The 113,866-nt window shown below is 72.8% G+C and carries 100 protein-coding genes and 1 pseudogene (1 of these 101 only partly in view); 68 read left to right on the forward strand and 33 right to left on the reverse strand.

The window, feature by feature from the left end; genetic code table 11:
- Window positions 1-106 precede the first annotated feature (106 nt).
- Together ACLJPL_RS14890 and ACLJPL_RS14895 are read left to right on the forward strand one after the other, a co-directional pair.
- Window positions 107-1,564 carry a nucleobase:cation symporter-2 family protein gene (locus tag ACLJPL_RS14890; RefSeq protein WP_411081297.1) on the forward strand — a complete coding sequence of 486 codons (1,458 nt, stop codon included), beginning with the start codon at window positions 107-109 and terminating at the stop codon, window positions 1,562-1,564.
- A gap of 144 nt (window positions 1,565-1,708) precedes the next feature.
- Window positions 1,709-2,392 carry an alpha/beta fold hydrolase gene (locus ACLJPL_RS14895; RefSeq protein WP_411081298.1) on the forward strand — a complete coding sequence of 228 codons (684 nt, stop codon included), beginning with the start codon at window positions 1,709-1,711 and terminating at the stop codon, window positions 2,390-2,392.
- A 75-nt stretch (window positions 2,393-2,467) separates the two neighbouring features.
- Here ACLJPL_RS14895 and ACLJPL_RS14900 read toward each other — a convergent pair whose 3' ends face one another.
- Window positions 2,468-3,085, reverse strand: a complete 618-nt coding sequence (locus tag ACLJPL_RS14900) for a TIGR03086 family metal-binding protein (RefSeq protein ID WP_411081299.1) — start codon at window positions 3,083-3,085, stop codon at window positions 2,468-2,470.
- Between the two features lie 183 nt (window positions 3,086-3,268).
- Here ACLJPL_RS14900 and ACLJPL_RS14905 point away from each other — a divergent pair, with 183 nt between their 5' ends.
- The 3 genes and pseudogenes from ACLJPL_RS14905 (at window position 3,269) to ACLJPL_RS14915 (ending at window position 9,553) form a co-directional block, all read left to right on the forward strand.
- On the forward strand, window positions 3,269-4,264 hold the full coding sequence (locus ACLJPL_RS14905; RefSeq protein WP_411081300.1) for a fibronectin type III domain-containing protein: 996 nt from the start codon (window positions 3,269-3,271) through the stop codon (window positions 4,262-4,264).
- A gap of 96 nt (window positions 4,265-4,360) precedes the next feature.
- A pseudogene (locus ACLJPL_RS14910) lies at window positions 4,361-5,900 on the forward strand (YfcC family protein).
- A 113-nt stretch (window positions 5,901-6,013) separates the two neighbouring features.
- Window positions 6,014-9,553, forward strand: a complete 3,540-nt coding sequence (locus tag ACLJPL_RS14915; RefSeq protein WP_411081301.1) for a DEAD/DEAH box helicase — start codon at window positions 6,014-6,016, stop codon at window positions 9,551-9,553.
- A 72-nt stretch (window positions 9,554-9,625) separates the two neighbouring features.
- Here ACLJPL_RS14915 and aceB read toward each other — a convergent pair whose 3' ends face one another.
- Complete coding sequence (aceB, locus tag ACLJPL_RS14920; protein WP_411081302.1) at window positions 9,626-11,245, reverse strand: malate synthase A; 1,620 nt, start codon at window positions 11,243-11,245, stop codon at window positions 9,626-9,628.
- A gap of 260 nt (window positions 11,246-11,505) precedes the next feature.
- Window positions 11,506-12,111, reverse strand: a complete 606-nt coding sequence (locus ACLJPL_RS14925; RefSeq protein WP_411081303.1) for an NTP transferase domain-containing protein — start codon at window positions 12,109-12,111, stop codon at window positions 11,506-11,508.
- A gap of 190 nt (window positions 12,112-12,301) precedes the next feature.
- Here ACLJPL_RS14925 and ACLJPL_RS14930 point away from each other — a divergent pair, with 190 nt between their 5' ends.
- The gene (locus ACLJPL_RS14930) at window positions 12,302-12,616 is read left to right on the forward strand and encodes a DUF5955 family protein (protein WP_411081304.1); all 315 of its coding nucleotides are present in this window, start codon (window positions 12,302-12,304) and stop codon (window positions 12,614-12,616) included.
- A gap of 65 nt (window positions 12,617-12,681) precedes the next feature.
- Here the strand turns inward: ACLJPL_RS14930 and ACLJPL_RS14935 are convergent, their stop codons facing one another.
- Both ACLJPL_RS14935 and ACLJPL_RS14940 read right to left on the reverse strand, forming a co-directional pair.
- Window positions 12,682-13,326 (reverse strand): response regulator, encoded by a 645-nt coding sequence (locus ACLJPL_RS14935; protein WP_411081305.1) that lies wholly within the window; start codon window positions 13,324-13,326, stop codon window positions 12,682-12,684.
- A complete protein-coding gene (locus ACLJPL_RS14940) occupies window positions 13,323-14,528 on the reverse strand; it encodes a sensor histidine kinase (protein WP_411081306.1) in 1,206 nt (401 codons plus the stop codon). The genes ACLJPL_RS14935 and ACLJPL_RS14940 overlap by 4 nt, the downstream gene beginning before the upstream one ends.
- Before the next feature lie 110 nt (window positions 14,529-14,638).
- On the opposite strand from ACLJPL_RS14940, the gene ACLJPL_RS14945 reads away from it, so the two are divergent.
- Window positions 14,639-15,856, forward strand: a complete 1,218-nt coding sequence (locus ACLJPL_RS14945; protein ID WP_411081307.1) for an ABC transporter permease — start codon at window positions 14,639-14,641, stop codon at window positions 15,854-15,856.
- Window positions 15,853-16,533 (forward strand): ABC transporter ATP-binding protein, encoded by a 681-nt coding sequence (locus ACLJPL_RS14950; protein ID WP_411081308.1) that lies wholly within the window; start codon window positions 15,853-15,855, stop codon window positions 16,531-16,533. Before ACLJPL_RS14945 ends, ACLJPL_RS14950 begins: the two co-directional genes overlap by 4 nt.
- 19 nt (window positions 16,534-16,552) lie before the next feature.
- Here ACLJPL_RS14950 and ACLJPL_RS14955 read toward each other — a convergent pair whose 3' ends face one another.
- Window positions 16,553-17,353 (reverse strand): IclR family transcriptional regulator, encoded by an 801-nt coding sequence (locus ACLJPL_RS14955; RefSeq protein ID WP_411081309.1) that lies wholly within the window; start codon window positions 17,351-17,353, stop codon window positions 16,553-16,555.
- 374 nt (window positions 17,354-17,727) lie between these two features.
- Here ACLJPL_RS14955 and allB point away from each other — a divergent pair, with 374 nt between their 5' ends.
- Both allB and alc read left to right on the forward strand, forming a co-directional pair.
- Window positions 17,728-19,071 carry an allantoinase AllB gene (allB, locus tag ACLJPL_RS14960; RefSeq protein WP_411081310.1) on the forward strand — a complete coding sequence of 448 codons (1,344 nt, stop codon included), beginning with the start codon at window positions 17,728-17,730 and terminating at the stop codon, window positions 19,069-19,071.
- Window positions 19,072-19,215: 144 nt separating this feature from the next.
- The gene (gene alc, locus ACLJPL_RS14965) at window positions 19,216-20,337 is read left to right on the forward strand and encodes an allantoicase (protein ID WP_411081311.1); all 1,122 of its coding nucleotides are present in this window, start codon (window positions 19,216-19,218) and stop codon (window positions 20,335-20,337) included.
- 81 nt (window positions 20,338-20,418) lie between these two features.
- On the opposite strand, the gene ACLJPL_RS14970 is transcribed toward alc, so the two are convergent.
- From ACLJPL_RS14970 to ACLJPL_RS14980, 3 genes are all read right to left on the reverse strand, one after another.
- A complete protein-coding gene (locus ACLJPL_RS14970; RefSeq protein ID WP_411081312.1) occupies window positions 20,419-21,249 on the reverse strand; it encodes an aldo/keto reductase in 831 nt (276 codons plus the stop codon).
- Window positions 21,250-21,481: 232 nt separating this feature from the next.
- Window positions 21,482-22,240, reverse strand: coding sequence for an SDR family NAD(P)-dependent oxidoreductase (locus ACLJPL_RS14975; RefSeq protein ID WP_411081313.1), 759 nt, complete (start codon window positions 22,238-22,240; stop codon window positions 21,482-21,484).
- A gap of 116 nt (window positions 22,241-22,356) precedes the next feature.
- Window positions 22,357-22,998 (reverse strand): TetR/AcrR family transcriptional regulator, encoded by a 642-nt coding sequence (locus ACLJPL_RS14980; RefSeq protein ID WP_411081314.1) that lies wholly within the window; start codon window positions 22,996-22,998, stop codon window positions 22,357-22,359.
- A 287-nt stretch (window positions 22,999-23,285) separates the two neighbouring features.
- On the opposite strand from ACLJPL_RS14980, the gene ACLJPL_RS14985 reads away from it, so the two are divergent.
- A complete protein-coding gene (locus ACLJPL_RS14985; RefSeq protein ID WP_411081421.1) occupies window positions 23,286-24,215 on the forward strand; it encodes a DMT family transporter in 930 nt (309 codons plus the stop codon).
- Window positions 24,216-24,405: 190 nt separating this feature from the next.
- On the opposite strand, the gene ACLJPL_RS14990 is transcribed toward ACLJPL_RS14985, so the two are convergent.
- Window positions 24,406-24,612 (reverse strand): hypothetical protein, encoded by a 207-nt coding sequence (locus ACLJPL_RS14990; RefSeq protein ID WP_411081315.1) that lies wholly within the window; start codon window positions 24,610-24,612, stop codon window positions 24,406-24,408.
- Window positions 24,613-24,757: 145 nt separating this feature from the next.
- On the opposite strand from ACLJPL_RS14990, the gene ACLJPL_RS14995 reads away from it, so the two are divergent.
- The 3 genes from ACLJPL_RS14995 to ACLJPL_RS15005 all read left to right on the forward strand — a co-directional run bounded on the left by ACLJPL_RS14995 (window position 24,758) and on the right by ACLJPL_RS15005 (window position 28,039).
- Window positions 24,758-25,990 (forward strand): sensor histidine kinase, encoded by a 1,233-nt coding sequence (locus ACLJPL_RS14995; RefSeq protein ID WP_411081316.1) that lies wholly within the window; start codon window positions 24,758-24,760, stop codon window positions 25,988-25,990.
- A 94-nt stretch (window positions 25,991-26,084) separates the two neighbouring features.
- Window positions 26,085-26,816: a response regulator gene (locus tag ACLJPL_RS15000; protein WP_411081317.1), complete on the forward strand. Its 732-nt coding sequence runs from the start codon at window positions 26,085-26,087 to the stop codon at window positions 26,814-26,816.
- 50 nt (window positions 26,817-26,866) lie between these two features.
- A complete protein-coding gene (locus ACLJPL_RS15005) occupies window positions 26,867-28,039 on the forward strand; it encodes a cytochrome P450 family protein (protein WP_411081318.1) in 1,173 nt (390 codons plus the stop codon).
- 54 nt (window positions 28,040-28,093) lie between these two features.
- On the opposite strand, the gene ACLJPL_RS15010 is transcribed toward ACLJPL_RS15005, so the two are convergent.
- Window positions 28,094-29,113, reverse strand: a complete 1,020-nt coding sequence (locus ACLJPL_RS15010) for a Gfo/Idh/MocA family oxidoreductase (RefSeq protein ID WP_411081319.1) — start codon at window positions 29,111-29,113, stop codon at window positions 28,094-28,096.
- A gap of 168 nt (window positions 29,114-29,281) precedes the next feature.
- Between ACLJPL_RS15010 and ACLJPL_RS15015 the strand changes: the two genes are divergently transcribed.
- The 6 genes from ACLJPL_RS15015 (at window position 29,282) to ACLJPL_RS15040 (ending at window position 35,358) form a co-directional block, all read left to right on the forward strand.
- Window positions 29,282-30,040, forward strand: a complete 759-nt coding sequence (locus tag ACLJPL_RS15015) for a GntR family transcriptional regulator (protein WP_411081320.1) — start codon at window positions 29,282-29,284, stop codon at window positions 30,038-30,040.
- 374 nt (window positions 30,041-30,414) lie between these two features.
- Window positions 30,415-31,395, forward strand: a complete 981-nt coding sequence (locus ACLJPL_RS15020) for a sugar ABC transporter substrate-binding protein (RefSeq protein WP_411081321.1) — start codon at window positions 30,415-30,417, stop codon at window positions 31,393-31,395.
- Window positions 31,392-32,435 (forward strand): ABC transporter permease, encoded by a 1,044-nt coding sequence (locus tag ACLJPL_RS15025; RefSeq protein ID WP_411081322.1) that lies wholly within the window; start codon window positions 31,392-31,394, stop codon window positions 32,433-32,435. The genes ACLJPL_RS15020 and ACLJPL_RS15025 overlap by 4 nt, the downstream gene beginning before the upstream one ends.
- On the forward strand, window positions 32,432-33,277 hold the full coding sequence (locus ACLJPL_RS15030) for an ATP-binding cassette domain-containing protein (RefSeq protein ID WP_411081323.1): 846 nt from the start codon (window positions 32,432-32,434) through the stop codon (window positions 33,275-33,277). The genes ACLJPL_RS15025 and ACLJPL_RS15030 overlap by 4 nt, the downstream gene beginning before the upstream one ends.
- Window positions 33,278-33,414: 137 nt before the next feature.
- Window positions 33,415-34,581 carry an ROK family glucokinase gene (locus ACLJPL_RS15035; protein WP_411081324.1) on the forward strand — a complete coding sequence of 389 codons (1,167 nt, stop codon included), beginning with the start codon at window positions 33,415-33,417 and terminating at the stop codon, window positions 34,579-34,581.
- A 180-nt stretch (window positions 34,582-34,761) separates the two neighbouring features.
- Window positions 34,762-35,358, forward strand: a complete 597-nt coding sequence (locus ACLJPL_RS15040; protein WP_411081325.1) for a hypothetical protein — start codon at window positions 34,762-34,764, stop codon at window positions 35,356-35,358.
- A 166-nt stretch (window positions 35,359-35,524) separates the two neighbouring features.
- On the opposite strand, the gene ACLJPL_RS15045 is transcribed toward ACLJPL_RS15040, so the two are convergent.
- Entirely contained in the window at window positions 35,525-37,453 is a 1,929-nt protein-coding gene (locus ACLJPL_RS15045) for an HtaA domain-containing protein (RefSeq protein WP_411081326.1), read from the reverse strand.
- Window positions 37,454-37,817: 364 nt separating this feature from the next.
- On the opposite strand from ACLJPL_RS15045, the gene ACLJPL_RS15050 reads away from it, so the two are divergent.
- From ACLJPL_RS15050 to ACLJPL_RS15065, 4 genes are read left to right on the forward strand one after another with little or no spacing between them, the layout of a single operon-like run.
- The gene (locus ACLJPL_RS15050; protein ID WP_411081327.1) at window positions 37,818-39,677 is read left to right on the forward strand and encodes a diacylglycerol kinase family protein; all 1,860 of its coding nucleotides are present in this window, start codon (window positions 37,818-37,820) and stop codon (window positions 39,675-39,677) included.
- The gene (locus ACLJPL_RS15055) at window positions 39,677-40,630 is read left to right on the forward strand and encodes a YihY/virulence factor BrkB family protein (protein ID WP_411081328.1); all 954 of its coding nucleotides are present in this window, start codon (window positions 39,677-39,679) and stop codon (window positions 40,628-40,630) included. Before ACLJPL_RS15050 ends, ACLJPL_RS15055 begins: the two co-directional genes overlap by 1 nt.
- A complete protein-coding gene (locus tag ACLJPL_RS15060; RefSeq protein ID WP_411081329.1) occupies window positions 40,631-41,560 on the forward strand; it encodes a phosphatase PAP2 family protein in 930 nt (309 codons plus the stop codon).
- 49 nt (window positions 41,561-41,609) lie between these two features.
- Window positions 41,610-41,789, forward strand: coding sequence for a hypothetical protein (locus tag ACLJPL_RS15065; protein WP_411081330.1), 180 nt, complete (start codon window positions 41,610-41,612; stop codon window positions 41,787-41,789).
- Window positions 41,790-41,910: 121 nt separating this feature from the next.
- Here ACLJPL_RS15065 and ACLJPL_RS15070 read toward each other — a convergent pair whose 3' ends face one another.
- The gene (locus ACLJPL_RS15070) at window positions 41,911-42,603 is read right to left on the reverse strand and encodes a MerR family transcriptional regulator (RefSeq protein WP_411081331.1); all 693 of its coding nucleotides are present in this window, start codon (window positions 42,601-42,603) and stop codon (window positions 41,911-41,913) included.
- A 197-nt stretch (window positions 42,604-42,800) separates the two neighbouring features.
- Between ACLJPL_RS15070 and ACLJPL_RS15075 the strand changes: the two genes are divergently transcribed.
- The 3 genes from ACLJPL_RS15075 (at window position 42,801) to ACLJPL_RS15085 (ending at window position 45,656) form a co-directional block, all read left to right on the forward strand.
- Window positions 42,801-44,132: an alpha/beta fold hydrolase gene (locus ACLJPL_RS15075; RefSeq protein WP_411081332.1), complete on the forward strand. Its 1,332-nt coding sequence runs from the start codon at window positions 42,801-42,803 to the stop codon at window positions 44,130-44,132.
- Between the two features lie 12 nt (window positions 44,133-44,144).
- A complete protein-coding gene (locus ACLJPL_RS15080) occupies window positions 44,145-44,798 on the forward strand; it encodes an MBL fold metallo-hydrolase (protein ID WP_411081333.1) in 654 nt (217 codons plus the stop codon).
- A gap of 78 nt (window positions 44,799-44,876) precedes the next feature.
- Window positions 44,877-45,656, forward strand: a complete 780-nt coding sequence (locus ACLJPL_RS15085) for an exodeoxyribonuclease III (RefSeq protein ID WP_411081334.1) — start codon at window positions 44,877-44,879, stop codon at window positions 45,654-45,656.
- Window positions 45,657-45,791: 135 nt separating this feature from the next.
- Here ACLJPL_RS15085 and ACLJPL_RS15090 read toward each other — a convergent pair whose 3' ends face one another.
- Together ACLJPL_RS15090 and ACLJPL_RS15095 are read right to left on the reverse strand one after the other, a co-directional pair.
- The gene (locus ACLJPL_RS15090; protein WP_411081335.1) at window positions 45,792-46,571 is read right to left on the reverse strand and encodes an SDR family NAD(P)-dependent oxidoreductase; all 780 of its coding nucleotides are present in this window, start codon (window positions 46,569-46,571) and stop codon (window positions 45,792-45,794) included.
- A gap of 37 nt (window positions 46,572-46,608) precedes the next feature.
- Entirely contained in the window at window positions 46,609-47,412 is an 804-nt protein-coding gene (locus ACLJPL_RS15095; protein ID WP_411081336.1) for an AraC family transcriptional regulator, read from the reverse strand.
- Between the two features lie 53 nt (window positions 47,413-47,465).
- Between ACLJPL_RS15095 and ACLJPL_RS15100 the strand changes: the two genes are divergently transcribed.
- Window positions 47,466-48,725, forward strand: coding sequence for an MFS transporter (locus ACLJPL_RS15100; RefSeq protein ID WP_411081337.1), 1,260 nt, complete (start codon window positions 47,466-47,468; stop codon window positions 48,723-48,725).
- Here the strand turns inward: ACLJPL_RS15100 and ACLJPL_RS15105 are convergent.
- A complete protein-coding gene (locus ACLJPL_RS15105; protein ID WP_411081338.1) occupies window positions 48,688-49,455 on the reverse strand; it encodes a LysE family translocator in 768 nt (255 codons plus the stop codon). The two genes, ACLJPL_RS15100 and ACLJPL_RS15105, sit on opposite strands and share 38 nt — an antisense overlap.
- A 232-nt stretch (window positions 49,456-49,687) precedes the next feature.
- Here ACLJPL_RS15105 and ACLJPL_RS15110 point away from each other — a divergent pair, with 232 nt between their 5' ends.
- The 5 genes from ACLJPL_RS15110 to ACLJPL_RS15130 all read left to right on the forward strand — a co-directional run bounded on the left by ACLJPL_RS15110 (window position 49,688) and on the right by ACLJPL_RS15130 (window position 53,470).
- Complete coding sequence (locus tag ACLJPL_RS15110; RefSeq protein WP_411081339.1) at window positions 49,688-50,128, forward strand: DUF6278 family protein; 441 nt, start codon at window positions 49,688-49,690, stop codon at window positions 50,126-50,128.
- A gap of 123 nt (window positions 50,129-50,251) precedes the next feature.
- Window positions 50,252-50,995 carry an amino acid ABC transporter ATP-binding protein gene (locus ACLJPL_RS15115; RefSeq protein WP_411081340.1) on the forward strand — a complete coding sequence of 248 codons (744 nt, stop codon included), beginning with the start codon at window positions 50,252-50,254 and terminating at the stop codon, window positions 50,993-50,995.
- Window positions 50,996-51,007: 12 nt separating this feature from the next.
- Window positions 51,008-51,943, forward strand: a complete 936-nt coding sequence (locus ACLJPL_RS15120) for a glutamate ABC transporter substrate-binding protein (protein ID WP_411081341.1) — start codon at window positions 51,008-51,010, stop codon at window positions 51,941-51,943.
- Between the two features lie 16 nt (window positions 51,944-51,959).
- A complete protein-coding gene (locus tag ACLJPL_RS15125; protein ID WP_411081342.1) occupies window positions 51,960-52,604 on the forward strand; it encodes an amino acid ABC transporter permease in 645 nt (214 codons plus the stop codon).
- Complete coding sequence (locus tag ACLJPL_RS15130) at window positions 52,601-53,470, forward strand: amino acid ABC transporter permease (protein ID WP_411081343.1); 870 nt, start codon at window positions 52,601-52,603, stop codon at window positions 53,468-53,470. The genes ACLJPL_RS15125 and ACLJPL_RS15130 overlap by 4 nt, the downstream gene beginning before the upstream one ends.
- A 32-nt stretch (window positions 53,471-53,502) precedes the next feature.
- On the opposite strand, the gene ACLJPL_RS15135 is transcribed toward ACLJPL_RS15130, so the two are convergent.
- Window positions 53,503-55,098 (reverse strand): CocE/NonD family hydrolase, encoded by a 1,596-nt coding sequence (locus tag ACLJPL_RS15135; protein WP_411081344.1) that lies wholly within the window; start codon window positions 55,096-55,098, stop codon window positions 53,503-53,505.
- Between the two features lie 122 nt (window positions 55,099-55,220).
- Entirely contained in the window at window positions 55,221-56,456 is a 1,236-nt protein-coding gene (locus ACLJPL_RS15140) for a L,D-transpeptidase (RefSeq protein WP_411081345.1), read from the reverse strand.
- 282 nt (window positions 56,457-56,738) lie between these two features.
- Here ACLJPL_RS15140 and murJ point away from each other — a divergent pair, with 282 nt between their 5' ends.
- Window positions 56,739-58,469, forward strand: coding sequence for a murein biosynthesis integral membrane protein MurJ (murJ, locus tag ACLJPL_RS15145; RefSeq protein WP_411081422.1), 1,731 nt, complete (start codon window positions 56,739-56,741; stop codon window positions 58,467-58,469).
- A 42-nt stretch (window positions 58,470-58,511) separates the two neighbouring features.
- On the opposite strand, the gene ACLJPL_RS15150 is transcribed toward murJ, so the two are convergent.
- Window positions 58,512-59,258, reverse strand: a complete 747-nt coding sequence (locus ACLJPL_RS15150; RefSeq protein ID WP_411081346.1) for a hypothetical protein — start codon at window positions 59,256-59,258, stop codon at window positions 58,512-58,514.
- A gap of 104 nt (window positions 59,259-59,362) precedes the next feature.
- Here ACLJPL_RS15150 and ggt point away from each other — a divergent pair, with 104 nt between their 5' ends.
- Both ggt and ACLJPL_RS15160 read left to right on the forward strand, forming a co-directional pair.
- On the forward strand, window positions 59,363-61,180 hold the full coding sequence (gene ggt, locus ACLJPL_RS15155) for a gamma-glutamyltransferase (RefSeq protein WP_411081347.1): 1,818 nt from the start codon (window positions 59,363-59,365) through the stop codon (window positions 61,178-61,180).
- A gap of 251 nt (window positions 61,181-61,431) precedes the next feature.
- Window positions 61,432-62,184: a glycoside hydrolase family 75 protein gene (locus tag ACLJPL_RS15160; protein WP_411081348.1), complete on the forward strand. Its 753-nt coding sequence runs from the start codon at window positions 61,432-61,434 to the stop codon at window positions 62,182-62,184.
- Window positions 62,185-62,197: 13 nt separating this feature from the next.
- Here the strand turns inward: ACLJPL_RS15160 and map are convergent, their stop codons facing one another.
- Entirely contained in the window at window positions 62,198-62,965 is a 768-nt protein-coding gene (gene map / locus ACLJPL_RS15165; RefSeq protein ID WP_411081349.1) for a type I methionyl aminopeptidase, read from the reverse strand.
- A 73-nt stretch (window positions 62,966-63,038) separates the two neighbouring features.
- Here map and ACLJPL_RS15170 point away from each other — a divergent pair, with 73 nt between their 5' ends.
- The 8 genes from ACLJPL_RS15170 (at window position 63,039) to ACLJPL_RS15205 (ending at window position 70,223) form a co-directional block, all read left to right on the forward strand.
- Entirely contained in the window at window positions 63,039-63,308 is a 270-nt protein-coding gene (locus ACLJPL_RS15170) for a helix-turn-helix domain-containing protein (protein WP_364776278.1), read from the forward strand.
- Window positions 63,309-63,337: 29 nt separating this feature from the next.
- The gene (locus tag ACLJPL_RS15175) at window positions 63,338-63,718 is read left to right on the forward strand and encodes a PPOX class F420-dependent oxidoreductase (protein WP_411081350.1); all 381 of its coding nucleotides are present in this window, start codon (window positions 63,338-63,340) and stop codon (window positions 63,716-63,718) included.
- A 133-nt stretch (window positions 63,719-63,851) separates the two neighbouring features.
- On the forward strand, window positions 63,852-65,309 hold the full coding sequence (locus tag ACLJPL_RS15180) for a hypothetical protein (RefSeq protein ID WP_411081351.1): 1,458 nt from the start codon (window positions 63,852-63,854) through the stop codon (window positions 65,307-65,309).
- Between the two features lie 263 nt (window positions 65,310-65,572).
- On the forward strand, window positions 65,573-66,415 hold the full coding sequence (locus tag ACLJPL_RS15185) for a nitrilase-related carbon-nitrogen hydrolase (protein WP_411081352.1): 843 nt from the start codon (window positions 65,573-65,575) through the stop codon (window positions 66,413-66,415).
- Window positions 66,412-67,695, forward strand: a complete 1,284-nt coding sequence (locus ACLJPL_RS15190) for an aspartate aminotransferase family protein (protein ID WP_411081353.1) — start codon at window positions 66,412-66,414, stop codon at window positions 67,693-67,695. The genes ACLJPL_RS15185 and ACLJPL_RS15190 overlap by 4 nt, the downstream gene beginning before the upstream one ends.
- Window positions 67,696-67,785: 90 nt before the next feature.
- Complete coding sequence (gene hydA / locus ACLJPL_RS15195; protein ID WP_411081354.1) at window positions 67,786-69,186, forward strand: dihydropyrimidinase; 1,401 nt, start codon at window positions 67,786-67,788, stop codon at window positions 69,184-69,186.
- Window positions 69,187-69,324: 138 nt separating this feature from the next.
- Complete coding sequence (locus ACLJPL_RS15200; RefSeq protein WP_411081355.1) at window positions 69,325-69,798, forward strand: nuclear transport factor 2 family protein; 474 nt, start codon at window positions 69,325-69,327, stop codon at window positions 69,796-69,798.
- A 110-nt stretch (window positions 69,799-69,908) separates the two neighbouring features.
- On the forward strand, window positions 69,909-70,223 hold the full coding sequence (locus ACLJPL_RS15205) for a hypothetical protein (protein WP_411081356.1): 315 nt from the start codon (window positions 69,909-69,911) through the stop codon (window positions 70,221-70,223).
- 132 nt (window positions 70,224-70,355) lie between these two features.
- Here the strand turns inward: ACLJPL_RS15205 and ACLJPL_RS15210 are convergent, their stop codons facing one another.
- On the reverse strand, window positions 70,356-70,619 hold the full coding sequence (locus ACLJPL_RS15210) for a DUF6199 family natural product biosynthesis protein (RefSeq protein WP_411081357.1): 264 nt from the start codon (window positions 70,617-70,619) through the stop codon (window positions 70,356-70,358).
- Window positions 70,620-70,949: 330 nt separating this feature from the next.
- On the opposite strand from ACLJPL_RS15210, the gene cimA reads away from it, so the two are divergent.
- The 9 genes from cimA (at window position 70,950) to ACLJPL_RS15255 (ending at window position 81,394) form a co-directional block, all read left to right on the forward strand.
- Window positions 70,950-72,572, forward strand: a complete 1,623-nt coding sequence (gene cimA / locus ACLJPL_RS15215; RefSeq protein WP_411081358.1) for a citramalate synthase — start codon at window positions 70,950-70,952, stop codon at window positions 72,570-72,572.
- A 27-nt stretch (window positions 72,573-72,599) separates the two neighbouring features.
- The gene (locus tag ACLJPL_RS15220; protein ID WP_411081359.1) at window positions 72,600-73,637 is read left to right on the forward strand and encodes a ketoacyl-ACP synthase III family protein; all 1,038 of its coding nucleotides are present in this window, start codon (window positions 72,600-72,602) and stop codon (window positions 73,635-73,637) included.
- A gap of 93 nt (window positions 73,638-73,730) precedes the next feature.
- The gene (locus ACLJPL_RS15225) at window positions 73,731-74,708 is read left to right on the forward strand and encodes an aromatase/cyclase (protein WP_411081360.1); all 978 of its coding nucleotides are present in this window, start codon (window positions 73,731-73,733) and stop codon (window positions 74,706-74,708) included.
- Window positions 74,705-75,340, forward strand: a complete 636-nt coding sequence (locus tag ACLJPL_RS15230) for a hypothetical protein (protein ID WP_411081361.1) — start codon at window positions 74,705-74,707, stop codon at window positions 75,338-75,340. The genes ACLJPL_RS15225 and ACLJPL_RS15230 overlap by 4 nt, the downstream gene beginning before the upstream one ends.
- Before the next feature lie 98 nt (window positions 75,341-75,438).
- The gene (locus ACLJPL_RS15235; protein WP_411081362.1) at window positions 75,439-75,651 is read left to right on the forward strand and encodes an acyl-CoA carboxylase subunit epsilon; all 213 of its coding nucleotides are present in this window, start codon (window positions 75,439-75,441) and stop codon (window positions 75,649-75,651) included.
- The gene (locus ACLJPL_RS15240) at window positions 75,648-77,330 is read left to right on the forward strand and encodes a fatty acyl-AMP ligase (RefSeq protein WP_411081363.1); all 1,683 of its coding nucleotides are present in this window, start codon (window positions 75,648-75,650) and stop codon (window positions 77,328-77,330) included. Before ACLJPL_RS15235 ends, ACLJPL_RS15240 begins: the two co-directional genes overlap by 4 nt.
- A complete protein-coding gene (locus tag ACLJPL_RS15245) occupies window positions 77,327-79,063 on the forward strand; it encodes an acyl-CoA dehydrogenase (RefSeq protein ID WP_411081364.1) in 1,737 nt (578 codons plus the stop codon). Before ACLJPL_RS15240 ends, ACLJPL_RS15245 begins: the two co-directional genes overlap by 4 nt.
- 61 nt (window positions 79,064-79,124) lie before the next feature.
- On the forward strand, window positions 79,125-80,354 hold the full coding sequence (locus ACLJPL_RS15250; RefSeq protein ID WP_411081365.1) for an acyltransferase domain-containing protein: 1,230 nt from the start codon (window positions 79,125-79,127) through the stop codon (window positions 80,352-80,354).
- A complete protein-coding gene (locus ACLJPL_RS15255) occupies window positions 80,354-81,394 on the forward strand; it encodes a 4'-phosphopantetheinyl transferase superfamily protein (protein WP_411081366.1) in 1,041 nt (346 codons plus the stop codon). Before ACLJPL_RS15250 ends, ACLJPL_RS15255 begins: the two co-directional genes overlap by 1 nt.
- Here ACLJPL_RS15255 and ACLJPL_RS15260 read toward each other — a convergent pair.
- The 4 genes from ACLJPL_RS15260 to ACLJPL_RS15275 form a co-directional block, all read right to left on the reverse strand.
- Complete coding sequence (locus tag ACLJPL_RS15260) at window positions 81,287-81,892, reverse strand: response regulator transcription factor (RefSeq protein ID WP_411081367.1); 606 nt, start codon at window positions 81,890-81,892, stop codon at window positions 81,287-81,289. The two genes, ACLJPL_RS15255 and ACLJPL_RS15260, sit on opposite strands and share 108 nt — an antisense overlap.
- 27 nt (window positions 81,893-81,919) lie before the next feature.
- Window positions 81,920-83,173 carry a sensor histidine kinase gene (locus ACLJPL_RS15265; RefSeq protein ID WP_411081368.1) on the reverse strand — a complete coding sequence of 418 codons (1,254 nt, stop codon included), beginning with the start codon at window positions 83,171-83,173 and terminating at the stop codon, window positions 81,920-81,922.
- 88 nt (window positions 83,174-83,261) lie between these two features.
- On the reverse strand, window positions 83,262-85,526 hold the full coding sequence (locus tag ACLJPL_RS15270) for a TOMM precursor leader peptide-binding protein (RefSeq protein ID WP_411081369.1): 2,265 nt from the start codon (window positions 85,524-85,526) through the stop codon (window positions 83,262-83,264).
- On the reverse strand, window positions 85,523-86,086 hold the full coding sequence (locus ACLJPL_RS15275) for a hypothetical protein (RefSeq protein ID WP_411081370.1): 564 nt from the start codon (window positions 86,084-86,086) through the stop codon (window positions 85,523-85,525). Before ACLJPL_RS15275 ends, ACLJPL_RS15270 begins: the two co-directional genes overlap by 4 nt.
- A gap of 291 nt (window positions 86,087-86,377) precedes the next feature.
- Here ACLJPL_RS15275 and ACLJPL_RS15280 point away from each other — a divergent pair, with 291 nt between their 5' ends.
- From ACLJPL_RS15280 to ACLJPL_RS15320, 9 genes are all read left to right on the forward strand, one after another.
- Window positions 86,378-87,169, forward strand: coding sequence for an AfsR/SARP family transcriptional regulator (locus ACLJPL_RS15280; RefSeq protein ID WP_411081371.1), 792 nt, complete (start codon window positions 86,378-86,380; stop codon window positions 87,167-87,169).
- A gap of 78 nt (window positions 87,170-87,247) precedes the next feature.
- Window positions 87,248-88,837 (forward strand): acyl-CoA carboxylase subunit beta, encoded by a 1,590-nt coding sequence (locus ACLJPL_RS15285; protein WP_411081372.1) that lies wholly within the window; start codon window positions 87,248-87,250, stop codon window positions 88,835-88,837.
- 606 nt (window positions 88,838-89,443) lie between these two features.
- Entirely contained in the window at window positions 89,444-90,709 is a 1,266-nt protein-coding gene (locus tag ACLJPL_RS15290; RefSeq protein WP_411081373.1) for a beta-ketoacyl-[acyl-carrier-protein] synthase family protein, read from the forward strand.
- Entirely contained in the window at window positions 90,706-91,920 is a 1,215-nt protein-coding gene (locus ACLJPL_RS15295) for a ketosynthase chain-length factor (RefSeq protein ID WP_411081374.1), read from the forward strand. The genes ACLJPL_RS15290 and ACLJPL_RS15295 overlap by 4 nt, the downstream gene beginning before the upstream one ends.
- 90 nt (window positions 91,921-92,010) lie before the next feature.
- The gene (locus ACLJPL_RS15300) at window positions 92,011-92,286 is read left to right on the forward strand and encodes an acyl carrier protein (protein WP_411081375.1); all 276 of its coding nucleotides are present in this window, start codon (window positions 92,011-92,013) and stop codon (window positions 92,284-92,286) included.
- A gap of 255 nt (window positions 92,287-92,541) precedes the next feature.
- Window positions 92,542-94,377, forward strand: coding sequence for an acyltransferase domain-containing protein (locus ACLJPL_RS15305; protein ID WP_411081376.1), 1,836 nt, complete (start codon window positions 92,542-92,544; stop codon window positions 94,375-94,377).
- Entirely contained in the window at window positions 94,374-94,598 is a 225-nt protein-coding gene (locus ACLJPL_RS15310) for a DUF6059 family protein (RefSeq protein WP_411081377.1), read from the forward strand. Before ACLJPL_RS15305 ends, ACLJPL_RS15310 begins: the two co-directional genes overlap by 4 nt.
- Window positions 94,599-94,894: 296 nt before the next feature.
- The gene (locus tag ACLJPL_RS15315; protein WP_411081378.1) at window positions 94,895-95,896 is read left to right on the forward strand and encodes a TIGR03842 family LLM class F420-dependent oxidoreductase; all 1,002 of its coding nucleotides are present in this window, start codon (window positions 94,895-94,897) and stop codon (window positions 95,894-95,896) included.
- 166 nt (window positions 95,897-96,062) lie between these two features.
- Window positions 96,063-97,622, forward strand: coding sequence for an NCS1 family nucleobase:cation symporter-1 (locus ACLJPL_RS15320; protein ID WP_411081379.1), 1,560 nt, complete (start codon window positions 96,063-96,065; stop codon window positions 97,620-97,622).
- 56 nt (window positions 97,623-97,678) lie between these two features.
- Here ACLJPL_RS15320 and ACLJPL_RS15325 read toward each other — a convergent pair whose 3' ends face one another.
- Window positions 97,679-98,440: a hypothetical protein gene (locus ACLJPL_RS15325; protein WP_411081380.1), complete on the reverse strand. Its 762-nt coding sequence runs from the start codon at window positions 98,438-98,440 to the stop codon at window positions 97,679-97,681.
- A 266-nt stretch (window positions 98,441-98,706) separates the two neighbouring features.
- On the opposite strand from ACLJPL_RS15325, the gene ACLJPL_RS15330 reads away from it, so the two are divergent.
- Together ACLJPL_RS15330 and ACLJPL_RS15335 are read left to right on the forward strand one after the other, a co-directional pair.
- Complete coding sequence (locus ACLJPL_RS15330; RefSeq protein ID WP_411081381.1) at window positions 98,707-99,111, forward strand: hypothetical protein; 405 nt, start codon at window positions 98,707-98,709, stop codon at window positions 99,109-99,111.
- A 203-nt stretch (window positions 99,112-99,314) separates the two neighbouring features.
- Window positions 99,315-100,799: an amidase gene (locus ACLJPL_RS15335; RefSeq protein ID WP_411081382.1), complete on the forward strand. Its 1,485-nt coding sequence runs from the start codon at window positions 99,315-99,317 to the stop codon at window positions 100,797-100,799.
- Window positions 100,800-100,812: 13 nt separating this feature from the next.
- On the opposite strand, the gene ACLJPL_RS15340 is transcribed toward ACLJPL_RS15335, so the two are convergent.
- Window positions 100,813-101,793 carry a carboxymuconolactone decarboxylase family protein gene (locus tag ACLJPL_RS15340; RefSeq protein ID WP_411081383.1) on the reverse strand — a complete coding sequence of 327 codons (981 nt, stop codon included), beginning with the start codon at window positions 101,791-101,793 and terminating at the stop codon, window positions 100,813-100,815.
- Window positions 101,794-102,055: 262 nt separating this feature from the next.
- Here ACLJPL_RS15340 and ACLJPL_RS15345 point away from each other — a divergent pair, with 262 nt between their 5' ends.
- The 3 genes from ACLJPL_RS15345 to ACLJPL_RS15355 all read left to right on the forward strand — a co-directional run bounded on the left by ACLJPL_RS15345 (window position 102,056) and on the right by ACLJPL_RS15355 (window position 106,302).
- Complete coding sequence (locus ACLJPL_RS15345) at window positions 102,056-103,237, forward strand: sensor histidine kinase (RefSeq protein ID WP_411081384.1); 1,182 nt, start codon at window positions 102,056-102,058, stop codon at window positions 103,235-103,237.
- Window positions 103,234-103,941: a response regulator gene (locus ACLJPL_RS15350; protein WP_411081385.1), complete on the forward strand. Its 708-nt coding sequence runs from the start codon at window positions 103,234-103,236 to the stop codon at window positions 103,939-103,941. Before ACLJPL_RS15345 ends, ACLJPL_RS15350 begins: the two co-directional genes overlap by 4 nt.
- 138 nt (window positions 103,942-104,079) lie before the next feature.
- Complete coding sequence (locus tag ACLJPL_RS15355; protein ID WP_411081386.1) at window positions 104,080-106,302, forward strand: NADP-dependent isocitrate dehydrogenase; 2,223 nt, start codon at window positions 104,080-104,082, stop codon at window positions 106,300-106,302.
- A 132-nt stretch (window positions 106,303-106,434) separates the two neighbouring features.
- Here the strand turns inward: ACLJPL_RS15355 and ACLJPL_RS15360 are convergent, their stop codons facing one another.
- Window positions 106,435-107,106, reverse strand: a complete 672-nt coding sequence (locus ACLJPL_RS15360) for a GNAT family N-acetyltransferase (protein ID WP_411081387.1) — start codon at window positions 107,104-107,106, stop codon at window positions 106,435-106,437.
- Between the two features lie 76 nt (window positions 107,107-107,182).
- Between ACLJPL_RS15360 and ACLJPL_RS15365 the strand changes: the two genes are divergently transcribed.
- Entirely contained in the window at window positions 107,183-108,775 is a 1,593-nt protein-coding gene (locus tag ACLJPL_RS15365) for a molybdopterin-dependent oxidoreductase (RefSeq protein ID WP_411081388.1), read from the forward strand.
- 47 nt (window positions 108,776-108,822) lie between these two features.
- Here ACLJPL_RS15365 and ACLJPL_RS15370 read toward each other — a convergent pair whose 3' ends face one another.
- The 5 genes from ACLJPL_RS15370 to ACLJPL_RS15390 form a co-directional block, all read right to left on the reverse strand.
- Window positions 108,823-109,950: a tetratricopeptide repeat protein gene (locus ACLJPL_RS15370; RefSeq protein ID WP_411081389.1), complete on the reverse strand. Its 1,128-nt coding sequence runs from the start codon at window positions 109,948-109,950 to the stop codon at window positions 108,823-108,825.
- A complete protein-coding gene (locus ACLJPL_RS15375; protein WP_411081390.1) occupies window positions 109,947-111,269 on the reverse strand; it encodes a tetratricopeptide repeat protein in 1,323 nt (440 codons plus the stop codon). Before ACLJPL_RS15375 ends, ACLJPL_RS15370 begins: the two co-directional genes overlap by 4 nt.
- A 144-nt stretch (window positions 111,270-111,413) precedes the next feature.
- Complete coding sequence (locus ACLJPL_RS15380; protein WP_411081391.1) at window positions 111,414-112,319, reverse strand: oxygenase MpaB family protein; 906 nt, start codon at window positions 112,317-112,319, stop codon at window positions 111,414-111,416.
- A 49-nt stretch (window positions 112,320-112,368) separates the two neighbouring features.
- Window positions 112,369-113,433 (reverse strand): biotin/lipoate A/B protein ligase family protein, encoded by a 1,065-nt coding sequence (locus ACLJPL_RS15385; RefSeq protein WP_411081392.1) that lies wholly within the window; start codon window positions 113,431-113,433, stop codon window positions 112,369-112,371.
- Window positions 113,434-113,547: 114 nt separating this feature from the next.
- Window positions 113,548-113,866, reverse strand: the final stretch of a protein-coding gene (locus ACLJPL_RS15390; protein WP_411081393.1) for a bifunctional 2-methylcitrate synthase/citrate synthase. The gene runs 842 nt beyond the window's last position; the window shows 319 of its 1,161 coding nt (coding positions 843-1,161); its start codon lies beyond the right edge, outside the window; the stop codon is at window positions 113,548-113,550.

Below are 113,866 nucleotides of genomic sequence, written 5' to 3' on the forward strand. Positions count from 1 at the left end.
ACGACCTGCACCACCTGAGAGAGCCGCAAGCACCGCCGCACCACTTACGCACCACCTCCCTGAACCCCACGTCGCCGACGACGTGTAACCGACCGGAGGAACCGCCGTGGCCGCTAAGCCCAGGTTTCGCAAAGACGCAGATGCAGCCGCCCCCGACGCGACGGACGACGCCGTCGCAGAAGCAACGGACGGCCGGAAACATCCGGTCGACGAAACGCTCCCACCCCTGAAGATGTTCACCAGCGGCCTCCAGCACGTGGCCGCCATGTACGCGGGCGTGGTGGCCCCGCCGCTCATCGTGGGGCCGGCCGTCGGCCTCACCGCCAAGGAGACCGCTTTCCTGATGGGGGCGAGCCTCTTCACCGCGGGCATCGCCACCCTGCTCCAGACCATCGGCTTCTGGAAGGTCGGCGCGCGGCTGCCCTTCGTCAACGGCGTCTCGTTCGCCGGGGTCGCCCCGATGATCGCGATCGGCAAGGACCGGGGGCACGACGGCATCGCCGTGATCTTCGGCGCGATCATCGTCGCGAGCCTGCTGGGGTTCGTCCTCGCCCCGTACTTCTGCAAACTCGTCCGCTTCTTCCCGCCGGTCGTCACCGGCACCGTCATCACCCTGATAGGCGTCTCGCTGCTGCCGGTCGCCTTCAACTGGTCCCAGGGCGGCAACGCGTCCGCCGACGACTACGGTTCGATGACCAACATCACCATGGCCGCCGTGACCCTGGTGGTCGTCCTGGCCCTGCGCAAGCTGCTGCGCGGCTTCCTCCAGCAGATCGCGATCCTGCTCGGCCTGGTCATCGGCACGCTGATCGCCATCCCGGCCGGCATCACCGACTTCAGCGCGATCAAGAACGCCGACGTGGTCGGCTTCCCCACCCCGTTCGCCTTCGGCGGCCCGCAGTTCGAGATCGCCGCCATCGTCTCCATGTGCATCGTGATGCTGGTCTGCATGACCGAGTCCACCGCCGACATGCTGGCCCTCGGGAAGATCGTCGGCCGCCCGGCGGACGAGAAGATCATCGAGGGCGGCCTGCGCGCCGACACCCTGGGCAGCGCCATCAGCCCGATCTTCAACGGGTTCATGTGCAGCGCCTTCGCCCAGAACGTCGGCCTGGTTGCCATGACGAAGATCCGCAGCCGCTTCGTCGTCGCGGCGGGCGGCGGCATCCTCATCGTGCTCGGCCTGGTGCCCATCGCCGCCTCCGTCATCGCCCTCGTACCGCTGCCGGTGCTCGGCGGCGCGGGCATCGTCCTGTTCGGCACGGTCGCGGCCAGCGGCGTCCAGACCCTGGCGACCGCCGCCCTGGAGAAGGGTGAGAACGCGCTGATCGTGGCGGCGGCCCTGGGCATCGGCCTGATCCCCATCGCGGCGCCGCAGTTCTACCACGCCTTCCCGGAGAGCCTGCTGGTCGTCCTCGACTCGGGCATCTCCACCGGCTGCGTGGTGGCCATCGTGCTGAACCTCGCCTTCAACCACTTCGGCCGCGGGCCGGACGCGGAGGACGAGGAGCCGGCGAACGGCGAACACGTGGTCCCGGCGGCGGCAGGGGTGGGCGTGCACTGACGTGCGCGCTTGCCCGCCGCCCGGTGAAGCCCCGTGCCCGGCACGGGGCTTCGGCCGTGGCGCGACCCCCGGAGTCCGCCGCACCGGTCTGCCGGGCGACGCCCCCGGAGCGGACGGCCGCCCGGCGGCTGTAGCGTCAGGGGTATGGAAGATCAGTCAGTTGTGGATGTCGGCGATGTGCGCCTCGCGTACCGGACCTGGGGCGATCCGTTCGGCTCGCCCGTCGTGCTGCTGCACGGCCTCGGCGGTTCCGCCGCGGACTGGGAGGCGGCCGGCGCCCTGCTGGGCCACGAATGGCGGGTCTTCGCCCTGGACCTGCGCGGCCACGGCGAGAGCGACTGGCCCGACGAGTACGACCTGGAGCTGATGGCCGAGGACGTCCTCGGCTTCCTCGACGAGCTGGAGCTCGACCGTGTGGGCCTGGTCGGCCACGGCATGGGCGGTGTCGTCGCCCGGCTGCTGGCCCACGAGCACTCCGACCGGGTGGAGCGGCTGGTGCTGGTGGAGACCCCGGCCCCGTTCCCCGGCGACCCGGGCCCGGCCGGGCGGCCCGAGGGCCCGGTGGACTACGACGAGAACGCGGTGTCCGCCGTACGCGACCAGCTCGCCGACCCCGGCCCGGACGCGGCGGAGGGCCTCGGCGAGATCGTCGCCCCCACGATGATCATCACCGGCGGCCCGGAGAGCCGCATGCCGCAGGACCGCCAGGGCGACATGGCCTCCCTGATCCCGGACTGCCGGCTGATCACGGTCCCCGGCGGCCACCGGATGCACGAGACCCGGGCGGACCAGGTGGCGGGGCACATCACGGAGTTCTTCACCAGCTGAGGGACCTTCGGGGCCGGGGCGAGCGGTCAGGCGTGGGCGATGCCGCGCCACGGTTCCGGCGTCCGACCGCGCCGCTCACCGCCCCCCTCGACCCCCCGGCCGCCAGTCCGGCCGGCGGCCGCTGAGGCCGATCACCCGGTCCAGGAGCGGGGCGGTCTCCGGCACCGGGACCGGCGGGCCGAAGACGCCCCCGCGGTCCGGGTCGTCGTCGGCCGGGGCGAGCAGGGCCGCGCAGGCGAGCAGTTCGGCCTCCCCGGCCCCGTACGGCTGTCCGGTGGAGCGGGCCAGGTCCCAGCCGTGGACGACGAGTTCGTCGAGTGCGACGGCCCCGGCCGCCTCGCCCGGCAGCTCCACCCCGCCCGCCCGCGTCATGCCCGTCCAGGCGGAGGGGGAGCGCCAGGCCGTCACCAGCTCCTCCAGCCGCCGGGGCAGCGTCTCGCGCCAGTCGTCGTCGAGAGCGGGGAGGGCGGCGTCCGGGGAGAGAGCCGTGCCGGCCCCGAGGTCCTTGCGGGCCGCGTCCCGGAACGCGGCGGCCAGGCCGTGCAGATGGGCGAGCAGCTCCCGTACGGCATAGTCCGGGCAGGGCGTCGGGAGACCTAGCCGGTCGTCGTCGACGCCGTCGAGCAGGCCCGCGATCCGCCGGGCGGCCGGCTCCAGGTCGAGGGCGGGGGTGTGCGTGCTGTCGGAGTTCATACAGGGCAGACCCTTCCACGGCCGGGAACTCATCGGAGCACGGCAGGGAACCGGGTCGGAGCGGGCCCGCCGGACCGTGTGCGGGTGCGCGGCGCACACCACCACATAGCGGAAGGTTCCTTTCCGTCCCCTTGTCGGCAACCCCCACGCCATGTCATACAGGTCTGGACCATTGCTGTCCGGATGGAAGGCACCACCGTGCAACGCCCCCACATGTCTGCCGCGTTGGCCTGCACCGCCGCCCTGCTCCTCGCCCCCCTCCTCACCGCCTGCGGCGGCACCGCCGAAGCCGACACGCAGCCCCCCAGCGTCCCCGCCGGAGTGACCGCACAGGCCAGCAGCTCCACCTCGGTGCACGTCATGTGGGAGGTCGCCTCCGACAACGAGACGGTCGCCGGCTACGAGGTCTACCGGGGGAAGGACAAGGTCAAGAGCGTTCCGGCGACCAAGAGCATGATCGACGTCGACGGGCTGACCGCCTCCACGGACTACACGTTCTCCGTCCGGGCCAAGGACGCCGCCGGGAACCTCTCCGAGCCCAGCAAGGCCGTCCCCGTCACCACCCGGGCCACCCCGCCCAAGGACGACGAGCCGCCCACCGCCCCGAAGAAGCTGACGGGCACGGCAGACGGGGCCCGCTCGGCCACCCTCGCCTGGGGCGCGTCCAAGGACGACGTCGGCGTGACCTCGTACGACATCTACCAGGAGGACTCCCGGATCCACAGCGTCCCGGCCGCCGAGACCACGGCGAAGCTCACCGGGCTGCGCCCCGGGACCGTCTACACCTTCACTGTCCGGGCCCGGGACGCCTCCGACAAGTCCTCGCCCGACAGCAACGCGCTCGACCTCACCACCGCGTCCGCCCCCGGCGCCCCCGCGAGCACCGCCCCCACCGGGCTGCGCACGGAGGTCGGCAAGGAGGGGGCCGAGTTCACCGTCGACCTCTCCTGGGACCAGCCCGACACGGGCGGCGTGATCCCCGCCTATCAGCTCTATCTGAACGGCAAGCTGACCACCACCATCGTCTGGGGCGGTACGCCTCCGAAGGGCCGCGCCACCTACCGGCTGAACCTCGCCGACCCGCCCGGCACCCGCTACTCGGTGAAGCTCAGGGCCAAGCTCCCGGACGGCAAGTGGGGCGACTTCTCGGCCCAGCCCACGATCGTCCTGGCGGACTGACGCCTCCTGGCCCATCCGCCTCCCAGGCGTGCGGCCCCTCGGCCCCTGTGATCCATTGGTCCCGGAACGGGCCGGAGGGACCGAAGGGGCTGCACCATGGATCCGGGAGACGACCTGAGCACACGGGCCGACGCGGAGGCGGAGCCCCCGGCAGGGAAGAAGTTCACCTTCCCCAGCGCCCTCACCATCCTCGCGGCCGTCACCCTCGCCGTCTGGGCCCTGGCCTTCCTCGTCCCGCCCGGCGCCTACGACCGCACCGAGGACGGGGCCCCGGTCCAGGGCACCTACCACCGCGTCGACTCGGACCAGACCTTCGTCGACCGGCTGAACGACCTCTTCCTCTCCCCGGTCAACGGCCTCTACGGCGTCCAGGACGCACGGACGGGGGAGGTCGGCCCGGAGCTGGCCGGCGAGCTGTACGGCAGCGCCGGCGTGTTCCTCTTCGTGCTGGCCATCGGCGCGTTCATCACGGTGGTGTTCGCCACCGGAGCCCTGGACCGGGGCATCGGCCGCCTGGCCCACCGCCTGCGCGACCGGGGCGCGCTGCTCATCGCCGGGGTGATGCTGGTCTTCGCGCTGCTCGGTACGGTCGAGGGCTTCGCGGAGGAGACGCTCGGCTTCTACGGCCTGATCGTCCCGCTGATGCTGGCCCTCGGCTACGACCGGATGGCGGCCACCGGCACGATCATCCTCGGCGCGGGCATCGGCGTGCTCTGCTCCACGGTCAACCCCTTCGCCACCGGAGTGGCCTCGTCCGCCGCCGACATCTCGCTCGGCGACGGCATCGTGCTGCGCGCGATCATGTGGGTGGTGCTGACGGCGGTGACGATCGCCTACGTCGTCCGGTACGCCAACCGCGTACGCGAGGACCCCGGTCGCTCGCTCTCCGGCTTCCTGCCCGGCGACCGCGAGCACCGTGCGGCGGACGCGGGGGAGCCCCCGGAGCTGACCGGCCTCCACCAGGTCGTCCTGGTCCTGGTCGCCCTGGTCTTCACCTTCATGATCTTCTCGGTGGTGCCCTGGTCCAGCGCCCTCACGGGCGACGCCGACGCCACCCCGTACGGCTTCGAGCTCGGCTGGTCCTTCCCGCAGCTGGCCGCGCTCTTCCTGGTCGCGGCGGTGCTCGTGGGCGTCGTCGCCCGGTTCGGCGAGCAGCGGCTCAGCTCCACGGTCATCCAGGGCGCGGCCGACTTCATCTCGCCCGCGCTGGTCATCGTCCTCGCGCGCGGCGTCACCGTCATCATGAACAACTCGCAGATCACGGACACCGTGCTGCACTCCATCGAGGGCGTGGTCTCGGGCACGTCGTCGGCGCTCTTCGCCGTCATCGTCTTCCTCGTCAACCTGCCGCTGGCCTTCCTCATCCCCTCCACCTCCGGCCACGCCACCCTCGCCATGCCGATCCTGGCCCCCCCTCGCCGACTTCGCGGGCGTCCCGCGCGCGGTGGTCGTCACGTCGTGGCAGGCGGCGAGCGGCTGGATGAACCTGTGGGTCCCGACGACGGCGGTCACGATCGGCGGGGTGGCCCTGGCGAAGGTCGGTTACGACAAGTACCTCCGGTTCGTCTGGCCCCTGCTGGCGATCCTGGCCGCCCTGATCTGCGGGTTCGTGGCGCTGGGGGCGGTATGGACGTGAAAGGGCGGGCACGGGCCCGGTCCCCGGGCCGCACGGAGGCCCCCTCCGCACAGGGCGCGCCGGCTGGCTAGGGTGGCTGTTCCTGGCGAACCGGAACGAGGAGGGCGGGCCGGATGGCGGCGAGTGCCGAGCGGCGGCGCAGGGCGGACATCGTGCGGTACTGGCGGGCCGTCGAGATGTTCAGCCCGCAGAAGGTGGAGCCGGTCTCGCAGCCGAAGGGCATGCACCCGGTCGAGGCCGACGCCCCGCTGCCCTGGGAGGACGGCCATTCCGCCCGGCGGCGGAGCCCCGGCCGGAACATGGTCCGGCAGCACACCGTGTACTGCGGCGTGTACCCGGTCGCCTCCGTACGCGACGCCCTCCTCGACGTCTTCGGCGGCAGCGAGGAGGACCACGACGGGCGGGTGAACGGCGACAGCGCCCTCCTCGCCTTCGAGGTCACCGACGACGGGCTGCTCGTCCAGGACTCCCTGGTCTTCTCCGCGTGCGGCTGGGCCGTGGGGCGCGCCCGCAAGCCGGGACCGGGTGCCGAGGGCTGGCTCGACGGGTTCGAGGAGGCCGCCGCGGAGTGCGAGCGGGTGGTCCTCGGCGTCGGGGACGGCAGGCTGCCCATCGCGGACGCGGTGGCGGGCGGAGGGCGGTCGCGGCCGTTCGCGGGGATGCTGTGCGAGATCACCGTGGGCGCGGTGGGCGGTGCGCTGAACGCCGCGCTCGGGCCGGTCCTCGGGGACCTGGCGGCCGGGGCCCTGTCCGGCGCGGCCGACGCGGTGTCGGAGCGCCGGGCGGCGGGTACGGGAGGGCGCTCGGCCGGACCCGGGAACGCGGACGCCGACGATGGCGCGTCGGACACGGAGGCGGGCGGAGGCGCGGCGGGTGGAAGCGCGGCGGACGGCGACGCGGCGGGTGGAAGCAGGCCGGACGCCGACGCGGCGGACGGCGAGGCTCCGCCGCGGCTGGGGGAGAAGCCCCTGACCGTCCGCGACCTGTCGGCCGTCACCCGCTGGGTGGCGGAGCACTTCGGCGTCGCCGACGACCTGCGCCCCGAGACGATCCGCGTGCAGACCCGTACGGTGGCGCGGCGCAGGGCGGGCCGGTCGGGCGGTTCGGACTTCCTGAACAGCTTCATCGCGGCCGATCTCTCCCTGGTCGCCCGCCGGCTCGGCTCCCAGGACCCGGGTGCGGCCCTGCGCGACTACCTGACGGCGTCCACCGCGCTGCGCGGCCGCACCAGGATCGACCTCAAGGAGAACCCGGACACCGTGCTGGACGGCGTACAGCCGGCGTGTCTGCCGCTCGGCCGGTGGCCCGAGAAGACGGAACACCCCCTGGTGCTGAGCCAGCAGTTCGCCGTCGACCGGATCGTGGAGCAGCTCGCGGACGCGGACGGCCTGTACGCGGTCAACGGCCCGCCCGGCACGGGCAAGACCACCCAGCTGCGCGACCTCATCGCCGCCGTCCTGGTCATGCGGGCCGAGGCCCTGTCCCGGCTCGCGCGGCCCGAGGACGGGTTCACCAGCCCGCCGCACCGCTGGAACACCGGCACGTACCAGCGTTCCGTGGCCCCGCTGATACCCGAACTGACGGGTTACGAGATGGTCGTCGCGTCCGCCAACAACGGTGCGGTCGAGAACATCTCCGCCGAGATCCCCGCCCTCGCGTCCGTGGCGGAGGAATGGCGCGAGGAGGCCGCCTTCTTCCCGGAGCAGGGGAGCCTGATCCTGGACGGCGTACCCGCGTGGGGGACGATCGCGGCGAAGCTCGGCAACAAGGGCAACCGCTCGGACTTCCGCAGCCGGTACTGGTTCGGCCCGCCGCGCGAGGAGCGGGCCGAACGCGGCGAGGGCATGCGCGAACTGCTCCGGACGGCCGCGCAGCGCCCCGGCGGCCAGGCGGCCTGGCGGCGGTCCGTGGCCCGGTTCCGCGAGGCCCGGCAGACGGTGCTCACCCTGCGGCAGGAGCGGCAGGACGCGTTCGAGGCGCTGCGGGACCTCGGCGGTTCGCAGGCTGCGGTCACCGCCGCCCGGCGGACGGCCGACGCCGCCCGGGAGGACCTGGCGGCGCTCGCGGAACCCGCGCGCGAGGCGCGTGCGGCCCGGGACCGGGCCCAGCACGCCCTGGCCGGCCCCGCGGCCCGCCGGGCGGAGCACCGGCTCCACCGCCCCGGCCTGATCGCCGTCCTGTTCACCTTCGGCGCGGCCCAGCGCGACTGGCAGGCGGAGGACCGGCTGCTGGCCGAGGAGGAGCGGAGCGCCCGCGCCGCGTACGAGGAGTCGGCGCGCGAAGCCGCCGCCCTCGACCGGGCCGAGGGCGAGCGCCGCCGCCTCCTGGGCGAGGCCCGGCGCGCGCTGACCACGGCGGAGAGCGCCCACGCCCTCCTCCAGGACCGGCTGCGCGAGGCCCGCGAACGCTGGGGCCCGCACCTCCCCGGGAACGAGGACCTCGACGGGCGTACGCCGGAGGAGGCGCGCGAGCTCTCCTCGCCCTGGTCCGACCCGGAGCTCACCCGGGCCCGCACCCGGCTCTTCCTGGCCGCGATGGACCTGCACCGGGCGTTCATCGAGGGCGCGGCCGACCGGATGCGCAAGAACCTGGACGCCGCGATGGACGTCCTGTGCGGCGAGGCCCCCCGCACCCTGAAGCCCGAGGTGGTGCGGGCGGCCTGGCAGAACCTCTTCCTCGCCCTGCCCGTGGTCTCCACCACCTTCGCCTCGCTGGACCGGATGTTCACGGGCCTCGGCCCGCGCTCCCTGGGCTGGATGCTGATCGACGAGGCCGGGCAGGCGACCGCGCAGATGCCGGTGGGCGCGCTGTGGCGGGCGCGCCGAGGCGTCATCGTGGGCGACCCGCTCCAGCTGGAGCCGGTGGTGCCCCTCCCGCACACGGGCCAGCAGGCGCTGCGCCGTACGTTCGGCGTCGCCGAGGAGTGGGAGCCGTCCCGCACCTCCGCCCAGCGTGTCGCCGACCGCCTCAACACGTACGGCACCTGGCTCCCCGCGCCGCAGGGCGCGCAGGAGGACCGGGTCTGGGTGGGATCGCCGCTGCGGGTGCACCGGCGGTGCGACGACCCCATGTTCACGATCAGCAACGACATCGCCTACGATGGGCTGATGGTGCACGGCGTCCACCGCGCCGACGACTACGCGGTGGCACGGCGCAGCGTGTGGTGGCCGGTCAGCGGCGGGCGGGCGTCTCAGGGCAAGTGGTCCCCGGACGAGGGGGACCGCGCGAACGTCATCGTGCACCGGCTGGTCGACCAGGGCCTGGACCCGGCGCGCGAACTCTTCGTCATCAGCCCCTTCCGGGACGTGGTGAGCGGACTGCGCCGGCACCTCTGCTCGGTGGTGCCCCGGGACCGGGTGGGCACCGTGCACACCACCCAGGGCAAGGAGTCCGACGTCGTGCTGCTCGTCCTCGGCGCGGGCGGCGACCGGCCGGGCCCCCGTTCCTGGGCGGCCTCCACGCCCAACCTGCTGAACGTGGCGGTGAGCCGGGCGCGGCGGCGGCTGTTCGTCGTGGGCGACCACGACGCCTGGCGCGGTCTCCCGTACTTCGACGTCATGGCCGGTCGGCTGCCGTGCCTGACGGAGTCCCAGCAGACGGCGATGCGCGACCTCGCCCCGGCGACCCTCCCCGAGGGGTGCCGCTGCCGGTAGGGGCCGCAGGGAAGGCGAAGGCCCCGCCCCCGGTGCTGTGCGGTACCGGGGACGGGGCTTCCTTCGCAGGCTTCAGCGCAGTTGCTCGTACGCCGGGAGGGTCAGGAAGTCCGCGTAGTCCTGGTCCAGGGAGACCTGGAGCAGCAGGTCGTGGGCCTGCTGCCACTTGCCGGCGGTGAAGGTCTCCTCGCCGACCTCCGCGCGGATCGCGGCCAGTTCCTCGGCGGCGACCTTGCGGGCCAGGTCCGCGGTGGCGTGCTCGCCGTTCTCGAAGACCACGTCCGCGTTGATCCACTGCCAGATCTGCGAGCGGGAGATCTCCGCGGTGGCCGCGTCCTCCATCAGGTTGAAGATGGCGACCGCGCCCATGCCGCGGAGCCATGCCTCGATGTAGCGGATGCCGACCGCGACGGCGTTGCGCAGACCGTCGTACGTGGGCTTGGCGTCGAGCGTGTCGATGGCGATCAGGTCGCCCGCCGCCACCGAGACGTCCTCGCGCAGCCGGTCCTTCTGGTTGGGCTTCTCGCCGAGGACCGCGTCGAAGGAGGCCAGGGCGATCGGGACCAGGTCGGGGTGGGCGACCCAGGAGCCGTCGAAGCCGTCGTTCGCCTCGCGGTCCTTGTCGGCCTTGACCTTCTCGAAGGCCACCTTGTTGACCTCGGCGTCGCGGCGCGAGGGGATGAAGGCCGCCATGCCGCCGATCGCGTGCGCGCCGCGCTTGTGGCAGGTGCGGACCAGGAGTTCGGTGTACGCCCGCATGAACGGGGCGGTCATCGTCACCGCGTTGCGGTCCGGCAGGACGAACTTGGCTCCGCCGTCACGGAAGTTCTTGACGATGGAGAACAGGTAGTCCCAGCGGCCGGCGTTCAGCCCGGAGGCGTGGTCGCGCAGCTCGTAGAGGATCTCCTCCATCTCGTACGCGGCGGTGATCGTCTCGATCAGGACCGTCGCGCGGACCGTGCCCCGCGGGATGCCGACGTAGTCCTGGGCGAAGACGAAGATGTCGTTCCAGAGGCGGGCCTCCAGGTGCGACTCCGTCTTCGGCAGGTAGAAGTACGGGCCCTTGCCGAGGTCGATCAGGCGCTGGGCGTTGTGGAAGAAGTAGAGGCCGAAGTCGACCAGCGCGCCGGGCACCGGGGCGCCGTCCAGCTGGAGGTGGCGCTCGTCCAGGTGCCAGCCGCGCGGGCGGGTGACGACGGTGGCGAGCTCGTCGGCGGGCTTCAGCGCGTACGACTTGCCCGACTTCGGGTCGGTGAAGTCGATGCGGCGCTCATAGGCGTCGGTCAGGTTGAGCTGGCCGAGGATCACGTTCTCCCAGGTGGGAGCGGAGGCGTCCTCGAAGTCGGCGAGCCAGATGCGGGCGCCCGAGTTCAGGGCGTTGATCGTCATCTTGCGGTCGGTCGGACCCGTGATCTCCACCCGGCGGTCGTTCAGAGCGGCCGGGGCCGGCGCGACCTTCCAGGAGTCGTCCGCGCGGACCGCCGCCGTCTCGGGCAGGAAGTCCAGCGTGGAGGTGCGGGCGATCTCGGCGCGGCGCTCGGCGCGCCGGGCGAGCAGCTCATTGCGGCGCGGCGTGAACTGCCGGTGCAGCTCGGCCACGAACGCGAGGGCCGCGTCGGTCAGGACCTCTTCCTGCCGGGGCAGGGGCTCGGCATCGACGATGGCCAGCGTGGACGGCGCTGGTGCGGACATGAGCTGTCACTCCTTCAGCGGGCGGCGGCGTCTCACGGCCGCCGGGTCGCCTGAGACGGCACGGCGTGCCATGGGCTCCGAGATACGGCCGTGGGCGCCGTCTGAGGTTCAGAGGGCTTCTGACCAGTGGATAGTAGTTTCCTCATGGTGGAAGTTCAATGGTTTGTTGATGTCGAGATTCTCCGGGTCGACAGAAACGGGCCCCCGGCGGCGCAGCGTGCCAGGGCGGCCACGGAGGGTTCGACGGGGGCGGGCCGAGGTCACTCCAGGTGCCGCAGATCCTGCGCGGTGTCGATGTCGTACGCCTGTGCCACATCCGAACACTCCACGAGCGTGATCGCCTCGCGATGCTCCCGCAGATACGTCCGGGCCCCCTGGTCGCCCACCGCCCCCGCCGCGACGTCCGCCCACCGGTCCGCCCCGAACAGCACCGGATGGCCGCGCTCCCCGTCGTACGCCGCGGCCACCAGGCTCGTCCGCGACCGGTACGCCAGGCGCACCCGCGCCACCGCCTCCGCGCCGATGCCCGGCTGGTCCACCAGCAGGACGAGCGCCGCGTCCGCGTCCGTACCCGTCAGGGCGGCCAGGCCCAGCCGCAGCGAGGAGCCCATGCCCTCCTCCCAGTGCGGGTTGACGGTCACCGCGCACCCCGTGAGGTCGGCGCGGGAGCGCACCTCGTCGGCCGCCGCGCCCAGCACCACGTGGAGCGGGCCGCAGCCGCCGTTGCGCAGCGCCCGCAGGGCGTGCTCGACCAGCGGACTGCCGCGGTGTCCGAGGAGGGCCTTGGGGCGGCCGCCGAGCCGCCGGCCGCCGCCGGCGGCCAGCAGCACCCCCGCCACCTTGGGATTCTTCGCATGAGAAGCCATGGGCTCTGGATACCACCGAGCCGTTCGCACACGCGACACGCATGTCACTCTCAGGGGTAACCCTGATTTCTGTCTGTGGAGTGGCGCGCACTGCCTGTCATGGCGTTAACTTGCGGGCGAGCCCGGGTACTTGGCCACAGCCCGGGGCTCGGGGGTCATACCGGCACAAGGACGTGCGAGGGGGAGTGCTGTGTTGCGAAGCGTAGGGCAGAAGCGGGTCACCGGCAGCGGTGAGGACCCGAGAGTGGCGGAGCTGCGCATAGCCGTCTCCCGGCTCCGCCGCGAACTGGCCGGGCTCCCCGCCGAATTCTCCGACCGACCGATCGCCGAGGAGGAGCTCGCGGCACTCGATGCCATGGCGGTCGGCGGGGTCCCGGAGATTCCCCGGCTGCGCCGCTCCCTGCTGCTGATCGCGGGCTCCATCGGCTCGGTCAGCGCCCTCGCGGCAGCCCTGCGCGACGTACGCAACGCGGTGGACCTCTTCGGGGAGCCGCCGCGCGGGTGAGCCCGGGCCTCCGAGCAGGGGGTGGGCTCAACGGCGCGGTGGGCCCGGTGGCGCCAGGCGTGGGCTCAGCGGCGGATCAGTCTGCGGGCCGTCGCCGCCGCGACCGCCGCCGTGCGGGAGTCCACGCCCAGCTTCGCGTAGATGTGCACCAGGTGGGACTTGACCGTGGCCTGGCTCAGGAACAGCTCCTTGCTGATCCGGAGGTTCGACAGCCCCTCCCCGACCAGTCGCAGCACCTCCAGCTCCCGCCGCGTCAGCGCCTCGGCGGGCGTGCGCATCCGGTCCATCAGCCGGTGCGCCACCGAAGGGGCCAGCGCCGAGCGGCCCGCCGCCGCCGTGCGCACCGCCCCCGTCAGTTCCTGCGGCGGAGCGTCCTTCAGCAGATAGCCGCTCGCGCCCGCCTCGACCGCCGCCAGGATGTCCGCGTCGGAGTCGTACGTCGTGAGGATCAGGACGCGGGGGCCGCCCGGCACGGCGGTGATCGCCGCCGTGGCCTCGGAGCCGTGCATGCCCGGCCCCGGGCCGAACTGGAGGTCCATCAGCACGACGTCGAAGCCGCCCGCCGCCGCCAGCGCCACGGCCTCCTCGGCGGTGGCCGCCTCGCCCGCGACCCGGAAGTCCGGCTCGGTGTCCAGGAGCGCGCGCAGCCCTGCCCGTACGACGGGGTGGTCGTCGGCGAGCAGCAGCCGGATGGCCCTCCCCCCGCTCATGCGGCGCGCTCCCCGTCGTGGGCCGGGGCCGCCACCGGCAGCGTGACCGCCAGCGCCGTGCCCTGCCCCGGTGCGGACTCCACGCTCAGCGTGCCGCCCAGCGTGGTCGCCCGGGAGCGCATCGCGGGCAGCCCGAAACCGCCGTCCCCGCGCTCGTCCGCCGGAGCCGCCGAGAGGTCGAAGCCCCGGCCGTCGTCCACGACGTCCAGCGCCACCGAGGTGTCCATGAAGCTCAGGGTGATCTCCGCCCGGCCCGCCCCCGCGTGCCGCACCGTGTTGGCCAGCGCCGACTGGGCGGTCCGCAGGAGAGCCACCTCGTACGGCGTCGGCAGCTCCACCGGCGTACCGCTGACCGCGAACCGTACGGTGAGGTCCGGCCCGGTCGTCCGGGCGCACAGCCGCTCCAGCGCCGCCGCCAGCGAACCGTGCTCCAGATCCGGCGGGCTCAGCGCGCGCACGAACGAGCGGGCCTCGGCCAGATTGGCCTGCGCGGCCTCCCGGGCGGCGCGTACGTGAGCGGCGGCCGGAGCCTCGTCGGGGAGCGTGCGCTCGGCGGCGCGCAGCAGCAGCTGGATGCTGGACAGGCCCTGGGCGAGCGTGTCGTGGATCTCGCGGGCCAGGCGTTCGCGCTCGGCGAGGGTGCCCGCCGTACGTTCCGCCTCGGCCAGCTCCGCCCGGGTGGCGACCAGCTCCTCGATCAGCTCCCGCCGCCGCTCGCTCTCCCGGAACAACGCGTCGTAGCCGAGCACCGTGGCGATGGCGACCGCCGCCCCCAGCAGCGGGCCGATGAAAGCGCCCGGGGCGATCTCCTGCCGGTGCGCCACGAAACCGGTGATCGCGGCCGCCGCGGTGACGACGACGGCGGGCACGCCCCAGCGGATCGGCAGCAGGTGCAGCTGGAGGAAGTAGAGCGGGAAGGCCACCCACAGGGCGTCGGGGGAGAGGGCGAGCAGCGCGAGCCAGAGGGCCCAGAGACCGCCCAGCCAGACCGTCGCGGACCTGGTCCCTGGCCGCACCGAAGGGGTGAGCGCCCCCGCCGCGTACACCGCCACCGTCACCAGTGCCAGCGCCACCACCGCCCCCGCGCGGGGCGCGCCCCCGCCGGCCGCGCGCACCGCCACCAGGGCCAGCAGGCCCGTCAGCAGCGCGTGCAGGCAGAGCCGCAGGGCAGCGGTGACGTGGGTGTGCGAACGCGAATCCATGGTTCGTCCAGCGTAGCGGCGGCTCCCGCGCCGCCGGTCAATCGAAAGGTTGATCCGTCGACCGCCCCCCGCGCGATGTCTCCGCACCCCGGACCACCGACGATGGACCCATGTTCGTCGCATGGAGAGACCTCCGGTTCGCCAAGGGCCGGTTCGCGCTCATGGGGTCGGTCGTGGTCCTGATCACGCTGCTCGTGGGCCTGTTGTCCGGCCTGACGGCCGGCCTGGCCCGGGAGAACGTCTCGGCCGTCACCGGCCTGGACGCCGACCACCTCGCCTTCGCCGCCCCGCCGGGCGGCCAGGCGGTGTCGTTCACCAACTCGACCGTCCGCGAGGACGACTGGCGGGCCTGGGCCGACCGCCCCGGCGTCGAGGCCGCGCAGCCGCTGGGCATCAGGACCCTGAACGCCACCGCCGCCGGTGAACGCACGGTCCCGGTGTCGGCCTTCGGCGTCGAACCGGACGGGACCCTCGCGCCGGAAGGGCCGGAAGGGCCGGAAGGGCCGGAAGGGCCGGGAGGGCCGGACAGTCCGGACGGGTCGGAAGGGCCGCGGGGGTCAGAAGGGGCAGGAGGGCCGCGAGGGTCAGAAGGGGCGGGAGGGCCGGAAGGGCTGGACGGCATCGGCCCGGGGCGCGTCGTGCTCTCCGAGAAGGCGGCCGAGGAGCTCGGGGTCGCCCCCGGCGACAAGATCGCGCTCGGCCGGTCGGAGCGCGAGGTCGCCGCCGTCGCGGGAGACGCCTCGTACAGCCACACGCCCGTCGTCTGGACCACCCTCGACGACTGGCAGCACATCGGCCACGACGGCGCGGGCCCCGGCGAACAGGCCACCGTGATCGCCCTGACCACCACCGGCTCCGTCGACCTGGCGGCCGGGGACGAGGCGGCCGGCACCCGCACGCTCTCCCTCGACGACTCCCTCACCGCGATCGGCTCCTACCAGGCCGAGAACGGCTCGCTGCAACTGATGCGCGGCTTCCTCTTCGCCATCTCCGCCCTGGTCATCGGCGCTTTCTTCACCGTCTGGACCATCCAGCGCAGCGGCGACATCGCCGTACTGAAGGCGCTCGGCGCGTCGACCCCGTACCTCCTGCGCGACGCTCTCGGACAGGCCGTGGTGATGCTCGTCCTCGGTACGGGGCTGGGGACCGCGCTCGCCGCCGGGGCCGGGTTCCTGATCAGCGGGGGGCCGGTGCCGTTCGTGCTGGACGCGGCGACCGTCCTGGTTCCGGCGGCCGTCATGATCGCCCTCGGCGCGCTCGGGGCCGCCCTGTCCATCCGGCGGATCACCGCCGTCGACCCCCTCACCGCACTCGGGAGTGCCCGATGACGCTCACCCTCGCCGATGTGACCCTCACCTACCCGGACGGCGACGGGCGGCTCACCGCCCTGGACCGGGTCTCGCTGGACGTCCCGGCGGGCACGCTCACCGCCGTCGTCGGGCCCTCCGGATCCGGCAAGTCCAGCCTGCTCGCCGCCGCCGCGACCCTGGTCACCCCGGACTCCGGCGAGGTCGTCGTCGCCGGTACGAGGACGGGCCCGCTCACTCCGGCGGCGCGGGCGGCCCTGCGCAGGGAGCACATAGGCATCGTGTTCCAGCAGCCGAACCTGCTGCCCTCGCTCACGGCCGCCGAGCAGCTCCAGGTGATGGCCCACCTGACGGGCGGGCGCGCCGGGGGAGCCCGCCGCCGGGCGCTGGGGCTGCTGGACGCGGTGGGCCTGGCCGACAGGGCGGACCGGCGGCCGCACCAGCTGTCGGGCGGTCAGCGCCAGCGGATCAACATCGCCCGGGCCCTGATGAACGAGCCCGAGGTGCTGCTCGTCGACGAGCCGACCAGCGCCCTCGACCACGAGCGCGGCGCGGCCGTGCTGGACCTGCTGGTCACCCTGACCCGGGAGCGCGCCACCGCCACGGTGCTGGTCACGCACGACCGGGCGCACCTGGGCCGGATGGACCGCACGGTGACGATGGACGACGGGCGGCTGACCGTACCGGTGGAGATCTGAGCTGCCGAAGACGCTCGGGTCAGCTCCCCGTCCCGTTGCTCGCCAGCGCGTCCGAGAGCTCCTTGGCGATCTGCTGGAGGATCGGCACGATCCGCTCGGTCGCCGTCTCCGTCACCCGGCCCGCCGGGCCCGAGATGGAGATCGCGGCGGAGGTGGGGGAGTTCGGCACGGAGACCGCCAGGCAGCGGACCCCGATCTCCTGCTCGTTGTCGTCCACCGCGTATCCCGTCCGGCGCACCTGCTCCAGGGCGTCGAGGAAGCCCTCCGGGGTGGTGATCGTCTTCTCGGTCGCGGCGGGCATGCCGGTACGGGCGAGCAGCGCGCGGACCTCGTCGGCCGGGGTGTCGGCGAGGAGCGCCTTGCCCACGCCGGTGGAGTGCGGGAGGACCCGCCGGCCGACCTCGGTGAACATCCGCATGGAGTGCTTGGACGGCACCTGGGCGACGTACACGATCTCGTCGCCGTCCAGCAGCGCCATGTTCGCCGTCTCCCCGGTCTCCTCCACCAGCCGCTGGAGGTAGGGGCGGGCCCAGGTGCCCAGCAGCCGGGAGGCGGACTCGCCGAGGCGGATCAGGCGGGGGCCCAGCGCGTAACGCCGGTTGGGCTGCTGGCGTACGTAACCGCAGACGACCAGCGTGCGCATCAGCCGGTGGATGGTCGGCAGGGGCAGGCCGCTGCTCGCGGACAGCTCGCTGAGCCCGACCTCGCCCCCGGCGTCGGCCATCCGCTCCAGCAGGTCGAAGGCGCGCTCGAGTGACTGCACCCCACCGCTGGCACCGGTGGGCTTGGAGTCGGCTGTGCTGGCGTGGGACGGCGGCACGTCAACGGTCCTTTCGAAGCGGAAGGCAAGGCAGCAGCCTACCGGGCGCCGCCCGATCGGCCCACAGTTCCCAGGAGGCGTCCGTGCCGGTCAGGGGCGGTTTTGTCCGGGTGCCGACCGGCGGTACGGGGTGTGGCGCGGTCTCGCGTGGTTCCTGTCCTGGCCCATGCTACGTTCCGCACTCCGAAATTGGACTTTTACTTTGTGGAAACCTCCAGTCGGACGGTGGAGCCGGCCCGCCGACTCCCCGTGGCGGAGGGCGGGGTCTTGACGAGGGCGTTTCCCGAGTGAAGACTCCGTTCAAAAGTTTCAACAGTTCGTTGAATTCCTGGAGTATCGAATTCCCGGAGTGAACTGGATCGAAGGAGGCACGGGTGTCCGGTCCGGACGTGAACCTGGTACTGCGCTCGACGCGCGTCGTCACCCCCGAGGGCACCCGCCCCGCGGCGGTCGCCGTCGCGGGCGGGGTCATCGACGCGGTCCTGCCGTACGACACCGAGGCGCCCGCGGGCGCCCGCCTGGAGGACTTCGGCGACGACGTCCTGCTCCCGGGCCTGGTCGACACCCACGTCCATGTGAACGACCCCGGCCGCACCGAGTGGGAGGGCTTCTACACCGCCACCCGCGCGGCGGCGGCCGGCGGCATCACCACGTTGCTGGACATGCCGCTCAACTCGCTCCCGCCCACCACCACCGTCGAGCACCTGCGGATCAAGCAGCAGGTCGCGGCCCCCAAGGCGCACGTCGACACGGGCTTCTGGGGCGGTGCGATCCCCTCCAACGTCAAGGACCTGCGCCCGCTGTACGAGGCCGGGGTCTTCGGCTTCAAGTGCTTCCTCTCGCCCTCCGGGGTGGAGGAGTTCCCCGAGCTGGACCAGGAGCAACTGGCCCGCTCCATGGCGGAGATCGCCGGATTCGGCGGCCTGCTCATCGTGCACGCCGAGGACCCGCACCACCTGGCCGAGGCCCCGCAGCGACCCGGCCCCGCTTACGCCGACTTCCTCGCCTCCCGGCCGCGCGACGCCGAGAACACCGCGATCGAGGGGCTCATCGCCCACGCCAAGCGGTTGAACGCCCGGGTCCACGTGCTGCACCTCTCCTCCAGCGACGCCCTGCCGCTGATCGCCGCCGCGAAGCGCGAGGGCGTGCGCGTCACCGTCGAGTCCTGCCCGCACTTCCTCACCCTCACCGCCGAGGAAGTCCCGGACGGGGCCACGGAGTTCAAGTGCTGCCCGCCGATCCGCGAGGCCGCCAACCAGGACGCCCTGTGGGCCGGGCTCGCGGACGGCACGATCGACTGCATCGTCTCCGACCACTCGCCCTGCACCACCGACCTGAAGACCCCGGACTTCGCCTCCGCCTGGGGCGGGATCTCCTCCCTCCAGCTCGGCCTGCCCGCCATCTGGACCGAGGCCCGCAGGCGCGGCCACTCCCTCGACGACGTCGCCCGCTGGATGTCCGCCGCCCCGGCCGAGCTCGCCGGGCTGAGCCGCAAGGGCGCCATCGAGGCCGGACACGACGCCGACTTCGCGGTCCTGGCCCCCGAGGCGACCTTCACCGTCGACCCGGCCGAGCTCTTCCACCGCAACCAGGTCACCGCCTACGCCGGAAGGACCCTGCACGGCGTGGTGCGCTCCAGTTGGCTGCGCGGGGTCCGCATCGCCTCCGAAGGCGTCCTGGCCGAGCCCGCCGGCCGCCTCCTCGAACGCGACCACTGACCGTGTCCGCCGGTCGTGTTCTCGTACGGGATCACCGACCGTGCTCGCCGGCCGTGCTCTCGTACGGAATCACCGACCGCGCCACCGGCCGTCCACCGTCCCCTCGTACGCGACCCCTGACCGTCCCCGAAAGGACCGCCGACCATGACGGACGCCGCGATACCCCGTTTCACCGGCGACGCCAGCCCCTACGCGGGCGGCGACCCCTACGCCGACCACCGCACCGCCGACTTCCCCTTCACTCACCTCGTGGACCTGGCCGACCGCCGGCTCGGGGCCGGGGTCATCGCCGCCAACGACGAGTTCTTCGCCGAGCGCGAGAACCTGCTCAAGCCCGGACCCGCCGTCTTCGACCCGGAGCACTTCGGCCACAAGGGCAAGATCATGGACGGCTGGGAGACCCGCCGCCGACGCGGTGTCAGCGCCGCCGAGCCGCACCCCACCCCCGACGACCACGACTGGGCCCTCGTCCGCCTCGGCGCGCCCGGCGTCATCCGGGGCATCGTCCTGGACACCGCCCACTTCCGGGGCAACTACCCGCAGGCCGTCTCCGTCGACGCGGTCTCGCTGCCCGGCTCCCCGTCGCCCGATGAGCTGCTCGCCCCCGACGTGAAGTGGACGACGCTCGTCCCGCGCACGGCGGTCGGCGGCCACGCGGCCAACGGCTTCGCCGTCGACGCCGAGCAGCGCTTCACCCACCTGCGGATCAACCAGCACCCGGACGGCGGGATCGCCCGGCTGCGCGTGTATGGGGAGGTCGCGCCGGACCCCGTCTGGCTCACCGCGCTCGGTACGTTCGACCTCGCGGCCCTGGAGAACGGCGGCCAGGTCGAGGACGCCTCCGACCGCTTCTACTCCCCGGCCACGAACACCATCCAGCCCGGCCGCTCCCGCAAGATGGACGACGGCTGGGAGACCCGCCGCCGGCGCGACCGGGGCAACGACTGGATCCGCTACCGGCTGGCCGCGCAGTCCGAGATCCGGGCCGTCGAGATCGACACCGCCTACCTCAAGGGCAACTCGGCGGGCTGGGCGAGCCTTTCGGTACGCGACGGCGAGGACGGCGACTGGTCGGAGGTCCTGCCCCGGACCCGGCTCCAGCCCGACACCAACCACCGCTTCGTCCTGGCCGGACCGGTGCGCGCCACCCACGTACGGGTGGACATCTTCCCGGACGGCGGCATCTCACGGCTCCGGCTGTACGGGTCCCTCACGGACGAGGGCGCGACGGGCCTGGCGGCCCGCCACCGGGAGCTGGGCGGCTGACACCGGGGCCGGTGCGCCACCGCGGTCGCGGGGGGATCGCGGCGGCGCACCGCCTTCTCACCGCCCCCCTCTCACCGCCCCTCAGAACTCCTCGTGCGTGTCCGGGTCGCCGCCGAACCGCCGCTGCCGTCCCGACGCGAGCGTGGTCAGCTCCTGCGCCGTCAGCTCGAACCCGAACAGGTCCAGGTTCTCCCGCTGCCGCCCCGGATCCGCCGACTTCGGGATCGGCACCGCGCCGACCTGGGTGTGCCACCGCAGCACCACCTGCCCGGGCGTCACCCCGTGATCCTCGGCGATGGCGACCGTCGAAGGGTCCTCCAGCACCTCACGCCCCCGGGCCAGCGGGCTCCACGCCTCGGTGACGATGCCCTTCGCCGTGTGCACCGCCCGCAACTCCTCCTGGGGGAGCAGCGGATGCATCTCGATCTGGTTCACCGAGGGCAGTACGCCCGTCTCGCGCTCCAGCCGCTCCAGGTGGGCGGCGGTGAAGTTGGAGACGCCGATGGAGCGGACGAGTCCGTCCTCGCGGAGCCGGATCATCGCCTTCCAGGTGTCGACGTACTTGTCGACGCGGGGGAGCGGCCAGTGGATCAGGTAGAGGTCGACGTACTCGACGCCCAGCCGGGCCCGCGACTCCTCGAACGAGGCGAGCGTCTCCTCGTACCCCTGATGCCGGCCCGGCGCCTTCGTGGTGAGGCGGATCTCCTCGCGCGGGACGCCGCTGCGGGCGATGCCGCGGCCGGTGCCGGTCTCGTTGCCGTAGTTGAGGGCGGTGTCGACGAGCCGGTATCCGAGCTCCAGGGCTCCCGCGACCGCCTCTTCCGCCTCGGCGTCGTCCAGCGGGTAGGTGCCGAGGCCCACCGCCGGCAGGGTGGTCCCGTCGTTGAGCGTGTGAACCGGTGTGTCGGCCATGGTCCGTGCTGTCCTTCCGGTAGCCCCCATCACGTCCTGCCCCGTCCCGGCCAGCGTAGGCGGGTGACCGGGACGGGGCAGCTCGACGGACGCGTGTCCGAGGGGGGCCGGTCAAGGCAGGAGCGAGGCCCGCGGACGGCGTACCGGTCGGGACACAGATCGGGACACCGGTCGGGACACAGATCGGTACACCCGGTCGGGACACCGGTCGGGACACCGGTCGGGATGCTGGTCAGGCCGCGTGGCCGCCGTCCACCACGACCTCCGTGCCGGTGATGAAGCCCGCGTCCGCGCTCGCGAGGTACGCCGCCAGGGACGCCACCTCCTCCGCCGTGCCGAAGCGGCCCAGCGCGGTGGCCGCCCGCTGCCCCTCGGCGAACGGCCCGTCCGCCGGGTTGAGGTCGGTGTCCACGGGGCCGGGCTGGATCAGGTTCACCGTGATGCCGCGCGGCCCGAGCTCCCGGGCCAGCGGCTTGGTCAGCCCGGCGAGGGCGGACTTGCTCATCGCGTACAGCGTGGAGCCGGGCCCGCCCGCGTACCGGCTCAGGGCGGTGCCGACCGAGATGATGCGCCCGTCGTCGGCGAGCCGGTCCGCCGCGGCCCGGCAGGCGAGGAAGACCGCCCGCACGTTCACCGCCAGGACCCGTTCGACCTCGGCGTCCGAGAGCGCCGCGATCGGCCCCAGGACCCCGATGCCCGCGTTGTTGACGAGGACGTCGAGCCGGCCGAGCGCGTCCGCCGCGCCGTGCACCGCCTTGGCGGCCGCCTCGGCGTCCGCCGCGTCGCAGCGCAGGACGACCCCGCGCCGGCCCGTCCCCTCGATCTTCGCCACGACCGCGCGGGCGGCCTCCCCGTCCTGTACGTAGGTGATGGCGACGTCCGCCCCCGCCTCGGCGAGCCGCAGCGCGGTCGCCGCGCCGATGCCACGACTGCCACCGGTGATCAGAGCGGCCCGGGGCGCGGGGGCGGTGATGGTGGTGGTGCTGGACATGGCGGGTTCCTTGTCTTCGAGACTCCGGGGAGCGCCGCCGATCCGGCGACAGGAACCAGCAAGGTCGCCCGGGGAACCGAAGACCGGCGGGAATCGGACGGGGTGACCGCCGCCCCTCACAGCACGGGCAGCGGGGCGCTCCCCGTGGCCGCCGCCCGCAGCCGGGCCAGGATCGCCCGTGCCGCCTTGTCGTACCCGAGGTTGTTGTTCTGGAGGACCGACTCGGCGTTGGCCAGTTCCAGGAAGGCGATCACCTCGAAGGCCAGCTGGTGCACATCGGTGTCCCCGGCCAGCTCACCCGCCGCTCGCGCCTCCTCGATCGTCTCCTCCACGAACGTCACCCAGCCGGTCTGCGCGGCGGCCAGCGCGTCGTGCACCCGGCCGCCCCGGGCGTCGAACTCCGCGGTGGCGGCGTAGAAGAAGCAGCCTCCCCGGAAGACGCGCTCACGGGAGTACGCGATCCACGCCTCGCACATCCGCCGGATGCGGCCGAGCCCCGGCGGGACCGAGCGGGCGGGCCGCAGCACATGGTCGACGTAGACCGCCACCGCGGCGCGCACCGTGGCGAGTTGAAGCTCCTCCTTCGATCCGAAGAGGGCGAACACACCGCTCTTGCTCAGCTTCAGTTCGGTCGCCAGCCGCCCCAGGGACAGACCCTCCAGCCCTTCCACCGAGGCGATCTGCACCGCCCGCCCCAGGATCAGCTGCCGCGTCTGGTTGCCCCGCTCGATCCGCCCGTCCGGCCGTACTGCCACCATGTGACCACTCCGCACCTCAGAGTTATCGAGGCGTCATTCTAGGGAGCGCCGAGGGGGCCGCCGGACCACCCGCCCCCGGACCGCCCCCGGACCGTCCGCGTCGCGGCCGGTCTCCCGCCCCTGACCAGGGCGACAGCGCCCGGGCGCGGGCCGTGCCGGGGGATGATCCGCCCACTGAGACAGGTGTTCCTTTCCGTTGTGCCCGGCGGGTAGCGTGATCGTTCCGCGTGTGAGCCGGTGATGTCTCCACTGCCAGTCCCGCTGTGGAGAACCAGGAGCCCATCAAGGTGTCCGCCGCCCTCGCGCCCGCCCTCGCACCGCCCCGCAGGGCCTGGCTGACCGATCTGCCCGTCCTGGCGGTCGCCGTCGTCTGGGGCGCGAGCTATCTCGCCGCCAAGGGCATCACCACCACCCACACCGTCATCGCCGTCCTCGTCCTGCGCTTCGCGATCGTGCTGCCCGTCCTGGTGGCGACGGGGTGGCGCAAGCTGCGGGCGCTGACCGGCGGACAGTGGCGCGGAGCCGGGCTGCTGGGCCTGGTGCTGGCCGGGATCTTCCTCCTGGAGACCTACGGGGTGGTGCACACGTCGGCCACCAACGCCGGGCTGATCATCAGCCTCACCATGGTCTTCACCCCGCTCGCCGAAGCCGCCGTGACCCGGGTCCGGCCCCCGGCCGCGTTCGTCGCCGCGGCCGGGCTCTCCGTCACGGGGGTGATCCTCCTGACCCAGGGCGGCGGGTTCACCAGCCCCTCGGGCGGTGACCTGCTGATGCTGCTCGCCGCCCTCGCCCGTACGGTCCACGTCCTGGCGATGGCCCGGATCAAGGCCGTGCGGTCGGCCGACTCGCTCTCCCTGACCACGGTCCAGCTCGGCAGCGCGGTCGCCGTCTTCGTGGTCCTCGCCGCCCTCCCGGGGACCGGCGCCTCACCGTGGGCCGTGGCGGCGGGCTTCGGCCCCGCCCAGTGGGCGGGGCTGATCTTCCTCTCGGTGTTCTGCACGCTGTTCGCGTTCTTCGTGCAGATGTGGTCCGTACGCCGCACCTCCCCGTCCCGGGTCAGCCTGCTGCTCGGTACGGAGCCGCTCTGGGCCGCCGCCGTGGGCATCAGCCTGGGCGGCGAGCGGCTCGGCGTCCTCGGGGTGGCCGGCGCCATCCTCGTACTGGCGGGCACCGCGTGGGGGCGGCGCAGCGCGGACCGTGGGCGCGCGGCGGCGTGACCCCAGGGGCTCGTGACCCCAGGGGCTGGGGAGCCGCCGACGAGGACCGGGCCGGGGTGAGGGAGTCGCCAGTGAGGAGGACCGGGCCGGGGCCGAGGACGAGGGCGTGTTTTCCCTCGACCCCTGTTTTCCCTCGACCTCTGTTTCCCCTGGACTCCTGATCCCCCTGGACTCCTGATCCCCTGGACCGCTATTTCCCCTTGAGCGTGTCCGGCGCGACCATGACCGCGATGCCCGTCACGACCAGCACGATGCTGACGAACAGCGCGCGGTCACCGAAGAAGTCGATGTGCCGTGCCAGCGTCCACGGCCGCAACCAGCCCGTCCACTCGTACACCAGCCCTCCGAGGCCCTGGAGGAAGATGATGAGCCCGACCGTCTCAATGAATTTCTTCATACGCCGAGCTTCGTCACCGGCCCGCGCCCGCCGCATCGGCCACCGGGCCCGTCCGCCGCGCCGAAAGTAGCGAGCCGTACGACTTTGGTCGCTCCCTCGCCTCGCGGAGCCCGTCCGGGGCCCCCGGCTGCGTAACTTTGTCGATATGACGCGCACCGAGTACCGCTGGCTGCTCCCCTCGGCGATGGCCGATCCCGAGCTGCCCGGCGACCGGCCTTGGACGTGGACCAGGTCCCGGCGGACCGTACGCGACTGGGCCGTCGACCTCGTGGCCTTCCTCTGCGCCGCGTTCTTCGGCCTGCTCGTCCTCGCCGCGATCGAAGCCGACGACACCACGGCGGACGTGGTCGTGCTGGTGGACTCGGTGATCGGTGCGGCGGCCTGCTGCGCGCTCTGGCTCCGGCGGCGCTGGCCCGTCGCGCTCGCCGGCACCCTGACCGTCGTCTGCATCGTCGAGCCCGTCGCGGGCGGCGCGCTGATGGTGGCCCTCTTCAGCCTGGCCGTCCACCGCCCCTTCAAGCCGGTGGCGCTCGTCGGGGCGGGCGCGCTGGTCGTGGCTCCGCTCCAGCCGTTGCTGCGCCCCGACCCGGGGACTTCCTTGGTCGCCTCGGCCATCATCGGAGTGCTGCTCATCCTGCTGGTGCTCAGCTGGGGCATGGTCGTACGCTCCCGGCGCCAGCTCGTGCTCACGCTGCGGGAACGGGCCCGCCGCGCCGAGGCCGAGGCGGAACTCCGCGCCGAACAGGCCCAGCGGCTGGCCCGCGAGGCGATCGCCCGCGAGATGCACGACGTCCTCGCCCACCGGCTCACCCTCCTCAGCGTCCACGCCGGGGCCCTGGAGTTCCGGCCCGACGCCCCCACCGCCGAGATCGCCCGGGCCGCCGGGGTCATCCGGGACAGCTCCCACGAAGCTCTCCAGGACCTGCGGGAGATCATCGGCGTACTGCGCGGGCCCGGCGACACCGGTGAGGGCGAGCGACCGCAGCCCACCCTCACCACGCTCGACGCGCTGATCGACGAGTCCCGGCAGGCGGGCATGGAGGTCGTCGTCGACAACCGCGTCCCCGATCCGCAGGACGCCCCCGCCGCCACCGGCCGCACGGTGTACCGGATCGCTCAGGAGTGCCTGACCAACGCCCGTAAGCACGCGCCCGGAGCCGAGGTCACCGTCACCGTGACCGGCGGACCCGGGGACGGGCTCACCATCGAGGTCGCGAACCCGGCCCCCGCCGAGCCCTTCGAACGGGTCCCCGGCTCCGGCCAGGGCCTCATCGGCCTCACCGAACGCGCCACGCTCGCCGGGGGCCGCCTGGAGCACGGCCCCACGGCGGACGGCGGGTTCGCGGTCCGGGCCCGGCTGCCGTGGCCCTCGGCGTGAGGCGGGGGCGGGGGCGCGGGTGCGGTGTGCTGCGCGGGCGGGGGCGCGTGCCGCGCGGGACCGGCCGGCCGCTCGGCTCGTTACGGTGTCCGTCATGAACACCCCGGCCTCACCGACCCCTTCCGCCTCCCCGCCCGTGCGGCTGCTCATCGTCGACGACGACCCGCTCGTACGGGCCGGGCTCGCGCTCATGCTCGGCGGGGCCGACGACATCGACATCGTGGGGGAGGGGGCGGACGGCAGCGAGGTCGCCGCCCTGGTCGAGCGGCTGCGCCCCGACGTCGTACTGATGGACATCCGGATGCCCGGCGTGGACGGCCTCACCGCGACCGAGGAACTGCGCCGCCGCCCCGACGCGCCCGAAGTCGTCGTCCTCACCACCTTCCACGCCGACGAGCAGGTCCTGCGGGCCATCCGCGCCGGAGCGGCCGGATTCGTCCTGAAAGACACCCCACCCGCCCTGATCGTGGACTCGGTCCGCCGGGTCGCCGCCGGAGACCCGGTGCTCTCGCCCGCTGTCACCCGGCAGCTGATGGCCCGTGCGGCGGGCGGTGCGCCGGACGACCGGACGAGCCGAACCGAGCGCGCCCGCAAGCGTTTTGAGCAGTTGGCGGAGCGTGAGAAGGAGGTGGCGGTCGCTGTCGGACGCGGAGGTTCCAACGCGGAGATCGCCGGCGCGCTCTACCTCAGCGTCGCCACCGTCAAGACCCAGGTCTCGCGGATTCTGGCCAAACTCGACCTCAACAACCGGGTGCAGATCGCCCTGTTGGTCCATGACGCCGGACTCCTCGACGCGGACGGTCAGGAGACGGGCGGCCTACGCTGAACGGACCGCCCGGAAAAGGGACTACTGACGGGAACAGGGGGCTGACCACGGTGGCTGTGCTCGATCTGCGGGATCTGCCGGATTTCACGGCGAACCCCTATCCCTACTACGCCAAACTGCGCGCCGAGGGTCCTGTGCACGTCCTGCGCACCGAGCAGATGGAACGCGTCTGGCTGGTCGTCGGGTACGAGGAGGCCCGCGCGGTCCTCGCCGACCAGCGGTTCGGCAAGGACTGGCGGACCACCGGGCGCTGGGCCGGCGAAGCGAAGCCGATCAACGCCAACATGCTGGAGCTGGACGCCCCGCACCACACCCGGCTGCGCAGGCTCGTCGTCCGCGAGTTCACCGCCCGGCGGATCGAGGCGCTGCGCCCCCGGGTCGCCGAGATCACCGCGGAGCTCCTCGACGCGATGGTCCCGGCCGGCTCCGCCGACCTCGTCGACGCCCTCGCCTTCCCGCTGCCGATGACCGTCATCTGCGAGCTGCTCGGCGTCCCCGACATCGACCGGGAAGCCTTCCGTGCGCTGTCGGGTGCGGTCGTGAGCCCGACCCCGGGCCAGCGGGAGGGCGACGCGGTCGGCGCGATGGGCGCCTACCTCGTCCAACTCATCGAGGACAAGCGCCGATCACCCGGCGACGACCTGCTGAGCGCGCTGATCAGAAGCCGCGACGAGGGCGGCGACGGGCTCTCCGCCGACGAACTGGTCGGCATGGCCTTCCTGTTGCTCGTCGCCGGCCATGAGACCACCGTCAACCTGATCTCCAACGGGGTCCGGGCCCTCCTCGACCACCCGGCCCAACTCGCCGCCCTGCGCGCCGATCCCGGTCTGCTCGACGGTGCGGTGGAGGAGATGCTGCGGTACGACGGCCCGGTGGAGACCGCCACCTTCCGCTTCACCCGGGAGGAGGTGAGGGTCGGCCCCACCGTGATCCCGCACGACGAGCCGGTGCTCGTCGCCCTGGCCTCGGGCGGCCGTGACCCCGAGCGGTTCGAGGACCCGGACACCTTCGACATCCGCCGCACACCGCAGAGCCACCTGGCCTTCGGCCACGGCGTGCACTTCTGCCTGGGCGCCCCGCTCGCCCGGATGGAGGCGCGCATCGCGATCGGGGCCCTGCTGGAGCGCTGCCCCGACCTCGCCCGCGACCCGGCGGGCGGCGAGCCGGACTGGCTGCCGGGCCTGCTGATGCGCGGGGTGCGGCGGCTTCCGGTGCGCTGGTAGGGGAGGGCGCCACCAGGCTCAGCAGCCCGGCCGGCGCGCCCGCCCCGGCCGCGTTCACCCGCCCGGGATCTCCGTCATCGCCACCGGGCGGCGTTCGCGCCGGGAGACCTCGCAGGCTTCGGCGATCCGCAGGGCGTGCAGGGCCTCCCGGCCGTCGCACGGGTTGGCCGACTCGCCGCGCACGACGCGGAGGAAGGCGTCCAGCTCCGCTTCGTACGCCGGGGCGAACCGCTCCAGGAACCCCGGCCACGGCTTCGGCGGAGCGCCCGGGCCCTCCGGCTCGGCCGAGGTCAGCGGCGTACGGTCGTCCAGGCCCACGGCGATCTGGTCCAGCTCGCCGGCCAGCTCCATGCGGACGTCGTACCCGGCCCCGTTGCAGCGGGTCGCCGTGGCGGTGGCGAGGGTGCCGTCGTCCAGGGTGAGCAGGGCGGCGGCCGTGTCCACGTCTCCCGCCTCCCGGAACATCACGGGCCCCCGGTCCGCCCCGGCGGCGTACACCTCGCTCACCTCGCGGCCCGTCACCCACCGCAGGATGTCGAAGTCGTGGACCAGACAGTCCCGGTAGAGCCCGCCGGAGAGCGGGAGGTAGTCGGCGGGCGGCGGGGCGGGGTCGGAGGTGAGCGCCCGTACGGTGTGCAGCCGGCCGAGCCGGCCCTCCCGCACCGCCGCCCTGGCCTCGGCGTACCCGGCGTCGAAGCGCCGCATGAAACCCAGTTGGAGGATGCTGCCCGCCGCCTCGACCTCCGCGAGCGCGCCCATCGTGCCGGGCAGGTCCAGGGCGATCGGCTTCTCGCAGAACGCGGGCAGCCCCGCCCGGGCGGCGCGGGCGATGAGCGGCGCATGGGCGGCGGTCGCCGAACAGATCACCACGGCGTCGGGCAGGCCCCCCGCCTCGCCGTCGCCGGTGAACAGGTCGTCGACCGCGACCGCCGTCGCCCCCGTCCGCGCGGCCGCCGACGCGGCCCGCTCCGGGTCCGCGTCCGCCAGCAGCAGCGTGTCCACGGCGGGGTGACGGCTCAGCACCTCCGCGTGGAACGTGCCGATCCGTCCCGTTCCGATCAGTCCGATGCGCATGGGCCCCAAGGTGGCGTTCGCCCGGTCGTCATGTCAAGCGTTTGTCCTGACAAATGGCGGCCGCATCGATCGACGGCTGCCGCTTCCGCCGATGGATCCCGCTCCCATCGGCGGTACCCGCCCTCCCGCTCCATGGCTTTGTCCGGACAATCGAACTACGCTCGCCCCGTGACCGCACAAGGCAACGATCAGCCGCTGCCGCTGAGCGTGGACCGCACCAGCCCGGTGCCGCTCTACTTCCAGCTCGCGCAGCAGTTGGAGGCCGCCGTCGAACAGGGCCGGCTGGCCCCCGGCACCCTCCTCGGCAACGAGATCGAGCTCGCCGCCCGCCTCGGCCTCTCCCGGCCCACGGTCCGCCAGGCCATCCAGTCGCTGGTCGACAAGGGGCTGATGGTGCGCCGCCGGGGGGTCGGCACCCAGGTCGTGCACAGCCAGGTCCGCCGCCCGCTGGAGCTCAGCTCGCTCTACGACGACCTGGAGGCGGCCGGCCAGCGCCCCGCCACCCGGGTCCTGCGCAACACCACGGAACCGGCCACCGCCGAGATCGCCGCCGCGCTCGGCGTCCCCGAGGGCGTCGAGGTCCACCTCGTCGAGCGGCTGCGCTACGCCCACGACGAGCCGATGGCCCTCCTGCGCAACCACCTGCCCCCGGACCTGCTGGCCCTCCCGGCACAGGAGCTGGAGTCCACCGGGCTCTACCGGATGATGCGCGCCTCGGGCATCACGCTGCACAGCGCCCGCCAGTCGGTCGGCGCGCGGGCCGCGACGGCGGGGGAGGGCCGGGTCCTGGACGAGGCGGCGGGCGCGCCGCTGCTCACGATGGAGCGCACGACGTACGACGCCACGGGGCGGGCGGTCGAGTTCGGCTCCCACGTCTACCGCGCGTCGCGCTACGCGTTCGAGTTCCAGCTCCTGGTACGCCCCTGACCCGCCCCCTCGGCCCGCCCCCACCCACCCACCCAGCCCGTCCGGCGCGCGCACCTGACGCGTCCACCCCCACCCACCCAGCCCGTCCGGCGTTTGAGGACGGAAGCTTCCCCGTGCATACGGGTTGCGCTCACGGGGCCCCGTGCCCCAGGCTCCTGTGTCCGTCGGCTCCACCCACACGAGCATTCCGTCCTCGAACGCCGGACGGGCCGAGAGACGGGCCGAGAGGCGACCCCCGGGCGGCAGCGGGCCGGGCTCGGGGATACTTGGGCAGCCGGGTCGGGACCGTACACTCCCCGGCCCCGTCAAGCGCACAGCGAGCAGCAGTAGAAGGGCACGGCGTCGTGGCAAGGGTTCGGACAGGGGTACGCGCGATGGGCGCCGTGCTGGCAGTGGTGCTGGGCGCCTCCCTCGCGGGATGCAGCAGCACCGGCGGCAAGCGGGCGGAAGAGCGCGCCGCCGAGGCCGCCGAGGGGCGGGCCGCGGTGAACACGCCCCGCTGGACCTTCGCCATGGTCACCCACTCGGGCGACGGCGACACCTTCTGGGACATCGTCCAGAAGGGCGCCGAGCAGGCGGCCGTCAAGGACAACATCAACTTCCTCTACTCGCACAACGACGAGGCCAACCAGCAGGCCCAGCTCGTCCAGACCGCGATCGACAAGAAGGTCGACGGGCTGATCGTCTCGCTGGCCAAGCCCGACGCGATGAAGGCCGTGGTCGCCAAGGCCGTCAAGGCGGGTATCCCGGTCATCACGGTGAACTCCGGCTCCGCCGAGTCCAAGGAGTTCGGGGCGCTCACCCACATCGGCCAGGACGAGTCGATCGCCGGCGAGGCCGTGGGCGACGAGCTGAACGAGCGGGACCGCAAGAAGGTGCTGTGCGTCCTGCACGAGCAGGGCAACGTGGGCCACGAGCAGCGCTGCGCCGGGGCGAAGAAGACCTTCGACGGCACCTTGCAGAACCTGTACGTCGACGGCACCAACATGCCCGACGTCACGGCGTCCATCGAGGCCAAGCTCCAGTCCGACAAGAGCATCGACGCGGTCGTCACCCTCGGCGCGCCCTTCGCCGACGCCGCCGTCCAGGCCAAGCAGACGGCGGGCAGCAAGGCCGAGATCGACACCTTCGATCTGAACGCCAAGGTCGTCACCGGCCTCCAGAGCGACAAGCTCGGCTTCGCCGTCGACCAGCAGCCCTACCTCCAGGGCTACCAGGCCGTCGACCTGCTCTGGCTCTACCGCTCCAACCTCAACGTCCTCGGCGGCGGCCAGCCCGTCCTGACCGGCCCGCAGGTCATCACCGCCGACGACGCCGACGCCCTGGCCGACTACACCAAGCGGGGCACGCGATGAGCAGCACGGCGGCCCCCGAGAAGGCCGACGAGCGGCTGGTGCGCACCTCACCGCTGCGCAAGCTGCTCGGCCGCCCCGAGCTGGGCTCGGTCGTCGGCGCGGCGGCGGTCTTCCTCTTCTTCGCGATCGTCGCCGACAGCTTCCTCCAGGCGTCCAGCTTCGGGACCGTGCTGTACGCGGCCTCCACCCTCGGCATCATGGCCGCGCCGGTCGCGCTGCTGATGATCGGCGGCGAGTTCGACCTCTCCGCCGGGGTGCTGGTGACCAGCTCCGCGCTGATCTCCTCGATGTTCAGCTACCAGATGACGGCCAACGTCTGGGTCGGCGTCTTCGTGTCGCTGCTGGTCACGCTCGCCATCGGCGCGTTCAACGGGTTCATGCTGACCCGCACCAAACTGCCGAGCTTCATCATCACGCTCGGTACGTTCCTGATGCTGACCGGCCTCAACCTCGGCTTCACCAAGCTGATCAGCGGCACGGTCTCCACCAAGGCCATCGGCGACATGGAGGGCTTCGAGTCGGCCCGCGCCCTGTTCGCCTCGACGCTCACCCTCGGCGGCGTCGAGTTCAAGGTGACGATCCTGTGGTGGGCTGCGCTCGTCGCCATCGCCACCTGGATCCTGCTCCGTACCCGCTTCGGCAACTGGATCTTCGCGGTCGGCGGCGAGGCCGACGCCGCCCGCGCGGTCGGCGTCCCCGTCATCCGTACCAAGATCGGGCTCTACCTCGGCGTCGCCTTCGCCGCCTGGATCTCCGGCCAGCACCTGCTGTTCAGCTACGACGTCGTCCAGTCCGGCGAGGGCGTCGGCAACGAGCTGACGTACATCATCGCGGCCGTCATCGGCGGCTGTCTGATCACCGGCGGCTACGGCTCCGCGATCGGCGCGGCGGTCGGCGCGTTCATCTTCGGCATGACCAGCAAGGGCATCGTGTACGCCGAGTGGAACCCGGACTGGTTCAAATTCTTCCTGGGAGCGATGCTGCTCCTGGCCACCCTGCTCAACGCGTGGGTGCGCAAGCGCGCGGAGGCGACGTCATGACGGCCACTTCGGAGAAGCCCGTCGGCCCCCTGGTCGAGCTGGACGACGTATCGAAGTTCTACGGCAACATCAAAGCCCTGGAGCACGTCTCGCTGGAGGTCCACGCGGGCGAGATCACCTGCGTCCTCGGGGACAACGGCGCGGGCAAGTCCACCCTCATCAAGATCATCGCGGGTCTGCACCGGCACGACGCCGGCCGCTTCCTGATCGACGGCGAGGAGACCACGCTCGCCAACCCGCGCGACGCCCTGGACCGGGGCATCGCCACCGTCTACCAGGATCTCGCCGTCGTCCCCCTGATGCCGGTCTGGCGGAACTTCTTCCTCGGCTCCGAGCCCACCATCGGCTTCGGCCCCCTCAAGCGCCTCGACGTCCGGAAGATGCGCGAGACCACCCGTACGGAACTCCTCCGCATGGGCATCGACCTGCGCGACGTCGACCAGCCCATCGGCACCCTCTCCGGCGGCGAGCGGCAGTGCGTGGCCATCGCCCGCGCCGTCTACTTCGGCGCCAAGGTCCTCGTCCTGGACGAGCCGACCGCCGCGCTCGGCGTCAAGCAGTCCGGGGTGGTGCTCAAGTACGTCGCGGCCGCCCGCGACGCCGGGCTCGGCGTGGTCCTCATCACGCACAACCCGCACCACGCCCACCTCGTCGGCGACCGGTTCATCCTCCTCAAGCGCGGCGCGATGTCCGGCAGCCACACCAAGGACGACGTCACGCTCGACGAACTGACCCGGCAGATGGCGGGCGGCAGCGAGCTGGAAGAGCTCAGCCACGAGCTGGAGCGCACCCCGGCCCCCACCCTCCCGGGCAGTCCCGGCGCGCCCGACAGCGCTCCCTGACCGGCGGCCGGCCCCGGCGCGGCCCCGCCCCCGCCCACCGCCGCCCGGGGCCCGGCAGTGGCAGAATCGAGCCCGGCGGGCGCCGTCCGCCGCCGGACGCGACAGCCGCCCGGTCCCCCCAGACCCCCGCAGGGACGATGAGCACGTACCGCGACTTCGCAGACCGCGGCTCCGCCCGCGCCACCGTCCTCAAGACCGTAGGCACCAAGGAACGCCGCTCCCACCTCACCGCCCCCCGCGTCCCCACGGTCGGGATCGACATCGGCGGTACGAAGGTGATGGCGGGCGTCGTGGACGCCGACGGCAACATCCTGGAGCAGCTGCGCACCGAGACGCCCGACAAGTCCAAGAGCCCCAAGGTCGTCGAGGACACCATCGTCGAGCTGGTCCTCGACCTCTCCGACCGGCACGACGTGCACGCCGTGGGCATCGGCGCGGCGGGCTGGGTGGACGCCGACCGCTCCAAGGTCCTGTTCGCCCCGCACCTCGCCTGGCGCGACGAACCTCTGCGCGACGCCATCGCCTCCCGTCTCGTCGTCCCCGTCATGGTCGACAACGACGCCAACACCGCCGCCTGGGCGGAGTGGCGCTTCGGCGCGGGGCGCGGCGAGGACCATCTCGTCATGATCACGCTCGGTACGGGGATCGGCGGCGCGATCCTGGAGGACGGCCAGGTCAAGCGCGGCAAGTACGGCGTGGCCGGTGAGTTCGGCCACATGCAGGTCGTGCCCTCGGGCCACCGCTGCCCCTGCGGCAACCGGGGCTGCTGGGAGCAGTACAGCTCCGGCAACGCCCTGGTCCGCGAGGCCAGGGAACTGGCCGCGGCCGACTCCCCGGTCGCCCACTATCTGCTGGACCGGGTCAAGGGCAACATCCCCGACATCACCGGCCCCCTCATCACCGAACTGGCCCGCGAGGGCGATGCCATGTGCATCGAGCTCCTTCAGGACATCGGCCAGTGGCTGGGCGTCGGCATCGCCAACCTGGCCGCCGCGCTCGACCCGTCCTGCTTCGTCATCGGCGGTGGCGTCAGCGCCGCCGACGACCTCCTGATCGGGCCCGCCCGGGACGCCTTCAAACGCCACCTCACCGGCCGCGGCTACCGCCCCGAGGCCAGGATCGCCAAGGCACAGCTGGGCCCGGAGGCGGGTATGGTCGGCGCTGCGGACCTCGCCCGGCTGGTGGCCCGCCGCTTCCGCCGGGCCAACCGGCGCCGCGTCGAACGGTACGAGCGCTACGCCCAGATCTACGACCAGGCGGCGAGCACCCTGCGCAGCACCCGGTCGACCCGCACCGTCGACTGAGCTGAGCTGAGCTGAGCTGAACTGAGCTGGTACTGGTCTGGTCTGATCACACCAGACCAGGCCAGACCAGACCGGACCAGCTCAGACCGGACCAGACCGGATCTGATCCGAACCGCAGCCGTCCGGATCGGCGTCCATGCCTCTGTACCCCGCATCCGCAGCACGAGGAACCACCTGATCATGATCGATGCCGAGCACCCCGTGGCGCCGCACTCGTCCGATCCGTCCGGCGAGGGCGGGGGCAAGCCGCCCGAGAGCCCCCGCCACGTGTTCCGGCGGCGGTTCATCACCGCCACCATCATCGTGCTGCTCATTGGGATCCCGGCCGGCTATCTGCTGATCTCCGCGGGCCAGAGCCGCCGCTCGGGCAAGGACAAGGAGGCCGAGGCGGCCGCGCAGGGCCTCCGCGAGAGCTGGCCCTCCCGGATGCAGCGCCGGATCTTCGAGGTGCCGGTCCCCTTCTGGGCGTCCGGGGTCCAGTACTACGAGACCAACAACTGGAAGGCCAGCCGGTTGTACGTGAAGTTCCATACGACCTCCGCCGATCTCGACCGCTTCCTCACCGCGACGGGCACCGGCCGCGCGGCCCTGGAGCCCGGGACCATCGACATCAACGACCGGGACATCAAGATCACCGGCTGGTACTTCGACCCTGCGCAGAACTGGGCGAGCACCACGCACCGGAACAAGAAGCCGCGCCCCACCCAGAACATCACGGTCAACATGACCGACCCGGCGAACCCGGTGGTGTACGTCGTCTCCGCGGCGACCCCCTGACCGGAACGGGCGCGTACGGCCGGACGGCCGGTCACCGGCGGGCGAAGCGCCTGCGGTGACCGGCCGTCCGGGTGTGGTGCACGAGGGCCCTCAGCCTGCCGGTGAGCGGCCGGCCCGGGAGCCTGCCGGTACCGGCAGGCCCGTGCTCGGCCCGGGGCGGTACGGGTCAGCGCACGTCGACGTGGTCGCCGTTGCTGGTGGTGCCCAGGCGGGCGGAGGTGGCCGCGTACTGGGCCTTCCAGGTGCCGTCCTTCTTGGCGGTGAAGCCCTTGCTGAAGACGCCGCGGCTGTTCGTGCGCACGGTGGCCAGCTTGCTCCACTTCTTGGCGCCGTCAGCCTTGAACAGGACGGTCACGGACTGGCCGGAGGTGTTCTTCCAGGTGCCGTCCAGGCTGCGCAGGGTGCCCTTGACCGTGATGGTGCGACCCTTGCGGACCGGCTCCGGGGAGGCGTTGAATCCGGCCACCGAGGTGCGCAGCTTGACGTCCACGTAGTCGGAGGAGCTGACGGCCGCGGCACGGTCGGCGGTCCCCGCGTAACGGGCGCGCCAGGTGCCGTCCTTCTGGGCGGTGACCGAGGCCGAGAAGACGCCCGAGCCGTTGCCGGTCACCGTGGCGACCCGGCTCCAGGTCTTGGCGCCCTTGGCCTGGAACTCGATCACGGCGGACGTCTTGGCGAGCGGACGCCAGGTGTTGTCGGTGGCGCCGGCGGTCTGGAGGGTGCCGACGACCTTCAGCTTGCCGCCCTTGGCGACCGGCTCGGGGGAGGCGTTGAACGACTGGATCCGGGCGGGCACCTTGGTGACCGTGAGCGTGGCGGCCGAGGTGGCCGCCTCGCCGGAGGCGTTGACGAACACGGCACGGTACTGGTGGCCGTGGATCGCACCGCTCGCCTTCACCGACAGGCTGGTGGAGGTGGCGCCGGCGACGGGGCTCCAGTTCGCGCCGCGGTCGGTGCTGCGCTCCCAGCGGACCGAGTCGGCGTTGCCCCCGGCGGCGACGAAGGTGGCGGTGGCGCCCGAGCGGGCGGTACGCGACGTGGGGTGCTGGGTCACGACGGGGCTCGGGACGACGGTGCCGAACGTGAGCTTCTGGGCGACGTCCTGGGCCCGCGAGGCCATCCAGGTGGAGTCGGCGCCGTCGTGCGAGTTGAAGCTCGTGACGAAGCAGGCGGTGGTACGGCAGTCGACCGCGGCGGCTCCGCCGGAGGGGGTGAACGTCTCGGTGAGCTTCACCGTCGCGGTGAAGGAGCCGTCCGCGCCGACCTGACGGACCCAGGCGGCGTTGCCGTAGACGCTGGGGAACGTGTTGCCGGGCAGGGCGATCGACTGCGCCAGGTACACCCCGCGTCCGGGCTGGTAGCCCTTGCCGGTGACGGTGACCTGGGTCTCCTCGCCGAGTTCCGTGACCTGGCTGACCGTCAGGGTGGGGACGCTGGTGCCGCCGGCGATCGCGAGGGGCTCCAGCGCCGTGCCCGCCGGGTACATGGGCTGGCCCTGGTAGGCGAAGATGTCCGCGCCCTTGGCGGTGAGGGTCGCCGTGATGCCGGTCCAGTCGAGGGTGGCTCCGTCCAGTGCGCTGGCGGACGCCCGCAGGTCGGCGATCGGCACGCCGGCCGCGGTGACCGGATCCTGGCCGACCAGGTCGGTCGTCACGTCCGTGTACAGCGTGCCTTCGCCGTTGGCGAGGACGATCCGGGGGTTGGCGAGGGTGATGCCGGTGATGTTGTGCTTGGGCACCGAGTAGGTCACCGAACCGCCGAAGCGCACGTTGGCGGAGCGCTTGGCGGGGTCCACCGAACCGTGCTTGACGGGGTACTCGATCAGCCCGGCCGCACCCTGGGTGGCTCCGCCGCCCACGGTGATGGAGCCGCCCATGTTCGTGACGTACTGGACCCAGGACGACTTGAGGGCCCAGGAGGACGCGCCGCTCACCAGGATCGGGGAGGCGGCCGTGGCGGTCCCGTCCTGCTCCGCCTGTGCGGCGGCTATGACGCTCGGGGCGGCGGAGGCGGGAACGGCGAGGACGCCGGCGCCCACGGATACGACGGTCAGCGCGGCGAGTGCGGCCAGGTGGCTGCGGCGGGGCATGGACATGCGCTGCATGTCTCCTTCGGGGGAGGGGCTCGGCACACCCGGGGGGCGGGAGCTGTGCCCTGGACGAATGAGAAGAAGGAAAGAAGGGGGGATACCGGCTTCTTGGAGTGTGGGGACCCGAAGACGACGTCGTCATATTAGGTGAGGCTTACCTAAATGTCACCGTCGGGGTGTCCACTTCTCGCCCCCTCGCCCCCTTCCGGGCTCCCTGCCCCCCTTCCGGGCCCGCCGCTCGCCCGCCCACCCGCCTGCTGCGAGTCGCTCCGCCAGGTCTGCCCGGCGGCTTTCAGGGAAGACGGCGTAGCGCCGGAGAAGAACCGACTTCTGCGGCCCCGCCGTCCGGCGGGCGACTGTGGGGGGTTTGATGCCGACTGCCGCCAAGGGGGAAGCGAGAGCGACCGGCGCTACGGGAAGCCCGGGGCCGCGACGCCCCGGACGCTCTCCCGCCCTGACCAGCGGCGCCGGCCGTGCGGCGGCCCGGGTCGGCGCGTTCGCGATCTGCCAGGCGGCGATGATGGCGGGCATCGGCCTGTTGATCACGGGTCCGGCCCGGGGCCTGTGGCCGTTCACCGCCGAGGACGCGGTGAACGAGACGTTCGAGGACCTGCGCAACGACGGCCTCACCACCGTGTCGACGATCGTCTCCGGCGCGGGCGACACCTCCACCGTGGTCGGGATCACGATCCTGTGCTGCCTGGTCCTCGTCCTGGCGCCCCGGCTTCCCCGGTGGCGCGAGGCGGCCTTCCTCGCGCTCGCCGTGTCGCTCCAGTCGCAGGTCTTCCTCATCATCACGGCGTCCGTGGACCGCACCCGCCCGGACGTGGAGCGGCTGGACGCCTCGCCGCCGACGTCCAGTTACACCTCCGGGCACACCGGAGCGGCCACGGCGCTCTACGCCGGTCTCGCCGTCCTGGTCCTGTCCCGGGTCCGCGGTCCCTGGCGCAGGGTGGTGGCGGGGCTCCTGCTGCTGATCCCGCTCCTCGTCGGGCTGTCCCGGCTCTACCGCGGACTGCACCACCCCAGCGACGTGGTGGGCGGCCTGCTCAACGGCACGCTCTCGCTGATCTTCGTGGGCCGTGCCGTCCTGGCCGACGACGCCTGGGCCGCGCCGCCGCCGGCCGACGCGGTGGACATCGCCGTGGCCGCCGCCGAGAGCGGCGCGGGCCCGTCGCGGGGGCGTGCCGTCGTCATCGTCAACCCGACCGTCACCGATGCCGCCACCCGCGACCGACTGAGGCTGGTCCTCGCCCAGCACGGGTACCGGGAAACGGAGTTCGTCGACACCACCGCGCAGGACGCCGGAGGCGGCCGGACGACCGAAGCGGTACGGGGCGGAGCGGGCCTGGTGGTGGTGTGCGGCGGCGACGGCACGGTCCGCGCGGTCGCCGACGCCCTGGCCGGCACCGGCGTCCCCCTGGTCCTGGTTCCCTGCGGTACGGGCAACCTGCTGGCCCGGAATCTGGGGGTGCCCCTCGACGCCGCCGACGCCCTGGCCGCCGGGCTCACCGGCGTACCGCACCCGCTCGATCTCGGCCGGATCGAGGGCGACGGCATCCCCACCACGCACTTCACGGCCATGTCGGGAGCCGGTCTCGACGCGGCGATGCTGGAGGGCACCTCCGACCGCGCCAAGTCGGCACTCGGCTGGCCCGCCTACGTCCTGGCCGGCTTCACCGCACTGCGAGCCCCCCGGATGCGGCTGGCGATCACGCTCGACGGCGGTCCGGAACTGCGCCGCACCGCCCGCATGGTCCTCATCGCCAACATAGGCACCGTCCAGGGCGGCGCGGCCCCCGTGCCCGAGGCCCGCCCCGACGACGGCCTGCTGGACCTCGCGCTCTTCGACCCGCGAGGGGCCGGCGGCTGGCTGCGTACGGCGGGCGTGCTGCTGCGCGGCCCGTCGCGCGGCGGCAAAGGCGGCAGCACCGGCCGCGACGGGAGCACCGGCCCCGGCGGAGGCACCAGCCCCCGCGGAGGCACCAGCCCCCGCGGAGGCACCAGCCCCCGCGGAGGCACCAGCCCCCGCGGGAGCACCAGTCGCGACGGGAGCACCGGCCCCGGCGGAGGCCCGGTGGAGTTCTTCACCTTCCGCCGGGCCGACATTGCCTTCACCCGGCCGCAACCACGCGAGGTGGACGGCGACTCGGTGGGACCCGGCCGGCGGATCGCCGCCGAGGTCAGGCCCGGCGCGCTCACCATCCTGCTGCCCGCCCGGGACAGCTGATGGGAACCGCGACCCGGGTACCGGTGACCCGCGACATGTCCGGCGACGAGCTGTCCGCCGACGAGGCTCTGGCGGCGCTGCGCAGATACGGCCGCTGGCCGCTGGTGCGCGACGCCTTCATACGGTTCCGTTACGCGGACGGCTTCAGCCACGCCCGCGCGCTGGCCCTACAGACGGTGCTGGCGGTCATCCCCCTGGTGATCGCCTTCGTCGGCCTCTCCACCGAGCTGCACACCGAGAACATCGGCAGACTCGCCGAGCTCACGATCCGGAGCGTCAGCGAGGGGCCGAGCGCCCGCGTGGTCGACGACGCGCTGGACCGCAACCGGAACGGAAGCGGTGATGGCCCACAGATCGCCCTGTGGCTGGGACTCGCCTTCTCCCTGACCAACGTCACGACCGCGATGTGCCAGATCGAACGCGGCGCGAACCGGATCTACGGCGTGGAGCGGGACCGCGTCTTCCACCGCAAGTACCTGCGGGGCCTGGTGATGTCGCTGAGCGCGGGCCTGCCCCTCGGCGTCGGCTCGGTCATGATGGTGGCCGGCCAGGACCTTGTTGCGGCCGCCGCGACCGTGTACGGACTCGGCGACGGCGCCAGGACGGCCTGGGGCCTGCTCCGCTGGCCGCTCGGTCTGCTGCTCGCCCTCATCTCCGCGAGCGCCATTTTCCGCCGCTCGCCGCGCCGCAAACAGCCCGGGTACACCTGGCTCGCCTTCGGAGCCGCCGTCTACCTGGTGCTGTGGACGCTGCTGAGCTGGCTGCTCAGCCTCTACCTCGAGATCAGCGGGTCCTTCGACACGGTCTACGGACCGCTCAGCGCCTTCATGTCGCTGCTTCTGTGGGCCTACCTCACCTCCATAGCACTCTTCGTCGGACTGTCCTTCGCCGCCCAACTGGAAGCCGCCCGCGCGCGCAAGCCCGGCCCGATCAGCGCCGACCCGGGAGCCTGAATGCCCTCGACCGAACCCCAGCCTCAACACCAGCCCGACGCCACGCCCCAGCCCCCACACCAGTCCGACGCCACGCCCCACTCCCAACACCAGCCCGACGCCACGCGTCGAACCGGCGGACGCCGCACCCGCCGCGCGGACCGCCGGTTCGGCGTCCGCCTGCTGGGAGCCGTCGCCGCCGCCTCGGCCGCCGCGGTCCCGTTCGCTCTGCTGCTCGTCCTCGTCGAGGGGAAGTGGCCTCCGCTGCGCCGCGTCGACGCGGGAGCGGCCCGGCGGCTGCACGCCATCGCCCTCGAACACCCGGAGTGGACCAGTACGTTGCGCGTCCTGTCCGACTGGGTGTGGGACCCGGCGACCCTGCGCGTGGTCGTCGCCCTGCTCACGCTGTGGCTGCTGTACCGCCGCGCCTGGCGGCTCGCGGCGTGGGCGGCCGTGACCGCGGCCGGCGGCGCGCTGACCGGGGTGCTCGTCAAGGTCGTCGTCGAGCGGGCGAGGCCGTCTCTGGAGGACCCGGTGGCCCACGCGCCCGGCTACTCGTTCCCCTCGGGGCACGCGATGACGGGGGCCACGTCGTTCGCCATCCTGCTCCTGGTCCTGCTGCCGATGGTTCCGCGCGCCTGGCGGGCGCTGTGCTGGACCGTGGCCGTGGTGTCGGTCCTGGGCGTGGGCTTCACGCGGATCGCGCTCGGCGTCCACTGGTTCAGCGACGTGATCGGCGGCTGGCTGCTCGGGGGAGCGGTGGTGGTCCTGACCGGCTGGGCCTTCGAGGCGTGGCGGGCCGACGCGGGCCGCCGTCGTACGAGCGTGGCCGAGGGACTCGAACCCGAACTGACCGACGACGACCCGGAACCGAGGGCGGACGGGACTCCCCGGGTCGCCCCGGCCGAGCCCGTGACGGGGCAGGCGAAGGATTCCCGCAAGAAAGCCTGACGGGTTCCGATTCTGAAGGGATTCTGATTCTGAGCAGGGGGTTCGAAAGATGAACGACAAGATCAAGTTGCGGCTGTTCTCCATCGTCTGCGTCGTGATATCGATCGCGGCTTTGGCGGCCGGCGTGCGGACGGGCGATGGGATGTACCTGTTCCTGGGTGGCATGGGGCTGCTGGGGGTGGCCCTGCTCGCCTTCGCGGTGATGCGGAGGGGGAGGCGTACTTCTTGATCGGCGCGTGCCAACGGCCGAAGCGGACAAGGGGTCCCGCACCTGTGAACCCTCCCGGTGACGCGCACCCGCGCACCGTGGCGGTGCGCTTCACGCGCCTGTGCGACGCGGACACGGCGGGTCAGGCCCTCCTCAGCGGGACCTTCGCAGGGCCTGGACGGGTGAACGCCATCAGTTCGCCTCCGGCTTCGGTCTCGATGTCGAGCGTGCGCCGATGGGCCTGGTGTCCGGCCGTCCGGCGCAAACAGTCCCGGAAGTCCTCGTCACGCATCAGCCCGGCGAGCTCCACCCAGGCGGCGACCTGGTCGGTGGACGGATCGTCGGGAAGGTCAGGTGTGGCGGAGCGGACCATGGCCACCGCGTCCGGGTCGGTGCTCTCCTCGCCGAAGACGCCGTCGATGAAGTCATCGATCAGACGGCGGCGTTCCTCGCCGGACAACTGCGTGAGCCGGTGCATGAGTCTGGTCTCCTGGGGACTGGAACCGGATCTGGCCGTAGCTCGCAGGACACTCCGGCGCAGTTGCAGCATCCGGATCTGGACGTCCACGGCATCGGCATGCGCCGAGGCGACTTCCGCCACCGAGAGTTCCCGGTTCAGCACGCGCCGGATGGCGGTGAGATCGATCCCCAACTCGCGCAGTGTGCGGACGAGTTCGAGACGCTGCAGGGCGTCGAGGTCGTACAGCCGGTATCCGGCGGGGGTTCGTTCGGTCGGCGCGACCACCTCCGAATCGGAGGAGAACCGGATGGTCCTCACCGACAGGCCGGTCCGCCGGGAGAGTTCCCCGATCGAGTAGAGAGTCGCGCTGTTCATGTCCACCACTGTGCTGTCTCCAGTCACTGGAGAGTCCAGGCCGGCCCGGTCCCGGGCCAGGGACCGGCCCGGAGCCGGGTGGTCATGGCCGGCCCGAGGCGGGGCGTCCGGCAGTGCCGGGCCCGCCGATGCGGGAAGGGGCGCGGGCGTCGCAGCGTGTGCGCGTGAGATTTTGTGAGAGATGAGAGCCTGCGTAGGTGAGTGAGACGACGACGAACACCCTGCAATACCGCTTCGACGGGCCGGAAGACGCTCCGGTCCTGGTGATCGGGCCCTCTCTGGGTACCACCTGGCACATGTGGGACCGCCAGATACCCGAGCTGTCCCAGCACTGGCGGATCTTCCGGTACGACCTGCCGGGCCACGGCGGCGCCCCCGCCCACCCGGCCCCCTCCGTCGCGGAGCTGGCCGACCGGGTGGTCGCCACCCTGGACGGGCTCGGCGTCCAGCGGTTCGGTTACGCGGGCTGCTCGATCGGCGGCGCGGTCGGGGCGGATCTGGCCCTGCGCCACCCGAGGCGGGTCGCCTCGCTGGCGCTGGTCGCGTCGTCGCCCCGGTTCGGCACCGCCGACGAGTTCCGCCGGCGCGGCGTGATCGTGCGCACCAACGGCCTGGAGCCGATGGCCCGCACCGCGCCGGAACGCTGGTTCACCCCCGGGTTCGCCGCGGCGCAGCCCGCGATCGTCGAGTGGGCCGTGCAGATGGTCCGCACCACCGACCCCGGGTGCTACATCGCCGCCTGCGAGGCGCTGGCCGCCTTCGACATCCGCGGCGAGCTGGGCCGCATCGGCGTCCCGACGCTGGTCCTGGTCGGCGCGGAGGACCAGGTCACCGGCCCTGCCGAGGCGCGCACGCTGGTCGCCGGGATTCCGGACGCCCGCCTCGCGCTGGTCCCCGGGGCCTCCCATCTGGCCCCGGTCGAGCAGCCCGCGGCGGTCTGCGACCTGCTGCTGACGCACTTCTCCTCGGCCTGGCAGGACGCCCCCGCGACCCTCCCCGCCCCGCCTCCCGTCCCCGTCTCCGCCCCCGGGCCCGGGCCCGCGACCCCCGCCGCCCCGTTCGCCCCCGCCGCCCCCTTCGCCCCCGTCGCCGAGATCGCCCCGGCCCCCGTCGCGCCCGAGGCCCCGGGGCCCGGGCCGGACGAGCGGCACGCGCGGTACGAGCACGGGGCGAGGGTGCGTCGCGAGGTGCTGGGGGACGCCCACGTCGACGCGGTGAGCGCCTCGGCCGACGCGTTCACCGAGGACTTCCAGGAGCTGGTCACCCGGTACGCGTGGGGCGAGGTGTGGAGCAGGGACGGGCTCGACCGCCGTACCCGCAGCTGCGTCACCCTCACCGCGCTCGTCGCCTCCGGCCGCCTGGAAAGCCTGGCAGCGCACACCCGCGCCGCCCTGCGCAACGGACTGACGCCCCCGGAGATCAAGGAAGTCCTCCTCCAGAGCGCCGTCTACTGCGGCGTTCCGGCCGCCGGAGCCGCCTTCGCGATCGCGCAGTCCGTGATCCAGGAGGAAACCACCCCGCCCGCGTAGCAGGATGGACCCATGAACGCATCGCTGCCGGCACTCACGCTCACCAAGAAGACCCACTCCTGCGTGCGGATCGAGAAGGAGGGGCGCGTCCTGGTCATCGACCCCGGCGGCTTCTCCGAGGACGACGCGGCCCTCGGGGCCGACGTGCTCCTGGTCACGCACGAGCACCCGGACCACTTCAACGAGGCGCGGCTGCGGGCGGGCCTGGAAGCCAATCCAGGGGCGGAGGTCTGGACGCTGCGCAGCGTGGCCGAGCAACTCTCGGCCGCGTTCCCGGGGCGCGTGCACACCGTGGGCGACGGCGACGCGTTCTCGGCCGCCGGGTTCGACGTCACCGTCCACGGGGAGTTGCACGCGGTGATCCACCCGGACATCCCGAGGATCACCAACATCGGCTTCCTGGTGGACGGTTCGGTCTTCCACCCCGGCGACGCGCTCACCGTCCCCGAGCGCCCCGTGGACACCCTGCTGCTGCCGGTGATGGCCCCGTGGAACAAGATCTCCGAGGTCATCGACTACGTACGCGAGATCAAGCCGCGCCGCGCCATCGACGTCCACGACGCCCTGCTGACCGACCTCGCCCGGCCGATCTACGACAACCAGATCGGGGCCCTGGGCGGCGCGGACCACGACCGGCTGGCCCCGGGGGGCGTCACGGAGCTGTGAGCGCCGACACCGCCGCCCGGCCGTGGCCGGGCGGCGGTTTTTCGTCGGCTGTCAGTGGGAGCCGCTAGGTTTACCGCTATGCGCATCGCCACCTGGAACGTCAATTCGATCACCGCCCGGCTGCCGAGGCTGCTGGCCTGGCTGGAGAGCAGCGGCACCGATGTGCTGTGCATCCAGGAGACCAAGTGCACGGCCGAGCAGTTCCCCGCCGACGCGCTCCGCGAGCTGGGATACGAGTCCGCGGTCAACGCCACCGGCCGGTGGAACGGGGTGGCGCTGCTCTCCCGGGTCGGCCTCACCGACGTCGTCACCGGACTGCCCGGCGGCCCGGAGTACGACGGGGCGGAGGAGCCCCGCGCCATCTCCGCCACCTGCGGGCCGTTGCGCCTGTGGTCGGTGTACGTGCCCAACGGCCGGGAGATCGAGCACCCGCACTATGCGTACAAGCTGGCCTGGCTGGAGGCCCTGCGGAAGGCCGCGGCGGCGGACGCGGCGGGGACGCTGCCGTTCGCGGTCCTCGGCGATTTCAACGTGGCCCCCACCGACGAGGACGTCTGGGACCCGGCGCTGTTCGAGGGGTCCACGCATGTGACGCCCGCCGAGCGCGCCGCCCTCACCGCTCTGGAGGGGGAGGGCCTGAGCGAGGTCGTGCCGCGCCCCCTCAAGTACGACCGGGCGTACACCTTCTGGGATTACCGGGAGCTGCGCTTCCCCAAGAACAAGGGCATGCGCATCGACCTGACGTACGGCAACGCCCCGTTCACCGCCGCCGTCAAGGACAGCTACGTCGACCGCGAGGAGCGCAAGGGCAAGGGCGCGTCCGACCACGCCCCGGTGGTCGTGGACCTCGACCTCTGAGCCGGATCCGCCGTGGGGCGGGCCGGGGTCCTTCGTCCGGATCGGGCCGGACCCCGCGAGCCCGGCCCGATCCGGACGAGAAGCGCTGAGGAAGGGCGGCGGGCCCGGCGGCACCGGACCCGCCGCCCGCCGGGCTCAGTGCACCGAGAACCCGCCGTCCACGAAGACCGACTGCCCGGTGACGTACGCGGAGGAGCGCCCCGCCAGGAAGACCACGGCCCCCGCGAAGTCCTCGGCCAGCCCGTTGCGGCCGACCAGGGTGCGGGCGGCGAGCGAGGCGACCTTCTCCTCGTCGGAGGCCAGCCGCTCGTTGAGCGGCGTCAGCACGAAGCCCGGGACCAGGGTGTTCACGGTCACGCCGTGCGGCGACCACGCCTCGGCCTGGGAGCGGGCCAGCGATTCGAGCCCGCCCTTGGACACTCCGTACGCCCCGCTGTTCACGAAGGCCCGGTGCGCCTGCTGCGAGGACACGTGGATGATGCGCCCGTAGCCCCGCTCGGCCATCCCGGGACCGAAGCGCTGCCCCAGCAGGAACGGCGCCTTGAGGTTCACCGCCATCGTGGTGTCCCAGACGTCCTCGCCGAGCTCGCCCATCGGCGGGCGCAGGTTGATCCCGGCGCAGTTCACCAGGATGTCCGGCTCCCCGAAGGCTTCGGCGGCCCCCTCCGCCCCCGCGCGCACGCCCTCGGCGGTGCTGAGGTCCGCACTCACCCAGGCGGCCCGGCACCCCTCGGCGGCCAGCTCGTCGACGGTCGCCCGCAGCTCCGCCTCCCGCCGCGCCACCACGACGACACGCGCCCCGGCCCGGGCGAGGGCCCCGGTGATCGCCCGCCCGATACCGGAGCTGCCACCGGTCACCACGGCCACCCGGCCCATCAGCGAGAAGAGCTCTGACACATACTCCTGCGCACTCATGTTCGTACCCTAGTACGCCGATCGCGGAAGGTGATCTTCATGTTCGGGCCCTCTGGCCGGCCGGGGCCCGGGCGCCCCGGCCGGGGGCGTACGCCGGGTCCTGGCGGTGCCGGCCCGGCGTGTGGCCGTAGGCCCGCCGGAAGACATCGATGAACGCGCTGGCGGACGACCAGCCGCACCGGTGGGCCACGGTGGTCACCGGCGTGTCCTCGGCCAGCAGGACCAGCGCCTCGTACAGGCGCAGTTGCGTGCGCCACTGGGGAAAGGTCATGCCCAGCTCGCTGGTGAAGAGCCGGGACAGCGTGCGGGCGCTCGCACCGGTCTCCCGGCTCAGGGCGGCCAGAGTGCGCCCGTCCGCGGGATCGGCGCGCAGGATGTCGCAGACCCGCCCCAGCCGGGCGTCGGTGGGGGCCGGCAGGTGGACCGGCTGCTGCGGCGAGGCCGCCAGCTGGTCCAGCAGCACCGCCCGCAGACGTCGGCGCTCGGGCCGGTCGTCATCGTCGGGCGTGTCCGTGTGGGCGCGGATCAGCTCCCGCAGCAGCGGTCCCACCCTCAGCACGGACGGGGCGTCCAGCCCGAGGGGGTTGTCCGTCGCCGGCAGGCCGACGAGACGCAGCTCGGTCGCCCCATGGGCACGGTGGGCGTGCACGGTTCCGGCCGGTACCCAGATGGCCCGGTTCGCCGGCGCCACCCAGATGCCGGCGTCCGTGGTGACGGCCAGCACCCCGCGCGCCGCGTAGACGATCTGGTGGTCGTCGTGGCGGTGGGCGTCGATGTCGGATCCCGGCGGCAACCACTGGGTGCGGGTCGGTGCGACCGGCTCGTGGCGGATTTCCGTCATTACTTGTCTTTATATCGGAAGTTCGACAGCCGGTGGGCGATGACGATGGCCGAGTGGCGAAAAACAAAGCGATCACTCTGCTGTCCCTCGGGCATGCCTGCGTCGACGTCTACCAGGGGGCCGTGGCCGCCCTCGTCCCGTACTTCGTCTCCGAACGCGCCTACACCTACGCCGCGGCCTCCGGCATCGTGCTCGCCGCATCGCTGCTGTCCTCCGTGGCGCAACCCCTGTTCGGATGGATGACCGACCGCCGGGCGGCGCCCTGGCTGCTGCCCGTGAGCACCGTCGTCGCGGGCCTGGGGATCGCCCTGAGCGGGCTCGGCGGCTCCTACGCGCTGACCTTGTTGTTCGTGGGCATCGGCGGCGTCGGCGTCGCCGCCTACCACCCCGAGTCCGCCCGCGTCGCCCGCATCGCCTCGAAGGGCAGCCACCGGGCGATGGGCTGGTTCTCGCTGGGCGGCAACCTCGGCTTCGCCTTCGCGCCCGTCCTCGTGGCCGTGGTCGTCGGATTCGGCGGTCTGCGGCTCACCCCGCTGCTCGTGTTCCCCGCCCTCGCCGGGAGCCTGCTGACCCTCCCCGTCCTGCGCGGCCTGGAGCGGGTGACCGCCGCCCCGGCTACGACCACGACGCCCCCGGCCCCCGACGACACGGTCTCGTTCGTGAAGCTCACCCTGGCGGTGGTCTGCCGGTCGATCGTCTTCGTCGGCCTGAGCACCTTCATCGCGTTCTACGTGCGCGAGCGCACCGGCCAAGGCCCGGCGGCCGGGACCGCGGCCCTGGTCGTGCTCTACCTGGGCGGCGCGGTCGGCACCGTACTGGGCGGACACCTCGCCGAGCGCTGGGACCGCGTCACCGTGGTGCGCGGGTCCTACCTCCTCACCGTGGCGGCCGTGGCGGGAGTCGTCCTCACACCCGGCCCGGCTCTCTACGCGTTCGTCGCCCTGACCTCGGCGGGCCTCTACATCCCGTTCTCGCTCCAGGTGACGCTGGCTCAGGACTACCTGCCCAGCCGCGTCGGCACGGCCTCCGGCGTCACCCTGGGCCTGACCGTCAGCGTCGGCGGCCTGTTCAGCCCCGTGATCGGACGCCTGGCCGACGCCACCTCCTTGCAGACCGCCCTCCTGCCGCTGATCGCCATGCCCTTCCTGAGCTGGCTGCTCTTCCTGACCCTCCCGGAACCGGCCGCGCCGAGCACGCCACGCCGGGCCGCGGAGGACGAGCGGCCCGGAAGCGTGGTGGTCACGACCGAGGCGCCCACGACTCCGGCGTCGGACGTCAGGCGGCCGTGGCGACCCCGACGCCGATCGCGATGAACAGCCATCCGGTCGTCAGCTCCCAGCGGTGACGGATCTTCGGACGGGCCAGCAGGGCCCGCAGACGTGCGGCGACGGCGACCAGGGCGAACCAGTAGACGATGCCGATGAGGATGTCCAGCGTCCCGAGGAAGAAGATCTGCCGGGTCATCGATCCGCCGCCGTTCACGAACTGCGGCAGGATGCTGAGGAAGAACAGCGCCGCCTTGGGGTTGAGCACATTGGTGAGCAACCCCTGCGAGAATCCGGCCCGCCACCGGCCCCGGACGACCCCGCCCTTCGCGGAACCGGCTTCCGCCGAACCGCCCTCCCCAGAACCGCCCCCCGCCGAACCGCCCTCCGCGGAACCGGCCCGCGGCGCTGAGCCGCCCTTCGCGGAACCCTCCGGCGCGGGGTCGCTGCCCCCGTCGAGGACCGTCCGCCGCCCCGCGGACCGCTCACGGGCGACCCGCCGGGCGGCCAGCACCGCCCGCACCCCCAGATAAACCAGGTAGGCCGCGCCGAGCAGCTTGATCGCGTCGAAGACCACGGGGGAGCGGGCGGCGATCACCGACAGCCCCACGGCGGCGGCGAGCATGTGCACGCACAACCCGGCCTGCGCGCCCAGCGCCGCCGCCCGCCCCTTCGACGGGTGTTCGGTCGCCGACCGCACCACCACGAGGAAGTCCGGCCCGGGAACGAGGTACGCCACCAGCACGACGCCGAGAAAACCGACGAGATCGACCGACATCCGCTCTCCATTCGACAGCCCCGGGACCGGTGTGCCGCCGGGCCATGGGGTTCCGGTACCCCTGATGGGCCCGGGCAGGCGGAGGGCGTCGCGAAGACGCCGTCCTGCTCGCAGTCCCCGCCCGCCCACGCCACCCCCGCCCACGCACCACGCCCCGGCCGCCCTCGGCCCCCGACCGGCGAGCGCCGCGCGCCTGTGGTGCGGGGCCTGGCGGGGATGGGACCCTGGTGGGATGAACATCCCCTTCTTGGACAACTGGCTGAAGCGTCAGGGCGGTAGGCAGGGGGGCGCGTTCGCGGCCGCCGTGGAGGCAGACCCGGACGGCGTGGCCGCGCTGCTCGCCGAATGCGAACTGCTGCGTGTCCGGGCGGGGCAGGAAGGGCTGGAACTGGACGACACCCCCGCCTCCTTGACCGCGCTCGACCAGTTGCCGCCCCGCTGGCGCGACGACCCCGAGGAGCTGCCCTGGCTCGGCAACGACGCCGGTCTCTATCTGGGCACCGTCCTCGTGCGCACCGTGCCGGGGGCCGCGTGGGACGTCTGGCCGAGCGGCCGGCCCGTGGTGCGGCTGGCGTCCGGGCGGGAGATCGACGTGGTGACGGCCGGGCTGGACTGGGCGATGGCGGGCAGCCCGGAGCTCTCGCAGGTGTACGCGGAGTCCGCCGAGAACTGAGCCCGTCCCCTCATGGGGATAAAAAGCCTTATGCGCCATTTGCGCGTGTCGGGTGCGAAGTCCCTTTTCGCGATGGATAGTTTGCGCTGACCTCGACACAGCGACAAGTGGGTAGGGCAGCGCATGGCCGTCGATCCGTTGATCGAACTGAGGGACGTCAACAAACACTTCGGAGAGTTGCACGTACTTCAGGACATCAATCTCACCGTCGGCCGCGGGGAGGTGGTGGTGGTCATCGGCCCCTCCGGCTCCGGGAAATCCACCCTCTGCCGGGCGGTCAACCGGCTGGAGACGATCGAGTCCGGCTCCATCCTGATCGACGGGAGACCCCTCCCCGAGGAGGGCAAGGGCCTGGCCCGGCTCCGCGCCGAAGTCGGCATGGTCTTCCAGTCGTTCAACCTCTTCGCCCACAAGACGGTGCTGGCCAACGTGTCACTGGCCCAGCTCAAGGTCCGCAAGCGCAAGAAGGAGGAGGCCGACCGGCGCTCCCGGGAACTGCTGGAGAGGGTCGGCCTCGCCTCCCAGGCCGACAAGTTCCCCGCCCAGCTCTCCGGCGGCCAGCAGCAGCGCGTGGCGATCGCCCGCGCCCTGGCCATGGACCCCAAGGCGCTCCTCTTCGACGAGCCCACATCGGCGCTCGACCCGGAGATGATCAACGAGGTGCTGGAAGTGATGCAGCAGCTCGCCCAGGAGGGCATGACCATGGTCGTGGTCACCCACGAGATGGGCTTCGCCCGGTCCGCCGCCAACCGTGTCGTCTTCATGTCGGACGGCCGCATCGTGGAGGACCGCACCCCGGAGGACTTCTTCACCTCCCCGGAGAGCGACCGCGCCAAGGACTTCCTGTCCAAGATCCTCAAGCACTGACGGGAGGCTCCCATGTTGCGTACCAACAGCGGTCGCGGAGGCGGCCGGAGCGCGGCCCTGCTGGCGCTCGGCCTCCTGGTCTGCGTACTCGCCGCGGCCTGCGGCAAGGACGGCAGCCCGCCGGTCAAGGGCCCCAGGGCCGAGGCCCTGCCGGTCTACCAGGTGGACGAGGGCTTCCAACTTCCCGACTCTCCCACCTGGTCGAAGGCGAAACGGCGCGGCTACCTGGTCGTCGGCGCCAAGGAGGACCAGCCCTACCTGGGCGAGAAGGACCCGGCCAGCGGCGTCTACTCCGGCTTCGACATCGAGATCGCCCGGATGATGGCGGCCTCGCTCGGCTTCGAACCACGGACCATCCGCTTCCGGACCATCGCCTCCGCCAACCGCGAGACCGCCCTCCAGAACGGCCAGATCGACTACTACGTCGGCACCTACACCATCAACGACCTGCGCAAGAAGCTCGTCGGCTTCGCCGGCCCCTACTACATGGCGGGCCAGGGACTGCTGGTGCGCACCGACGAGAACGACATCGACGGGCCCCAGGACCTGGACGGCAAGACGGTCTGCTCCGCCGCCGGGTCCACGCCCTACCAGCGCATCGCCGAGGACTACCCCAAGGCGGTGCTCGTCGCCTACGACACGTACTCGATCTGCGTCGACAACCTGCTGACCTTCCAGGTCGACGCCGTCACCACCGACGACGCGATCCTGCTGGGCTTCGCGGCCAAGGCGCCCGACGAGATGAAGGTCGTCGGCAAGCCCTTCTCCGAGGAGCCGTACGGCATCGGCGTACCGCGCACCGACAACGCGCTGCGGGCCGCGCTCAACGACGCGCTGGAGGCCGGCGAGAAGAACGGCGACTGGAAGAAGGCGTTCGAAGCGACGCTGGGACGCTCCGGAGTCCCCGCGCCGACCCCGCCGCCCATCGACCGCTACCCGGCGAACTGAGGGGACGGCCCCACCCATGGACGTACTGACCGACAACTTCTCCCTCTACGGCAAGGGCTTCCTCGGCACCGTCGAGCTGACCGTCTACTCCTCGGCCCTCGCCCTGGCCCTCGGCTTCGTCATGGCCTCCTTCCGGGTCGCGCCGGTCGGCTCGCTGCGGGTGCTGGGCACGGTCTGGGTGACCGTGCTGCGCAACACCCCGCTGACGCTGCTGTTCTTCGCGGTCCTCCTCGGACTGCCCCGCTTCGGCCTCGTACTGCCCTTCCAGCTCTTCGCCGTCCTGGCGCTGGGCTGCTACACCTCCGCGTTCATCTGCGAGGTGCTGCGCTCCGGCATCAACACCGTGCCCACCGGCCAGGGCGAGGCCGCCCGCAGCCTCGGGATGAACTTCGGCCAGACCCTGAGCGAGGTCGTCCTGCCGCAGGCGTTCCGGTCGGTGATCCCGCCGGTCGGCTCGACCCTGATCGCGCTGGCGAAGAACTCCGCGATCGCCGGAGCGTTCAGCGTCACCGAACTCCTCGGCACCTACCGGACGCTCAACGAGCTGGGCTACAGCATCATCTGGACGTTCATCTGGATCGCCGTCGGCTACCTGATCATCACCCTCACCATCAGTGCGCTCTTCAACGTGATGGAGAAGCGCTGGGGAGTCGCACGATGACCCACTCCGCCCCCTCGGCCACCGCGCTCTACGACATCCCGGGCCCGCAGACCCGCAAACGGCATCTCCTGTACGGGATCATCTCGACGGCCGTGATCCTCGCGATCGTCGGCTGGATCGTCCATCTCCTCTTCGACACCGGCCAGTTCACCGCCGAGAAGTGGCGGCCCTTCCAGTACAAGGGCATCCAGGAACTGCTGCTGCGCGGACTCGGCAACACCCTCAAGGCGTTCGCGTACGCCGCCGTCCTCTCCCTCGCCCTGGGCGCGGTCCTCGCGGTCGGCCGGCTCTCCGCGCACCGCCCGGTGCGCTGGATCTCCACCCTGCTGGTCGAGTTCTTCCGGGCCATGCCGGTGCTGGTGATGATCTTCTTCATCTTCGTGGCGCTGAAGGTGCAGGCGCTGCCCGCCCTGGTCGCCGGACTGACCCTCTACAACGGCTCGGTCCTCGCGGAGGTCTTCCGCACCGGGATCAACTCCGTGGACCGGGGCCAGCGGGAGGCCGCGTACGCCCTCGGTATGCGCAAGACACAGGTCACGACGTTCGTCCTGGCTCCCCAGGCCGTGCGCGCGATGCTGCCGACCATCATCAGTCAGCTGGTGGTCGCGCTCAAGGACACCTCACTGGGTTACCTGATCACCTACGAGGAATTCCTCCACGCGGGGAAGCTGATCGCGTCGAATCTCGACTACGATCTTCCCTTCATCCCCGTCGTGATGGTGATCTCTCCGATCTACATCGGACTGTGCATGCTGCTCTCGTGGTTCGCCACCTGGGTGGCGCGGCGACAGCGGCGCAATCCGAGGACGGAGGCGGTGGGGGTGGCCCCGGCCGAGCCGGGGAAGCTGCTGCCGGGAGGCCAGTAGCCGGGCCATGCCCGCCCGGCAGCAGTCGGTGATCACTTCTCGCGCAGCGGGACCGAGAGATGACTCGGGTCCGTGCCGGGCGAGGAGAAGGTCAGCTGCGCGCCGGTCGGGTTGTGCTCGATGTACAGCGGATCGACGGTGTCGATCACCAGGGCGAGCCGGTGACCGGCCGGGACGTCGTAGGCCGTGGAGTACAGCTCCAGGTCGACGGGGAACGGCCGGCCCGGCGTCTGCCCGTGGAACGTGTACGGGGCGTTGCTGACCAGCTTGCCCACGCCGAGCGGGCCGACGTCGTAGAGGTACGCGACGAACGTGCCGCTCGACCGGGTGCTGGTGACGGTGGTGTGCAGCTCGGCCGCGCCCCGGACGCGCTGCTCGGAGCCGTATCTCTCCGACTGCCAGACGCTCGCGAAGCCGCGCGGCAGCAGAGGCACGGAGACGGTGGGCGGCAGTTTCAGGAACTGGTCCAGCGCGTTGGAGAGCAGCGTGACGCCCCCGTTGGCGCCGGAGTCGACGTTCGCCCACACCTTCTTCGTGCCGTCGAGCTGTATACGGCTCTTCGCCGCGCCCACCGACTTCCAGTCCGGGTAGCCCTCATACCCCTTGTCCGTACGGGACTTGAGCTGGACCGGCTGCTCGGTGTCGATGCCGTTGCGCTCGCCCTTGAGGTAGCGGTCGAACCAGCGGCGGGTGCTCGTCCAGGTGTCGTTGGGCAGCCCGAACAGGCCGGTCAGCTCGGCGGTGGCGTGGTCGCCGGGGCGGAACTCCAGCCGCTTGGGGCCGGTGAGCTTCTCGTAGAACGAGGCGTACTGGTTGGGCGGGAAGATGGTGTCGCCCCAGGCGTTGCCCATCATGACCGCCGCGCCGTTGGCGTTGATCCTGTCGAGGTGGGTGGCGGGAGACCTCTTGGCGCCCCAGGCGATCATCTCCGGTTCCTTGTCGAGGTTGGAGCCGAGGAAGTCCTTGAGCGTCTGGGAGAGTTCGTCGCTGGGACGGCCGGTGATCAGCCCGGCGCCGCCGAGCAGGGCGGCGGCCTGGAGGTGCTGGGTCCGCCCGCTGTAGATGGAGTCGATGAGGTCGGCCCAGCCGCTGAGCGCGGCCACCGCCTTGATCCGGGGGTCGTGCCCGGCGGCGAGCAGGCTGATGCCGGCCCCGTAACTGACGCCGCCCATGCCGATCCGGTCCGGGTCGGCCGAGGTGTTCGCGAGCGCCCAGTCGATGACGGCGGAGGCGTCCGCGATGTCCGGCGGACCCGCCACCTCGATCTTCCCGCCGGAGAGCCAGAAGCCGCGCGAGGTGTAACTCACCACCACATAACCGGAGTCGGCGAGCTTCTGGGCCTGCGCCAGATACTCGATCTGCGGCATGGCCCAGCTGGTCGGGAAGACGATCAGCGGATGCCTGGCCCCGGGCGGGCTTGTGGAGGGCTTGAACACATTGCCCTTGAGCGTGATGCCGCCGGAGCCGGGGATGTCGTGGAACGTCAGGCTCGGCGCGGAGGCGCTCACCGAGGCGGGGGCGGGCGCGGCCCCGGCCGCCGGAGCCGCGCCGAGGGCGGCTCCGGTCAGCAGGACGACGGCGGTGGTGATCGAAGCGGTGGTGCGCAGTGCCGGTTTCGGACGTGCCACGGGTCACTCCTCACGCGTGTCAGTGCAAAGTGACCCGACGGTAACCCCGGGCTTTTACCGCTGGTAACTACCCGGTGTGTTGCGCGAAGGTAACGATTATTGGACGTGCTGTCAGCAACTGCTCACTTCAGCGCGCTCTTGGCCTGCCAGTCGGCCCACGACACGTTCCACGCGCCGTACCCGTTGCCCTCGGCGACCGTGCCCTTGGCGTCAGCGCCGGTGATCTCGAACGGGTCGCCCACCCGCACCTGCCCGTAGAGCGCGGAGGCGTTGGCGTCGCTCATCCCGAGACAGCCCGAGCTGCGGTTGGCGTTGCCGAAGTAGCCGCTGTTCCACGGCGCGGCGTGCGCGTACATCCCCGACCAGGTCAGCCGCATCGAGTAGTCGACCATCTTGTCGTAGGCGTCGCCCAGGCCCACCGTCTCGGAGCGCATGTTGATCGTGCCCTCCTTCGACATCAGGACGGCCGTGCCCCGCCAGGACGCCTTGTCGCCGCCCGGAGTGCCGCCCGACATCGGGGCGTCCAGCACCTGCTTGCCGTCACGGTGCAGGGCCAGGCGGTGCCCGTCCAGGTCGACCTTGACCACCTGGGCGTCGCCGATGGTGAACGTGGTCGTGTAGTCCCGGACGAACCAGCCGCCGTCCGCCCCCGTGTCGACGCCGTTCAGGTCCGCGTCCAGGGTCACCTTCGTACCGGGCTTCCAGTACTCCTCGGGCCGCCAGTCGACGCGGTCCTTGCCCGAGTAGTCCCGCAACCAGCCCCAGGAGCCCCGGGTGTCGTTCGAGGTGGACAGCTTCAGCGCCTTCTCCACCGCCGCCTTGTTCTTCACCGGGTGGTCGAAGACGACCGACACCGGCTGGGCGATGCCGACCGTGGTGTCCTTCCCCGGCGCGAGCGACAACTTGTTGACCTTCTCGGCCTCGGCGGTCGTGAACGTCGCCCGGTCGCTGCCGCCGTCCGTGTCCTTCACCTCGACCGTGTACGAGGTCCCCGGCGCGGCGACCCGCCCGGATATCCAGGTCGTGCCGTCGCCGGATATCTTCCCGGCCAGCGGGCCGCCCTCGTTGGCCGTCACCGCGACCGTCTTGAGCTTTCCGTGCTCCAGCGTGACCTTGACCGGCTCGCCCGGGGCCGCTGCCGTGCCCTCCAGGTTCACCGAGATGCTGGTCCTGCGCGCCTCGTCGCCCCCGCCCGTCCGCGCGGCGGAGTCGGCCGTCCCTCCGTCCGAGCAGGCCGTGAGCGCGGCGGCGAGCAGCGCCGCCGGGCCGATCAGGGCGAGCCGGGCGCTCCGTCCGGCCGGAACGGTGCGCCCGGACGGGGCGGCGGTGCGACGGGTGCGCGGGCGTGCGGAACTCAACGGAAAAACCTCCAGGCGGCGAGACTCGACAGGTGAGAGGGGCTTTCCCCCCTGCCGGGTTGCGTTTCCCCCCTGCCGGGTTTCCCCCGCGCCCGGAGTACGCTCCACCCTCGGCCAGAATCTCGGAGCGGGGGAGAGACCAGTGGGCGCAGTCGTGGGCAGCGTGCCGAACCGGATACCCGGGGCCGGTCGGTGACGGCCGCCGACCCGGTCGCGGAAGAGACCGGACGGCCCGAGGACGCCGGAAAGGCCGAGGGGGCCGGAAGCGCCGAGGGCGCGGGAATGGCCGAGGACGCCGGAAAGGCCGGACAGCCCGTGGGGGCCGGGCAGTCCGAGGACGCAGGACAGCCCGAGTACACCGCGCCGCCCGAGGACGCCGGAAGCGCCCAAGAGCCCCCGGCCCCGTCCGCGTCCGTCCTGCGCAGTGGGGCCGTGATGGCGGCGGGCTCCGTCGTCTCCCGCGCCACCGGCTTCGTCCGCTCGGCCGTCGTCGTCGCCGCGCTCGGCACCGGGCTGACCGCGGACGGCTACACGGTCGCCAACACCGTTCCCAACATCCTCTACATCCTGCTCATCGGCGGCGCGCTCAACGCCGTCTTCGTCCCCGAGCTGGTCCGGGCCGCCAAGGAGCACGCGGACGGCGGAGCGGCGTACACCGACCGGCTGCTGACCCTGTGCACGGTCGGCCTCCTGGCCCTCACCGCACTCGCCGTCGCGGCCGCGCCCCTGATCGTCGGCGTCTACACCGACTACGACGGCCGCCAGGCCGAACTGACGATCGCGCTCGCCCGCTACTGCCTGCCGCAGATCCTCTTCTACGGACTCTTCACCCTGCTCGGCCAGGTCCTCAACGCCCGGGGCCGGTTCGGCGCGATGATGTGGACCCCGGTCCTCAACAATGTAGTGATCGTCGGGGTGTTCGGGCTCTACATCGCCGTCGCCGCGAACTCGGACGGCACCCTCTCCGACGCGCACGCCCATCTCCTGGGCTGGGGCACCACCGCCGGGATCGCCGTGCAGACCCTCGCCCTTCTGCCCGCGCTGCGCGCCGCCCGGTTCCGCTGGCGGCCCCGCTTCGACTGGCGGGGCAGCGGACTGACCCGGCCGATGCGCTCGGCCGGCTGGCTGGTGCTGCTGGTCCTCACCAACCAGCTCGCCTACTGGGTCGTCACCCGGCTCTCCACCACCGCCGGGCAGCTCGCGGACGAGCAGGGCGTGGCGGGCGGGGCGGGCTACACCGCGTACAGCTACGCCTACCAGCTCTGGGTGGTCCCGCAGGGCATCATCACCGTCTCGCTCGTCACCGCGCTGATGCCCCGGATGAGCCGGGCCGCCGCGGACGGCGACCTCGGCGGGGTGCGGCGCGACGTCGCGTACGCCCTGCGAACGAGCGCCGCCGTCGTGGTGCCCGCCGCCACCGCACTGCTGGTGCTCGCGCCGTGGGTGATCGGCTCCGTCTTCGGCTACGGGCGCACCACCGACGCCGACATCACGGTGATGGCCGGGATCATGATGGCCTTCGCCCCCGGGCTGATCGCCTTCTCCGGGCAGTACGTCCTCTCCCGCGGCTTCTACGCGATGAGCGACACCCGCACCCCCTTCCTGCTCAACCTGGTGATCGCCGCCGTCAACGCCGGCCTCTCGGCGGCCGCCTTCTGGCTGCTGCCCGCCCGCTGGGCGGTGACCGGGATGGCCGGGGCGAGCACGGTGGCCTTCTGCGTCGGCTTCGCCGTCACCGGGTACGCGCTGTCCCGGCGGACCTCGGCCACCGCCGCCGGGTCCCTGCTGCGCTCGCCCACCCTCGGCGGGCACCTGCGGCTGATCCTCGCCTGTCTGCCCGCCGGTGCGCTCGCCTACGGAGCCGCCCGCGCGGCCGAGGGGGCGGGCGATGTGGCGGCGGCCGGAGCGGGGACCCTCGCGCTGCTGCTCGTGGTGGTCCTGCTGGCCCGGCCGCTGGGGCTCACGGAGATCGGCGCGATGGCGGTGGCGGGCCGCTCCCGGCTGCGGCGCTGAGGGCGGCGGCCGAGCGCCGCCCCCATAGGTGGGGGCCGCCGCTCAGCCGCCTTCACCGTCCGGGGCGGGAGCGGGGTCCGCCGGTACGGGAGTCTGCGCCACCCGGGTCACATCGCCGACCAGCTCCACCACATCGGGGCCGTACGCCTCGGAGTTGACCACCTTCAGCAGCAGGCAGAACGACTTGTTGCCGTGCTTGCGCAGCAGCTTCTGGTGGTGGCGCACCACATAACGGGCCGCCGCCTGGTTGTCGATGGCCCGCTGTCCGCAGAACAGGAAGACGGGGCGGGCGTCCTGATTGCCCGTCAGCCGGGCGAGCAGGACGTACTCCTCCGTCCCGCGGTCCAGGCGGTAGTGGTCCGCGCCGATCCGGTAGGCGACCCGGTCCGGGCCCGAGTCGCCGGTGCTGATCCGCACTCCGGGGAGCAGGGTCCGCAGGTGCGCCGCCATCCGCTGGTTGGTCGTCGGGCCGCCGACGCAGAACTCCGTACGGTCTCCGAACCCCTGCTGCGCCACATCGTGCGTCACGATCTGCGTCTTCGCCCCGCAGTCCTTGATCAGGGCGGAGAGTTCCAGCAGCGCGAAGACGTCGTGGCGGTGCACGGACCCCTCGGCGCCCGCGTAGCGGTTGACGACGAGAAGGCACTCGGAATGGGTCGGCAACCCGAAGAACGCCTGCTTGCGGCGGAGCTTGCGCCGCAGGAGGTAGGTCCGCGCCAGCCAGCCCAGTGAGGCGCTGATCCCGGCGGCTATCACGCCCAGCACGATGTTGCGCACGTCGTCCGTCATGGCCGGGCATGTTATCGGTCATTCGGGTAACCGTTCGAGGCGGTCCTGACGATTCGGGTGCTCGGGGGCTAGCCTGCGCGGAGATCCGTTGACTGGAGGTTCGTATGCGCCGTTCCGTCGGCCGGAACATGTCGATAGTGGCCGCCCTCGCCGTGGTCGCCTCGCTCGGGGCCACCGCCCCCGCGGGTTCCGCGGAGACCGCCCACCGGCACCCCGTACCGCCCAAGTCCCCGGTGGCGGTGGGCTACGGGGGAGCGGTGGCCAGTGTCGACCGGGACGCGTCGGCGGCCGGGATCGAGGTGTTGCGCAAGGGCGGCAACGCGGTGGACGCGGCCGTGGCGACCGCCGCCGCGCTCGGCGTGAGCGAGCCGTACTCGGCGGGCATCGGGGGCGGCGGCTACTTCGTCCACTACGACGCGAAGAAGCGCACCGTCAAGACCATTGACGGCCGCGAGACCGCCCCGCGCAGCGCGGACGCCTCCCTCTTCCTGGAGAACGGCAAGCCCATCCCGTTCGAGGAAGGGGTCACCAGCGGTCTCGGCGTGGGCGCCCCCGGCACCCCGGCCACCTGGGAGCGCGCACTCGACGCCTGGGGCACCAAGTCCCTTCGTACGCTGCTGGAACCGGCCGAACGCCTGGCCCGCGACGGCTTCGTGGTGGACGACACCTTCCGCTCGCAGACGGCGTCCAACCAGGCCCGGTTCGCCGACTTCCCGGCCTCCCGGAAGCTGTTCCTGCCCGGCGGTGAACTGCCCGTCGTGGGCTCGGTGTTCAAGAACCCCGACCTGGCCCGTACGTACGACGAGCTCGGCCGCAAGGGCGTCAAGGAGCTCTACCGGGGCGACTTGGCCGACGACATCGTCCGTACGGTCCGCAAGCCGCCCGTCGACCCGAAGGCCACCCGGGTCGTCCGCCCCGGCGACCTGACCCGCAAGGACCTCGCCTCCTACCGCACGCTGTGGCAGAACCCCACGAAGGTCGGCTACCGGGGGCTGGACGTCTACGGCATGGCACCGTCCTCGTCCGGCGGTACGACCGTGGGCCAGGCGCTCAACATGCTGGAGTCCACCGACCTTTCACGCGCGGACCGGACCCGCTATCTGCACCGGCTCATCGAGGCGAGCCGCATCGCCTTCGCCGACCGGGGGCGCTGGGTGGGCGACCCGGCCTTCGAGGACGTCCCCACGAAGGAGCTGCTGAGCCGGCGGTTCGCGGACGCGCGCGGCTGCCTGATCCGGGACGACGCGGTGCTGACCAGCCCGGTCGCACCCGGCGACCCACGAAACCCGGCCCGGTGCGGGAGCGGCGGCACGGCCGCGCCCACGACGTTCGAGGGCGAGAACACCACGCATCTGACGACGGCCGACCAGTGGGGCAACGTCGTCTCCTACACCCTGACCATCGAGTCCACCGGCGGCAGCGGCATCACCGTCCCCGGCCGGGGCTTCCTCCTCAACAACGAGCTGACCGACTTCTCCTTCGCCCCGGCCAACCCGGCCGTGCACGACCCGAACCTGCCGGGCCCGGGCAAGCGGCCCAGGTCGTCGATGTCACCGACCATCGTGCTGGGGCACGGCAAGCCGGTCCTCGCCCTCGGCTCGCCGGGCGGGGCCACGATCATCACCACCGTGCTCCAGTCCCTGACCGGCCACCTCGACCGGGGGCTGCCGCTCGTCGAGGCGTTCGCCGCGCCGCGCGCCAGCCAGCGCAACGCGGCCGCCACCGAGATCGAGCCGGACCTCTGGAACAGCCCGGTCCGCGCGCGGCTCGAAGCGCTCGGCCACGTCTTCCGGCAGAACCCCGAGATCGGGGCCGCCACCGGCGTACAGCGGCTGCCGGACGGCCGCTGGCTCGCGGCGGCGGAAAAGGTGCGGCGGGGCGGCGGCTCGGCCATGGTGGTGCAGCCGGGCGGCAGGGGCTGACCCGGCCGGACGAAGCAGGGGCGGCGGGGCCGGCCGGACGTGGTGCGTCCGCGCACGGCCGGGCCCGCCGCCTCGGGTCTCTCGTTCGGATCAGGCCGGAACAGGGAGCGGGGTCCGGTGCGCGCCGGACCCCGCACGCCCGGCCTGATCCGAACGAGTGGCCCAAGGGGAGGGGAGCCGGAGTGATCCCGCTCCGGCCAGGAGGGACCCGCACGGGTTCCTCCGGTCTACTGGAAGGGCCGTCCCCCACGATGCCTACCCGAACCCTCGCTCTGACCGCCGCCGTCTCCGCCGCCTGCGGCGCGGCCCTGCTCGGGCCGGCGGCGCAGCCCGCCACCGCGACCGGCCGGGCGCCGGACGCGGCCGTCGACGCCCGGATGAGCCCCCCGCTGGACACCCTCGGCGACCCCGTCAGCACCTCGGTGAGCGCCGCCGCGCTGCTCTCCGAGGTCCGCTCGTGCCAACGGGTCTCCCGGGGCGAGTACCGCACGGACAGCAACCGTTCGAAGGCCACCGTTCCCGTCTGCGGCACGAAGGACGCCGTGTTCTGGAAGGCGGACATGGACATCGACTGCGACGGCCGCAGGACCACGGCCTGCAATCCGCGGACCGACCCCTACTTCCAGCCGCAGACCGCCTTCCCGACCTCCCGGGGCAAGCCCCTGGACTCGGCCGCGCTGCCGTACGTGGTGGTGCCCGCGCCGGGCCGGATCTGGGACTACCGGAAGTCCGGGCTGACCGGCGGCAGCGTCGTCGCCGTCGTCCACCGCGACCGGGTGCGGTACGCCGTGATCGGCGACACCGGCCCCGCCGGCATCATCGGGGAGGGGTCGTACGCGCTGGCGAAGGAGCTCGGCATCGACCCCCACCCGACGACGGGCGGGGTCGCGTCCGGCGTCACGTACATCGCCTTCAAGGACTCCCGTATCTCACCGATCGAGAGCCGGGCGAAGGCGGAACGCCGGGGCGAGGCGCTGGCGAGGGAGTTCGTCGGGCGGGAGTGAGCGGCCCGGTCCGTCAGAGGGCGGTGAGGACGCGCGGGCCGTCGTCCGTGATGGCCACCGTGTGCTCGGCGTGCGCGGCCCGGCTGCCGTCCGTCGTCCGCAGCGTCCAGCCGTCCGGGTCGTGGCGGAACTCGTCGAGGCCGCCGCCGAGGAGCATGGGCTCGATCGCGAGGACCATTCCGTGCCGCAGGGGCATGCCGTGCCCCGGGCGTCCCTCGTTCGGCACGGACGGGTCCTCGTGCATCGAACGGCCGATGCCGTGACCGCCGTACCCGTCGAGGATGCCGTAACCCGCCGAGCGGCAGACCGTGCCGATCGCGTGGGCGATGTCCCCGATCCGGTTGCCGACGACCGCCGCCGCGATGCCCGCCTCCAGGGCGGCTTCGGCCGCGCCGATCAGCCGGGCGTCGGCGGGGCGGGCCCGGCCCACGGTGAAGCTGACCGCCGCGTCGCCCGCCCAGCCGCCCAGCAGGGTGCCCGCGTCCACGCTGACCAGGTCCCCGTCGCGCAGCGGTTCGGCGGAGGGGATGCCGTGGACGACCGCGTCGTTGACGGAGACGCAGATGACGGCGGGGAACGGAGTGGGCGCGAAGTGCGGCCGGTAGTTCAGGAACGGCGAGGAGGCCCCGGCCTCGCGCAGGACCTCGCGGGCCGCCTCGTCCAGCTCGCGGGGCGTCACGCCGGCCGCCGCGACCTCCCGCGCGCGGGTCAGGATCTGCGCGACGACCCGTCCGGACTCACGCATGGCTTCGAGGGATGTGTCTGTCTTGATGTGCACCATGCCCATTACTATACCGGTCGAAGCGGTATAGTAATGACGGTATAAGAATGGTGGTCCGTAGTAGAGTGGCCCCATGGTCCGCACCCCTCTCACCCCCGAAGAGCGCCTGCGCGGCGAACGGCTCGGCCGGCTGCTCCGCGAGGCGCGCGGCGACCGCAGCATGGTCGCCGTCGCCGCGAGCGCCGGAATCTCCGCGGAGACCCTCCGCAAGATCGAGACCGGCCGCGCCCCCACCCCCGCCTTCTTCACCGTCGCCGCCCTCGCCGGGGCGCTGGGCCTGTCCATGGACGAGCTGCTCGGCCGCTGCGCCCCCGAACCCGCCGCCGTACCTCTGATCGCGTGACGACCCCGGCGGTGCGTAGGCTCACGCCTGTGACTCTCCAGGACTTCGCGCGCAGCGAATACGTCAGCCTCACCACGTACCGGAAGAACGGCACGCCCGTCGCCACCCCCGTCTGGGCGGCGGCCGAGGGCGATGCGCTGTACGTCTGGACCCGCTCCGACTCGTGGAAGGTCAAGCGGCTGCGCGACAACGGCAAGGTCGTCGTCACCGTCTGCGACGTACGCGGCCGGATCGCCGATGGGGCCCCGAGCGCCGAGGGCACGGGACGGCTCCTCGACGCGGACGGGACCCGCAGGGTGCGCAAGCTGCTGGCCCGCAAGTACACCTGGAAGTTCTGGCTGGTCGACTGGCCCGCCACGGTCGCCCGCCTCGGCAAGCGCCCGCACACGGGCATCGCGGTCACCTTCTGAGCCCGGCCCGGCCGGGAAGCGGGCCGCCGCGGCCGCAGCGCGGACGAAAGCCGCGCGTAGCCGTCCCGTAACACGCCTGCGGTCGAATGCCTGCGGACTGGAAGGCTCCAGTCGACAGCCGGCGAGGGCGATGATGACGGTTCATCAGCATGCGGTGGAAACAGGTGCGTTCGCGCAGTACCTACGGGATCTGACGGCACGGCTCGACCCCGGACGCGGGTGGTACGGGGTCTTCGCCCGGCGCGATCCCGCCGGGATGCGGTCCTGCCTCGACGGGGTGGAGATCCCGCCCTGGGACGTGGTGGAGTCGCTGCTCGCGGACCTCGCGGCACTCCACGGCGCGCGCTTCGCCGAGCAGGTCTCGGTACGGGCCGCCGCGCTGTACTCCGCGTCCGCCGCCGCCCACGACCGGCGGCCCGGCGGACGCCAGGAGCTCGTCCACCGGCTGGAGTTGATGATCCGCGAGCAGGACCGGGCGGTGGAGCGGCTGCGTACGGCCGGGGCGGGCGCGGGCCCGTTGGACCCGGAGGCGCTGGCCTGGGCCCGCGACGACCATCGGCGCGCCTCGGCCCGGTGCGCGGAGCTGCGCGGGCGGCTGGCGGCGGTGACGGGGCCGGCACCGGCGTCGGTGCCGCAGGGGTGGTTCCGCGAGGAGGACGCCACCGGGGCGGCGGCGGTCGGGGTCTCGGGGGCCGTGGGCGGCCCGGCGGACGCCCCCGATGGCTCGGGGGGCGCCCGGGCCCGCAGGTCGTCCGCCGCCTCTGCTCCCGCACCCGCTCCCGCGCCAGCCTCCGCTCCCGCCTCCGCTCCCGCACCCGCTCCCGCGCCCCGGCGCAGGAAGCCGCGCGGGGCCCGGTTCGCCGGTCTGGAGGTGGGGGAGGAGGAGGCGGCCGCGTACACCCCCTCGCCCGTGCCCCCAGGTCTGCCCGGTCTGCCCGTGCCTTCGCCGGTGGACGCCTCCCCGCGCGGCGCCCGCTTCGGCGGCGGTCCCGCCGAAGCCGAGGGCCGGGAGCACCCGGAGCCCGCCCCGCGGGCCCTGCCGGACCTGGACCCGGACCCGGAGGCGGGGCCGGCCGTGGTCGCCGCCGTCGAGCGGCTGATCCGGCTGCGCGCACAGGGGCGTACGGGCGAGGCCCACGTCGTGCTCTGCGAGGTGGCCCTCTGGCCCGCGCCCCGGCTGCCGGTGCTCGCGGTGGCCCTGCACCGGGCCGGTCTGGCCGCCGACTGGACGACCCTGCTCTGGGAGGCGTCCTCGCTGCCGCCCGCCGGGTTCGCCGCGGCGGCGGGAGCGCTGGCGGCGGCGGGCCGGGACGCGGACTGCGGGCTGCTGCTGCGCCAGGGGGTGGCCAGGCCCGCCGCCGAGGTGGCCGAGGCGGTCCTCGCCCTGGACGGCGCGGGCCGCGAGGACCGGGCGCGGGCGCTGCTCGGCGCGTTCGTCCGCGTACGTACGCCGCAGGAGGCGGCCGAGATCGCGGGCGGCGGCAGGGCCCGCCTGCTGCCGCAACTCCTGGCGGCCGCCCGGGAGGTGTCGGCGGAGCGGGAATGGGACCTGGTCCACGCGCTGCGGGTGGCGGGCGTGCCGGGGGTGTGAGGCGACGGGGGGAGCGGCGCCGGCTCCGGGGTGGCCGGTCGTGCCGAACACCCGGGGCGGCCGGAGGAGGAGTGCCCGGAGGGGTCACAGGCGTACCGTGTCCGTTGTGGACCGCTCGGGTGCGAAACGCGATCGACTCCCGTCGGTTCACGGCGATGGTCTTGCCCTGCCGGACGGCGGGGCTTACGTTCTCCATCCATGCACCGATCTACGTGCGTAGAGAACGCGTAGAGGCTCTCTGACGCCGCGTCGAAGGAGCAGTCATGTCCCATGTCGTACGCGCCGCTCTCGTCCAGGCGACCTGGACCGGCGACACCGAATCCATGATCGCCAAGCATGAGGACCATGCCCGCGAGGCCGCCCGGCAGGGGGCGAAGATCATCGGGTTCCAGGAGGTGTTCAACGCCCCCTACTTCTGCCAGGTCCAGGACCCCGAGCACTACCGCTGGGCCGAACCGGTCCCGGACGGGCCGACCGTCCGCCGGATGCGGGACCTGGCCCGTGAGACCGGCATGGTCATCGTGGTCCCGGTCTTCGAGGTCGAGCAGTCCGGCTTCTACTACAACACCGCCGCCGTGATCGACGCGGACGGCTCGTACCTCGGCAAGTACCGCAAGCACCACATCCCGCAGGTCAAGGGGTTCTGGGAGAAGTACTACTTCAAGCCCGGAAACGCCGGCTGGCCGGTCTTCGACACCGCGGTCGGCAAGGTCGGCGTCTACATCTGCTACGACCGGCACTTCCCCGAGGGGTGGCGTCAACTGGGACTCAACGGAGCCCAGTTGGTCTACAACCCGTCCGCCACCTCCCGCGGGCTCTCCGGCTACCTCTGGCAGCTGGAGCAGCCCGCGTCCGCCGTCGCCAACGAGTACTTCGTCGCCGCGATCAACCGCGTCGGCCAGGAGGAGTACGGCGACAACGACTTCTACGGCACCAGCTACTTCGTCGACCCGCGCGGCCAGTTCGTCGGGGAGGTCGCCAGCGACAAGGAGGAGGAACTCCTCGTCCGCGACCTGGACTTCGGCCTGATCGAGGAGGTCCGGCAGCAGTGGGCGTTCTACCGGGACCGACGCCCCGACGCCTACGACGGGCTGGTGGAGCCGTGAGCGGACTGTACGAGCGCCACCTCGCCGTCAGCCCCCAGTGGCTGGCCCTCTACTACCGCCACCCCATCGAACTCACCCACGGCGAGGGCCGCCACGTCTGGGACGCGGACGGCAACCGCTATCTGGACTTCTTCGGCGGCATCCTCACCACCATGACCGCCCACGCCCTGCCCGAGGTCACCAAGGCGGTCTCCGAGCAGGCCGGGCGGATCATCCACTCCTCCACGCTCTACCTCAACCGCCCGATGGTGGAGCTGGCCGAGCGGGTCGCCGCCCTCTCCGGCATCCCCGACGCCCGGGTCTTCTTCACCACATCGGGCACCGAGGCCAACGACACCGCGCTGCTGCTGGCCACCGCGTACCGCAGGTCCAACCAGATCCTCGCACTGCGCAACAGCTACCACGGCCGGTCCTTCTCGGCGGTCTCCGTCACCGGCAACCATGCCTGGTCGCCCACGAGCCTGTCCCCGCTCCAGACGCTGTACGTCCACGGGGGCGTCCGCACCCGGGGCCCGTACGCGGAGCTGAGCGACGAGCGGTTCATCCGGGCGTGCGTCGCCGATCTGGAGGACCTCCTCGGCCACACCCGGGAGGCCGCCGCGCTCATCGCGGAACCGATCCAGGGCGTCGGCGGCTTCACCTCCCCGCCGGACGGACTGTTCGCCGCGTTCCGCGAAGTCCTGGACCGCCACGGCATCCTGTGGATCTCCGACGAGGTGCAGACCGGCTGGGGACGCACCGGCGAGCACTTCTGGGGCTGGCAGGCGCACGCCGAGCACGGGCCGCCGGACATCCTCACCTTCGCCAAGGGCATCGGCAACGGGATGTCCATCGGCGGAGTCGTCGCCCGAGCGGAGGTGATGAACGCCCTGGACGCCAACTCCATCTCCACGTTCGGCGGTTCGCCCGTCACCATGGCGGCCGGCCTCGCCAACCTCTCGTACCACCTGGAGCACGACCTCCAGGGGAACGCGCGACGCGTCGGCGGGCTCCTCATCGAACGGGTGCGCGGGATCACGGCCGGCTCCGACGCCGTACGCGAAGTGCGCGGCCGGGGCCTGATGATCGGCGTCGAACTGGTGAAGCCCGGCACGGACGAGGCGAACCCGGAGGCGGCCGCCGCCGTGCTCGAAGCGGCGCGCGCGGGCGGGCTCCTCATCGGCAAGGGCGGCGGCCACAACACCAGCGTGCTGCGGATCGCCCCGCCGCTGACCCTGACCGTCGCCGAGGCCGAGGAGGGCGCGGCGATCCTCGCGGACGCCCTGCGTGCGGCGGACTGAAACGACGTACGAGCGCCGGCCGAACCAACGTACGGGTACGGGGTGTCGACGCACGCGGGCACCCCGTACCGACACAGTGAGGAGGGGTACATGAGTCGCACCGTCATCCACGGCGGCCTGGTCGTCACCGCGTCCGACGAGATCCACGCCGACGTACTCGTCGAGGGCGGGCGCATCGCCGCGCTCGCCGCCCACGGCGCCGACGCGGCCCAGGGCTGGAGCGCGGAGCGCCGGATCGACGCCACGGGGAAGTACGTCATCCCGGGCGGCGTCGACGCGCACACCCACATGGAGATGCCGTTCGGCGGCACCTACGCCGCCGACACCTTCGAGACCGGCACCCGGGCCGCCGCCTGGGGCGGCACCACCACCATCGTCGACTTCGCGATCCAGAGCGTGGGCAAGTCCCTGCGCGAAGGGCTGGACGACTGGTACGCCAAGGCGGACGGCAACTGCGCCATCGACTACGGCTTCCACATGATCCTCGCGGACGTGAACCCCTCCTCGCTCAAGGAGATGGACCGTCTCGTGGCCGAAGGGATCACCTCGTTCAAGCTCTTCATGGCCTACCCGGGGGTGTTCTACTCCGACGACGGCCAGATCCTGCGGGCCATGCAGCGGGCATCCGGCAACGGCGGGCTGATCATGATGCACGCCGAGAACGGCATCGCCATCGACGTCCTGGTCGAGCAGGCGCTCGCCGAGGGCCGCACCGACCCCCGCTACCACGGGGACGTCCGCAAGGTCGCCCTGGAGGCCGAGGCCACCCACCGCGCCGTCCAGCTCGCCCGGGTCGCCGGCGCGCCCCTCTACATCGTCCACGTCTCCGCCGACGAGGCCGTCGAGGAGATCGCCGCCGCCCGCCACAAGGGCCTCCCGGTCTTCGGCGAGACCTGTCCGCAGTACCTGTTCCTGTCCACCGACAACCTCGCCGAGCCGGACTTCGAGGGCGCCAAGTACGTCTGCTCCACCCCGCTGAGGCCCAAGGAGCACCAGGAGACCCTGTGGCGGGGCCTGAGGAACGACGAACTCCAGGTCGTCTCCACCGACCACTGCCCGTTCTGCTTCTCCGGGCAGAAGGAGATGGGCCGGGGCGACTTCTCCAAGATCCCCAACGGGATGCCGGGCGTGGAACACCGGATGGACCTGCTGCACCAGGCCGTCGTCGACGGGCACATCTCCCGCCGCCGCTGGATCGAGATCGCCTGCGCCTCCCCGGCCCGGATGTTCGGCCTCTACCCGAAGAAGGGCACCATCGCCCCGGGAGCCGACGCCGACATCGTCGTCTACGACCCGCACGCCGAGCAGACGCTCTCCGCCGAGACGCACCACATGAACGTCGACTACTCGGCGTACGAGGGGAAACGGATCACCGGCCGGGTCGAGACGGTGCTCTCGCGCGGCGTCCCGGTGATCGAGGACCGCGCGTACGTGGGCCACGCGGGGCACGGGGTCTATCTGCCGCGCGGCACCTGCCAGTTGCTGGACTGAGCGGCCCCAGCCGCCGTACGGGCCAACCTCCCTCCACCGCAGTGCAGTCGTCCTCCACCGAGGATGCAGCGGCCGGGGGGAGGGTAGCGGCGGTTCTGCCGTCGCCGTGACGGCAGCGCGTCACGGGAGGGAGTCACTGTGTCCCAGTCGGTCCAGACGGCCCAGGCGGCCCAGGAAACGTACAGCCAGGTCGGTGGAGACCTCTACGCCGAGGTCCAGACGTACTACGCGTGGCAGATGCGACGGGTGGACAACCTGGACATCGAGGGGTTCGCGGACACCTTCACCGAGGACGGCGAGGTGGTGCACTCCGGCGGAGAGCGCCAGAGAGGCCGGGCCGAGATGGTCGCCGGCATGCGCGCCAGCCTGCCGCGCTACCGGGACATCTCGGTACGCCACTGGTTCGGGCACCCGCTGATCGAGGTCGACGCGGTGGACCCCGACACCCTCCGCGTCTCGTACTACACGCTGGTCATCCTGACCGACCGCGAGGGGCAGGTCTCCTTCCAGCCCACGTTCACGGTCGAGGACGTCCTCGTCCGCCGGGGCGGCCGGCTCCTGACCCGGTCGCGGGTCATCCACCGGGACGCCCCCGCGCAGCCCGCGTCCTGACGGCGCGTGTCGCGGTGTCCGCTGCCGCAGGGGGAAGGGCCCGCCGACCGGCGGGCCCTTCCCCCTGCCCGTCTCCGCGCGGTGCGCCGGCGGGTCGTTGGCACGCCGAGGTGGAGCGCCGGGGGCGGACCACCGCGAGCGTCTTCCACTTCGCCGTCGACGGGACGGCGTTGCTGCTGGGCGGGGGTACGGGGGCCGGGACCTGGGAGGAGCTCGGGCCCGGGCGCTTCGCCTTCCGGGTGGTGGAGCCGATGTTCGGGGACGACGGCCGCTGCACGGGGTGGGTGGTGATCGAGCAGACGGCGGTGCTGGCCGGCCCCCGCTTCACGAGCAGCGGGGTCTCCACGGTCCACGACGCCCAGGAGCGCGTGGTCCGCCGGCTGCCGGTCCGTATCACCGCTGCCCGTGAGGCGGGGACCGTTTGACGGGGGAGCGGCCGGGCTCGGGCCGCCGGAGGCCGTTCCGCCACCTCGGGGGCCGTTCCGCCACCTCGGGGGCAGGCCCCACCGGTCCAAGCACCCCCTGTGTCCCGTCAGGGAGAGACTCCCGGCTGTTCGTCAGATGTTCATCACCAAGATCCATATGGCGACCGCCAGGAAGATGGCGCCGGTCGCTCGTTGCATGGCGTAGCCCTTGCTGGTGGGCTCGGTCGCGTCCGGATCCTTCACCCATCCCCGCTGGAGATTTCTGTTGAGTTTCCACAGGAGTTGGGGGCGTATGACCTGGATCAGCCCCATGGCCAGGAGCACGCACATGATCGGGATGAAGACGGGGCTGCTGTCGCCGTCGGAGGCGGCCTGTGTCCACGCGTAGCTGTTCATGCGCTCCCGAGTGCCCTGGCGCGACAACAGGAAACGGCCGGCGCCCCAGGGCTTGTGTGCTTCCCTCCCGGCAGCGGGACGGGCCCTGGACCCGGGCGAGCCGGTCAACGGCCGTCCGGTGGCGGTTGACGGGGGAAGCGTCGAGACCGTGCCCTCCCGGCCGCCCACGACCCGCCGATCCGGCCGCCGCAGGGCGCCCTCGCGGCCGTCGCGCCCGCAAGCGCCCCGCCATGTCGACCGGGACACCAGGGCTGCTCTAGCCCGCCGCCGGACGGTGACCGACCAGAGCCGCGACGCGACGGGCGTACGCGGCACGAAGGAGGAGGGGCCATGGTCGAGGCGGGCCTACAGCTGTACGACACGACCCTGCGCGACGGCTGCCAGCAGGAGGGCATGGCCCTGACGGTCGACGACAAGCTCGCCGTCGCCCGTCACCTGGACGCCCTCGGGGTGGGGTTCATCGAGGGCGGCTGGCCCGGCGCGGTTCCCCGGGACACCGAGTTCTTCCATCGGGCCAAGAGTGAACTCGTACTGGAAAACGCCCAGTTGGCGGCGTTCGGGGCGACCAGGCGGCCCGGCGTCTCGGTCGCCGTGGACCCGCAGGTGCGCGCGCTGCTGGTGTCCGGCGCACCGGTGATCACCCTCGTCGGCAAGAGCCACACCGGACATGTCCAGCGGGCCCTGCGAACCACCCTCGCCGAGAACATCGCCATGATCGGCAGTACGGTGCGCCACCTGGTCCACGCCGGGCGCAGGGTCTTCCTGGACGCCGAGCACTACTTCGACGGCTACCGGCTCAACCGCGACTACGCCCTGGAGGTCGTCGGCATCGCGGCGGAGGCCGGGGCCGAGGCCGTCGTCCTCTGCGACACCAACGGCGGATCGCTGCCCGACGAGGTCGCCGCGATCGTCGCCGACACCCTCGCCGCGACCGGCGCGACCCTCGGCATCCACTGCCACGACGACACCGGGTGCGCCGTCGCCAACACCATGGCCGCCGTCCGGTCCGGAGCCGTACACGTCCAGGGCACCGCGCACGGATACGGCGAACGCTGCGGCAACGCCGACCTGTTCACCGTGATCGGCAACCTCGCCCTCAAGCGGGACCGCCCGGTCCTCGCCCCCGAGCAGCTCGCCCGGCTCGCCGACACCGGACGGGCCATCACCGAGATCACCGGCATCCCGGCCCGCCCCGCCGCCCCGTACGTGGGCGCCGCCGCCTTCACCCACAAGGCCGGGCTGCACGCCTCCGCGCTGCGCATCGACCCCGGCCTCTACCAGCACATCGAGCCCGACCGCGTCGGCAACGCCATGCGCACCCTGGTCTCCGACATGGGCGGGCGCTCCTCCGTGGAGCTCAAGGCGCGCGAACTCGGTTACGAGGTCGCCGCGGGCTCCGGCGAGGTCGCCCGCGCCACCGCCCGGGTCAAGGAGATGGAGAGCGAGGGCTACAGCTTCGAGTCCGCCGACGCCTCCTTCGAACTCCTGCTGCGCGAGGAGCTGGCCGGCGGCCCGGGACGGCCCCCGTTCGACGTCGACTCCTGGCAGGTGTCCGTCGCGCTGCGGCCGGACGGCACGGTGCGCACCGACGCCGCTGTACGGCTGCGGATCGACGGTGTCCCGCTCGCCGCGACCGGCTCCGGCAACGGGCCCGTCAACGCCCTGGACCGGGCCCTGCACCAGGCCCTCGACCCGTTTTTCCCGCAACTGGCCCGCCTCGAACTGATCGACTACCGGGTGCGGGTGCTCACCGGCGACACGGGCAGCGAAGCCCGCGCCCGGGTCCTGATCGGCTACCACGACGGGGAGCGGCGCTGGGGGACCGTGGGCGTCGACCGCAACACCGTCACCGCCAGCTGGCGCGCGCTGCTGGACGCGGTGCGCTACGTACTCGTCGACGACGTCTTCCCCGAGCGCGGCCCGGTTCCCCTGGCGACCGCGTCGGCCGGCTGAACCACCCGTAACCGAAAGGGAGTAGCTGTGCGTGTCGACAACATCTACCTGCGCGGGACGGCGGTGCGGCTGCCCCGCACGCTCCCGGTGGCCGACGCCGTCGCCGCCGGGGCCTGCCCGCCGAGGACCGCCGCACAGACCGGCGCGGTCTCGGTCTCCGTCTCGCCCGACGAGTCGGCCGCCGAGATGGCCGCCGCGGCGGCCCGTACCGCGCTGGAGCGCTCCGGGTCCACCCCCGGCGACGTCGACCTCCTCCTGCACGCCGACACCTACCACCAGGGCCAGGACCTGTGGCCCGTCGCCTCGTACATCCAGCGCGAGGCGCTCGGCAACTCCTGCCCGGCCCTGGAGATCCGCCAGATGTCCAACGGCGGCCTCGCCGCCCTCGACCTGGCCACCGCCTACCTCACCGCCGGCCACGGCAGCCGCGACGCGCTGCTGACCACCGCCGACCGCTTCTGCGCCCCCGGCATCGACCGCTGGCGCACCGATCCCGGCACCCCCTACGCGGACGGCGCGACCGCCGTCGTCCTCTCCCGGCGCGGCGGCTTCGCCCGGCTGCTGTCGCTGGCGACCCACGCCGACCCCGAACTCGAACCGCTGCACCGGGGCGACGACCCCTTCACCGAAGCCCCGTTCGGCCACCGGATGCCCGTCGACTTCGAGGCGGCCAAACGGGCCTTCATCCAGCAGGCCGGCATGTCGTACGCCATCACCCGCGCCCACACCGGCCAGCAGACCGTCATCAAGCAGGCCCTGGCCGACGCGGAACTCGAACTCGCCGAAGCCCAGTGGGTCGTTCTCCCGCACTTCGGCCGCCGTCGCCTCACCTCCATCTACTACACGCCGTTCGGCATCGAACCCGAGCGCACCACCTGGGAGTTCAGCCGCACGGTCGGACACCTGGGAGCAGGCGACCAGTTCGCGAGCCTGGACCACCTGGTGACCTCGGGACGCGCAGCGCCCGGCGACCGCTGCGTCCTGATCAGCGTCGGGGCCGGATACAGCTGGGGCTGCGCGGTCGTCGAGATCACCGGCCGGCCCGACTGGGCCGACGCCGGCTGATGGAAGGATCCACCACCGCTCAAGTTCCCTGCGAGCCCATCTCTGTCACTCTGGAACGGCCGTTCTCACGGTCGGCCGAAAGGAAGGAACGCCGTGGCGTCCGTTACGACACCCACCCCCGCGAGGACCCGACTCACCGAGCACACCGTCACGGTCAGCGCCTCACCGGCCACCGTCTACGCACTCATCGCCGACGTCTCCGCCTGGCCGCAGGTCTTCAGCCCCACCGTCCACGTCGAGGTCCTGGAGGAAGCCCCCGCAGGCGGCGGCGAACAGCACCTGCGCATCTGGGCCATAGCCAACGAACAGGTCCGCACCTGGACCTCCCGCCGGACCCTCGACCCGGTCGCCCGGACCGTCGTCTTCCGCCAGGTCGTCTCCGCCCACCCGGTGGCCTCCATGGGCGGCGAGTGGCGCATCGAGCCGATCGAGGACGGCACGACCCGGGTGACGCTGCTGCACGACTTCCGTGCCGTGGACGACGACCCGGCGGCCGAGGAGCTCATCGAGCAGGCCGTCGACCGCAACAGCCGCGCCGAGCTCACCTCCCTCAAGAACGCGGCCGAACAGGGCCCCGACCGCGACGAACTCCACTTCACCTTCCACGACTCGGTGACCATCGCCGGCGCTGCCGGCGACGTCTACGGCTTCCTCGACCGCGCCGACCTGTGGCCCGAGCGGCTGCCGCACGTCGCCCGGCTGGACCTCGACGAGGACGAACACGGCGTCCAGCGGATGGACATGGACACCCGCAGCCCGGACGGCTCGCTGCACAACACCACTTCGGTCCGCGTCTGCTTCGAGGAACGCCACACCATCGTCTACAAGCAGCTGAAGGTCCCCGTGGCGATGAGCAGCCACACCGGCCGCTGGACCATCGAACCGCAGGGCGACGGCACCGTACGGGCCACGTCCTGGCACACCGTGGCCCTGGACCCCGAGGGCGTGCGCACGGCCCTCGGCCCGGACTCCACCCTCGCCGAGGCCCGCGCCCTGGTGCGCAAGGCGCTCGGCACGAACAGCTCCACCACCCTGCGCCACGCCAAGGAATACGCGGAGGATCGCGCGTGATCGACAGAGACCCGACCCGACCGGTCACCGTCATCAACCGGTTGCAGGTCACGGGCGACCTCGCGAAGTTCGAGAGCGAGTTCCAAGCGCACAGCCAATTCCTGCGCCACCGGCCCGGGTTCGACTTCCTGGTCACGGTCCAGCTCGTGGACCGCCCCCGGGTCTTCGTCCACCTGGCCCACTGGAAGCGGCTGAGCGGACTGCTCGACACCGTGCACGACGACACCTTCACCGGGCACGTCCGCCGGCTCGGCCCCCTGGTGCGCACCGAGGCCGACCAGGCGCTCAGCGTCGGCCGCACGCTCGGCGAAAGCGCCACCGTGGGGGACAGCACGGTGGTCCTGCTCTCCGCCGAAGTGCACGAGGACCACGCCGAGTTCGAGAAGGGGTACGCGGAACTCTGCCGGGCCCACGAGGGCGAGGGCGGCTTCGGCGGCAGTGATCTGCTCCGCTCGACGGTGCGCCCCTTCCTGTACACGGGCGTGCTGTGGTGGCGCGACAAGGAGCACTGCGACCGGGCGCTCGCCGCCGCACCGGGCCGCCGGGTGCTGGAGTCCCTGCACGAACTCGCCGACGTCAGAGTGGAGAGAAGCCGCCACCTGGCCTACGAACGGGTCGTGGCCACCGCCTAGGGCGGGTCCGGCGGATCCGTGGGGTCCTTCTCCCGGGTCGAGTCCGATCCGAGAGAAGGACCCAGGGACCCTCGAGCGGCAGGGCGCACTCTTCGTACATGGCAGACACAACAGGTATCACCGTGATTCGCGGCCGTCCGGACGCGGCGGAGATCGCCGCGGTCACCACCGTGCTGATGGCCCTCCTGCGCGAGAGGGCCACGTCTCCCGACCCGCCCGCCCGGGCCGAACGCGCCGACTGGAGCGTCAGGGGCTCCGGCGGGCAGGGCCGGGCGTCCTGGGCCGCACGACACGGGAGGGGACCGCAGTGACCGGCTTGCGCACCTACATCGAGACGTTCCACGCCAGGGCCGCCGAGGCGCCGGAACGCGACGCTCTCGTCCTGCTGTCCGAGAGCGAGGGGCGGCTGCGCCCCGAGACCGTCGGATACGGCGAACTCGCCTCCCTCGTACGGCTGCTCGCCGGACGGCTGAGCGCCCACACCGCCCCCGGCGACCGGGTGATCGTCCTCCAGTCCTCCCGCCGGCTGTTCGCCGCGTCGTTCCTGGCCTGCCTCCACGCCGGGCGCGTCGCCGTGCCCGTGGCCCCGCCGGGCGGGCGCGGCCACCACGACGAGCGCATCGCGGGCATCGTCAAGGACGCCGTCGCGAGCTGCGTGCTCACCGGGAGCGCCCACGCCGCCGAGGCGTCCCAGCTGCTGGCCCGCGCGGGCTTCACCGGCGTCACCTGCCTGCTCGCGGACGGCGGACCGGGCCCGGCGGACGCGCCGCTGGAGGAGAGCGCGGCGGCGGGCCCCGACGACGTCGCCTACCTCCAGTACACCTCGGGCTCCACCCGCGAACCCCGCGGAGTGATGGTGACCCAGCGCAACCTGGTCGCCAACCAGGAGGCCATCGCACGCGCCCTGGACACCGGACCGGCGTCCCGCTTCGGCGGCTGGCTGCCCCTCCACCACGACATGGGACTCGTCGGCCAGCTCCTGCACCCGCTGTGGCTCGGCGCGACCACCGTGATGCTCACGCCCCAGGCGTTCGTCAAGGCGCCCGTACGCTGGCTCGACACCGTCTCCCGCTACGGCCTCACGGTCAGCGGCTGCCCGGACTTCGGCTACGAGCTGTGCCTCCGCCGCGTCAACGACCTCCAGATCGCCGCCCTCGACCTCACGGCCTGGCGTACGGCCGTCAACGGCGGCGAACCCGTCGACCCGGAGACCGCGGCCCTCTTCGCCGACCGCTTCGCCGCCGCCGGACTGCGCCCCGAGGCGCTGACCCCCGCCTACGGGCTGGCCGAAGCCACCCTCCTGGTCTCGGCCTCGGGCCCCGCCGACCGGGGCGACCTGGGGGACTGCGGCGTGCCCGTGGACGCGGAGGTGCGGATCGTCGACCCGGACAGCGGAGCCGAGTGCCCGCAGGGCCGGACCGGGGAGATCTGGGTCCGGGGCCCCGGGGTCGCCCGCGGCTACTGGCGGCGGCCCGCCGAGACCGCCGCCGTCTTCGGCGCCCGGATCGCCGGCGCCGAGGACACCGGCTTCCTGCGCACCGGAGACCTCGGCTCGCTCGACGCGGCGGGCCGCCTGCGGATCACCGGACGCATCAAGGACGTCATGGTGATCGCCGGCCGCAACGTCCACCCGCAGGACGTCGAGCGCACCGTCCAGCAGGTCAGCGCCCTGTTCGGGCCGGCCTCCGTGTTCGCCGTGCCGGGGGAGCGGGAACACGTGGTGCTCGTCCAGGAGGTGCGCGCCCGCAGCCACTACAACATCGACCTCGCCGAGCTCGCCGCGAAGGTCGCCGCCCGCATCGGCGACGAGCACGAGGTCCACACGGCGGGCCTGCTGTTCGTCCGGCCCGGCACGGTACGCCGGACTACCAGCGGAAAGGTGGAGCGGGCCGCGATGCGCCGCATGTTCCTCAGCGGCGAACTGCGCCCGCTGCACCAGCGCATCGACGCCGAGGTCGAGCGCCTGCTGTCTGCCGGGGTGCGGGCATGACCTCCGTATCCGTACCCGACCGCATCGACGCGCTCGAGCAGTCCTTCGGACCGCTGGACGACCCGTCGAACCCGCTCGGCGGCGCGGCGTTCGTCGCCGCCGACATCTCCGGCGAGATGCCGCCCGCCGCCGAGGGGGTGCTCGACGCCTACGGCCTGAACGAGGAGTTCGTACCCGCTTCCCTCGGCGGCCGGCTGCGGCGGATGGACGAACTCGGGCGGCTGCTGCGGCCGGTGTTCCGCCGCGACGCCTCGCTCGGCTTCGGCTACGGGCTCAACTGCTTCTTCGCGGCGGCCCCGGTGTGGACGGCCGGCGACGACGAACAGCGCCGGCTCGCGGCCTCCCTGCTGCTCGGCGGCGACCGCATCGCGGTGGCCCGCCACGGGGTCGCGCACGGCAACGACTTCGTCCGCGACGAGCTGACCGCCGCGCCCGCCCCGGGCGGCGGCCTGCTGCTCAACGGCGGCAAGACGGGCATCGCCAACGCCTCCCGGGCGCGCGGGCTCGTCATCTTCGCGCGCACCGGGGAGCCCGGCCACCGCCGCGCCCACAGCGTCCTCCTGCTCGACCGGGAAGCGCTCCCACCGGGACGCGTGAGCGACCTCGGACGCCGGGCCACCAGCGGCATGCGCAGCACGGAGTTCGGCGGACTGCGGCTCACCGACTGCCCCGTCCCGGCCTCCGCGCTGGTCGGGGAGGAGGGCGACGGCTACGAGCTGTCGCTCCGCTCCTCGCTGGTCATCCGGGGCCTGATCCCCTCGATCGTGCTTTCCGGGGGCGACACGGCGCTGCGGACCGTGGCGGCCTTCGCCGCCCGGCCCCGGCCGGGCGGCCGCTCCTCCCTCGACGTCCAGCACGTGCGGGACGTCCTGACCGGTGCGCTGCTGGACCTGCTGATCATCGACTGCCTGGCCCTGGTGGCGACACGGGCGCTGCATCTGCTGCCCCGGCAGATGAGCGTGTACTCGGCCGCCGCCGCCTACCTCGCGCCCAAGCTGACGGCCGAGTCGATGGACGAGATGTCGGCGGTCCTCGGCGAGGCGACCTTCGCGGAGGAGGGCGCGTACGGGATGTTCCAGAAGCAGCTGCGGGACCTGCCGGTCACCTCGCTCGGCCACGCGGGCAGCGCCGGACGCCAGGTCAGCATCCTGCCGCAGCTCCCGTTCTTCGCCCAGCACGCCTGGTTCGCGGACCCGGAGGCCCCCGCCGGGCTGTTCCGGCTGCACGACGCCCTGCCCGCGCTCGACCTGTCGCAGCCGGCGCTGCTCGGGGACGGCGATCCGCTCGCGGCGACGCTGGTAGCGAGCACCGACCTGTTCGAGGAGGAACCGCTGCCGCGCCACGGCCGCGACGCGAGCGTCCTGCGCTTCCTCATCCGGGCCTTCACCATCGAACTGGACGACCTGCGCAAGGCGTTCGGCGACATCGGTGTCAACGACCGCAGGCTGCTGGCCAGTCCGCACAGCCTCGGCCTCGCCGACCGCTACACCCTGGTCCTCGCCGCCGCCGCCTGCCTCGGCGTGTGGCGGGAACAGCAGAACGCGGGCGCGTCGGCCGACCCGTTCCTGTCCGACACCGCATGGCCCACGGCCGTGCTCTACCGGCTGGGCCGGCGGCTCGGCCTGGCGCTCCCCGACCGGCCGGCCGCCGCCCAGCAGCGGGTGCTCGCCGAAGTGCTCGCCCGGCTGCGCGGCCGACGCAGCTACGACCTGTACGCATCCCCCTTGGCCTGACCGTCTCCGTCCGCCGCGGTCCCTCCCCCCACCCGGCTCACGTCCAGAAGGAGAACACCCCATGTCCGCTGAAGAACCCGGCCGTCACGGTGCGGCCCACCGGGAATGGCTGCTGGAGCGGCTCGCCCACTATCTGGGCCGGCCCGTGGAGGAGACGGACCCGCTCATCGGCTACGAACTGGACTCGGTGGCCGCGCTCAGCCTGTACGGCGACATCGAGGAGGAGTTCGGGCCGATCATCGACCTGGACGACATCTGGAGCCACCGGACCATCGGGGACCTGGCCCGGCACATGGCCTTCCGCGACATGCGGCGCACCGTCCGCGAGGTGCGGGCCGCCTTCGTCTTCACCGGGCAGGGCTGCCAGTACCCGGGCATGACCTCGGGCCTCTACCTGGACTCGGTCACCTACCGGGGCCACCTGGACGAGGCGGCCGACGCCCTCCTCCCGCTGCTGAAGACCTCGGTCGTCGACCTGATCCTCGGCGAGGACCCCAGGATCCACCGGACGGCCTTCGCCCAGCCGGCGCTGTTCGCCGTGGAGTACGCGCTCGCCCGCACCCTGGAGTCCTCCGGTGTGGTGCCGGTGGCCGTACTCGGCCACGGCATCGGGGAGTTCGCGGCGGCGACGGTGGCCGGAGCGCTCGCCCTGCCCGACGCGGCCAGACTGGTCGCCCTGCGGGCCGCGTTCCTCCAGTACCTCCCGCCCGGCGGCGGCATGATGGCGGCCTGCGCCTCGTCGGCCGAGGTCGCGCCCCTGGTGGCGGGCGAGCCGGGGGTGGACGTCGGCGTCCTCAACGCGGAGCGGTCCACCGTGCTGTCCGGCGACGTCGCCGGCCTCCAGCGGATTGAGGCGGCCCTCGCGGTCCGGGGAATCAAGTGCCGTCATCTGCCGGTGACCCACGCCTTCAACTCCCCGCTGATGGCCCCGGTGGTGCCGAAGTTCGAGGCCGCCGCGCGCCGCGTGCCGGGCGGCAGCCCACGGCTGCCCTTCTACTCCACCGTGTACGGCGGACCCACCACCGGTCCGCTGTACGCCCCGCACTGGGCGCGGCAGCTCACCTCGCCCATCCGGTTCGCCGACGCGGCGAGCGCCCTGCTGAGCCAGCAGGACCCCACCCATGTCGTGGAGATCGGGCCGCGCCCGGTGCTCACCCCGTATCTGCGCCGGCTGGGCAGTCCGCCGTGCATTCCGGCGTGCCCCCGGGCCGACTGCGACGCGGTGGACCTGGCCGGCGTCATCTCCGCCCTCGACGCCGGCCCGCTGGCCGCCGAACCGGCGGGGGCCTGATGACCGCCGTGATCGGCCGGCCGGTGCCGGTGCTGGGTCCCGGCGGGCCGTGGGACCGGGTCGGGGACGACCTCGCCGCCACCGGCAGCGTCCTGGTGTACGGCACGATGCCCGGGTGGCTGCCGAGAGTCGACGGGGACGCGGTGCGTCGGCTGCTGGGCCGCGACTTCAGACGGTACGAGAGCCTGGACCGGCCCCGGATGCGGGACCGGTTCGTGGCGTCCCGGCTGTTCCTGCGATACACCGCAGCCGCCGTCCTGGACACCACGCCGGACCTGGTGGACCTGTCCTACCAGCCGGGCGGACGTCCCTATGTGCGCGGCTGCGACCAGATCGACGTCAGCCTGAGCCACACCGAGGAGATGATGGTCGTCGCGGTCACCCGGCGCGGCCGGATCGGCGTCGACGTGGAGCGGGCCGACCGCCGGATCGCGCGCACCGGATCCGAGGTCCAGGCGTGCACTCCGTACGAGAAGGAGCAACTGGACGCGGGCGGCGACGCGGCGCGCAACAGCGCGATGGTGCGGCTGTGGACGCTCAAGGAGGCGTACAGCAAGGCGTGCGGGCAGGGCCTGCGCTTCCGGTTCACCGAGTTCGGCTTCGAACTGGGCGGGGCGGCGGCCCGGCTGGTCCGCCCGGACGGCTCGCCGGCCGCGGCGGGCGACTGGACGTTCGGCACGTTCGGCGTGGGGGAGCGGTACGTGGTCAGCGCGGCGGTCCAGGACACCGGTTTCGGGGAGCTGGCGGACGTGTCGGTGACCACGATGCTGGACGAGGGACTGCTCGACGCCCTGCTCGCCGGGGCCCCGGAACGCTCGGGGGCCCCGGACCGTTCCGGTACCCCGGACCGGACAGGGGCCGCGGACCGTTCGGACCGTTCCGGGGCTCGGGGCAGGACGGGGGCCCCGGGGCGTACCGGGGCCCCGGGCCCGTCAGGGGATCCAGCCGGCCTCCTCGGAGATCCGTACGGCGTCGATCCGGTTGCGCGCGCCCAGCTTGGTCACGATGGCGGTGAGGTAGTTGCGGACGGTCCCCTTTGACAGGAACAGGCACCCGGCGATCTCCGCGGCGTCGGCGCCCCGGGCCGCGAGTCTGAGCACCTCCAGCTCTCTGGGCGAGAGCGGGTTCTGCGGCGAGTCCCAGGCGCTCAGCGCGAGCTGAGGGTCTATCACCCGGCGGCCCGCCGCCACCGACCGTACGGCGTCGGCCAGTTGCTGCGGCGGCGAGTCCTTCAGCAGGAACCCGGTGACCTGCGCCGACAGAGCACGGCGCAGGGTGCCGGGGCGCCCGAGGCTGGTGAGGATGAGGGTGCGGCAGCTCGGCAACTGCTCATGCAGCTCGGCCGCCGCGGTGAGCCCGTCCGTACCGGGCAGGTCGATGTCGATGATGGCCACGTCCGGCGGGGTGGCCAGCGCCGCCTTCACGATGGTGTCCCCCCGGTCCACGGAGGCCACGACCTGGAAATCGGGCTCCAGTTCGAGGAGTGCCACCAGTGCTCCCCGGATCATGTGCATGTCTTCGGCGATGAGTACCTTCACGCACGGCAACGCTTCCCCCCGGACTGATCAATGCTTCTCGAATGGGTCGGCTCCCACGGTGACCGGGCGTGCGACGCGGGAATCGTCGTACGCACCGTCCTCGATCGTCCGCGGCCGCATGGGTGCGTACGCTTCGAGGTGGAAGCGGCCCGCTTCCTGGAGGCCGACAGTGAGGCCACCGCCGATCTCCGTGAAACGCTCCCGTAGATTATGCAGCCCGCTGCTGCGGGTCGTCCGGTCGGACGGCGCGGTACGGGATCGCCGGGCGCCGTCGTTGACCAGGCTCAGCAGGACCGTTTCCTCGTCCACGGTCGCCGAGATGCTGCACCGCCGCACCTTGCTGTGGCGCAGGATGTTGGTCACGCCCTCACGCAGCGCCGTGGCGAGCACCGTGTCGACGACCGGGTGCAGCCGCCCGCAGTCGATGGCCACGTCCGCCTGGATGTCGGCCGCCGCCAGGATCGCCGCCGCCGACGTCGCCTCGTCCCGCAGCGACATGTCCCGGTAGCCGCTGGAGACCAGACGCACGTCGGCGAGCGCCTGTCTCGCCACGATCAGCAGCTCCTCGGTCTCGGCCCGGGCGTGCTCGGGGCGCACCGCGATGAGCCGGTGGACCAGCTCGCCCTTCAGCGCGATGGCCGAGAGGCTGTAGCCGAGCAGGTCGTGCAGGTCGCGGGCGAACCGCAGCCGCTCCCGCCCGACCGCCATCCGGGCCAGCTCCTCGCGGGTCTCGTGCACCTCGTGGACGAGGTCGGTGAGGCGGCTGAGTCCGTAGATCACGATGCCGCAGAGCATGCCGGCGATCAGGAAGTAGCCGACCTGCGTCATGGGGTGGCCGAGGGCGATCGAGTAGACCGGGATGCTCGACACCACCACGCCGAAGAGCGGCCAGGCGACGGCCGGTCGCAGGGTGAGCAGGACCGAGGCCGCCAGCGGGCCCTCCATGCTGCCCCAGGAGATGCCGTACCAGAACAGGGGCAGATAGGTGAGCACGAACTGGAGTCCCAGGACCGCTGCCCGCCGCCGCATCCCCCACAGCCGCGCGGAAGGAGCGGAGACGACGAACTGGACGGCGAAGACCACCAGGACGAGACCGATGCAGATGGTCAGGCGCAGCGCGCTCGCCTCACCCCAGCGCAGCACGTTCAGGATCGTGACCGTGGCATAACAGGCGAGTGCGGTGACCGTGATCGCCCGGGCCAGTCGAGGGGCCGGCAGGTCGGCCTGTCGACTCCTCTCTCCGAGAGATGTTGGGGGGGCGGCACTGGCGCGATCCGGCATCGAGTCTCCTGGCCCAGTCTCTGTGGAGGACAGCATGGTAATGGCCGAAGAGTGCCATGAGCCACAGACGCCGACGAGAATCCGAATTTCAGACAAAGAGGAATACGGGATTCAACTCCGCGTAGGGGGTGGGTTTCTGACGCCATCCCATGCTCACCGGGACGTCGTACAGACGGCCTGGTCCGAACCTGGCCCAGAAGTGCCGAAGACCGGGCACGACCACCTTCACGACGGGTAGTTCCACATCGGGGCGTGTCTGGTCGAGCACGAGCAGTTCCATGCCGTGTGCACGGACCACCGCTTCCACCGCCTCCACATCAGCCTTCAGATCCGGCCGCGGGACGTAGGGGTAACTCGACGGCGTCCGCCGCGATTCGAGGGGGTCGGCCAGAAGGTGTGGCTGATTCTCGACCCTCGCGGCGGACCACCAGTGACGCAGTTCCGCCGGCAGATCCGCCCGCCGGCCCAGGCTTTCGCCCGGAGCGGTGTCCGGCGGCAGCAGCTGGCACATCTCCGTGACGGCTCGCCGCAGCGCCAGCCGGGGATCGAAATGAGCCCCGAAGCCGAAAGAGATACGGTGCTCGGCGTCCTCGTCCGAACGGGAGACCGCCGCCATCACGGGGATGCCGAGATCCGAGGTGAGGTCCAGGACCCACAGGGACCGGCCGGCCCGCTCGTACACCTTCCTGGTCCGCGCCAGCCAGGGTTCGTCGAAGGCGTCCAGGTCGACCGCCGGGCGGCGCAGCCGGTTGTACCACCACAGGGCCACCGCGTCCCGCTCCACCAGTTCCAGGAAGCCCTGGACGATGGCGTCCTCCCGGCTGGAGCCGGCCGCGTTGCCGTTGGAGTCGGCCCAGGGGGCGCGCTCCAGACCGTCAGGGCCCTGCCCGAAGTACAGCATCGACGTGGGCAGCAGCCGCTGCCGCTGTTCGGTCAGCGACCACAGCGGCGTCCACTCGCGGCGCGCTCCCGCCTCGAAGCGCGGCGGCACCGCGTGCATCGCCCCGTGGGTGGCGTTCCACGCGGCCCGGTCGCGGTACTGCCGGTCGGCGAACAGCTGCACGGTGTCGGGGTGCACGGCGGCGTCCCCGAGCCCGGTGAACGACTCCACGGTCACCGGCTCATCGCCCTGGCGGGTGCCGCAGTAACGTTCCACCGCCTCGCAGAGCGCACCGGCCTCGGCCTCCTGCGCGGTCACGCCCTTCCCCCCGCTGTGGCTGCGCAACCCGGCGGCCGAGGTGCCGCGCCAGGCCAGATTGCGCCCGGACACCCAGCGGTTGAGGCCGTCCGGGGTGCCCGGGGCCGGCCGCAGCCCCGCGACGATGCCGGTCACCGGATCGACCAGATGCCGGTAGCGGCGCAGCACCTCGGCGGCCGGCAGCGCACGGTGGTTGCTGCCCGCCGCGTCCGCCTTGGGCCGCGACACCGGCACCACCGGGCGAGCCCCCAGCGAGGCCACCAGCGCCCCGTCCCCGCACTCGGGGCACTGCGGCCGCCGCGCCACCGGGTGGTGCGAGCTCCGCAGCGTACGGGTGTCGAGACGGCACACCGCCTGCTGACCCTGGTAGCGCATACCGGCCACCCACTTCAGGGCCTCCAGGACCGCCGAGTGCAGCCCCATCATCCGGACCGCACTCAGCGTCGCCTCCGGGAGCGGGACCGGGCCCCGCAGCCCGAGGGCGTGGCGCACCGGCGCCTGTGAGGAGCGGTGGCCGCGCATCCGCTGCGCCAGGCACGACCAGCACGGGCCGTCCTCGGTTCCGAACACCGGGCCCACCCACACCTCGGGACCGCCCGGCCGGGCCAGCAGCCAGGGCTTCCCGGCCGCCCGGAACAGGGCGTCCGTCCCGGCGAGGGCCGGCTCCAGATAGTCGTCGCACAGCACCAGCCCGAAGGCGGCGTCCGCCACGGACGACGCGAGGGAGAGCCCCGCCGCCGCGCACTCGGCGCGGGCCGCGGCCTCGTCGGTGCGGCCGAGCGCCACCACGTGCACCGGCGTCGTGCCGAGGGCGGCCTCGACCCTGGTGCTGCCCAGCCCCGCCAGCTCCCAGTAGGCGGCAGCGGCCGAGTCGGCCTGCGGATCGCGGTAGCCCACCAGATCGGCGCGGGCGAGAGCCGCGATCAACTCCCCCACGTCACCGGCCGGAACCGTCGAGGCCGCGTCCGCGATCACCGCGGACAGGGTCCGGGTGCCGTCCAGGAGCGGGGCCAGCGCCTCGACCTGCGGGCCGCGCAGGACGGTCGTCCCGCGCTCCGACAGCAGGTAGACCGCCTCGCCGCTGACCGTCTCCACCCGCAGATGCCGTTTGAACCCCACCGGGAGCGCGGCGGGCGCCGGGCCGGTGAGCGTCACGAGCGCCCCGCGGCGGCGTCGGGGGTGGTGGTGAAGTTGGTGAAGGCTGCGGCCGGGGCGTCCGGGACGGTGGTGAAGTTGCAGAACGCGGCGGTGGGCACGTCCGGGGTGGTGGTGAAGTTGGTGAAGGCTGCGGCCGGGGCGTCCGGGGTGGTCGTGAAGTTGCAGAACGCGGCGGCCGGCACGTCGGGCGTGGTGGTGAAGTTGGTGAACGCCGCGGCCGGGGCGTCCGGCGTGGTGGTGAAGTTGCAGTAGGAGGCGGCCGGAGTGTCGGGCGCGGTGGTGAAGTTGCAGAAGCCGTCCGCGCCGGACGCCGTGCCGTCGAGGTCCTCCAGGGACAGGCCCTTGGGTCTGCCGGAGTTCATCTCCATGTAGACCGGCTCGGCGGCCAGCCCGAACTCGGCGAGGACCGACAGCGGGTTGCTGATGTAGCGCTGCGCCAGCTCCGGCTCCAGGCCGGTGCGGGCGGTGAGCAGGGCGAGACGTTCGGCGGTCTGCTCCGAGTCAGTCGTGCCACGGTGCGTGGGCGTTACGGGAGCGATGGCGGTCGAGCCGATCATGGGTTCCCCTCCTGAGCCGGTCGGACACTGTGTTCCGGGGCCGTACTCACCGGACTTGGCCGGCGGCCCCGCAACGTCCTCGTTCGACTTTCCGTGCTTCAGGATTCTGCGGTGCGGCTCTCATCGGGGCCCAGTGCCGTGTTCACCAACCCGGTATGACATTTTCACGTCCCCCTTCGTGATCCGCTCACTGGGGCGGCGACCACCTGGGATGCGAGTCTCAGGAGACGCTGAGCGCCACATGCCCGGCGCTCGTGTGTACGGGGTGCCAACGCAGAGGAGATACGGACGATGGAGATCAATGTACTGGGCCCGCTCACCGCCATGGAGCATGGCGTCTCCGTGGTCCCCACAGCGGGCAAGCCTCGCCAGATCCTCGCACTTCTGGCCCTTCAGGCGGACCGGGTCGTCACCGTGCCCACGCTGATGGAGGAGATCTGGGGCGAGGAGATCCCGCGCAGCGCGGCGACCACCCTCCAGACCTACATCCTGCAGCTGCGGCGCAAACTGGCGACCGCGCTCGCCTCGGATCCGCACCGGCAGGCCAAGGAAGTGCTCGTCACCCAGCACGGCGGCTATCTGCTCCAGGTGCAGCCGGGCCGGGTCGACGCCCAGGAGTTCGTCCGCACCGCCGCCTCCGGGCGCGACGCGCACGAGGCGGGCGACTACCGCACCGCCTCCGAACTCCTGCGCAGAGCGCTGAAGTTGTGGCACGGTCCGGCGCTCGTCGACGTCCGCGTCGGCAGCGTCCTCGAACTGGAGGTCCTCGGCCTCGAAGAGGACCGGATGGCCGCACTGGAACGGCGCATAGACGCCGATCTGCACCTGGGCCGGCACAGCGAGATCGTGCCCGAACTCCGCGTCCTGGTCGCCAAGAACCCCATGCACGAGAACTTCTGCGCCCACCTCATGACGGCCCAGCACCGCGCGGGCAGTTCCTGGCAGGCGCTGGAGTCCTACCAGCGGCTGCGCACCACGCTCATCGACGAACTCGGCCTGGAGCCCTCGCCGCGCCTCCAGCGCCTCCACCAGGCCGTGCTGGCCGCGGACCCGGCGCTCGACCTGGAGGTCACGGCGGGCTGAGCGCGCCCGCGCGGCCGGCCGTCCGGGGCCGAGGGGGGCCTCCACCGGGCCTTGAGGTGACGTTCCTACGTTCGCTCAATGACGATCCTCGACGAGCTCACGGTGACCCCGGCCGCCCCCGACCTCCCGCGCGCTTCGGACGAACTGCGCCGCCTCAAGGAGGAGGTGAGCCGCGGACCCGACCCCGCGGCGACCGTCCGGCAGCACGAGAAGAACAAGCTGACCGCCCATGAACGCCTTGAACTCCTCTTCGACGAGGGGACGTTCACCGAGATCGAGACCCTGCGAAGGCACCGCGCCACCGGCTTCGGCCTTGAGGAGCGCAAGCCGCACGGCGACGGCGTCGTCATCGGCTGGGGCCTCGTCCACGGACGTACCGTCTTCGCGTACGCCCATGACTTCCGGGTCTTCGCCGGGGCGCTGGGCGAGGCGCACGCCGCCAAGGTCCACAAGATCATGGACCTCGCCGAGGCGGCCGGCGCACCGCTGGTGAGCCTCAACGACGGTGCGGGCGCCCGCATTCAGGAGGGCGTCACCGCCCTCGCCGGATACGGCGGCATCTTCCGCCGCAACGTCGCGGCCTCGGGAGTGATCCCGCAGATCAGCGTGATGCTCGGGCCCTGCGCCGGCGGCGCCGCCTACTCGCCCGCGCTGACAGACTTCGTCTTCATGGTGCGCGAGACCGCGCAGATGTTCATCACCGGCCCCGACGTCGTCCAGGCCGTCACCGGGGAGCGGATCACCCACAACGGCCTCGGCGGGGCCGACGTCCACGCCGGCACGTCCGGCGTCAGCCACTTCGTCCACGACGACGAGGCGTCCTGCCTGGAGGACGTGCGGTTCCTGCTGACGCTGCTGCCCGCGAACAACAGGGAACTGCCCCCCACGGCCCCCGGCGACGACCCGGCCGACCGGCGCACCGACGCGCTGACCACCCTCGTACCCGCCGATCCCGGCCGCTCCTACGACATTCGCGGGGTGATCGAGGAGCTCGTGGACGACGGCGAGTACCTGGAGGTCCACGAGACCTGGGCGACGAACGTGGTGTGCGCGCTGGCCCGCCTCGACGGGCAGCCGGTCGGCATCGTCGCCAACCAGCCCGCCTCGCTCGCCGGCGTCCTCGACATCAACGCCTCCGAGAAGGCCGCCCGGTTCGTGTCGACCTGCGACTCCTTCAACATCCCGCTGGTCACCCTCGTCGACGTCCCCGGCTTCCTCCCCGGCGTCGACCAGGAGCACAACGGCATCATCCGGCACGGGGCGAAGCTGCTGTACGCGTACTGCAACGCGACCGTGCCCCGGGTCTCCCTCGTGCTGCGCAAAGCCTACGGCGGGGCCTACATCGTCATGGACTCCCGCTCCATCGGGGCCGACCTCTCCTTCGCCTGGCCCACCAACGAGATCGCGGTGATGGGCGCGGAGGGCGCGGCGAACGTCATCTTCCGCCGGGAGATCGCCGCGGCCGACGACCCCGAAGCGGTGCGCGAGCAGCGCATCAAGGAGTACCGCAGCGAGCTCATGCACCCCTACTACGCGGCCGAACGCGGCCTCGTGGACGACGTCATCGAACCGGGGGAGACCAGGAGCGTGCTCATCCGCTCCCTGGCGATGCTGCGCGCCAAGAAGGCCGAGGTCCCCGCCCGCAAGCACGGGAACGTGCCCACGTAGCGGCGGCGGCCGGCGAGCACGGGAGGCAGATCCGCGACCGGGTCCGTGGGGCCGGTTCGCGGCTCCGTGACCGGGCCGCCAACCGGGGTCCGCACGGCCGGTTCGCGCCCTGGCGATCGAGCCCGTGGGGCCGGTTCGCGCCTTGCCGAACGAGCCCGCATGGCCGGTTCGCGCCCCGTGGAACAAGCTCGCATGGCCGGTTCACAGCCCCGCCGAACAAGCCTCCCTGGCCGGTTCGCGAGCTTGCGGACGCCGCCCCGCACCCGTTCGGCAAGCGTCGAAACCAACCCGTCCAGGGCCCCAAGCGGACCCGCATACGTCACATCGTCGCAGGTCAGCACGCCTTTCACGGCAGGTCCACGCTCACGCGAGCCACGGTCGAGAGACCACCCGTTCCATGACTCCACCGAACACGGCAGAACGCCACGAGCGCACTGTCGGACCGGCACCCGGCCGGCCGGGGCGGGGAGGCCCTGACCCTGAACCGCCCCGGCCGCCGCATCGATTCAGCAGTGTCACGGACGAAGGGATCGACAGTGACCCCCACAGTTCCATTCGGCCGGTGCGCAGTGGCGCACCCGGCCCCGTCGAAGGCCAGGTAGCCCCATGCGCAGAGTCGCCATCACCGGCCTGGGCGTCGTCGCGCCGGGCGGGGTGGGTGTCAAGGAGTACTGGGACCTGCTCACGTCGGGACGCACCGCGACCCGCAGGATCTCTTTCTACGACCCCTCGCCCTTCCGCTCCCAGGTCGCCGCAGAGTGCGATTTCGACGCCGTCGCCGCCGGGCTCTCCCCGCAGGAGATCCGCAGGCTCGACCGGGCCGCCCAGTTCGCGGTCGTCTCCACCCGGGAGGCCCTGGCCGACAGCGGGCTCGACACCTCCGCACTCGACCCCGGGCGCATCGGCACCTCGCTCGGCAGCGCGGTCGGCTGCACCACCAGCCTGGAGCGCGAGTACGTCGTCGTCAGCGACGGCGGCCGTTCCTGGACCGTCGACCACAACTACGCCGTCCCCGAGCTCTACCAGCACTTCGTGCCCAGCTCCATGGCGGCCGAGGTCGGGCGCGCCGCCGGCGCCGAGGGCCCCGCGGCCGTCGTGTCCACCGGGTGCACCTCCGGACTCGACTCCCTCGGCCATGCCGTGGAACTCATCCGTGAGGGCACCGCCGACGTGATGATCGCGGGCGCCACCGAGGCGCCGATCTCACCCATCACCTCGGCCTGCTTCGACGCCATCCACGCCACCACCCCGCGCAACGACACCCCGGAGAGCGCCTGCCGGCCCTTCGACCGGACCCGCAGCGGTCTGGTGCTCGGCGAGGGCGCGGCCGTCCTGGTCCTGGAGGAGCTGGAGAGCGCGCGCAAGCGCGGCGCGCACATCTACGCGGAGATCGCCGGGTTCGCCTCCCGCTGCAACGCCTACCACATGACCGGCCTCAAGCCCGACGGCCGCGAGATGTCCGAGGCCATCGACGTGGCGCTGCGCGAGTCCCGGCTCGCGCCGGAGGCCATCGGCTACATCAACGCGCACGGCTCCGGCACCAAGATGAACGACCGCCACGAGACCGGCGCGTTCAAGAGGAGCCTGGGCGACCACGCGTACCGCACGCCCATCAGCTCCATCAAGTCGATGATCGGGCACTCGCTCGGCGCGATCGGAGCCCTGGAGATCGCCGCGTGCGCCCTCGCGATGGAGCACGGCGTCCTGCCGCCCACCGCGAACCTGCACGAGCCGGACCCCGAACTCGACCTGGACTACATCCCGCTGACGGCCCGTGAGGCACGGCCCGACGCCGTCCTCAGCGTCGGCAGCGGCTTCGGCGGCTTCCAGAGCGCCATGGTGCTCGCCCGCCCGGAAAGGGGAATCGCATGAGCGGCACCGCTGTGGTGACCGGCCTCGGCATCACCGCGCCCAACGGCCTGGGCACCGAGGAGTTCTGGAAGGCCACCCTGGCCGGCGAGTCCGGGCTCGGCCCCGTAACCCGCTTCGACGCCTCCGGCTACCCCTCGCGGGTCGCCGGCGAGGTCCCCGGATACGTCGCCGAGGAACACCTCCCCAGCCGGCTCATCCCGCAGACCGACCACATGACGCGGCTCGCGCTGACCGCCGCCGACTGGGCCCTCGCCGACGCGGGCATGGACCCCGCCGCACTCCCCGAGTACGGCGTCGGCTGCGTCACCTCGGCCTCCGGCGGCGCGGTCGAGTTCGGCCAGCGCGAGCTCCAGAACCTGTGGAGCAAGGGCAAGGAGTACGTCAGCGCCTACCAGTCGTTCGCCTGGTTCTACGCCGTCAACACCGGGCAGATCTCCATCCGCAACAAGCTGCGGGGACCCAGCGGCGTCCTGCTCACCGAGCAGGCCGGCGGCATCGACTCCATCGGACAGGCCCGGCGCTACATCCGCAAGGGCTTCCCCGCGGCGATCTCCGGCGGGGTCGACGCCCCGCTCTGCCCCTGGGGATGGGTGCCGCAGATCGCCTCCGGCCTCATGAGCACCGTGCACGACCCGGCCCGCGCCTACCTGCCGTTCTCGTCCGACGCGGCCGGATACGTGCCGGGCGAGGGCGGCGCGATCCTGCTGATCGAGGACGCCGAATCGGCCCGTGAACGCGGAGCGCCGCTGCTGTACGGAGAGATCGCCGGTTACGCCGCCACACTCGACCCGGCCCCGAACTCGGGCCGCCCCCCGGGGCTGCGCCGGGCCGCCGAGAGCGCCCTCGCCGACGCGGGCGTCAGCCCCGGCGACGTCGACGTGGTCTTCGCCGACGCCTCGGGCGACCCCGGGCTCGACCGGGCGGAGTCGGCCGCGCTCGCCGGGATCTTCGGCCCCGGCGGCGTACCCGTCACCGCGCCCAAGTCCATGACCGGCCGCCTGCTGGCCGGGGGCGCCGCCCTCGACGTGGCGACGGCCCTGCTGGCCCTGCGCGACGGGGTGATCCCGCCGACCGTCAACGTCACGGCAGCCGCCCCCGACCACCCCATCGACCTGGTCACCGAGGCACGCGAGGCCCCCCTGCGCACCGCTCTGGTGCTCGCCCGGGGATACGGCGGATTCAACTCCGCGCTCGTCGTCCGCCGGCCGTGAGCCGTCCCGCTCCGGCCCCCGAACCACCCCCCACGCGCCACACCGCACACCCGCACACCCATCGACCGTCAGATGAGAGGACGTCACACCATGACCACCACCACGACCACCACGGCCGTCACCCTGGCTGATCTGACCCGGATGCTGCGTGAGAGCGCGGGCGAGGAGGAGGGCGTCGACCTGGACGGCGACGTCATCGACACCCCCTTCATGGAGCTCGGCTACGACTCCCTGGCCCTGCTCCAGGTGATCGGCCAGATCCAGCGCGAGTACGGCATCGAAATACCGGACGACGCCGTGGTCGACGCCGAGACCCCGAGGGCGCTGCTCGCCCTCGTCAACGCCGGACAGACCGCCACGGCCTGAACCGGATCCGGGGAGACCGGAGGGGCCGCCACGGCCCGCACCGGTCTCCGAACCGCCGGACAGACCGTCACGGGCCGATCCGGTCTCCGGACCGCCGGACAGACCGTCAAGGCCCGCACCGGTCTCCGGACCGCCGGACGGGCCGCCACGGCCTGAGCCGGACGCAAGACCCGGTCGGCCCGCCCGAAATTCCCCCCGGGCGGGCCGGCCGCCCGGCTTCTCACCCACAGGACAACGCGCCCCGCAGGAGGGACCATGTCGCTCACCTCGTCCAGCGCGGTCGTCCGGAGGCTGGTCGTCAGCCCCGGCCACGCCCCCTCGCAGCAGGAGCCACAACAGGAACCACAGCAGAAAGCGCAGCAGAAGTCGCAGCAGAAGCGGCGGCAGGAGCCGGAACAGGAGCCGCAGCGGCTCGTGGCCACCCCCGCGGCCGTCTCGGCCGTGCTGCGCGCGTTCGGCCGGCCGCTCGACCGCCTGCCGGTGCGCACCGCCGTCTACATCGGCGGCCCCGCCGACCAACTGCCTTCCGTGCACGAGGGCTTCACCGTTCGTACGGAGCCGAGCCCCGGCCGCGCACTGCGCCGCGCCGCCCGCGATCTGCACGACGGCGCCACCGATCTCGCCATCGTCGCGGGATTCGACGAGCCGGCCCCCGGCACCATCACCGTCCACGCCGTCCGCCGCGCCGCCGAGGCCGTCGCCGACTCCGAACGGATCGTCGGCCTCCTCGACCTGGCCACGGGCACGGAGGACGACGTCCCGCCCGTACGGCCGCTCCGCCACGGCCACCGCGAGACCGCCCCCGAACGGCACCGGCTGCTCCTGTGGTCGGGCCAGGACGAGCAGGACGAGGCCCGGGTGCGCGGCGAACTGCTGTCCCTGCTCAACGGGTTGCACAGCGAGGCGTTCCCGGCCCTGCCCACCGCCGTGCCCTGCGGCGCGGCCCCGGGCCCGGTGCGCGGGGCCGCCGTGGCGGTGTCCGCGCTGGCAGCGGCGACCGTGCACAAGGCACGGGCCGCGAAGACCCGCCGGCCGCGCCCCGTCGCCCTGCTGTTCCCCGGCCAGGGCTCCCAGCACACCGGCATGGCCACCGGCCTGTACGGCCGCGACCCCGTCTTCACCGCCGCCGTCGACGCCGTCTTCGCCCACATGGGCGACGAGGGCCGCCGCGTCCGCGAGGACTGGCTCACCACGGGCCGGCCCCTGATCCCCATCGACGACGTACGCCGCGCCCAGCCCCTGCTCTTCGCCGTCGACTACGCCCTCGGCAGGCTCGTCCTGAGCTGGGGCGTGCGCCCGGCCGCGCTCCTCGGGCACAGCGCGGGCGAGCTGGTCGCCGCGACCCTGGCCGGCGTGGTGTCCCTGCCCGACGCCGTCGCCATGGTGATGTCCCGGGTCCGCGAGGCGGTGAAGATCCCCGAGGGCGGGATGCTCGCCGTCGCCGCGAGCGAGGAGCGACTGCGCCCGTATCTGACCGACGAGGTCGTCGTCGCCGCGGTCAACGCGGGCCAGCAGGTGATGCTGGCGGGCCCGGCCGCGCCGCTGGCCGAGGTGCGCGGCAGGCTGAAGGCCGACGCGTTCACGGTCGTCGAGGTCCCCGCCTCCAGCCCGTTCCACTCCCCGGCCATGGCCCCGGCCGCCGAGCGGGTCGAGGCCGACTACCGCCGCATCCCGCTGCGGGAGCCCGAACTGCCCCTGTACTCCGGCTACACGGGGACGCTCATGGGCGCCGAGCAGGCACTCGACCCGCGCTTCTGGGCCCGGCAGATCACCGACACGGTCCGCTTCAAGGAGGCGCTGGAGGAGCTCCTCGCCATCGAGGACGTCCTCCTGATCGAGGCGGGCCCCCGGCAGACCCTCACCGCCTTCGCCCGGCGGCACCGGGCGGTGCGCCTCGGCGCGAGCGCGGCGAGCCCCCTGCTGCCCGCCCGCCCGGGCACCGAGGAGGCGGACCGCCAGTCGGTCCTGACGGCGGCGGCCCGCATCTGGACGGAGGGGCACGACCTGGACATGCAGGCGGTGTCCGCCCTGTGGACCTGGTCCGTGGACGGGGCGCGGACGCCGGCGGCGGCCGTCGGCGTACCCGCATGATCATCGTGCGACGCCTGCTCACCGCCACGGGCCACGCGCTCGCGGCGGCGGGCTGGATGTGGATCGGGCTCGCGGGCGTGGGCCCGCCCCCGCCGCACCAGCCCCTGCACCGGCCACCGGACGGCCACCCCGAACGGCTGTGCCCGGACGTCCCCCTGACGGAGGTGGAGCAGGCCCTGGAGCGCGAGCTGACCCGCACGGGTCCCCGGGACGGCGGTTAGGGCGTGTCCGGCGGATCTTGACCGGGTCCGCGACGCCCGGCACGGCCCATCCGGTCCTGATCCGCCGGACACACCCTAGGGGCGGGGCGTTCGGCGACTCCTGGGGCGCGCGCTCTTCCCCTGGCCCGGGAAGTGCTCCAGGATTGTGCCCCTTGCACGACGCGCGAGTCGGGGCGTGGCGGGGAACGGGCGCTCACGCCCCGATGTGGAAGGATCTTCGCGAGCGTGTCGTGCGAGGTCAGCGCCCGCGCACACAGGCCGACGCGCGCGTGAGCCCCTGGACAGGAGACCCCGTCATGGACTTCGGACTCGTCCTCCAGACCGACCCGCCCGCCTCCGCCGTCGTCGGCCTGATGCGCCGCGCCGAGCGCAACGGCTTCCGCTACGGCTGGACCTTCGACTCGGCGGTGCTCTGGCAGGAGCCCTTCGTCATCTACAGCCGCGTCCTGGAGCACACCGACCGTCTCATCGTGGGCCCGATGGTCACCAACCCGGGAACCCGCACCTGGGAGGTGACGGCCTCCACTTTCGCCACCCTGAACGACATGTACGGCAACCGCACGGTGTGCGGGATCGGGCGCGGCGACTCCGCGATGCGGGTCGCGGGCCGCCGCCCCAACACCCTGGCCCGCCTCGGTGAGGCCATCGACGCCATCCGGGACCTGGCCGAGGGCCGGGAGGCCACGGTCGACGGGCAGCCGGTGCAGATCCCGTGGGTGAAGGACGGGCGGCTGCCGGTGTGGATGGCGGCGTACGGGCCCAAGGCCCTGGCGCTGGCCGGGCAGAAGGCGGACGGCTTCATCCTCCAGCTCGCGGACCCCTTCCTCACCGAGTGGATGATCAAGGCGGTACGGGACGCGGCCGCCGACGCCGGCCGGGACCCGGACTCCATCACCATCTGCGTCGCCGCCCCCGCCTACGTGGGCGACGACCTCGACCACGCCCGGGAGCAGTGCCGCTGGTTCGGCGGGATGGTCGGCAACCACGTCGCGGACCTGGTCGCCCGCTACGGCGAGCACTCCGGCCTGGTGCCCGAGGCGCTGACGGCGTACATCGCGGGCCGCTCCGGCTACGACTACAGCCACCACGGGCGCACCGGCAACCCGGACACCGCCTTCGTCCCCGACGAGATCGTCGACCGGTTCTGCCTGCTGGGCCCCGCCGACGCGCATATCGAGAAACTGCGCGCGCTACGGGCCATGGGCGTCGACCAGTTCGCCGTCTACAACATGCACGACGCCCGCGAGGCGACCATCGACGCGTACGGTTCCGAGATCATCCCGGCCCTGACCGCCTGACCGCCTGACCGCCTGGCCGCCTGGCTGATCGACTGACCGCCTGACCGACGCCCGGCGGACACGCGCTCCGCCCGCACGCACCTCGTACGCCCTCGCACCCGCCGCCCCGCACGGCCCCCCGAACCGCCCCGCACGGCACCGCCTCCGAGCGAAGGGCCAAGCCGCCATGACCGCCACCGTCCCACCCACCCCACCTACCCCGCCCACCTCCCCGCAGGGCGCGATACCGGCGGGAGCCGCCGCGTCCGACCGCGTCGAACTCGCCCACGGATACGTCCCCGACGACCTCCGCTTCGCCAACGACGACCTGCTGCCCGTCCCCGTCGAGCGGCGCACCTGGACCACGTACAACTTCGCCGCCCTGTGGATCGGCATGGCCCACAACATCCCGTCCTGGCTGCTCGCCTCCGGTCTGGTGGCGCTCGGCATGGACTGGAAACAGGCCGTGTTCACCATCGCGCTCGCCAATGTGATCGTGCTCGCCCCGATGCTGCTGACCGGGCACGCCGGGCCGAAGTACGGCATCCCCTTCCCGGTGCTCGCCCGCGCCTCCTTCGGGCTGCGCGGCGCCAACCTCCCCGCCCTGATCCGGGCCGCCGTCGCCTGCGCCTGGTTCGGCATCCAGACCTGGATCGGCGGCGTCGGCATCTTCACGCTGCTCGGCAAGGTCTTCGGCGGCTGGGCGGACGCCGGGGAGATCGGCGGGCAGCCCTGGACGCTCTGGCTCTGCTTCACGCTCTTCTGGGCCCTCGAACTGGCCATCATTTACCGGGGGATGGACGCCCTGCGCCGCTTCGAGAACTGGGCGGCGCCCTTCGTCCTGGTCGGGGCCGTCGTGCTGCTGGTCTGGGTCGCGGTCAAGGCGGGCGGCTTCGGCCCCCTGCTGGACCAGCCGTCCGCGCTCGGCTGGGGGGCCGACTTCTGGCCGGTCTTCTTCCCGTCCCTGATGGGCATGATCGCCTTCTGGGCGACGCTCTCGCTCAACATCCCCGACTTCACCCGCTTCGGCGCGGGCCAACGGGCCCAGATCCGGGGGCAGTCGCTCGGCCTGCCGACCACGATGACGTTCTTCGCCCTGCTGTCGGTCTTCGTCACCTCCGGCTCCCAGGCGGTGTACGGGGTCGCCATCTGGGACCCCGTCCAGCTCGTCGCCCGTACGGACAACGTCTTCGGGCTGCTCTTCGGCCTGGTCACCGTGCTGATCGCGACCATCTCGGTGAACATCGCGGCGAACGTGGTCTCACCGGCGTACGACCTGGCGAATCTGGCCCCGAAGTTCATCAGCTTCAAGACGGGGGCGCTGATCACGGGGGTGGTCGGGGTCGTCATCATGCCGTGGAAGCTGACCGAGACGCCCGAGCTGTACATCTTCACCTGGCTGGGACTGGTCGGCGGGCTGCTCGGTACGGTGGCGGGCATCCTGATCGCCGACTACTGGATCGTCCGCCGCACGGTCCTGGACCTGGCCGACCTCTACCGCCCCGGCGGCCGCTACTGGTACCGGGCCGGCTGGAACTGGCGGGCGGTCGTGGCCTTCGCGGCGGGCGGCGTCCTGGCGGTGGGCGGCTCCCATTCGGCCCCGGGCAAGGGCCCGTTCCCGGCGGACGGGCTGATCCCGTTCCTCAGACCGCTGGCCGACTACGGCTGGGCGGTCGGACTCGCGTCCTCGCTGCTGCTGTACGTGGCCCTGACCCGCCGGGAGCGTCCGGTACGGGTACGGGGCTGAGCGGCCGGGTCCGGTCCCGCACCGCGCGCCCCGGCGCGGGGCCGGAAGGCGCGCGGTCACACCGGTTTGACGCTGCGGCCCAGCAGCGCCGTCACATCCACCGTCTCGTCCGCCGATGGAGTCTCGGTGGGCACCGGCCGGTCGAAGCCGGAGAAGGTCACCGTCCCCTCCACGTCCGGCCCCCGCACGCCGATCCGCACCGGATACGGCTCGCCCTCGGTCGCCACGTACACCGTCAGCCGCTCGTCGCCCTGTGCGCGGGTCACCGGAATGACGGCCACGCCGTCCACCTCGGTCTCCCGGCCCTTCGTCAGCGTGCCCCGGTCGGCGGCGTCGCGGTTGTCCGTGATCAGCTCGCGGAAGGTGTCGAGGTCACAGACCTCGGTGACCGTCAGCAGCCGCGGGTCGTCGGCCTTCGCCTTCATGTAGCGGCCGTCGAGGATCGCGTCGAAGGTCGAGCCGCCGATCGGGACGTGGTTCTCCCAGAACACCTTGTCCGGCTTCAGCCAGACGTCGTCGGCGCGCTTGACGATCTCCACGGACCCGTCCTCGCCCATGTCGACGCCGCCCGTGCAGTCGCCCTTCCGGCCCAGCGTCAGGTCGACGCTCATCCGGTCGCCGCTCCCGTCGAGATCGCCCCGCGCGCTCAGCCGCAGGGAGGAGACGCCCAGCAGGGCGTCGCGCGAGCGGTCCGCGATCTGCTCGGCGCTGAGCGAGGCGAGGTCGTCGTCAGCCCGCGCGACCGTGCCACCCGTGACGGTGAGAGCGACGGCCGCCGCCCCGGAGGCCGCCCGCGCGACCCATCGGTGTCCGCTCACGTCGCCTCCTCGAAAAGGCCCCGGTCAGGGCGTGCGAACCAGGGAGACCGGCACATTCGAGCGTACGCCGGGAGCGGGGCCGTCGCCCGGTGCATGTACGGAGAGTGAAGCGCGGCGGTGTTTTCGGCCACGGAGCGTGGGCAGAGCTGCGGTGGTCCCACCCGGGACCACGCGGGCACGCGCCACAAGGTCACGCGGGCACGCACCAGAGATCACGCGGGCACGCACCACAGAGATCACGCCTGCACCCACCACGAAGGAGCACCATGAACCTGTTCACGGGGACCCTGTTCACAGGGGCGAGGAGCGAGGGCGGCACGGCCACCGGGAAGCGGCGGCCCCGGCCCGCGCTGCGGGCGCTGGCCGCCGTGTCGACGGCCGCCGCGCTGGCCGTCCCGGTCACGGCGGCGACCGCGACCGCCGCCCCGGCCGTGATTCCGCCCGGCCTCTCGTGCAGCACCGGCAAGCACGCCATCGACGAGTACACGGGTTTCGCGCTCTGTCGCAACAACGGCAGTCAGACGCAGACCTTCTGGGTCCACCTGGTCTGCGGCTGGGCCCCGGACGTCGACGGCAACCGCGTCACCCTGCGGCCCGGCGAGTCGGGCCAGTCCACCGCCCACTGCGGGAAGATCGGCACCGGCATCGGCGAGATCCACGTCCGCCCGTGAAGCCGTAGCCGTGAAGCCGTAGGGGGCGTCCGGCGGCAGCCGTAGCCGCAGCCTCGAACACCCGGGGCGGTTGCCGCACCCGGAACGACCCCCGTGGCCGCAACGGTTGAGCGTGCCGCCTCCACTCGTTACCCTCCAGTAAGTACGTAGGACGCAGCCGGACGACCGGCGGGTCCCACGGCCACGAGGGAGGCGGCACGCCCATGTCCTCAGCGGAGCCCACCGAGCAGACCGGACCGGCCGCACGACCGTCCGCGGTCCGGGACAGCGCACCCGCACCCGCGTCCACCCCCGCGCCGATGCCCGGACTGGCGGAGAGCGCGCGCCTGCTCGCCGGCTCCGCCACCACCTCCACCGCACTCGTCGCGGACGCCCTCGCCCGCATCGAGGCGACCCAGCCCACCTTGAACGCCTTCCGCCACCTGCGGACCGAGGCGGCCCTCGCGGAGGCCGCCGAGGCCGACCGCAGACTCGCGGCGGGGGAGCGGCTGCCGCTGCTCGGAGTGCCCATCGCCGTCAAGGACGACACCGATGTGGCGGGCCTGCCCACCCACTTCGGCTGCGACGGCGAACGGGCCCCGGCCACCGCCGACAGCGAGGCGGTCAGCAGGCTGCGCGCCGCCGGGGCCGTCATCGTCGGCAAGACCAACTCCTGCGAACTGGGCCAGTGGCCGTTCACCGAAGGGCCCGCCTTCGGGGCCACCCGCAACCCCTGGAACACCGCGCACACCCCGGGCGGCTCCTCCGGCGGGGCGGCGGCGGCCGTCGCCGCCGGTCTCGTCCCCGCCGCCCTCGGCTCGGACGGGGCGGGGTCCGTCCGCATCCCCGCCGCCTGGACCCACCTCGTCGGCATCAAGCCCCAGCGCGGCCGCGTCTCGGTCCACCCGCACAGCGACGCGTTCCAGGGCCTCACCGTCAACGGCCCCCTCGCCCGTACGGTGGCCGACGCCGCGCTCCTGCTGGACGCGGCCGCCGGCGCGCACCCGGAGGACCTCCACCGCCCGCCCGCGGTCCGCGCGGCCGACGCCGCCCGCCGGGACCCGGGCCGCCTCCGTATCGCCCTCGCCTGGCGGCCCCCGCTCACCCTCACCCGGGCCGAGCCGGACCCCGAGGTGCGCCGGGCCGTCGCCGCGCTCGCCGAGACCCTGGCCCGGCTCGGCCACCACGTCGAGGAGGCCCGCCCCCGGTACGGGCTGATCGGGCTCGCCTTCGTCCCCCGCGCCACCGCCGGCATCGCCGAATTCGCCGCCCGCCACCCCGAACCGGCCCTCCTGGACCCCCGCACCCGCAGCGCCCTGCGGACCGGGACGCGGCTCGGCGGCCGGGTGGTGCGGGCCGCCCGGGCCCGCGAGGTGCGCCAACACCGCCGGATCGGGGCGCTCTTCGACGCCTCCGGGTACGACGTGCTGCTCACCCCGACGACCGCCGCGCCCCCACCCCGTATCGGCACATACGACCGCCTCAGCGCCTGGCGCACCGACGTCACGATGACGGCCGCCTGCCCCTACGCCTGGCCGTGGAACGTCCTCGGCTGGCCCGGCGTCAACGTCCCGGCGGGCTTCACCCGCTCCGGCCTCCCGGTCGGCGCGCAACTCCTCGGCCCCTCCCGCAGTGAGGAGCGGCTGATCGCGCTGGCGGCCCAACTGGAGGACGACCAGCGCTGGTTCGAGCACCGCCCGCCGGTCTGACGAACAGCGCGGCTCAGACCGCGCGGGCGGCCCCGAGCAGCCCCGCCTCCACCCGCTCCACCGCCAGCATCGCGCCGAACGCGACCAGGTGCACCAGACAGTGGTCGGTGTACGGCGCCACCCGCCAGGCCGCCACGTCCTCGGCGGTGATCCGGTACGGGGCCCGGGCCGCGAGCAGCGCCAGCCGGGCCCCCGGCCGCTCCGCGCGGTCCGGCAGCCCGTCACCGGTCAGCGGCAGGGGCGTGAACCCGTCCCAGGCCGCCACCGACTCCCGTACGAACGCGGCGTCCCGCTCGTCCAGCAGCCTGCCGCCCACGTGCGCCGCCGAACGCAGCGCACCGAAGGCCGTGCCCACCGGGCTGCCCGCCGCCCAGGCGGGCTGCGGGCCCCTGGTCTCCAGCAGCGGCAGGCTCAGCCCCGGTTCCGGCCGCCCGCGCACGGCCCGGGTCAGCGCCTGTCCCGCCTCGGTGTCCAGCAGTTCGGCGGGGTCCGCGCCGCCGGACACCATCTCCTCGTCGATCAGCGCCGACACGACCCGGTTGATGAAGTGGAAGGCCAGCGCGGTGCCCACGAACTCCGGCGCCTCATCGGCGGCGAACGGCCCCGGGCCCCGCATGTCCTGCCCCCAGGACAGCAGCCGGTCGTGCTCCGGATCGGCCGGGCGCTCGCCCCGGGCCAGTACGCCGGCCAGTTCGTGGTCGCCGCCCGCGTGCAGCAGCAGGGTGTGCGCGCCCACGCAGAACGGGCAGCGGTTGGCCAGCGACACCCCGAACGCCACCACCTCCTTCTCGGTGCGGGACGCCCGGCCGGACAGCAGGGACTCCCGCATCAGGGCCCAGACCCCCGCCATCAGACCGGGGGCGGCGGACAGGGCCATGAAGGGGAGGGCGCTCTCGATGCCGAAGTCCCGGGTGAGTTGTGCGTGGACGGCCGCGACCGTGCCGGTGGTCGTGGCGGCGGGCTCGGGTGCCGTATAGCGGAAAGGTGAGGTCATGCCCCAGATGCTGGCGGCTGCGGCGGCGCTCCGTCGTCGTACGGGGGAAGGCAGTTGGGCCTGCTCCACGCCGATGCCGCCGGCCGCCGCCCTACTCCCCGGGGAGTAGGCCCGACCCCCTCATCGAGGACGACGCGGCCCCCACCGTACGGACGTTAGGCTGCCGCCCATGCAGGGGGAGACAGAGGGCACGGGGGACGCAGAGGGCACGAGGGAGACCAGGGGCACGGGGGAGCCCGGGGGCACGGGAGAAGCAGTGGCCATGGCGGAGACAGGGGCCACGACCGGCAGCGTGCGGCGGGCGTATCTGCTGGACGCGGTGCTCGCCGCCGCCATCGGCGTCGGGGTCGCGGTCGCCGCGGCGGCCTGGGCGGCCACCTCGCCCGGCCCCGGCGACCTGCTGCTCATCGGGACCGGTTCGCTCGCCCTGGCCGGACACCGCCGCGCCCCGCGCGCGGTCCTCGCGGTGACCACCGCGTGCCTGCTCGGATACGTCGTCCTCGCGCACCCGGGCAGCTGGGCGGCCCTGCCGGTCGTCGTCGCCGTCCACGCGGCCGCCCGCAGCGGGCACCGGGGGTACGGCGTCACGGCGGGGGCGGTCTTCCTCGCCGGACACCTGGCCGCCCTGCTCGCCTCGGACCTGGGCGCGGGGGAGGCCGTGGAGCGGACCCTGCTCCTGCTCGGGTGGTTCCTCTGCGCCGGTGTCACCGGCCTCATCGACAAGAACTGGCAGGCATACCTCCGTCAGACGGAACAGCGCGCCCTGGACGCCGAACGGACCAAGGAGGAGGCGGCGTTGCGTAGGGCTGGGGAAGAACGGCTGCGTATCGCACGTGAGTTGCACGATTCGCTGACCCACTCCATCTCGATCGTGAAACTCCAGGCCGGAGTCGCCGTCCACCTCGCCCGCAAGCGCGGCGACGCGGTGGACCCCGCCCTGCTCGCGATCCAGGAGGCCGGCGGCGAGGCCATGCGCGAACTGCGCGCCACACTGGAGGTTCTGCGCACGGACGAGCCGGAGCAGCGGCCCGCCGCCACGGGCCTGGCGCGCATCGGCGAGCTCGTCGAGCGCGCCCGTACGGTGGGGATCACGCTGTCCGTCAGCGTCGAGGGGGACCGGCGCACCCTGCCCGAGGACGTCGACCGCACCGCGTACCGCATCGTCCAGGAAGCCCTGACCAACGTCGCCCGGCACGCCGACCGGGCGAGGACCTCGGTGCGGCTGCGCTACACGGAGCGGGCCCTCACCGTCGCGGTCGTCGACGAGGGCCCCTGCCCGCCCGGCACACCCGTCACCCCGGGCACCGGACTCACCGGCATGCGCGAACGCGTCGCGGCCCTGGATGGCGTGCTGACCGCCGGACCCCGCAGGGGCGGCGGCTTCGCCGTCCACGCGGAACTGCCGCTCGCCCCCTCCTCGCCCCGGGCCGTGAGCGCCCGGTGAGCGCCGGCGGCGGTGCCCTGCGCGTCGCGATCGTCGACGACCAGGCGCTGATGCGCGCCGGATTCCGGGCCCTGCTGGAGGCCGAGGAGGACATCGAGGTCGTCGGAGAGGCCGCGGACGGCCGGGCCGGGCTGGACCTGGTCCGCGCCCGGACGCCCGACGTGGTGCTCCTGGACATCACCATGCCCGTGATGACCGGGATCGAGGCCACCCGCGAGATCGCCGCCGACCCCCGGCTGGCCGGGGTGCGCGTGGTCATCCTCACCAACTACGGCCTCGACGGTTACGTCTTCGAGGCGCTGCGCGCGGGAGCCGCCGGGTTCCTCCTCAAGGACACCGAGCCCGAGGAGCTGCTCCGGGCGATCAGGGTCGCCGCCGAGGGCGACGCCCTCCTCTCGCCCGCGATCACCCGCCGGCTGATCGGCGAGTTCGTCGCCCGGCCGCCCGACCGTTCCACCGCCCCCGGCCTGGAAGCCCTCACCCGCCGTGAGCGGGAGGTCACCGCACTGGCGGCCCGCGGTCTCAGCAACGAGGAGATCGCCGTCCACATGGTGGTCAGCCCGTACACCGCCAAGACGCATGTCAGCCGCGCGATGATCAAGCTCGGAGCCCGCGACCGGGCCCAGCTCGTGGTGTTCGCGTACGAATCCGGGCTGGTCGAGCCCCGGTCCCGGACGGAGCGCGACCGGGCACCGGGCCGCTGACGCCGCTGACCGCCGCCGACGTCTCGCGCCGACGTCCTCGCGCCCGCCGGGAACCGGTGCGGGGGCCTTGTGGAGCCACGGGCGGTGACGAGATATCTTGATGTCAAGCAATGTTGCAGACGTGGAGCGGAGCACCCGGTGACTGACTCGACCATCATCTATACGCACACCGACGAGGCCCCTGCCCTGGCGACCTATTCCTTCCTGCCCGTCGTCGAGGCGTACGCCTCGACCGCAGGCGTCACGGTGGAGCGCCGTGACATCTCCCTCGCGGGACGGATCATCGCCAGTTTCCCGGAGCACCTCAAGGCCGAGCAGCGTATCGATGACGCACTCGCCGAGCTCGGCGAGCTGGCCAGGACTCCCGGCGCGAACATCATCAAGCTGCCCAACATCTCGGCGTCGATCCCGCAGCTCAAGGCCGCGATCGCCGAGCTCCAGGCGCAGGGCTACGCGCTTCCGGACTACCCGGACGACGCGCAGACCGATGAGGCCAAGGACATCCGCGCCCGGTACGACAAGGTCAAGGGCAGCGCCGTGAACCCGGTGCTGCGCGAGGGCAACTCCGACCGCCGCGCCCCCGCGTCCGTCAAGAACTACGCCAAGGCCCACCCGCACCGCATGGGCGCCTGGAGCGCCGACTCGAAGACGAACGTCGCGACCATGGGCGTCGACGACTTCCGCTCCACCGAGAAGTCCGCGGTCATCGCCGAGGATGGCTCGCTCCGGATCGAGCTGCACGGCGACGACGGCGCCACCACCGTGCTGCGCGAGTCCGTACCCGTACTCAAGGGCGAGGTCGTCGACGCGGCCGTCATGCGCGTCGCCGCGCTGCGCGAGTTCTTCACCGCGCAGGTCGCCCGCGCCAAGGCGGAGGGCGTGCTGTTCTCCGTGCACCTCAAGGCCACCATGATGAAGGTCTCCGACCCGATCATCTTCGGCCACGCGGTCCGCGCCTTCTTCCCGAACACCTTCGCCAAGTACGGCGACCAGCTCTCCGCCGCCGGCCTCACCCCCAACGACGGCCTGGGCGGCATCCTCAAGGGCCTGGACTCGCTGCCGGACGTCGGCGCCGAGATCCAGGCGTCCTTCGAGGCCGAGCTCGCCGAGGGCCCGGCCCTCGCGATGGTCGACTCCGACAAGGGCATCACCAACCTGCACGTCCCCAGCGACGTCATCGTCGACGCCTCCATGCCGGCCATGATCCGCACCTCCGGCCACATGTGGGGCCCGGACGGCAACGAGGCCGACACCATCGCCGTCCTCCCGGACAGCAGCTACGCCGGCGTCTACCAGGTCGTCATCGACGACTGCCGCGCCAACGGCGCCTTCGACCCCGCCACCATGGGCTCGGTGCCCAACGTCGGTCTGATGGCGCAGAAGGCCGAGGAGTACGGCAGCCACGACAAGACCTTCGAGGTCCCCGCCACCGGCACCGTGCGCGTCGTCGACACGAACGGCGACGTGGTGCTGGAGCAGGCGGTCGGCGCCGGCGACATCTTCCGGATGTGCCAGACCAAGGACGCCCCGATCCAGGACTGGGTCAAGCTCGCCGTGACCCGCGCCCGCGCCACCGGCAACCCGGCCGTGTTCTGGCTGGACGAGGGCCGCGCCCACGACGCCAACCTGATCGCCAAGGTCACCACGTACCTCGCCGACCACGACACCGACGGCCTGGACATCTCCGTCAAGACCCCGGAGGAGGCCACCGCCTTCTCCCTGGAGCGCATCCGCCGCGGCGAGGACACCATCTCCGTCACCGGCAACGTGCTCCGCGACTACCTCACCGACCTCTTCCCGATCCTGGAGCTCGGCACCAGCGCGAAGATGCTCTCCGTCGTCCCGCTGATGAACGGCGGCGGCCTCTTCGAGACCGGCGCGGGCGGCTCGGCCCCCAAGCACGTCCAGCAGCTCGTCAAGGAGAACTACCTCCGCTGGGACAGCCTGGGCGAGTTCCTGGCCCTCGCGGTCAGCTTCGAGCACCTGGCCACCACCACGGACAACGCGCGGGCCCAGGTCCTCGCCGACACCCTGGACCGGGCGACCGGCACGTTCCTCAACGAGGACAAGTCGCCGAGCCGTCGCCTCGGCGGCATCGACAACCGCGGCAGCCACTTCTACCTGGCGCTCTACTGGGCCCAGGAGCTGGCGCAGCAGACCGACGACGCCAAGCTCGCCGAGGCGTTCGCGCCGCTCGCCAAGACCCTGGCCGAGCAGGAGGAGACCATCGTCGCCGAGCTGATCGCGGTGCAGGGCTCCCCGGCCGAGATCGGCGGCTACTACCAGCCCGACCCGGCCAAGGCCGAGGCGATCATGCGCCCGTCCGCCACGTTCAACCAGGCGATCGCGAGCCTCGCCTGATCCGACGGCGTGGGCGGGCAGTCCCGCCCGCCGTTCCGTCCCCTCGCTCCGCCCCGGCAGGCCCCGCGCCCGCCGGGGCGGTTCGCGTCCGCCTCCCCGGCGGCGCACGGCCTGCCGGGGACGGGTGCGGGATCAGGCCACCGCGCGCCGTATGTGCAGGTGCCCATCGAGCGGGTAGAGCGGAGGAGCCGCCGGCAGGACCCTGTCCATGAGGTAGCCGTTCTTCTCCGCGACACGGCAGGACGCCAAGTTGTCGGCCTGGTGGAGTAGTTCGAGGTATTCCAGGCCACCGGCCCGGAAGGCGTTGAATGACCAGGCGGTGAGCGTCGCCAGGGCACGCGGGGCCACGCCACGCCCCCGGGCCTGTGCTGTCGTCCAGTAGCCGACCTCGGCGGAAGGCTTGCCGGATGCGACGTCCTTGAGCACCACGTTCCCGACCAACCGGTGCAGCGCCGTATCAGTGCCGGCCCCAAGGGCGGTTGCCCCAAGGACGGCGCCCTCAAGGGCGGCGCCCTCAAGGACGGGGCCCTCAAGGACGGTTGCTTCAAGGGAGGTCGCTTCAAGGAACGCTGCTTCGAGTACGGCGAAGCCGAATCGGTCGCCTGTCGCCCACCCCCGCTCCTGGTCCCGCACCCACCGCAGTCCGTCGTCCTCGCTCTCCATCGGCGCCTGCGCCCAACGCCGCAGGTCGGGGTCCCGGTAGGCATCGACCAGCGCGGTGACGTCCTGCTCGCACCAGGGGCGGAGGAGAAGTGGCGGAGCGGTCGGCGTTGCGGCAGCTTCGAGCGTGACGGAAGCGTTCATGATCGGATCATATGCAGCGACGCGTCCGGGGCGGCCGATCGGGTGAACGACCAATCCCCCCGCCCCCCGGCTCCGAATGACGACCGTGAGGATCACCCGGACAGCACTGACCCGCGGAACGCTCGCAGCCCTCAGCGGCCTGCTGGCGGGATTCGCCGCCCTGACCGTCGCCGAACTCGTCTCGGCGGCCGTCCGCCCCGAGGCGAGCCCCGTGACCGCGGTCGGCGGGGCGGCCATCGACCGGACGCCCGCCGGGGTGAAGGACTTCGCGATCCGGAACTTCGGCGAGAACGACAAACTCGTCCTGCAACTCGGCATCGTCGTCACGCTCGCCCTCTTCGCCGTCGTCGTCGGCGTGCTGGCGCTGCGCCACCGGCGTACCGGATCGGCCGCCGTACTGGTCTTCGGCGTGGTCGGCGCGGCCTCGGCCGTCAGCCGCCCGGACTCCACCGGGGTGGTGGACGCGCTTCCCTCGCTGGTCGGCGCGGTGGCCGGGGCGATCCTGCTGTACGTCCTCGTCGGCAGGCTCACCCGGCCGCGCGGGGTCGCGGGGGAGGAGCGGCGGGAGGACGAGGGCGGCTGGGACCGGCGCGGGTTCCTGGTCGCCGCCTCCGCGGCTGCCGCCGCCTCGACGGTGGCGGGAGCGGTCGGGCGTACGCTCAACGGCCGCGACGCCCAGGACGCGATCGCCTCGCGCGAGGCCGTACGGCTGCCCGCCCCGGCCTCGCGCGCCCGACCGATCCCGGCGGGCGCGCAGTTGAGGGTGGCGGGCCTCTCCCCGTTCACCACCCCCAACAACAAGTTCTACCGGGTCGACACCGCCCTCGTGATCCCCAAGGTCGACGCGAACTCCTGGCGGCTGCGCATCCACGGCGAGGGCGTCCGGCGCGACCTGGAGCTCAGCTACCAGGACCTGCTGGACCGCCCGCTGATCGAACGCGAGATCACCCTCTGCTGCGTCTCCAACGAGGTCGGCGGCCCCTACATCGGCCACGCCAAGTGGATCGGCGTACGGCTGTCCGACCTGCTCAAGGAGGCGGGCGTCAAGCCGCCGTCCCGGGGCGGCCGGGCCGACCAGATCATCGCCCGCTCGGTGGACGGCATGACGCTCGGCACCCCCGTCGAGGACGTCATGGACGGCCGCGACGCGATGCTCGCCGTGGGCATGAACGGCGAGCCGCTGCCCTTCGTCCACGGGTTCCCCGTGCGGATGCTCGTCCCCGGCCTGTACGGGTACGTCTCGGCCTGCAAGTGGATCGAGGACATCGAGCTCACCACGTTCGACGACTACGACGCGTACTGGGTGAAGCGCAAGTGGGCCCGCAGGGCCCCCATCAAGACCCAGTCCCGGATCGACACCCCCAAGCCCTTCGGGCGGCCCGGGGCCGGCACGGTCATGGTGGCCGGAGTGGCGTGGGCCCAGCACCGGGGGATCGAGAAGGTCGAGATCCGCGTCGACGACGGCCCGTGGCGGCCGGCCCAGCTCGCCGAGCAGGACACCGTGGACACCTGGCGGCAGTGGTCCTACCCGTGGAAGGCGACCCCCGGCGGCCACACCCTCACCGTCCGCGCCACCGACCGGACGGGCGAGGTCCAGACTGAGAAGCGCACCAAGACCGTCCCGGACGGCGCGAGCGGCTGGCACTCCGTGGTGGTCACCGTGGACTGACCGGCCGGTGGCCGACCGCCGCACCGTCCGACGCGGGTCGGCAGGGTTCAGCGCGTCTTGCGGTGGTCGTACGACATCGTCAGCCACGGCACGACCAGGCCGATCCAGAACAGGATCAGCGGCACATCGCGGTCGGTCCACGGCACCTGGGTGATCAGCAGGGCGCAGAGCAGCGTGCAGGACGCCTGGACGACGACGATGCGGGCCCACAGGTCGCGGCGGATCAGCGAACGCACGTTCAGCTGTACGCCGGTGCGGAGCCTGCGGTAGGTACGCCAGGCCCCGAAGCCCCAGACCGCTCCCATGCACACCAGCAGCCAGAGCCGGTTGCCCAGGGGCACGGGAAGGTCCCGCAGCGCCGGGTCCTTGGCCGTGGCGAACAGGTCGATCATCAGGGCCGCCGCGACCAGGCAGGCGAGAGCCAGCCAGCGGGTGCCGCGCAGCAGGCGGAAGGTGGCCTTGTCCAGGCCGCCGCGCAGCGAGGTGTCCGCCGGGGCCACGGCGAGCCCGTCCGCGTACAGGGCAGCCGCCCCGCTCGCGCCGGTCCCCTCGGCCTGGGCGGCCTTCTTGGTCTGACTGGCCAGGGCGGCGGCATGGGTCGGGTCGATCCGGAGGATGGCCCGCTCGAACGCGTCGGCGTCCTCCCTGGCCCCCGAGAAGTCGGCGATGAACAGGGCGATCTCGTACGCGTAGACCTCCTCGGGCCCCAGCCGGATCGCCTCCCTGGCCAGCGCCGCGCCCTCCTCGGCGAGGGCCGGCATGTCCTCGGGGGCCAGCTCCCGCTTCCCGGTCTCCTTCCCGAAGCGGACCATCGCCTGCCGGAACACGAGATCGGCCAGCATCGCGTAACCGCCCCAGTACTGCGGAGAGACGCGCACCGCCTCCCGCAGCGTGTCCACGGCCGCGTCGAGCCCGCCGCCCGTCATGCGCAGCGCTTCGGAACGTACGAGGAGCGCGTCGACGTACTCGGGGTCGCGCGCCAGCGCCTCGCCGGTCGCCGCCAGGGCCTCCTGCGGCCGCTTTCGCTTCAACTCGCTGCGGGCCAGGGCGACATGGGCCCGGGTGTTGTCGGGGTCCTGGGCGAGGAGTTCACAGAGCAGCGCCGCCGCGTCGTCGTAGCGCCCGATCTCGTGCAGGGCCTGGGCCCGCTGGAGCCCCGCGTGGGCCGTCGTCACAGTTTCCGCCTCTTCTTCAGGTAGGTCACGAGGTCGTCGTACATTCCGCCCTCGTTGGCGAACATCGCCACGTTCCGCGCGGCGGCGAACCACGGTTCGCTCGACGGGACCACGGCCTTCGCCGCCGCCAGCAGGTCCGCCGTGCCGATCATGCGGATCTCGCCGGTCCGGGCGGAGTCCAGCAGCGCACTCTCCGCCGCCGACTCGCACACATGGGCCAGGTCGGCCCCCGACAGGCCGTCCGTCGCCTTGACGATACGGCGCAAGTCGACGCCCTCCACGGGGCGTTCGCGCAGGTGGTAGCGGAGGATCGCCTCGCGGGCCGGGGCGTCGGGCGGCAGGACGAGGAGGGTGCGGTCGAGCCGGCCCGGGCGGCGCAGGGCGAGGTCCACGTCCCAGGGGACGTTGGTCGCGGCGAGGACGAAGACGCCCTCGTTGGCGGCGGAGTCGATGCCGTCCAGCTCGGTGAGGAGCTGGTTCACCGTGTTCCGCATCCCGCTGTTCTGCGTACGGCTCCGCTTGCCGCCCAGCGCGTCCAGCTCGTCCAGGAACACGACACAGGGCGCTTTGCGGCGGGCGGTCCTGAAGACCTCGTGCATGTTGCGTTCGGAGTTGCCGATCCACATGTCGAGGACGTCGTTGACGGACACCGACAGGAAACTCGCGCCGAGTTCCCCCGCCACCGCCCGCGCGATGAAGGTCTTGCCGCAGCCGGGCGGACCGTACAGCAGCAGGCCGCCCCGCAGGCTCTTGCCGTAGAGCTTGCGCAGTTCGGGATTGCGCATCGGCGCGAGGAACGCGGCTTCCAGCCGCTCCTTCACCTCCCGCATCCCGCCGACGTCCGCGAGGCGCACCGCCCCGGGGCCGGTCACGTCGAAGGTGTCGGCGTCCCCGGGATCGCCGCCGCCGTCGACGGTCTGCGGGGCTTCCACGAAGCGCGGCTGGACGATGCCGTCGACCTCCTCCTCGGCGGCCCGCCAGTCGAACTTCCCGGCGGACGGCTCTCGGGGCCGGGCAGGCGCGGCCGGTTCCTGCTCCGGCGCGCGGGCATCCGGTCCGGGGGCTCCGGTTTCCGGTTCCGCCGCAGGTGAGGGGCCCGGGCCCGCCATCGCCCTCATCATCAGCTCCCGCACCGCACGGTCGCCCGGTGCGTGGTGCAGGGCCACCGCAGCCTCGGACACGGCGGCGTCGTGCGCGCCGGACGCGAGCAGCAGCTCGGCCAGGTGCAGCCGCAGCGGGACGTCATCGGGGGCGGCGGCGACCGCGTTGCGCAGGCTCTGGATCAGCGGGGATTCCTGAGCGGGAGGATCTTCGGGCATCGTCCCTTTCTACGTGGGCCTCGCGACGGGAGTCCAGGCAGGGGGGTGTGCCGTGGATCACCGCGCGGAGGCCCGCCGGGTTTTCGGCCGTACGCGCGTCAACTCGGCCCTACGCGCGTCGACTCCCGGACGGTGCGCGGCGCCTCACTGCCCCGGAGCCGAAGGGGAGGCCGGGGCAGGGGTCGGGGTCGGGGTCGGCTGGGCCATCGCCCACCGGATGGTCCGGGTCAACGCCCTCCCGGCGGGCCGTACGCAGACCTCCTCGACCCCCGGGGCACGGGGCAGCCGCAGCGGCTTGCGGGCCCAAGTCGGCAGCCCGGAAACGGCGTTGGCCGCCAGGACCCCGTACGGAAGGCGCGCGGCCCAGGGCAGCGGCGGGTGCAGCAGGATGAAGCGGGCCGCGTCCAGGGCCTCCTGGGCGGCGCGCAGCTCCGGGCGGTAGGCGGCGATGCGCTCGGCCAGTTCGGCGCGGTCGCGCGGCGGGTCGGGGACGCCGAGGGCGCGGGCCACCGTCGCCATGTCGAGGATGTACGCGTCGCACCCCGCACCGTCCAACGGCCGTGCCCCGTAACGCTGGTGGGCGCGCAGGAAGCTGTCCACCTCCGCGATGTGCACCCAGCACAGAAGGTGCGGGTCGGCCGCGTGGTACGGCTCCCCGGACGGGGCGGTCCCGCGTACCCGCTCGTGCACGGAACGTACCCGGTCCACCGCCTCCTGGGCGTGCTCGGCCGTGCCGAACGTCGTCACGGCGAGAAACGTGCTGGTCCGCTGGAGCCGGCCCCACGGATCGCCCCGGAAGCCCGAGTGGCCCGCGACGGCCGCCATGGCGAGGGGGTGCAGCGACTGGAGGAGCAGGGCGCGCAGCCCGCCGATGAACATGGACGCGTCACCGTGCACCCGGCGCACCGGCCGGTCCGGGCCGAACCAGCGGGGGCCGGGGGTGCCGTGGATACGGGCCCGGTTCTCGGGTCCCGAAGGACCGGCCACCCGGGAGAACAGGCTCCTGCCGAGCCGTTCCCGCACTCCGGAGCCTGCCGTCGCCTCGTCCATGCCTCCCAGTATGCCGGGCCGGACCCCGGCGTCGGCGGGGCGGCCCGGGCTACGGCACCCGGGCCGTCCACTGCGGCGTGGCGAACTTCGTCCGCACGAGCTCCTCGGCGCGGGCCAGCTCGGCGTCGGTGACGCCGCCCGTGGTCAGCCCGTGCCGCTTGCGGAACGACTCGATCATCCGCTCGATCACGACCTGGCGGGGCAGACCGGTCTGCCGCCGCAGCGGGTCGACGCGCTTCTTCGCGGACCGCGTGCCCTTGTCCGACATCTTCTCCTTGCCGATGCGCAGGACCTCCAGCATCTTGTCGGCGTCGATGTCGTACGCCATGGTCACGTGGTGCAGCACCGCCCCCGGCCCGCCGTCCGGCCCCACCACCCGCTTCTGGGCCGCCCCGGCGATCTTGCCGACCTCGGTGGCGATGTCGTTGAGCGGCTGGTACCAGGCCCTGATGCCCATGTCCGCGAGGGCTTCGAGGACCCAGTCGTCGAGATAGGCGTAACTGTCGGCGAAGGACAGGCCGGACACCAGCGCCTGCGGCACGGCCAGCGAGTAGGTGATCGTGCTGCTCGGCTCGGCGAACATCGCGCCGCCGCCGGAGATCCGGCGCACGACGTTCACGCCGTGCCGCTCCGCGCCCGCCGGGTCCACCTCGTTGCGCAGCGACTGGAAGCTGCCGATGATCACGGCGGGGGAGTCCCACTCCCACACCCGCAGCGTCGGCGGCCGCAGCCCCGCCGCGACCTCGGCGGTGATCACCTCGTCCAGCGCCATGTGCAGCGCGGGCGACTGCGGGGCGTCGTGGATCAGCTGCCAGTCGTAGTCGCTCCACTCGGTGGCCCGCGCGAGCGCCCGGCGTACGGCGATGGCGACGCCCTCCGCGCTCAGCCCGAGCATCACCGTGGCGTCGGGCAGCGCCGCCTCGATCCGGGCCGCGAGCCCGGCCGTGTCGGTGTTGGCCGGAGCCCCTTCCAGCGCCGCGTCGATCGCGAGGATCGCCTCGTCGGGTTCGAGGAAGAAGTCCCCGGCCACGCGGACGTCCCGCAGCGCCCCGCCCGTCACCTCCAGGTCCACCACGACCAGCTTGCCGCCGGGAACCTTGTACTCACCGTGCACCGCGCCGCCTCCAGCTCCAGTTCCGTCTTCCCCGGTCCGGTCCGGCTCGGTGAGGAGCCGGACACATCCGGCTATAACGCGCACGGAGGCGTCGATCATCCCGGGGCGGGGGTGTCACGTCCCGGGGTGCGCCGGGACGGACCGCTGGCCGGGGCCGTTGTAGACGCCGAGCGGCCGGATCAGCGCGTTGTGCTCCAGCTGCTCGCTGATGTGGGCGGTCCACCCGGTGATCCGGCTCATCACGAAGATCGGCGTGAAGGCCGCGATATCGAACCCCATCAGGTGGTACGCCAGGCCGGCCGGGTAGTCCAGATTGGGGTGGATGCCCTTGCGGCTGATCATCGCGTGGCGGAGCGCGGCGTGCAGGGTCGCCAGCCGGGTCACGTCCGGATCGCCCGCGCGTGCCACCAGCCGGTCGGTGGTCTCCTGCATG

The organism is Streptomyces sp. cmx-18-6 (assembly GCF_046548915.1).
GTDB lineage: Bacteria > Actinomycetota > Actinomycetes > Streptomycetales > Streptomycetaceae > Streptomyces.

Coding starts and splice junctions, on each gene's coding strand:
- cimA (WP_411081358.1), top strand. CDS start 70,950: ATGGTCGAGGCGGGCCTACAGCTGTACGACACGACCCTGCGCGACGGC.
- ACLJPL_RS14940 (WP_411081306.1), bottom strand. CDS start 14,528: ATGGATTCGCGTTCGCACACCCACGTCACCGCTGCCCTGCGGCTCTGC.
- ACLJPL_RS14905 (WP_411081300.1), top strand. CDS start 3,269: ATGGAAGGCACCACCGTGCAACGCCCCCACATGTCTGCCGCGTTGGCC.
- ACLJPL_RS14950 (WP_411081308.1), top strand. CDS start 15,853: ATGACGCTCACCCTCGCCGATGTGACCCTCACCTACCCGGACGGCGAC.
- ACLJPL_RS15375 (WP_411081390.1), bottom strand. CDS start 111,269: ATGCCCGAAGATCCTCCCGCTCAGGAATCCCCGCTGATCCAGAGCCTG.
- ggt (WP_411081347.1), top strand. CDS start 59,363: ATGCGCCGTTCCGTCGGCCGGAACATGTCGATAGTGGCCGCCCTCGCC.
- ACLJPL_RS15065 (WP_411081330.1), top strand. CDS start 41,610: ATGAACGACAAGATCAAGTTGCGGCTGTTCTCCATCGTCTGCGTCGTG.
- ACLJPL_RS15280 (WP_411081371.1), top strand. CDS start 86,378: ATGGAGATCAATGTACTGGGCCCGCTCACCGCCATGGAGCATGGCGTC.
- ACLJPL_RS15055 (WP_411081328.1), top strand. CDS start 39,677: ATGGGAACCGCGACCCGGGTACCGGTGACCCGCGACATGTCCGGCGAC.
- ACLJPL_RS15330 (WP_411081381.1), top strand. CDS start 98,707: ATGAACCTGTTCACGGGGACCCTGTTCACAGGGGCGAGGAGCGAGGGC.
- ACLJPL_RS15335 (WP_411081382.1), top strand. CDS start 99,315: ATGTCCTCAGCGGAGCCCACCGAGCAGACCGGACCGGCCGCACGACCG.
- ACLJPL_RS15245 (WP_411081364.1), top strand. CDS start 77,327: ATGACCTCCGTATCCGTACCCGACCGCATCGACGCGCTCGAGCAGTCC.
- ACLJPL_RS14895 (WP_411081298.1), top strand. CDS start 1,709: ATGGAAGATCAGTCAGTTGTGGATGTCGGCGATGTGCGCCTCGCGTAC.
- ACLJPL_RS14900 (WP_411081299.1), bottom strand. CDS start 3,085: ATGAACTCCGACAGCACGCACACCCCCGCCCTCGACCTGGAGCCGGCC.
- ACLJPL_RS14970 (WP_411081312.1), bottom strand. CDS start 21,249: ATGGCCGACACACCGGTTCACACGCTCAACGACGGGACCACCCTGCCG.
- ACLJPL_RS15035 (WP_411081324.1), top strand. CDS start 33,415: ATGAGCACGTACCGCGACTTCGCAGACCGCGGCTCCGCCCGCGCCACC.
- ACLJPL_RS15305 (WP_411081376.1), top strand. CDS start 92,542: ATGTCGCTCACCTCGTCCAGCGCGGTCGTCCGGAGGCTGGTCGTCAGC.
- ACLJPL_RS15380 (WP_411081391.1), bottom strand. CDS start 112,319: ATGGACGAGGCGACGGCAGGCTCCGGAGTGCGGGAACGGCTCGGCAGG.
- ACLJPL_RS15125 (WP_411081342.1), top strand. CDS start 51,960: ATGGACGTACTGACCGACAACTTCTCCCTCTACGGCAAGGGCTTCCTC.
- ACLJPL_RS14915 (WP_411081301.1), top strand. CDS start 6,014: ATGGCGGCGAGTGCCGAGCGGCGGCGCAGGGCGGACATCGTGCGGTAC.
- ACLJPL_RS15130 (WP_411081343.1), top strand. CDS start 52,601: ATGACCCACTCCGCCCCCTCGGCCACCGCGCTCTACGACATCCCGGGC.
- alc (WP_411081311.1), top strand. CDS start 19,216: ATGACGGACGCCGCGATACCCCGTTTCACCGGCGACGCCAGCCCCTAC.
- ACLJPL_RS15300 (WP_411081375.1), top strand. CDS start 92,011: ATGACCACCACCACGACCACCACGGCCGTCACCCTGGCTGATCTGACC.
- ACLJPL_RS15115 (WP_411081340.1), top strand. CDS start 50,252: ATGGCCGTCGATCCGTTGATCGAACTGAGGGACGTCAACAAACACTTC.
- ACLJPL_RS15085 (WP_411081334.1), top strand. CDS start 44,877: ATGCGCATCGCCACCTGGAACGTCAATTCGATCACCGCCCGGCTGCCG.
- ACLJPL_RS15095 (WP_411081336.1), bottom strand. CDS start 47,412: ATGACGGAAATCCGCCACGAGCCGGTCGCACCGACCCGCACCCAGTGG.
- ACLJPL_RS15120 (WP_411081341.1), top strand. CDS start 51,008: ATGTTGCGTACCAACAGCGGTCGCGGAGGCGGCCGGAGCGCGGCCCTG.
- ACLJPL_RS14990 (WP_411081315.1), bottom strand. CDS start 24,612: ATGAAGAAATTCATTGAGACGGTCGGGCTCATCATCTTCCTCCAGGGC.
- ACLJPL_RS15185 (WP_411081352.1), top strand. CDS start 65,573: ATGTCCCATGTCGTACGCGCCGCTCTCGTCCAGGCGACCTGGACCGGC.
- ACLJPL_RS15045 (WP_411081326.1), bottom strand. CDS start 37,453: ATGTCCATGCCCCGCCGCAGCCACCTGGCCGCACTCGCCGCGCTGACC.
- ACLJPL_RS15235 (WP_411081362.1), top strand. CDS start 75,439: ATGGCAGACACAACAGGTATCACCGTGATTCGCGGCCGTCCGGACGCG.
- ACLJPL_RS14980 (WP_411081314.1), bottom strand. CDS start 22,998: ATGGTGGCAGTACGGCCGGACGGGCGGATCGAGCGGGGCAACCAGACG.
- ACLJPL_RS15170 (WP_364776278.1), top strand. CDS start 63,039: ATGGTCCGCACCCCTCTCACCCCCGAAGAGCGCCTGCGCGGCGAACGG.
- ACLJPL_RS15030 (WP_411081323.1), top strand. CDS start 32,432: ATGACGGCCACTTCGGAGAAGCCCGTCGGCCCCCTGGTCGAGCTGGAC.
- ACLJPL_RS14995 (WP_411081316.1), top strand. CDS start 24,758: ATGACGCGCACCGAGTACCGCTGGCTGCTCCCCTCGGCGATGGCCGAT.
- ACLJPL_RS15020 (WP_411081321.1), top strand. CDS start 30,415: ATGGGCGCCGTGCTGGCAGTGGTGCTGGGCGCCTCCCTCGCGGGATGC.
- ACLJPL_RS15070 (WP_411081331.1), bottom strand. CDS start 42,603: ATGAACAGCGCGACTCTCTACTCGATCGGGGAACTCTCCCGGCGGACC.
- ACLJPL_RS15345 (WP_411081384.1), top strand. CDS start 102,056: ATGGCGGAGACAGGGGCCACGACCGGCAGCGTGCGGCGGGCGTATCTG.
- ACLJPL_RS14945 (WP_411081307.1), top strand. CDS start 14,639: ATGTTCGTCGCATGGAGAGACCTCCGGTTCGCCAAGGGCCGGTTCGCG.
- ACLJPL_RS15265 (WP_411081368.1), bottom strand. CDS start 83,173: ATGCCGGATCGCGCCAGTGCCGCCCCCCCAACATCTCTCGGAGAGAGG.
- ACLJPL_RS15000 (WP_411081317.1), top strand. CDS start 26,085: ATGAACACCCCGGCCTCACCGACCCCTTCCGCCTCCCCGCCCGTGCGG.
- ACLJPL_RS15365 (WP_411081388.1), top strand. CDS start 107,183: ATGACGACCGTGAGGATCACCCGGACAGCACTGACCCGCGGAACGCTC.
- ACLJPL_RS14925 (WP_411081303.1), bottom strand. CDS start 12,111: ATGGCTTCTCATGCGAAGAATCCCAAGGTGGCGGGGGTGCTGCTGGCC.
- ACLJPL_RS15255 (WP_411081366.1), top strand. CDS start 80,354: ATGACCGCCGTGATCGGCCGGCCGGTGCCGGTGCTGGGTCCCGGCGGG.
- aceB (WP_411081302.1), bottom strand. CDS start 11,245: ATGTCCGCACCAGCGCCGTCCACGCTGGCCATCGTCGATGCCGAGCCC.
- ACLJPL_RS15315 (WP_411081378.1), top strand. CDS start 94,895: ATGGACTTCGGACTCGTCCTCCAGACCGACCCGCCCGCCTCCGCCGTC.
- ACLJPL_RS15040 (WP_411081325.1), top strand. CDS start 34,762: ATGATCGATGCCGAGCACCCCGTGGCGCCGCACTCGTCCGATCCGTCC.
- ACLJPL_RS14975 (WP_411081313.1), bottom strand. CDS start 22,240: ATGTCCAGCACCACCACCATCACCGCCCCCGCGCCCCGGGCCGCTCTG.
- ACLJPL_RS15050 (WP_411081327.1), top strand. CDS start 37,818: ATGCCGACTGCCGCCAAGGGGGAAGCGAGAGCGACCGGCGCTACGGGA.
- ACLJPL_RS15160 (WP_411081348.1), top strand. CDS start 61,432: ATGCCTACCCGAACCCTCGCTCTGACCGCCGCCGTCTCCGCCGCCTGC.
- ACLJPL_RS15285 (WP_411081372.1), top strand. CDS start 87,248: ATGACGATCCTCGACGAGCTCACGGTGACCCCGGCCGCCCCCGACCTC.
- ACLJPL_RS15090 (WP_411081335.1), bottom strand. CDS start 46,571: ATGAGTGCGCAGGAGTATGTGTCAGAGCTCTTCTCGCTGATGGGCCGG.
- hydA (WP_411081354.1), top strand. CDS start 67,786: ATGAGTCGCACCGTCATCCACGGCGGCCTGGTCGTCACCGCGTCCGAC.
- map (WP_411081349.1), bottom strand. CDS start 62,965: ATGGTGCACATCAAGACAGACACATCCCTCGAAGCCATGCGTGAGTCC.
- ACLJPL_RS15310 (WP_411081377.1), top strand. CDS start 94,374: ATGATCATCGTGCGACGCCTGCTCACCGCCACGGGCCACGCGCTCGCG.
- ACLJPL_RS15180 (WP_411081351.1), top strand. CDS start 63,852: ATGACGGTTCATCAGCATGCGGTGGAAACAGGTGCGTTCGCGCAGTAC.
- ACLJPL_RS15105 (WP_411081338.1), bottom strand. CDS start 49,455: ATGTCGGTCGATCTCGTCGGTTTTCTCGGCGTCGTGCTGGTGGCGTAC.
- ACLJPL_RS15025 (WP_411081322.1), top strand. CDS start 31,392: ATGAGCAGCACGGCGGCCCCCGAGAAGGCCGACGAGCGGCTGGTGCGC.
- ACLJPL_RS15060 (WP_411081329.1), top strand. CDS start 40,631: ATGCCCTCGACCGAACCCCAGCCTCAACACCAGCCCGACGCCACGCCC.
- ACLJPL_RS14935 (WP_411081305.1), bottom strand. CDS start 13,326: ATGAGCGGGGGGAGGGCCATCCGGCTGCTGCTCGCCGACGACCACCCC.
- ACLJPL_RS15340 (WP_411081383.1), bottom strand. CDS start 101,793: ATGACCTCACCTTTCCGCTATACGGCACCCGAGCCCGCCGCCACGACC.
- ACLJPL_RS15360 (WP_411081387.1), bottom strand. CDS start 107,106: ATGAACGCTTCCGTCACGCTCGAAGCTGCCGCAACGCCGACCGCTCCG.
- ACLJPL_RS15290 (WP_411081373.1), top strand. CDS start 89,444: ATGCGCAGAGTCGCCATCACCGGCCTGGGCGTCGTCGCGCCGGGCGGG.
- ACLJPL_RS15250 (WP_411081365.1), top strand. CDS start 79,125: ATGTCCGCTGAAGAACCCGGCCGTCACGGTGCGGCCCACCGGGAATGG.
- ACLJPL_RS15320 (WP_411081379.1), top strand. CDS start 96,063: ATGACCGCCACCGTCCCACCCACCCCACCTACCCCGCCCACCTCCCCG.
- ACLJPL_RS15110 (WP_411081339.1), top strand. CDS start 49,688: ATGAACATCCCCTTCTTGGACAACTGGCTGAAGCGTCAGGGCGGTAGG.
- murJ (WP_411081422.1), top strand. CDS start 56,739: ATGGCCGAGGACGCCGGAAAGGCCGGACAGCCCGTGGGGGCCGGGCAG.
- ACLJPL_RS15150 (WP_411081346.1), bottom strand. CDS start 59,258: ATGACGGACGACGTGCGCAACATCGTGCTGGGCGTGATAGCCGCCGGG.
- ACLJPL_RS15080 (WP_411081333.1), top strand. CDS start 44,145: ATGAACGCATCGCTGCCGGCACTCACGCTCACCAAGAAGACCCACTCC.
- ACLJPL_RS15295 (WP_411081374.1), top strand. CDS start 90,706: ATGAGCGGCACCGCTGTGGTGACCGGCCTCGGCATCACCGCGCCCAAC.
- ACLJPL_RS15210 (WP_411081357.1), bottom strand. CDS start 70,619: ATGAACAGCTACGCGTGGACACAGGCCGCCTCCGACGGCGACAGCAGC.
- ACLJPL_RS15275 (WP_411081370.1), bottom strand. CDS start 86,086: ATGATCGGCTCGACCGCCATCGCTCCCGTAACGCCCACGCACCGTGGC.
- ACLJPL_RS15010 (WP_411081319.1), bottom strand. CDS start 29,113: ATGCGCATCGGACTGATCGGAACGGGACGGATCGGCACGTTCCACGCG.